We start from the raw sequence: 115,343 nt of genomic DNA, 5'->3' as shown, positions 1-115,343 counted from the left end.
CAACATAAATTATTTAATCCCTCACTTATGTATTAGGAGCTTTTCATGGCTAACGAACGTACTTTATCTATCATCAAACCTGACGCAGTAGCTGGCAACAACATCGGTGCTATCTATGACCGTTTTGAAAAATCAGGTCTAAAAATTGTTGCAGCTAAAATGATGCAACTTGATGATAAAAAAGCAGGTGGTTTTTACGCTGAGCACGCTGAGCGTCCATTCTATAATGACCTAGTGTCATTTATGACTTCAGGTCCAGTATTGGTATCAGTATTAGAAGGTGAAAACGCTATCGCTAAGCATCGCGACATCATGGGCGCTACTAACCCAAAAGACGCGGCTGAAGGCACTATCCGTGCTGATTTCGCTAGCAGCATCGATGAAAACGCCGTTCATGGTTCAGATTCAGCTGAATCAGCAGCACGTGAAATCAGCTACTTCTTCAATGAAGAAGAAGTGTGTGCACGTACGCGTTAATATAGTAAACCAAATATAGGCTGTTACGGTGTCAGACTAGCTTAATGTACTCAATGTACGATTTGCGCTCGTCTTCCTTGTACCAGCTCTATATTTGATTCACTATGCACTAATGGTTTATAAAATTGATTATAAATTATTAGTATGGCAAGACGGCTTATATCTTTTGGTATAAGCCGTTTTAGCTATTATAATAGTTTAATTTTACGTTGAAATTCTTAATCACTTGCCTCATTATTAGTTTTAACGAGCATAATCAATCCCTTATCAGCATGTTTTTATCAGGTTTTATAAATTCTAAGCATTCATAAATACCTCAATAAGAAATGCGCTCATAACGGATTGCTCATGTACTCATACATAAGACGTATGACTGACTGGCAACGCCCATCTCAATAATTGCAGCGCTTATCCAAATGGCTGCAAAAAGGTTACCTATTATGTCCACTATTCAAACACCCATCCAACATACCCCAAAAAAGTCTGCGAATAGCATCAAACTCGTCGATGAAGCGCAAGCTAAAACCAATCTCTTAGGCATGACCCAAGCACAGTTGGCAGATTACTTTAAAAGTATCGGCGAAAAGCCATTCCGCTCGACGCAGGTTATTAAGTGGATTTATCAGCATGGCGTGACAGATTTTGAGCAAATGACCAATTTGAGCAAATCATTGCGTGATAAATTAGCAGTCAATGCTTGTGTGATTCCGCCAAAAGTGATTCATCGTCAATATAGTGAAGACGGTACGCGTAAATGGGTCTTTGAAGTCACAGGTGGCTCATTGGTTGAGACAGTATTAATTCCAGCCGACGACAGTAAGTTAAACGGTCGTAAAACCCTATGTATCTCATCACAAGTCGGCTGTGCGCTAGACTGTAGCTTCTGTAGTACCGGTAAGCAGGGCTTTGAGCGTGATTTGACAGCAGCTGAGATTCTCGGGCAATTATGGGTAGCAAATGCTTCTTATATGACCGATGAAAACGACAGTTTGGACAGCGTTGACCATAGCTTATGGGAAAACAATGTCACCAACGTGGTGATGATGGGCATGGGCGAGCCATTATTAAACTATCGTCCTGTTGTCAGCTCGATGGAGCTGATGCTCAGTGACCACGCTTATGGTTTATCAAAACGCCGCGTCACTTTGTCAACATCAGGTGTGGTGCCAAAGATGTATGAACTAGCGCAAGAGCTTGATGTCGCTTTAGCGATTTCATTACACGCGCCAAACGATGAGCTGCGTAATGAGCTGGTACCCATTAATAAAAAATACCCATTAGAGCAGTTGATGGCAGCAGCGAGAAATTACGTTTTTGATGTCAATCCGCGCCATAAAAAGCATGTGACGATTGAATATGTGATGTTAGATGGTGTCAATGATAGCAATGAACATGCTGAGCAATTGGTTGCGTTATTAGGCGACTTACCGAGTAAGATTAACCTAATACCGTTTAATCCGTTCCCACATGCAGACTATGATAAGTCAAGTAATAATCGCATTCATGCATTTAGCAGCATACTAAGTGAAGCAGGCTTTGTTTGTACCATACGTCAAACTCGCGGTGACGACATCGATGCTGCTTGTGGGCAGTTGGTCGGGCAAGTCGCTGACAGAACTCGCCGCTCAGCGGCGTGGCAGCAAAGTATCAAAGATCGGGAAAATACTTAGTAAATTGTAAAAAAATATGCCATTAATAATGCAAAGATAGATATTGAATAATCGGGTATTGGCATACATGGCTAATGTCGGGTATTTAAATTAAATGCTTAGCTGTCATTCTTATCTCACAACGGTAATAAAATGTAGTTATTCACATCAATACTTGAGTGTGGCGCATTTAATGACAATAAATTGTACTTATAGGGGTTAAATCTATTAAACTGATGCCTCGAAGAACGCATTGAACCTCAGTTTTATGATGGCGGCTATGATGACTTTTAAAAATCTTTGTCAGTTCAAATATCAAATCTTGTTTGCTCAAGCGGCGCAGCAATCACGCGTCAATATTGCCCAAAAGCGTGGCTCACAATACATTTTGTTAGCCAGTGCGTTAAGCGTCTTGCTACTTAGTGGTTGTCAAAGTACGCCGACCAATGATTTATTAGGCAGTGCGCCTTATCAAGGCTCGACGAGACCGAATGACAATCGCAATTTGGATCAGCAAGAAATTGCTCGCGTTCGCACCTCACTTGCTGCACAATATATCCGCGAAAATCAACTTGATGCTGCACAGCGTCAACTTGAAAAAGCCTTTGCTGCCGATAGCCGTTACGCGCCGGCCTATGATATGATGGGCGTTTTGTTGCAGCAAGAGGGCAGTCGCCTCAATCTTGAAAAAGCCGATCAGTATTTTAAAAAAGCCATTACGTTGGATAAAGATTTTGATCAAGCCCACAATAATTATGGTGTTTATCTGTCACAGATGAAGCGCTATAAAGAGGCGGCGGCGCAGTTTGAGATTGCAGGAGCGTCGCTTGGCTACGAGGGTCGTATCGGGGCGTTAGAGAATTTAGGGCGTACCTACCTTCAGCTGAATGATCATCCAGCTGCTGCCAAAGCATTTTTGCGCGCCTTAGATGGCAACCGCAATAGCTTAATTGCGCACTTTGAGCTAGTCGATTTATTACTAGAGCAGCAGCGTGTGCAGCAAGCACAAAGGCTTTATGATGAAACCTTGCTATTAGTAAAAGGGCAGAGCATCAGCCCGCGTTTACTATTACAAGGCATCAAGCTTGCGGCGGCACAAAACAACATAGCAACGCGCCAGCAATTGGCACAGCAGCTTTTATCCGCTTATCCATTAAGTGATGAAGCAAAACAACTTAAGACTTGGCTTAACAATCCAGAGGCACCATGGAAATGACCACCCCATCATCAAACACTCAATCTAACGCTCAGGGATCATTTGGTGCTATGTTGCAGCAAGCCCGCAAAAACAAGCAATTAAGCTTGGAGGACGCGGCCGCTGAGTTATTTATTTTGAAACGACATTTGCAAGCGCTAGAAAATGAAAACTTTTCGGAGATGCCGCAAGCAGCGTTTGCGCGTGGTTTTGCAATTAACTACGCCAAGTTTTTGGGTCTAGATCCGGTAAAAATAGCGAGTAGTTTCGATGCTGCTTATCCAACTGAGCTAAAGTCACGCTCGAGCAATAATATTGAGTCGCCACTGCGTCCGATGGGTACCTTGCAGCGTGATACTCATAACCGTATCCGTTTTAATCCGCTGCTTATTATCGCAGTGATTGGGGTCATTATTTTAGCGATTTTCTTATTTCGTATGGTCACTAATGCCAGTAAAGAAAATAATGAGCAGCCAGTAAATACCAGCGAAGACATCTCAGCTATAGAGCAAGCGCAGGGTGCCGCGATTAACAGCGATACTAATGGCGTCAGTGCTTCTGGTTCGGCGCTTAATTTGGGCGGCGAAAGTACGGCAGCGGCCACGCTAGACGTCAAACTGACCGATGCTGCTGTTGTGATTATTACCGATGCCTCAGGTAGCAACCTAATGAATGGTTCGCAGACAGCTGGTGATTATAAATTATCAGGTATGCCACCATTTAATGTACAGATTGATAATGTTAAGAATGTCAGCTTGATGCTTAATCAAGAAGCAGTTGCTTTAGACAGTTATGCAACAGGTACGCAAGCCAGTTTTGAGCTAGCACCATAATATTAAACAGCTTGTCATTAAATTAAATGTTGTTTAAATGACGGCTAACTTAAAGCAGTTATTGTTAATGACATAAAAGTTGTTAGCGTTAAAAAGTAATGTTTGTTTCCAGTTTTTTCGTTCCAATTTGTTCCAATGAAAGGGTTTGTCTATGTCAACGTCAGCGCCTATTAACCGTCGTCTTACTAAAAAAATATATGTCGGTGATGTCGCGATTGGTGGTGATGCACCGATTAGCGTGCAAAGTATGACCAATACCGATACGTGTGATGTGGCAGCGACCGTTGCCCAAATCGAGCGCTGCGTTGAAGCAGGAGCAGATTTGATGCGCGTATCGACGCCGACGATGGATACGGTAAGAGCGTTTGGTGAAATTCGTAAGTTGGTTAGCGTCCCTTTAATAGCCGATGTGCATTTCGATCACAAAATTGCTTTAGCCGTTGCTGAAGCTGGTGCCGATTGCCTGCGTATCAACCCTGGTAATATCGGTAGCGACGCCAAAGTGCGTGAAGTGGTTGCTTGTGCCAAGCATTACAATATTCCTATCCGTATTGGCGTCAATGCAGGCTCACTGGAAAAAGACATTCAGCGTAAATATACTGAGCCGACCGGCGCGGCGATGCTCGAATCAGCCATGCGCCATATCGATATATTAGAGCGCTTGAACTTTGATCAATATAAAGTGTCGGTTAAAGCCAGTAATGTATTTTTAACCTTGGATGCTTATCGTCTGATTTCTGCTCAGATTGATAATCCGCTACATTTAGGTGTCACCGAAGCAGGTGTTTATCGTACGGGCGCGGTGAAATCCGCGATTGCCTTAGGCGGTCTATTATTAGACGGCATAGGCGATACCATTCGTATCTCCTTAGCGGCAGAGCCAGAAGAAGAGATTAAAATCGGCTTTGATATTTTAAAATCGCTAAATATTCGCTCAAATGGCGTTAACTTTATCGCTTGTCCAAGCTGCTCGCGTCAAGAGTTTGATGTGATTAGAGTGATGACGGCTTTAGAATCGCGTTTAGAAGACATTCGTGAACCAATGAACTTGTCAGTAATTGGCTGTAAGGTAAATGGTCCGGGTGAAGCAAAAGAAGCAGACATTGGTATTGTCGGCGCTGCACCAAAATCACTGGTCTACCGTATGGGTGAAAAAAGTCATTTGATTGATACCAATAATTTGGTCGATGAAATTGAAAGTATGGTACGTGCGCATGCTGAAGACTTGGCGAAAAAACGTGAGAATGAAATCATTCGTGTAAAGTAAGGCGCTGAGCTATTAAAAGCTTATTTATAGGCGTCACGACAAGAATAATTAGTAATAAAGTACTTTGTTAAAAATTTAAGGATGCGACCGTACCATGATTAAAGCTATCAAAGGGTTTAATGATATTTTGCCTGAACAGTCTGCAAAATGGCTGCACTTAGAGTCGATATTGGCTGATGTGTTGGGTAGATACGGTTATGAGCATATTCGCCTGCCTATCGTTGAGCAAACTGATTTGTTTGCCCGTGCTATTGGCGGCGCAACCGATATCGTCGAAAAAGAGATGTATAGCTTTACTGATAAATCTGAGCCACCTACGCCATTGGCATTGCGTCCAGAAGGTACGGCAGGGGCAGTACGTGCCGTCATCGAGCACAACTTATTGCGCGGTGATACACCGAAACTTTGGTATATCGGTCCGATGTTCCGCTATGAGCGTCCGCAAAAAGGTCGCTACCGTCAGTTTCATCAATTGGGTGTCGAAAGCTTTGGTAGTGCGCTACCGGATGCCGATGCAGAGCTGATTGCCATGACTCATCTGATGTGGCAGGAACTGGGTCTAAAAGACGAGATGCGCTTAGAGCTTAATAGTTTGGGTGAGATTGATGAGCGTCATGCTTATCGCGAAGCATTGGTTGCGTATCTAACTGACAAACAAGAGCAGTTAGATGAGGACAGCAAACGCCGTTTAACGACCAATCCGTTGCGTATTTTAGACAGTAAAGAGGTGAGTACCCAAGCACTATTGGTAGATGCACCAAAACTTGCTGAGTTTTTGGGTGCAGAGAGTAAGGCGCATTTTGAACAAGTACAAGCGTATTTGACCGCACTTGGTATTGAGTTTGAGATTAATCCGCACTTAGTACGCGGTCTTGATTACTATAATAAAACCGTTTTTGAGTGGGTAACTGATAAGCTTGGCAGCCAAGCGACCGTCTGTGCTGGTGGTCGTTATGATGGTTTGATTGGGCAATTAAAATCTATCGGTACCCCTCATGATAAAGAGCATAATAAACCGCTGAAGTCTGAGCCAGCCGTTGGCTTTGCGATGGGGCTTGAGCGTTTATTATTGCTTATCGAAGCTGTGGCACCGATTGCAGAGTTGCCTGCTTGCGATATTTTTGTGGTTGCTCATCCAGAAGTCTATAGTTCGGGTATTGGTTATGCGCAAGATTTGCGTTACAGCCGTCCTGACTTGCGCGTAAAAATGGCAAGCGCAACCAGCTTAAAAGCTCAAATGAAAAAAGCAGATAAGTCAGGCGCTACATTGACAGTGATTATCGCTCAGCAAGAGCTCGATGATAACACCATCAGTATTAAAGATATGCAGACGGGTGAGCAACAAACGGTTGCGGCAGATTGGCTATCGAATAAAGAAAACTTTGTTCGTCAGTAAAAGAAAGGATTGTTCGCCAGTAATCCATTATGACTTTAGCTTTGGCAATTTAATAACACTTTATCAGGTAAAAATATATGGCTCTGACACCCAATTCGCCAAACCCCGACAATTCAATGCAAGCGTTAAAGCAATATGGCAGCTATATTGTCACTGCGATTTTATTGGCGTTGGCCGCCTATTTCGGCTGGACGTATTGGCAAAATAACCATGCGCGCGTCGATACGGTTGCCGCTGACCATTATGCTGATATTCAGCGTTTGAATGAAGAAGTCAGCCTAGCGTCGCAAAACCCAGATTTAGAAGCAGAGACGCAAGCGTCACTCGCTGAAAGCCGTAAACAGTTAGATAAAGATATTGATGCTTTAGTAAGTACACATGGTAACTCTGTCTATGCATGGCAGGCGCTGATGATTAAAGCGCGTCAGCAAGTGGATAACGATGACTTTAAAGGTGCGAGTGAGACCTTTAAAAAGGCACTAGCAATCGATTTGGGTGATGCAGGTCTACAAGCAATTACTCGTCTACGCTATGCGAAAACGCTATTGGCGGCTGGTGATGCCGACGCTGCCTTAGCTGAAGCCAATAACGATATGCCAAGCTCGTTTGAAGCAAGTCAGCAAGAACTATTGGGTGATATTTATCTGGCGCAAGATAATAAAGACGCGGCGGTTAAATCTTACAATAATGCTTGGGAATTGTTACGTAACCGTCAAGAAACACGTGCAGTATTGGCATTAAAGATGGAAAGTCTCGGTGTGGTAGCTGAGCCTATTGAACCGCAAGCTGGTCTTATTCAAGAATCTACTGCGCCTGCACAGCCCGTATTAGCTGAAGACCATAATACGGTAGCCATTGCTGAGTAATAGATGTAAAAAACAGATACTAAAAATATTTCGAACAACAAGCGCTGGTGCTAAATATGAGCGCCAACGTTTTAATAAGTGGCTTAACAAAGATTGCAATACCTCAAATCGTTTTACAAACTGTTTTAAAAAACGGTCTTAAAAAACTAAGTAGCGCAGTGAGTTAGGAGGGCGGTATTAATAATAAGTGCTTATTGTGTGCTGATTATTATTGTTAACCCTTTACTTGCTGAGAGCTAATTCATTAATGATTAATTTATTGGTAGTGAGAACCCGTAATGACTCAAGCTATTCGCTCAAACAGAACTATAAATGCTAAGACCATCAAAACGACGGCCATGAATGTCGCCGTCATCGCCGTGATGGCAACCGCAGTGGTTGGGTGTAATCGAGGTATCAAGCCAGTCGTCAATGATCCTGTAAAATTGGTGCAAATTGCGCAGCCAATTAGTGTATTGCAGCCGGTTTTTAGTACCGATGTTGGTAGCAAAAAAGCCAGTAGTAAAGATCCGCTTGACCTGCAAGTGGGCTATGCCAACTCGCAAATCGTAACTGCATCGCGCGGCGGTGATTTAACGGGTTTTGATAGTGCCGGTCAACGTGCATGGTCAGTGAATGTTGGCGATCAAATCACAGGCGGCGTTACTTTAGATGCTTTGAGCCAAACTGCTATTATCAGTACCCGCGGCGGTCTAGTAATGGCATTTGATAGTGCGACTGGTGCTAAACGTTGGCAGCAGCAATTAACCGGTTCAGTGTTAACACCGGCTTTAATCAGCAATAACCGGGTGATTTTATCGGCTAACGATGGCTTCTTGCATGGCTTATCGTTACAGAATGGTCAGTCGGTTTGGCAATTTGCCACCCAAGTACCGGCTATCAGCGTACGCGGTACGGCAGCACCAACATTACTAGATGCTAAAACAGCATTATTAGCCACGGCTGATGGCCGTTTACATGCCATCACTGTCGATAATGGTTTACCGCAGTGGTCACGCCGTGTTGGCGTCGGTGCGGGCAGTAGTGAAGTTGAGCGTATGAGCGATGTCGACGGTATGCCTATCGTTGATAACAATCAGTTATTTGCCATCAGCTATAGCGGTCAGTTGCTAGGTATTAACTTAGCCTCTCGTGAAGTGTTGTTCGTCAATGAGCTTGCCAGTTTAAAATCACTGGCGGTGAACAACCAGCAAGTCATTGCAACGAGCTTAGATGGCAAAGTGGTTGCCTATAATCGCAGTAATGGCGAAGTGTTGTGGGAAAGTGAAGAGTTGGCTTATCGCCACCTAACCAATCCTGTAATGATTGGCAATTATATTGCTGTCGGTGATTTTGATGGTGTGGTGCATTTATTTGACCCTGCTAACGGCAAAATCGTCAGCCGTGTACAGACCAAAGGCGCATTGAGTAGCTTGCAATTACAAGGTAGCCGCTTACTAACCCAAAGCACCTCAGGACAAGTCGCTATTTGGCAATTGGCGCGCTAAATATTAATAAGCCGTGGCTTATTTGATGGTACTGATTAAACAAGCCTGCTTATATTGACGTAATTACTAGTGATATCAATACAAAACGCTGCTTAGTCAGCGTTTCGTGCCTTGTGTAAATTGCTTGTTTAAGCGGTCGCTTTCGCGTACTCTATGCGACCGCTATATAGTAGGCGTTATTGCTGCGTTATTCATATATAATAACGCTATCTATGTAGTCGATTCATTTTAGAATTTATATCTGTAGCACGTGGCTATTCATATATTAATATTATTTCCAATTGACTATATTCGTTGTTATCTAATTTTATCGTTTTATTTTTATAATTTATTTAAATTCGCGGTCAAGTGCAGCTATTCATCTTTATGATAAGAGTAAGCGTGCTGTCCGCCATTGTGCCCTTCACTGAGAGTAACCCATGAGTATCAAGCCTGTGGTCGCCTTAATTGGTCGTCCAAACGTCGGTAAATCAACCTTATTTAACCAGTTCACTAAAAGTCGGCAGGCATTGGTTGCTGATTTGTCAGGGCTGACTCGTGATCGTCAATACGGTGATGCAACCTATGAAGACAAATCTTTCATCGTTGTAGACACCGGTGGTATTGGTGAAGCGGATGATGGTAGCGGTAACATTGATGATTATATGTCGGAGCAGTCGCATACTGCCATTCATGAAGCTGATATTATCGTTTTTGTGGTCGACGCCCGTGCCGGTATGATTGGTGCCGATGCTGAGATTGGCAAGTTCTTGCATACCCTTGGTAAGCCTGTTTATGTTGTCGCTAATAAAGTGGATGGCGCGCACGATGCCGCGCCTGCAGAATTTTATGCCTTAGGATTGGGCGAGCCGTATCCGATGGCAGCCAGTCATGGTCGCGGTGTTGGTAACTTGTTAGAAGTTCTGACCGCTGATATGCCAACACAAGAAAACGTTGTCGAGCCAAAAGGCTTAAAGCTGGCTATTATTGGTCGTCCAAACGTTGGTAAATCAACGCTGGTTAACCGCCTATTGGGTGAAGACCGTGTGGTGGTATTTGATATGCCGGGTACCACGCGTGACAGTATTTATATTCCTTATACACGTGAAGGTAGAGACTACGTTTTAATCGATACCGCCGGTGTGCGTCGCCGTGGCAGAATCGATGAAAAGGTAGAGAAATTCTCAGTCATTAAAACCTTGCAAGCAATCGACGATTCTAACGTCACGGTCATTGTGATTGATGCCCAAGAAGGTATCGTCGACCAAGATTTACATATGATTGGTTATGCGCTTGATGCTGGTCGTGCCTTGGTAGTCGCCATCAATAAATGGGATGGTCTCACTGCAGATCAAAAGAACTATATCAAGATTGAGATGGATCGCCGTTTCAACTTTATCTCTTATGTAAAAGTCCATCAAATCTCAGCATTGCACGGTACTGGGGTGGGTAACTTATATCCTTCTATTTTGCGTGCTTATCAGTCGTCGATGTTTGAGGTGTCAACCAACCGTTTGACGCAAATTTTACAAGATGCTGTTGCTGCCAACCCGCCACCAACGGTTGCTGGTCGCCGTATCAAGCTACGTTTTGCGCATATTGGTGGTCATAATCCACCAGTAATTGTTATTCATGGTAACCAAACGTCTTCGCTACCAAAGAGCTATCAGCGCTATCTTGAAAACCAATTCCGTCAAGTATTTAAGCTTGAGGGTACGCCGCTAAATGTTATCTTTAAACAAAACGATAATCCATACGCCAATAAAAGCGACACGCCAACCAAAGCAAAAGCGCAGCAGCTACGCCAACGTGAACGCAATCGTGCGCAAAAATTTACCACCAAAGATAAGCCGAGATTTACCAATAAAGATAAAAAGCGTTAATTTTACGAGATAGTGACCGTCTTTATATTTTTTAGCAAATAAAGACCATTTTATTTTATCTTTACTATTTTTCTATCCTTGCTTTTCTGTAATATAATTTGCCATGATAACTATACGAGTTGTCATGGCATTTTTTAATTTAACACATTCTTAAGTTACATTAAAATGTCGCATTGCGCTTATTACCCCTATAATATGCTTATACTATAATGACATGTTGTTTTAACTCAGTTGAGTGATATGAACAGCCGCCCAACAAAAACCCTTACCATGCTTATTTGGCAGTCTATCATGCAGACCATGATTTTGGCTGTATTGGCAGGTTTTCTATTGTCTTTTGTTTATGGTTTGGTGCAACATTATAAAGAAGTGCGTCAGCATACTCAGCAATTGGCGAACTTACTAACCATTAGTGCGGCGAGCGCAGATGGCGACGAAGTAGTCGCTGAGCAAGTACGCTTTTTGTTAGAAAATGAGCAGAATATTGAAAGTATTTTGTTTTATTCAACCTCGCAGCCTATTGTCGATAGAAATTTATCTACAGATGATTGGATGAATGCGCTATTTGCTAATACCGTTAGTTTTAATTATCCAGTCATTGGATATTATACTAATGGCAATAGCACGCTATCTATGGCTAGTGATAATGCCAAATTTAAAACCAACACCAACCAGCAGACAGCTAGCGCTCTGCCAGATGTTACGCTTCAAGAAACCCCGCCAAGTGAGTTAAGTACGGATGATACTTTAGTAGGCTATATAAATATCACCTTAGATGTGACGGCGCTGCGTGCAAACTGGCTGCAACGCAATCTATGGTTATGGGTGATGACGACAGTATTAGCGATTATTTGGGCGTTGTTTATTTTGCGCAAATTGAATTGGCCGTCCAAAGATATTGCGGTGCTGAATGAAGTCTGTGACATTGTTATTAAAAACCCTGAGCTTGAGCAGTTACCAGCGATTCCGCAGCGCTTTAAGTTTCAAGAGTTGGTGCAAATTAAACAGGCGTTTACGATTTTATTCAATCGTTTGCAACAATCAAAACAAGATTATGAAGCACTCGCGGTTTTCGAGCAGCAATTGCATCAAAAAGATGTATCGCTCGATTTGCAGCTGCATAACTTTCAAAGCATGATTACCCATGAGTTAAAAACCTCGCTTAATGCCATCGTTGGCGGCTTACAGTTGCTAGATGATGAACACGTTAATGATGAACAAAAAGATGCGATCGATATTATTCGCAATGGTAGTGATAAATTAGTTTTAGCTTTGAATCAAATCATTCAGCTTAACCAGATTCAAAAAGGGCAGATTAGCCTACAAAAAAATGCGTTTAATCCACTACAATTAATTGCTGACCTGTTGGCAGAATTTGAACCTATTGCCAGTCAAAAAGCTTTGGCACTGGTTAGCCATATCCATCATATTGATTATAGCCTTGAAGGTGATGCCGAAAAAATCCAGCAAATATTATCGATACTGCTGAGCAATGCGATTAAGTTTACCCCAGTTGGGCAGGTGAGCCTTACTTCGCAATTGACCCATTTCGATCATAGTAATCGCTGGCAGATTCGGATAAAAGATACAGGTATCGGCATTGATAGCAGCTTTATAGAAGATATCTTTAATCCATTTTTTCAAGTAGATTCATCACAAACTCGCCAGTATGAAGGGACAGGTATTGGTTTGCCTGTCGTTAAGCAAATGGCGCAGTTAATGGGCGCTAGTATTGATGTTGATAGTACGCTTGGCGTAGGGACGGAGTTTATTGTTACCATTCCGCTGTCCACTCAACGCCAATCACGCCAGCAGCATCTGCTTGCGGGGCTGGTTATCATCTATTACTACTACCAAGATAGTGGCGCTTTGGTAGATGAATTGCAGCGTTTGGGCGCACACGTCATCTGCTATCAACATGAACAGCTGATTATTGATGAGATGACGCATAGAAAAGTTGATATGGTCATGTTTGCTGAAGATATATTCCCAGACAAGGCTGAAGCATTAGCAAGACGTATACGTGCCTCTGAGACCGACTATCGGGCTTTATTGGTATTCTGGTATCCACAGCAGCGAGCCCGATATTTAGACAGCTTTGAGCATGGATTAAAAGCAGCTGGGGTGGATTACTGTCAAGTAGCGACCTATGAAGATAAAGCGCTCAGCAATTTATTAAAGAGCTTGCTTGCTTGGTCTTAATGATGGCGGTAGGTACGAACATAGTGATAAGAATAGACAAATAAAAAAGACGCCTTTTGATGGGCGTCTTTTTTTATACTAAAATTGCTAATAACTGCTATGTAATGACAAATAATTCTTGAAGTAAATTATTGAATCAATTACTTAAAATAAGTTTTGTGCCCAGCGTGTAAAACGTTGCCAGATACGGCTCATAAAGCCTGATTGTTCGATATCGCTCGTGGCTACGATAGGCACAGAGGCAACCGCTTTACCATCAATAACGGCCATCATTTTGCCAATTTCTTGACCTTTTTTGATAGGCGCTTCTAAGCTTTCAGGAATATCAACCACGGTGGTGATTTTATTTTTTTGCGTTTTATCGGTCAGGATTTGTAAGCTATCACCAGTTGCAAGCTCTACTTCTTTCACTTCACCAAACCATACGGGTACTTTACTAACAAACTGCCCAGCAGGTGCTTTAGTGACGGTAGTAAAATGACCAAAACCCCAGTTGAGTAACTCACGTGATTGATCGGCACGGGCTTGCTGGCTTTCTGTACCCATGATCACAGAAATCAGGCGCATATCTTCGCGCTTACTTGAGGCTGCTAGGCAATAGCCTGCTGCATCAGTATGACCCGTTTTTAAGCCATCAACAGTAGGGTCAGTCGCTAACAGAGCGTTACGGTTACCTTGGGTAATACCGTTATAAGTGAACTCTTTTTCCGAATAAAGACCGTAATAGTCGCCACTGTTTTTGATAATGGCGCGTGACAGTTTCGCTAAATCTAACGCTGATGCTTGGTGACCTTCGTCTGGCATACCGGTAGAGTTAACAAAATGGGTGTTTTTCATCCCAAGCTTTTCAGCCTGCTCATTCATCAAGATAGCAAATGAGGCTTCGCTACCCGCGATATGCTCAGCCATCGCTTTTGAGGCATCGTTGCCTGATTGAATGATGATACCACGTAGCATATCGATGACACTGGCGGTTTTATTGACCGGCACATACATACAAGACTGACTGCTACTGCCGCGGCACCATGCACTTGGGCTCATTAAAACTTGTTCGTCTTCCTTGAGGTCACCTGATGCTAAGCGCTGCTCGATGATATAACTGGTCATCATCTTGGTCAAAGACGCTGGTGGTAGTGCTTGATTGGCATTTTTTTGTGCCAATATTTCACCAGTATTATAGTCCATTAATACATAAGCCGTATTTTCCATCACAGGTGGCTGTATGGCTGCGCTCGCCATCACTGCACTCATAGAAACACTGACACCAACTATCAGCTGTACTAGCTGTTTTTTTACACGCTTTACTGTCATAGATTGTTACACCGCATCATAAAACCAAATGTATCTACCGCTCATTTCTCGTACTAAATCTCAAGGCTAATCTGTCGTAACATATTTTAAAGCTGACTCTAAAACCAAGATTTAAAACAGATTTTTCATAAGAATCGCGATAACCAAGCGATGGACATAAAATTAACGCCTTATCTTAGCAAAATGCCGACCGATGGGGAATCGATAAATACAATAAAATAGAGCGCGCCCAAAAACAATAAATCGTTATGATAAAACATCGCTATATAGCAGGCTAAAAGAGTGCTTAAGCACAGTTTATATTTCGATAAATGAATACTTTTTTAACTGCCACAAAAAAGCCTGCTGTCCCATCTACGCTAAGCAGACCAGATGACAGCAAGCTTCATGTTTTCTATGAGCTTAATGTTTAAGCTTATAGTTTATTAATTGGTTAGTTTTGTTCATTATTCTAAAAACAACAGCTTAAACATGATACTAGTAGTGATTTTATTTTGATTATTATAGATGACTAATATTGTTCACGTTATAGACTGCTGATTTTTACTTATACCAATACTTTTAAAGAGGGCTATTTAAGAGGTTTTTTGACCATAGCCTTTAAAATTAACTTTTAAGAGTATTCAGCATTCGCCAAATCTTCACATAAGGCTTTGTTGTCTTGTTTTGAGAAGCCCATTGTCCAACTGCGAATACCTTGCAATATCTGGCGATAATCTTGCTGAGTAGATAGATATTGAATCGCTGCTTTCGGGTCTTCTAACGATGGCATCAACTCATGTAGCTGGACGTTATAAGATTTATAAAAGCGCTGTTTTTGTTTACCAGTTAACATCGGTGGACATATCTCTGACAGTACCTGCATCACAGCAATCTCATGCTTAGTGATGTTGACACCAGATAAATCCAGCGGAATCGTCGTTGCCGAATTAGAGGCGGCATTGGTCGCTTGAGACAGCATAGCAACAGACGTTATCAGTCCTGCCAGACCTACTTTTGAGGCGGTCTTCGCTATCACAGAAGCTATAGATAATATCGATTGATTATTCATTCAGTATCACACTCGCTTGTCTTTGTTTGATGGTGCTATGTTAATGGGTAAAAAAACAAAAGTCACATAAAATATTGATTTATGTGTAGATATATTGTGAGCTAAACCACGTTTACAGAAACATAGCAGTATTATAGAGTGCTAAGTTACCTCAGCATAAAAGTATAAGCTGATAATGTTGTACCTTGTTGCCTACTGTAACCTCAGCGCAGTATTTTTACGCTAAAAACTGCTCATTATTGGCGGCAAAAAACTGCTAATAAAACTAACTGTGGAGAAAGTCAGAGCGAAGTACTGGGTTCGTCTCTGTCTAGTATTAGGGTATAATCGCCCAAAATATTATGTGGCCTAGCGGTGACTTTTGTGCCGATAACTGGTACTAACAGTTTTTATCTATATTTTTTATTTGTGTTCTGGCACTAATTTTTCACCTCTGATATTAACGTGTGGCTACTGCTTATTTTTTACTTATAGCAATTGCATCTTTAATAATAAAACCCTTATGCAGAATGTGGATTATAGCAACTTTACGACAAAAAAGTGAATAAGTAGACAGACGGTCATTAATAACCGTATTAAGTAGAATTGAGTAAAAATGAAAATTTTAATAAGTAATGACGATGGGGTGCATGCTCCAGGGTTATTGGCACTTTATCAGGCATTGTCTACTATCGCAGAAGTGGTGGTGGTTGCGCCAAGCAATGAGCAAAGCGGCTGCGCAAGCTCTCTAAGTATCTCAACGCCGTTATATACCCATGAGCTGGAGTCTGGGTTTATTGCAGTTAATGGCTCACCGGCTGATTGTGTGTATTTGGCGTTACATGAACTCTATCGTCATACCGATTTTGACTGTGTGATTACCGGTATTAATTCAGGCGCCAATCTCGGTCAGGACATTTTATTTTCTGGCACATTTGGCGCGGCACTAACTGCGCAGCTTTTTGGCTTACCAGCAATTGCTACCTCTTTAGTGGGCGGTGGAACAAAAGGCACAGGTCAAGCACAAGCCAGTCATTATCAAATGGCGGCAAATGAAATTGTCAAATTATTGACGGAAACTCCGATATTAGATGCTTGCAAAAATTTGCCCTATCATGTATTAAACGTTAATATTCCTGATGTTGATAGCAACGCTGTGATTAAAGGTCGAAAAATAACAGCGTTAAGTCATAGTCAGATTGCACGTCCTGTGCATCATGTGGTCGACCCACGTGGCCGCGATGCTTATTGGTTATCGCTACGCAAACGTCAACGTACATTATCAAGTGGGCTATCAAGTGAGCTATCAACGGAAAATGAAAACACTCAATTATCGGCAATAGAAATGATGGATGACCAAGCGGTGGCAGCAGGGTATATTAGTCTATCGCCTGTGCGTCTGCATCATACGCCAACCGAAACCCTTGATATGCTCTCGGCGTTGGTGCTGTAAATTGATTGGTTCATCCATAGTGATGTTTGTCAGTGCTTAAAATCGCTAATAAACCCTTTATTATCCAATGATTAATCATGGTATCTAAGACATTAAATGTTATAACCGTTAGCAAAATGCTTGTGAGTAACACAAGGAGTTTGTGAGCAACATAAAGAATAGGAAATCTTGTATGAAGAAGCTTATTGTTGGATCGCGCTTGGCAACAGTGGCCTTGATGGGTACGTTGACAGTAGCCACATTGACGATGGTCGGCTGTGCCACCAAGCCTACTTATCAAGCAGGTAGCCAAGCTGGACCTAAAATTATTACTAACGGACAAGGTGTTCCCAATTATCATCGTGTACAGCGCGGTGATACGGTCAGCCAAATCGCGGCGCGCTATCGTTTGAACTATCGCCAAATCGGCGCACTAAATGGCTTAGATAGTAAATATACGATTTATAGCGGTCAATGGCTCAAATTATGGCAAGGCGAGCCAGTACGCGCCGCCAATAACAACAGTTATAACGCCTCTACACCAACGCAAGCGCAGCCGACCTATACGCCGCCTGTGAGCAATACGCCTAATTATTCTCAAAATCCTGTTTATGAAGTGACGGCTAATGCCACCTCAGGTTATGAATATCCGAGTCGCAACCAAGTGATCCGCAACTTTGATGCCGCTGCCGGTAACATGGGCATGTTGTTTGCTGGCACCATGGGCGATCCGGTGCTTGCTAGTCAATCAGGAACCGTGCTTTATTCAGGTAATGGCCTGCCAGAGTATGGCAACCTGATTATGATTCGTCATAGTGATAACTATATTACTGCCTATGCGCATAACAGCGCCTTGTTGGTCAAAGAAGGTGACGCGGTGCAGCGCGGTCAGCGTATTGCAAATATGGGTAATAGCGGTCAGACCAATCAAGTCGGCTTGGAGTTCCAAGTACGCTTAAATGGCAATCCTATCGACCCGCGTGCGGTACTGGGTCGTTAAAAAAAGCTCATTAAAAAAAGACAGTAAAAAGAAATTAATAAAGGCGTTAAAAAGGACGTTAACTCTGTGGCAGCTTTTATAATAATTTAGCTATGTTGATTATTATTAAAGCTGCGCCTATCAAGCTACTTTGCTTATTCATACTTGAGATATCTTATGTTATTAAAAAAACAATATATGGCTTTGTTTCCCGCCTTAGTCATGGTTGGCTGTACCAGCCAACAGGCGATGCAAAAGCCTAGTACACCTGTACGCCAAGGCAATGTACAAATTACTCAGACCCAAACCATCCAGGTGAAGCCAGTACCAGTCGTTAAACCCATACCTGTTCCCAAGCCAAGCTATAACAGTTTTTCTGATTGGAAATCTGATTTTTCCATGCGCGCCATTGCATCGGGTCACGATGCCTCGACGGTGCGTCGTTTACTTGATACGGCATATTTAAACCAACAAGTTATTTCGCTTGATTCAGGACAGCCAGAATTTTCTAAGATGCCTTGGGAATATGTGGATTCTGCCGTATCAGATGGCCGCGTTAGTACAGGTAAGCGTAAATTTGCCGAGCAGCGGGCGTTTTTATCGCAATTACAATCGCAGTATGGCGTCAATGCAGAAATCGTTGCCGCGATCTGGGGTATGGAGTCCTCATACGGTGTGGTAACGGGCAATAGTAGTATACCAAGCTCGCTTGCCAGCCTCGCTTATGACGGTCGTCGTCAAGAGTTTGCTGAAACCCAATTATTATCATTAGCAACGTTATTACAGCGCGGTGATGCTTCTTGGTCACAGCTCGATGGCTCTTGGGCAGGTGGTATGGGTCAGACGCAGTTTATCCCTGATACGTGGCTTAAGCATGGCGTTGATGGCGATGGTAATGGTCACCGCAACCCATGGTCGACGGGTGATGCTTTGGCGTCTACTGCTAACTACCTAAGTAATTCAGGTTGGGTGCGTGGTCTTGCGCCGTTTTATGAAGCGATTGTTCCATCATCATTTGACTATTCATTGGTGGGTACCAAGCAACCTGCGGCTAGATGGGCATCTATGGGTGTCGATACCATCGCTGATGTGTCCTTAGACGGTAATACTCAAATGGAGTTATGGCTGCCAGCGGGTAAAGATGGTCCAGTATTGCTACTTAGCCCAAACTTTGATGTCATCAAGGTTTATAACAATTCATCAAACTATGCCCTTGGTGTGAGCTTATTGGGTAAAGCGCTCGCCGGTCAAAGTGGATTACAAAAATCATGGCCGCGCTATGAGCGTCCATTATCAACGGCACAGGTCCGTAATTTGCAGCAGCGTTTGACCAGCTCAGGTTATGATACCAAAGGTGCTGATGGTATCGTCGGTACCAATACTCGATTGGCATTCCAGCGCTGGCAAACAGATAATGGCCAAGCGCCAGATGGTTTTATCACTCAGCGTAGTGCGTCTTCATTGGCAGGATGGTGAGACAGATTCAAGTCGTTCTTTTTAGATAATCGCTATTTTCAACGATGGTTCTTGGAATGATTATTTGAAATCGAACAAATATTTTTATTGTACCCCATAAGTTAATATAGCTTATGGGGTAATTTTATATATACAGTAATTAGATAATATTCACTCTAGCGACTCTCATCAGGGCGCTTAATACTATCAGGGCTAGCTTCATAAACAGAATCTAATTCTGCTTCCGTCAGATATTTTTCTACCGTAGGGTATAACTCTCGCTCTTCAAATCGAATATGGTCGTATAATAGGCTGCCAAGCTCATGAACTTGTGCCACTGTGACATCTTTAGTGCCAGATTTTTGTGATTGTTCGACCGTATTCATCAGTTGATGTAATTGCTTATGCTGTCCATCAAGGGTTTCGAGTACTGACGCTACATCCGGTTGAGTAGCGCGGTAGGGCTCTAAGGCATTAGTGATTAAGTTGTCTTCAATTTCGAAGTGATACTGCATGTCGTTAATATAGGAGGTGAGATTGTGCCAATGTTTGGTAATATCTTCGGGTTCATCCAAGCTTACTTTCGCATGGCGAGACAGATTAAGCCCAAGATGATGCTGGCGTGACATTGGTTGCAACTGATTGGTGCGTTTCATAATTAAATACCTTAATATTTCAAAATGTCATGATTGATTAATTATTTGGAGTGATGTTTTATGTTCAACTATCTACTAATCCTGCACCTACTTGGCGCAGCAATTTGGACAGGTGGTCATTTAATACTAGCACTAGTGGTGCTGCCAAAAGTGCTATCTTCACGTAATTTAGACGCATTGTTACAATTTGAGGGACAGTTTGAAAAAATCGGTATGCCAGCATTGGCCATTCAAATCATTACTGGTCTATGGATGGCACATAGAATATTACCCAATGTAGGTATGTGGTTTGCCTTTGATAATGACATTAGCGTATTGATTGGTATGAAGCTGATATTATTATTGCTGACGGCTATGGTCGCTATGCATGCACGTTTTTGGGTAATACCACGCTTATCTACCAACAACTTGAATGGGTTTGCCATTAATATTATTTTGGTGACGCTATTTTCAGTGGCATTCGTTGTGGTCGGTACGTTGTTCCGTACGGGATTTTGATGAGTAGCGATTTATAAGCTAAAAAAATACCTAAGCAAGAAAGTAGCAAATGGCCTGGAATAGCACCAAGTCGTTTTTAGATAAAGTGATAAGTAGCAGTTAATAGCTGATAAAAATAAACAAGCACAAAAAAACCTCAAGTAAACAAATACTTGAGGTTGAAACTTTGTACTTAATAATATAATTAAAACTAAGTTTTAAATATGGCGCAGCGGACGGGACTCGAACCCGCGACCCCCGGCGTGACAGGCCGGTATTCTAACCAACTGAACTACCGCTGCTGAGGTCGTTTTAGTTTATTTAGCCACTTAGCTTACTACTTAAGAGTAAAACTATACTAGATAGTGGTGGGTGATGACGGATTCGAACCGCCGACATTCTGCGTGTAAGGCAGACGCTCTACCAACTGAGCTAATCACCCTGAGAACCGTTCTTAGGTTCTTGATGGAAGTCTCTTAAAAAAGAATTCCTGAAAGTTTTAACATTCAAAGTTGTCACCCTTTGAATAACTTTCAACAGAAGAGAACTAACTAAAGCCTCGCTCTGTGGGTGTGTATTATATACATTTACACATGGCTGTCAAATATTATTTCATGTATTTTACAAATACTGGTTAATAGTCTTCATCTACAGTCAAATTAAGTAGGAAGCAGGGTAATTATTAGACGATGTAGCCGCTACATAGTTGGCTATTGCGTGCTAGCTAAAAGCTACTATACTGATAATGCTTTTTGCATGTAGCTAACTAACAAAGCGTCTACTTAGTAAGACAGCTGGCTAATAAATAGGTAAATAGTTTGAGTGATATAGGTTCATGGAGGCGAGCATAGATAATTTTAAGATAGACGCCCTTTCTATTGAAGACTACTTTACGACATGGTCGTTAGGAGACTTTGCTGGATTGGGTTTGGTATTGCACGTGATTCTTATGATAGTCATGACCCTGCGTATCGTCTCGGTGCAGCGTAATATCGGGGTGTCGATTGCCTGGGTTGCCGTGCTCTATACTTTACCTGTGGTTGGCTTTATCGCTTACATCTTATTGGGTGAGCCGATGATCGGGCGGCGTTATCGTGCGCGCATGAATCAGGCGCGGCTACTGATGAATGATATGGCTAAGCGTGAGCAAATGGTTTTTGATGAAGGACAAGAGCTGCTGCCTGATAATTATCGCGGGGTCAGTAAAATAGGTACCCGCTGGACAGGGTTTGGGGTATTTGCCGACCATCAAATGCAATTGTTGACCACACCGAGTGCTATCTTTGGTCGGTTAATAGAAGATATTAATACCGCCCAGCGCATTATCCTGATGGAGTTTTATATTGTTTATCCAAAAGGTCAGATACTCGAGGTCATGGACGCGTTGATGGCAGCGGTGCAGCGCGGTGTAGAGTGTCATATTTTGGCAGATAGTGTGGGAAGTTTTAGCTTTTTTAATAGCAAACAGCACCGTATGTTAGAAGAAGCTGGGGTTTTTGTGCATCAGTCGCTGCCGGTGGGTTTATTTAAGACCCTATTTAAGCGCTCAGATTTGCGTAATCACCGTAAAATTATCGCCATTGACGAACATATCGGTTATATCGGTAGCTTTAACTTGGTTGACCCAAAGTTTTTTAAACAAAACAAAAATGTCGGTCAATGGATTGATGTGGCAATACGCAGCACCAGCCAAGAGCCGATGAATATTGCCACGGCGATGGCGAAAGTGGTGGTGACCGATATTGGGGCGGAAAATAAAGACAATCTAGATGCACTCAATCACCGCGTGAATACCTATACCCGTAAACTCTATGTCATGCATCCGACCATCAATGATATCAATAGCCGCGTCAAAGTGTTAGATGAGCTTAGCGACACTGATGAATCACCCGAGATTGGCTCGACATCGATTGTGATACCGCGTATGCCAGTCGTCGAGGATGTGCTGGCACAGCTGATACCTTCAGCACCGCAAGTGACGGCGCATGTTATTTATAATACGTTGGTGACGGTGATACATCGCGCCAATAAACGCATTCGCATTACCACGCCGTATTTTGTTCCCGATGAAGCTTTATCAGGGGCGTTGACTACGGCGGCCAAACGCGGGGTTGAGGTCACAATCATTGTGCCCGAAAAGGTAGATTCGTTTTTGGTGCAGCACGCCTCGCAAGCGTATTATCAAGAGCTGCTTGAGGCAGGAGTGACCATTGCTTTATTCAAAGGTGGGCTGCTACACGCTAAGACGGTGGTCATTGACGATGATTACTGTCTGTTTGGCACGGTAAATATTGATATGCGCAGTTTTTATTTGAATATGGAGGTCAGCTTAGCGATTTATACGCCAGAGATGGTCGCTCAGGTCGATGATTGCCAAGAGGTTTACTTGCAAAGCTGTCGTTTTTTAAGCTTAGAAGAATGGAAAGAGCGCCACGGGGCAGAACGCTTATTTGATAATGTGGTGCGCTTATTTAGTCCTTTATTGTAGCGCTTTCGATTTTCAGTTAAGGTAAACTACTTATTTTTAGTATCATCTCATTTATGTAATCACTTTTATTATTTTTTGAAACATTATTATTTGAAATGTTGGTTTTTAAAACGCTCAATTTTTAAAGGATAGGCTTGCCTTATGTCTGCATCGCCCTTAACGCCCCTTGATTATATCGCAGCAGGCTATTGGCAAGATTTCTTAGCTGGCCGTCCTGTCGCCGGCGGCATGGCTTATGAAGCTGAATTGCATCAATGTAAACTCGATGAGTCGCTGGTAAGTTTACAGCGTATAGATACCTTGTTGTCACAGATACGCCGTGACATGATAAAGTCGGGCACGTGGAATGAGGCGGCGCTATTAATAGATGAGCGTTATCGTAATTTTATGGTGTTTTTAGCATTTTATGCAGGACGAGTATTGGCACAGCAGTGGCAGAATACACCGCATTGGTTTGGTGACTTTGAGCTACGTAAGCGCTATTCTGCTTTGCCGCTGCTGACCAATGACTTTTATCAGCATATGGCCGTGGTCTATCGCGATGATATTGAGGCTACTGATAAGCCTAATACGACTGCCTCGCTATTTTTTGCCTTAGAGCCGATAGGTCTGCGGCTGTTTGGTCATATTGATCGACCGTTTCAAGCGGTGCAAGGTGGTCAGGTAGCAAGCGGGCTATACCAAGCAGTTAGCGCAAGACGGCCAAACGCCATTGCTAATAGCCATACACTACCCGTAGATAACGCGCAATCTGCCGATAAAAACGTGACTGAAGCAGTAGCGCCTCAGCATAGTAGGCAAGACATTCAGACAGATATTGTTAATAATGATTCTGATAACGAGCTTCAAGCAACACATGAACCTATTAAAACAGACAACATATTAGCAAAAGCTAATTCATCAACGGCTTCATTAACTGTTCCATTAGAAGTCCCTTTAACAGAAACTGCGCCAGTAGAATCTTTACAAGCAACATTAAAAGAAGTAGCAGTAAAACCACTGATAAAACAAGCGCCAACCCCAGAAATTTTTAACCAGTTGCTCACAGAGCTTGATGAAATAGAGGTGCCGCAAACCGCTGGCAAAACAGAATATGAGCAAGCTTGTAAAGTTTTAGATCAATTTGAGCAGCATATCGCTAAACAAGAGAAACCTCGCGCGCAAGTCATTTTTTCACAGCCGCACCGGGCAGCAAAGCAGCAAGCCCTAGCAAAATTGCAAGACGCTGCTCATGCGGGTCATAGCGCTGCGATGCTACGTTTGGCGATGTACGAACTACTTGGCGAAGGGGTAAATACGGATAAAGTGGCTGGTATGGAAGCAGGCGTTGAATGGGTGAAGCAAGCGGCTAGCAAAAACGACAGCCGTGCCCAGCGATTATTAAGTAAGCTCTACTATCAAGGCTTTGGCGTGCCGCAAGATATGACCAATGGAAAATATTGGCTTGAGCAGGCGGCGCAAAACGGTCATGAAGAAGCGGCAAGCTTGGTCAGTCAGTGGCAGCAAGCGCAAACGTTAATCAGTACACAAAAACAAGAGCAGCATAGCCTTAAACGTTATCAGCTATTATTTGCGGTGATTATTGTCGTCGCTATATTAATCTTTATTATTGTCTAAGCGATTATTTCAAATTCGGATTTTTAAAATCTGACTTTTAAATTCTTGTTTCTAATAACGGGTGCTTAAAAACTATTGTTTAGCATTAAATTCAGGTAGAATTGGCGCGCTTTTTATCGCCACTTCTTATCGTCCAATCCATTACTAATCTGGGCTTCTTCATGCCATCTTCTGATAATTCCTTACCTTCTTTTGATAAGTCGACTCAGCCCATACAAAGCCGAGCTGTTTATAAACCCCCTGTTTATTATCAGGTGACGATTGGTTTGCTAAAACCGCTATATCGTCTGCAAGTATGGCACCGCTCGCATAAGCGCGACAATTATCAGCAAGAAGTGGAGCAGCGTTTTGGTAAGCGCTATCCTGCGCCGCCCGTGCCTAATGCAAATATTCAGGGTAGGACGGTAGATTCTCAATCTGCTGCGAAAACTGAAGACAATGTCAATAATCAAAATGGCAATGGCAAAAAAGTCATCTGGTGCCATGCGGTGTCTTTAGGCGAGACCAATACCGTCGCGCCTTTGCTTGATGCGCTATTGGAAAAAGGCTATCAGATATGGTTGACCAATACCACGCAGACAGGATATGCGCGCGGTGCCAGTCGCTTTGCCGATGATATTGCCCAAGGTCGTTTGAGTCATAGCTACGTTCCAGTCGACAGTCCTGCGGTGATTGAGACGTTTTTGGCGCATGTGCAACCCGTTGCCGCAATGTTTGTAGAAACCGAGCTTTGGGCAAATATCTTAACCAAATTATCCGAGCATCATATCCCAAGTATTTTGATTAATGGTCGGCTATCGGCTGCTTCTTTTAAAAGTTATCAAAAAATTGGTGCGGTCAGTGCCAGTATGATGAAAAACCTGAGTTTGATTATTGCGCAGGATAATGAATCGGCAAAACGCTTTCGGCAATTGGGAGCTCATAGTGCGCAAATACGCGTGGCAGGCTCGCTAAAATGGGTGATTAATACGCCTAAGCTCAATGATAATAACGGTGCCCAAGAATTTGAAATAGCTAATGATGTCGAAGATTTAGGCGTATCAGGTCGCCCGATTTGGGTAGCAGCAAGCACGCATAGCGGCGAAGAAGATAGAGTATTATCATGGCAGCAGCAAATCCTATCTAATCCTTTATTAGCTAATACCTTGCTGATTATCGTGCCAAGACATCCAGAACGCTTCGATGAGGTAGCAGAACTGACTGAAAAGTCAGGATTGGCAATGGCGCGACGTAGTGACGTACTGGCTGTTAACCCCGATACTATTGATTGCGACCCTATTAATCCGGATACTATAGACGAGCATACGATTCAGCCAAATACCCACGTTTATTTGGCTGATAGTATGGGTGAATTAATGCGCTGGTATGCGCTTGCAGATGTGGCATTGGTAGGCGGCTCATTAGTGGATGTTGGGGGGCATAATCCGGTTGAGCCAGCAAGTGTAGCAACGCCGGTATTGATGGGTGCTTATACTCAGTCTTGCCAAAGCGTGGTTGATAAGCTCGCTAGCGTCGGGGCGTTATATCAACCACATAATGCATTTTATAGCGCTATTGGTACGGATGGGCAGCTATCTCAGCAGCAAAAAATTGACAGTAATCTGCCATCTAGCGATGACGATAGTCTTCTTTATCAGCAGCTACAGTTTTGGCTTAGCCATTTGGCATTGGCAAAACAGGCAGGGCAAGCGGGTACAGAAATGACACAGCAGCAGCAAGCGGTATTGAATCGTCAGTTATCAATGATTGAAGATGTGATTCAGCAATACGCAAAACCATCTTTCAATCTAGAACTGAATCAAGACCTAAATCAAAAGCTGATATAAGTGACGCTATGAATTGTATATTACTACCAGAGACCAGCTTTCAACATGACACTGCGCACATTTATGACTTGGCGCAAATTGCTCATGTTAATAAAGTGTTAAGCGCGAAGGTGGGTGATTGTTTAAAAATTGGGCAATTGGACGGCAAGCTTGGTAGCGCTATCATTGAAGATATCGCGCCCGACCGTATTCAGTTGGGTGATATACAGCTGACCATTAATCCGCCATCAAAGCTCAATCTTACGGTGGTACTGGCATTGCCACGACCAAAGGTTTTGCGCCGTCTGATCATGGATATGACCGCACTTGGTGTCAACGACATCATTCTTATCAATAGCTACCGTACGCAAAAAAGCTATTGGCAAAGCCCGATGTTGGGTCGCCTTGATGAGTTTGTACTAGAAGGGCTGCAACAAGGCGTCGATACGATTGCGCCACGGATTAGTCTGCAAAAACGCTTTAAGCCCTTTGTTGAAGACGAGCTTACAAGTTTAATAACCAATCGTGCCATTGTCGCTCATCCTTATAGTGCGCTGTCGTTTTCGCAATATGTGCAACAGCTAGAAAACACTGAACCACCTCATAGGTCAGTTGGTTCATTGCTGCCTAGCATGGTCTTTATCGGTGCAGAAGGCGGCTGGATTGATTATGAGATTGACTTACTTGCCACTCAAGGTTGCGCAGCAGTCAATATAGGTCCGCGTATATTGCGTACGGAAGCAGCGGTTAATGTCATTTTGGGACAGTGGCTGCTAGAAGGTCAGAATTAAGCTCAGACAGATGAATACGACACTCATATCATTTTAAAAATTAAGGACATATTACTGGTATAGCAGGGCAAGATAAATGTATTGATAATTAATCTCATTTCGATTAGTATATTGTGTCTCAGACATTAATGTCTTATTAATCCCGCTATTGAATCATTTGTTAATGATTTTAATGTCCTTTTATCTCACTTATCCGTAGCACCATTATGGGGAATGCCATGTCATTATCTGCTATCAGTGCAAATCTATCTTCTACTAAGCTTACTTTACCCGTTGCTGTATTTGGCATGATGTTGGGTCTTGCGGGCTGTAGTAATTCATCGACGCCAGAAGAAAGTGTGGATGCTGAAGCTACAACGACTGGGGCTGAGCAATCTGACACTGCGCAAGAAGTGGCTGCAAATGATGGTGCAACGGCGGAAGGTGGGCAAACCGTTACTATTTACTCATCACGTAATGAGCAGTTGATTAAGCCGTTATTAGATAAATATACCGAAAAAACAGGCGTTAAAATTGAGCTGGTCACCGATAAAACTGGTCCATTGATGGCGCGTCTGCAAGCGGAAGGTAAAAACACCCCCGCTGATATGCTGTTAACCGTTGACGCGGGTAACTTATGGCAAGCAGCAGAACAAGGCTTACTACAACCTGTGTCTTCTACTATCTTAGAAACTAACGTTCCTGCTAAATACCGTGATCCAAAAGGTCAGTGGACAGGTCTGTCATTACGTGCCCGTACTATCTTTTATGATCCAAGTAAAGTTGATGCAGCTCAGCTATCAACCTATGCTGATTTAGCCGATCCAAAATGGAAAGGCAAGCTTTGTCTGCGTTCATCAAAAGCCGTTTATAACCAGTCATTGGTTGCAAGCATGATGGAAAATCTGGGCGAAGAAAAGACAGAACAAATCATTCGTGGTTGGGTAGCTAACTTAGCAACAGACGTCTTTAGTGATGATACCAGCATGTTAGAGGCGATTGCCGCTGGTCAGTGTGAAGTGGGTATCGCTAACAGCTATTATTATGGTCGCCTGCTTGATGAAAAACCAAACTTCCCAGTGAAGATATTTTGGGCAAACCAAGACAGCACTGGTACTCATGTAAACATCTCTGGCGCTGGGGTTATCGCTAACTCAGACAATCCAGATGGCGCGCTTAAATTGATGGAGTGGTTATCTTCTGATGAAGCGCAAGGTCTGTATGCCAGTTCTGATAAAGAGTATCCTGTAAAAGTAGGTATCGATGAGTCAGAGCTACTCAGATCTTGGGGCCCGTTTAAACAAGACAGTATCAGCGTACAGAAGTTTGGTGAGCTACAAACCCAAGCCATTCAAATGATGGATAAAGCGGGTTATAAATAACAGGCTGCAAGTAGCTGAGCGGTTGGTTTTTAGCTATTAGATATTTAGTTATCTAGCATCTAATAGCGTCATTATGCGTACGACACGGTAACAACTTATGATAACAATGCCAGAAGCGTCTGCTAAGCAAGACAATACTGTCAATGAAGCTAATAACGACAACAATAGCCCGTCTATCAGTCAAGACCATGTCGTCCGCAAACGTATTATCTCGAAATCAGTCTTAGGGCTGATTTCGTTGTTTATGCTCGTACCGATTTTAATCGTACTATTATCATGGACGCAGCCGGTCGCTGATATTTGGACGCATATGCGCCAATATGTGTTGCCGCAAGTGTTAGAAAATACCGTCATTTTATTGATGATGGTGACGCTGATTTCTGGTGTTATCGGGACGGCACTTGCGTGGGTGACAAGTATGTACCGCTTCCCTGGACAGCGGTTTTTTGCGTGGGCGCTGATGTTGCCATTAGCGATGCCAGCTTATGTCTTAGCATTTGTTACCGTCGGTATTGTTGACTTTAGTGGACCGCTGCAAACGGCTTTAAGGGAGTTTGGTTTTACCACCGCTATTCCCTCGGTACGCAATGTTTGGGGTGCAGGTTTGGTCTTGTCATTGGCATTTTATCCCTATGTCTATTTGTTGGCACGCCAAGCGTTTTTATCACAAGGTAGGCGAGCAATTGAAGCAGGGCAGATGCTTGGCTTAAGTCGTCGCAAGGTGTTTTTTCGGCTGGCATTACCACAAGCGCTACCGTGGATCATTGGCGGCTTGTTGCTCGCCAGTATGGAAACGCTGGCAGATTTTGGCGCAGTGTCGGTATTTAACGTCGATACTTTTACGACGGCAATTTATAAAGCCTGGTTTGGCTTCTTTAGTTTAACCACCGCCGCGCAGTTGGCCGCGCTATTAATCGGCGTGGTCTTTATCGTTGTCTTGTTTGAGCAGTATTGGCAAGCAAAGCGCGGTAGTACAGTAGCTCAAGGTAGCAGCCAACGTTTCGAAGCCAGTCAGCCTGCTAGGTGGGGCATGGCGTTACTTTGTACATTGGTATTTTTAGTGGCGTTTTTGATTCCTTTTTTGCAGCTGCTCTATTGGACTGCCTTAAATTTCCAGCAAGATTTTGATGCGCGTTATATTGATTTTGTCACTAATAGTCTTATGATTGCGAGCATGACCACCATATTTATCGCTTTTTTGGCGATTATTATTGCGTGGGTTAAGCGTCAATATCCGGATAAATCGACTAAGCTGATGAGTACCTTAGCCAATTTGGGTTATGTGGTGCCGGGTACGGTATTGGCAGTTGGGATATTTATTCCGATTGCGTGGCTTGATAATCAGCTGATAGCTTTTGGTATTACCTCAACGCAATTTTTATCTGGTAGTGTTATTGTGATGCTGCTAGCCTTATCGACGCGCTTTATGACCGTGAGCTTCCAGCCGGTCGATCGTCAGCTACAGCGCTTAACGGTCAATCAAGAAGCGGCTGCTAAATTACTCAGTGATAGCCCATATCAGCGCTGGCGGCAAGTGATGTTGCCTGTATTGAGCCCAGGGGTATTGACTGGGTTATTAATGGGCTTTGTCGAAGTCATGAAAGAGATGCCGATTACTTTAATGACGCGGCGGCAAGGCTGGGATACGTTGGCGGTACGGGTGTTTGAGATGACCAGTGAAGGCATGTGGGGACGCGCCGCATTGCCAAGTCTGTTGATTGTGTTGGTCGGTCTTATTCCTGTTTGGATATTGCTGCGTCAAAGCGATAAGCAAGGTTAAGCGCGTCTCTCATTAAAGAACAACATTAACAAAAGAGCCATATTTAAAACCGCGCTAATGATGGGTTTTATTCACTAATAGCTTACTGGTACTGTCTATGTATACTGACTTGATGAACGATTCAACCAATCCAGCAGCGCCTAAATCTGTCAGGGTTGGCGGCAAGCCACGACCTGAACATGTAAAAAAACCACCCGTCACGTTATTAACCAAAGCTCAGGTAGCACAGCTGCAAGCGGATAAAAGCTTGCCTCAAAGCGCATCAAAACAAGATGCTTTACATCAAAGCACTTTAAATCAAAGCGTTACAAATCAGACTACCTTACATCAAGAAACAGCAGAACAAAGCAGCTTGCTAGATAACCATGCTATTAATGCATTTAGTAACAACACTAGCGCTGACGATGCTTATTTTAGCGTTCAAGATTTAATCGTTGGATATGACGATACGATTATTGTTAATGGCTTATCGCTAGATTTGCAACAAGGTGAAATCGGTTGCTTTTTGGGTTATAGCGGTTGCGGAAAAACCACCGCCTTAAGAGCGATTGCAGGTTTAGAGCAAAGCCGTGCCGGTAAAATTCTCTTAAACAATCAGCGTCTAACCGAGCAGACAACGCGCACCAAATTTGCGGTCGCGCCAGCCAAACGCGGTATGGGCATGGTGTTTCAGGATTATGCGTTATTTGGACATTTAAGCGTGGCAAAAAATATCGCTTTTGGTCTTAATAAATGGTCGGCTGCTGACAAAAAAGCTCGAGTTAAAGAGATGCTAGAGCTTGTCGAATTATCTGAACACGCGGATAAGCGTCCTAGCGAACTATCGGGTGGACAGCAGCAGCGGGTAGCGTTGGCACGCGCGTTGGCACCAAAACCCAAACTTTTGCTACTTGATGAGCCGTTTTCTAACTTGGATGTGGTGCTACGTGAATCACTGGCGATGAACGTCCGTGATATCCTTAAACGTACCAATACCACCGCTATTTTGGTCACTCATGATCAAAACGAAGCCTTTGCTTTAGCGGATAAAGTCGGGGTGATGGATAGAGGTAAATTGGTTCAATGGGCGACGCCAAGTGAGCTATATCATGAGCCGGTTAGTCCGTTTGTCGCTGAGTTTGTCGGCGAAGGGGCAATGATAGACGGTATCATCAAAGAAGGTCATGTCGAAACTGCGCTTGGCGATATTTATCGACGCATGGAAGTCTATGATGAGTCAGGGCAGCCGCAGTATTGCGAGTACGACTATCCCAATGGTACACCGATTAAGGTATTAGTACGTCCTGACGATATCATTCATGACGATGAGAGTACGCAGACCGCTTTAGTAGTCGGACGCGTATTTCGCGGCGCAAACTATCTTTATCGCTTGCAGCTTGCCGATGGTCAAACCGTATTATCTCTCGTTGCCAGTCATCATAACCATGAGATTGGCTCGCAAATTGGTATCTTACCTATCCTAGAGCATGTGGTGGTGTTTGATGAAAAAGACATCAATGCCACCACGTGGTCGGAGTATGATAGATCAGAGCGCATTGAAGACGTCAGATAGTTATTAAATTTAAACTTGGCACTGCGCTTTAATCTTAACGAAGACGTTAAGCGTGACGCGTTGCCAATATATGCAAATAGCGCCCCAGCCATTTATATGGCTCGAGTTGTGAGTAGCGCAGCTCCATACGTATCACCGCATCAGGGTCGTTATGACCGCCACGTTTGAGCGGTGAATAATCATGAAATACGCGTAATCCACTGGCAAGTATCGTCTGATACTCATGTGCCTCTAGCCAAGATTCCACTTCTTCTTTAGCAACCGGATGATTGGGCGTCAGGCTTTTTTTATTGTCCGCTTTATACTCGGTGTTATCCAATAAATTAAAGTTACCCATAATAAGGTTGCGATAATCAAAACTCGCCGGATTATAAAAGCACAGCGAGAGCGCGCCATTAGCGCTTAATTGTTGGTCGAAAAAATCCATCACTGCTACAGGCTCTGCCAACCATTCAAGCAGCGCATGACACATAATCAAATCAAACTTCTCTGTGTTACCCGCTAGCTTCTCTTCAAGCTCTTGATACGGGCATACATGCCAAGTAATAGCCAATTTTTCATCGTTTTGATGGTTTTGAGTATTTTCACCGTTTTGTGCGGCGTTTGCTTGCGCTTTCTTTAACATATTAGCTGAGATATCATTGATAACCAGCGTATGCCCTTGAATGGCAAGCTCAATTGCAATTTGCGCCAGACCTGCGCCCACATCTAGGATACGTAACGGTCGCCCAAGCGTCTGGCTCATCCTTGCACAATATGCAAAAATATCACGGCGCAATACTGCCAGACGAATGTCACCCTTTAAACCGCCGTAAACCTTTTTTTCAAAGTGGTCAGCAATCGCATCAAAGCTGCGATCTGTACGCGTATCAGATTGTTCGACTAACGGTGTGATGGTTTGATTGCTTGGCTGGCTAGTTGCTTGACTAATGGATGGACTGCTTGCTTGGCTGATTTCCTGATTCATAACGGACTCTGCTTTATCTAAAGTATTCGAAAGGGTTTTTCATAACTTTTTATTGGATTTTAATAGGGTTTTAGCGTATAAATAGTAACGTTGAAGCAATAATTTTTATTAAATAATCTTACTTAAAAATTCTGTATTAAGGCTGTTTTTATTAAGGCTATCGTTAAAAGAATGTCTATTAAAATATCTTAACTAAGCTGCACCTACCAATTGCCAAGGATTCTAGGCAATTTTTTGCATTATCACTGCTAAGGATAGCAATCATGGTCTTACCCAATTCATCTATTATAAACAAACCCATCATGACGCGCGGCCTCTTATCGCTAGCGATTGCCAGTAGTTTATTGCTTGTTGGTTGTAACGATGATGACAATGAGCGTTTCGTTGAATCGCCTTCGTCCTCTGCCAGCGCTAAGTTTGTAAAAACCTTTACGGCAAATGATATCAATAGTGGTCTTGGTGTGGGAAGTACGGCAACGCCTGCAGCTAAGTGCGGCGTTACGATAGAAAAAGTCAGCTATGATACCAAAGGTGCCGCCGATGAAGATACCAATGCTACGGCTGCTTTGATGCTACCTACTGGCGACGCTGCTGAATGCAAAGGTGATCGACCAGTATTATTGTACGCGCATGGCACGACGACTGATAAAGGCTATGACTTTGCACAAGTGGGTAATATTGAAAATTCTGCGGTGGGGGAAGCCAACTTAATTGCCGCCAACTTTGCTGCCCAAGGATATATCGTCGTCGCCCCTAACTATGCAGGCTATGATGACTCAAAACTTGACTACCATCCTTATTTGGTTGCCCAGCAGCAGTCGACCGACATGGTTGATGCGCTAGATAGCGCGCGTAGTATTATAGAACGCAAAAAACGCGCCAATGATGCCAATTACAGCAAAATTGATGATTCAGGTAAGCTGTTTATCGCTGGTTACTCGCAAGGTGGTTATGTCACTATGGCAACCGCTAGATTGCTAGAAGCGCAAAAGAAAGCAGTGACGGCGATTGCACCATCATCGGGCCCTTATGCCTTGGCCGCTTTTGGTGATGAAATATTTATGGGTAATGTCAATATTGGTGCATCGCGCTTTGCACCCTTGCTTGGTATTGGCTTACAGGCAAAATACGGCAATATTTATACCAAAAAATCAGATATTTTCTTAGATAAGTATGCGGACGCGCAGTTGCCTAGTAATACGCCATTTGGTGAGTTGGTCCAAGCAGGAAAACTGCCTAACAATGCTTTATTCCAAAAGAATCCTAGCGATCCAAGGCTGGCAGGTTTAGCACAAGGTAAGCTGTTTTCTATTTTGGGTGGCTACGATGAGACCGACTATTTGATTAAAACAGAATTCCGTGCGGCTTACGTGGCTGATACGCAAAAAAATCCTGATGGTTTAACGTTAGCCAATGGTAATAATTTACCGGCTGCCAATCCGCAAAATAACCTGCGTAAAGCATTAAAGGATAATGACTTACGTGGATATGTGCCTACTATGCCGACGTTTATTTGTGGTGGCAACCAAGATCCGACCGTTTATTTCGATACCAATACTGGTTCGATGGTAAAACTGCTACAAGCAGAAGTAGCCCAGAATCCTGCTAAGAAACTTAATATTACGGTTTTAGATGTGGATAAAGACAACAAAGCAGAGCGCCCAGACAAACAGGACTTTATCATGATTGGGCAGGCGTCAATGAATAAATGGGATGCGGTCGCTGTTAAAGATAGCGTACAAACCAACTTTAGTAATAGCGTTAAGAAAATTAAGGATGACGCAGCCCCACAGGGCGGTGTCGCTTCATTATTGGCGTTTTATACCAATTATCATGGCGGTTTGGTCAGTCCAGCCTGTATTGAGGCAACCCGCGAGTTCTTTAATCAGGAATTCAAACCTGTTTAAAATGCTTTATCGTTAAACATATAAGTAGTTTTAATCTTACTCGCGAAAAAAACTGTGTCCATCGGATGCAGTTTTTTTATACAACAGCCTTTAAAAACGGCAAAGACAAGGCTCTGTTGTTAAAGTCTTTTTTATCCTTATTGCTATATCCAAAAATCAACGCTAATGAGCTGTTTTGCTTGATTTTAATGGCATCTAGAACCCCCTAAATTAACAAATTTGTGCTAAAATAGCTTCTTTTAATTATTATTAAAACTATCGCCATTTCTCCTTTGTTTCGCACGCTTAACAGTGCTTTTTTATGGTTTATATATTGATAGTAGCGACGCGTTTATGTCGCTGTATTTTTGTATGAATCTCTGCATTATTAGTGATAGCAACCGCGTAAACTTTAGGGAATGGAACCAGTGAGGGAGTGTATATGAGCGAGTCGGTCAGTCCTATTGGCATCGTCGAAGAATTAAAACAATCCTATTTGGATTATGCGATGAGCGTCATTGTATCGCGTGCGCTGCCTGATGTGCGCGATGGGTTTAAGCCTGTACATCGCCGTGTGATGTACGCTATGCACGTCTTGTCTAATGACTACAACAAGCCTTATAAGAAGTCGGCACGTGTGGTCGGTGATGTCATTGGTAAGTACCATCCCCATGGCGATAGTGCGGTATATGATGCGATTGTGCGGATGGCACAGGATTTTAGCTTGCGTTATCCGATGGTTGACGGTCAAGGTAACTTTGGCTCGATTGATGATGATCCACCGGCAGCGATGCGTTATACCGAAGTGCGTATGACCAAGCTGACGCATCAGATGCTCGCTGATTTAGATAAAGATACGGTCGATTGGGAAGACAACTATGATGGCTCTGAGCGTATGCCTAGCGTCATGCCAGCACGTGTTCCAAACCTACTAATCAACGGTGCAACGGGTATTGCCGTTGGTATGGCGACCAATATGGCGCCGCATAACCTAACTGAAGTGATTAATGCCTGTTTGGCTTATGCCGAAAATCCGCAAATATCTGCCGAAGAGTTGATGTCGCATATTTCAGGTCCTGACTTTCCTACTGGCGGTATCATCTACGGTCGCGCTGGTATCCAAGATGCCTATCGTACTGGTAAAGGTCGTTTACATATTCGCGGTCGCTATCATATTGAGCCAATGACTGACACTGGCGTCAACCGTGATCGTGAGCGTATTGTCTTCACTGAAGTGCCTTATCAATCTAATAAAGCTAAGATGATTGAGCGTATTGCTGAGCTGGTACGTGACAAGAAAATCGAAGGTATTAGTGAAATACGTGATGAGTCTGATAAAGATGGTATGCGTATCGCTATTGACTTGCGTCGTGGTGAAACGGCTGAAGTTATTGTTAATAATTTGTTTCTACAAACGCCACTTGAATCTAGCTTTAGTATCAATATGGTCGCGCTCGATAATGGTCAGCCTAAGCTACTAACTTTACGTCAGCTGATTGCTGCCTTTGTCCGCCATCGTCAAGAAGTCGTTACGCGCCGTACTATATATGAGCTTAATAAAGCGCGCGTTCGTGGTCATTTACTTGAAGGCTTGACCGTTGCGTTGGCTAATATCGACGAGATTATTACGGCCATTAAAGCGTCTGCTAGTCGCGCTATGGCTCGTGAAAACTTACTCGATAATACATGGGGCTCAGGTAGTGTCGTCACCATGCTAGAAGCTGCTGGTAGCCAGTCAGTACGACCTGACTATATCGAAGGCGAAGATCCAAAAGCACCGTTTGGCTTAATTGATGATTCAGTTGAAGGTGAGCAACGTTATCGCTTATCGCTTGAGCAGGTCAATGCCATTTTAGACATGCAATTGCATCGCCTAACGGGTCTTGAGCAAGACAAGCTGACGGAAGAATATCAGGATCTATTACGTGAAATCGCTAATTTAGAGTCTATTCTTGGTGATTTTGATAAATTAATGACCATTATCTCTAATGAGATGATTGAGATTCGTGATAACTTCGGTGATGAACGCCGTACCGATATTGTTGATTCACGTACTGACTTTAGCCGTGAAGATTTGATTCCGGAGCAAACGGTTGTGATGACGGTTTCGCGTACTGGCTATGCTAAAACTCAGCCGATTGACGATTATGTCGCGCAAAAACGTGGTGGTAAAGGCAAGTCTGCAACTGCCATGAAAGAAGACGATGTGATTGATCATTTAGTTGTAACGTCTACGCACTCGACGGTACTGTGCTTCACCGATACGGGTCGTGTGTTTAGCTTACGTGGTTTTGAAGTGCCAATTGCCAGTCGCGGCGCGCGTGGTCGTCCATTAGTGAATTTAATTGGTCTAAATCCTGATGAAACGGTCACTACAATATTGCCCATTCCAAAAATAGTGGAAGAGTTATCTAGCAAAGGTGATACATCATTAACAGATGCCTTAGTAGAAGGCGATGACAGCTTATCAGAAGATAATAATTTAGACGACAGCACGCAAGCAGAGCCGCCTTTTGTATTCTTCGCAACTGCCAATGGTACGGTCAAGCGTGTCGAGCTTAAGCAGTTCGCTAACATTCGCTCTAACGGTTTGATTGCCGTTGGTCTAGAAGAAGGCGATAAATTGGTCAGCGCTCGTATCACCGACGGTAGCCAAGAAGTGATGCTATTTGCCTCAAGTGGTAAAGCGATTCGTTTTGATGAAAATGATGCGCGCGCGATGGGTCGTACCGCAAAAGGCGTTCGTGGTATGCGTTTGGCGGCTGATGAGTTTATTAAATCATTGGTGGTTATCGAAGATGACGTACACGAGATTCTGATTGCTTGTGAGAATGGCTTTGGTAAACGTACCTTTATCGATGAATTCAATACGCAAAATCGTGGCGGTGGCGGTGTTATTGCTATCAAAACCAGTGAGCGTAATGGTGCGCTGGTTCGTGCTACCAAGGTTGATTCTACAGACGACATTATCTTAATCTCAGACAAAGGTACATTAGTGCGTACCCCAGTTGAGCATGTCGCTAGCTCTGGTCGTAATACGCAAGGTGTGACGCTGATTCGTCTATCTAAAGATGAGAAGCTGGTTGCTATGGCGCGTGTTGAGCACGAAGAAGGCGACGATGAGTTGATCGATGCCATGAGAGAAGATGGTACGTTTGCCGTAGAGGGTCAAGAGCAAATCGATATCGATGCCGAAACTGGTAACAGCGCGACGACCGATATCAATGATGTTATCGATATTGCTAATGACTATACGCTAGATGACGAAACATCGAACGATGCAGTAGATGAAAATACAGACGATAACGATTAACTATCTCAGTTGTTAGCTTTTTAGTTAGTTAGCAATGCTGCTCTAGAAAAAGCCTCTGACGATATCGTTGGAGGCTTTTTTTTGAGTGCTGTCTATTATAAAAGTCTACTTTTTAGCTTTTAACCTCCAAGTTTTAGCTTCTAACCTTTATAAAATGGTTATAAATTATAAATAATACCCACCAAGCGCTATTTTTAAGGCCGTTGTTATGCTTACGACCAATCAAACTTTTCAAGGAACCTTAGCAGCAGTATCATCCAGCTTTTTATTTTCACTGATGTTCTTGTTTGGGCTATTCATGTTGCCTTTAACGGGAACACAGGTGGCGTCATGGCGCGTGCTGATGATGTTATTGAGCTTGCTGATATTGGTCGGCTTTACTAAGCAGTGGCAACATGTTTTTGATTATCTAAAAACCTTAAAAACCCCGAAAGAATGGCTGATATTCATATTGCCCACACCGATATTGGGTGGACAGATTTGGCTGTTCATGTGGGGACCGGTCAATGGTTTTGGTCTTGATGTCACCTTGGGTTATTTTTTATTGCCGCTAGTGATGATAATACTGGGGCGCTTTTTTTATCATGAGCATATGAGTGCGTTACAGTGGTTAGCAGCGTTATTTGCGGCACTGGGAATTGGCTATGATATTTTCCAATATGGGACGGTATCGTGGGTGACGTTATTTGTATGTTTGGGTTATCCGCCTTATTATCTGCTGCGGCGTAAGCTTGCCGTACCGCCGATTACTGGTTTGCTATCAGATTTAACTTTGCTGACGCCAGTAGTGCTTATCATGCTATATAGCAGTGGTGGATTTAGCGTGGCGGCAGAAAACATAAAGTTTTGGTATTTATTGCCGCTACTTGGTGCTTTTAGTGCATTGGCGATGTCGCTGACTATGGTTGCCAGTAGTAAGCTGCCAGTGTCATTATTTGGCGCTCTAAGTTACGTAGAGCCGATGCTATTGTTTGTCTTATCTATCACGGTTTTAAACCAGAGCCTCGATGAAGGCGGGTCGTTATTTATGTATGGCATGATTACTTTGGCGTTATTTATCATGATTGGCGATAGTGTAATGGGTTATCTCCGTCGCCGCCGTGATAATCATTTGCATGGCTATCGCGAGCCACAAGTGGGCGGCTTTCCTCCGCGTCGCCGCTTGATAAACCGCCGCATAGACGGGGTGCTAACAGCGCACCGTTTCCGTAAGATGCGTCGTTATCAAAAAAAGATGGATAGAATAAAGCGTAAAATTTAAGCGTTGCACACTAAATAATACTTGCTGCTTAAGTAAATTGGTTTTGACTGGGTAAGCATGATTCTTTGCTATTACTCTACATAGTTTCTGTGTTAAAGGGGCGTCAATTGCGTTATTATCGACAGCAGTGCTGCCACGCTTAATAAAGTTTATTAATACAATGCGTGGTAGCAAGTATAAATGGTATTACTTACTCACCCGATAACTTTAATGATTTTAATAGCTTTAATAATTAGGACGGCTTATGTTACACCTTCATCATTTAGCAAACTCACGCTCGTTTCGTATTTTATGGTTACTAGAAGAACTTGGCGTCGATTATCAACTGACTTGCTATGAGCGCAATAAAGCCTACCGCGCACCTGACAGTTTAAAACAAATACATCCGCTCGGTCATGCGCCAATGTTGGAAGTAAATGACCGTGTGCTCATTGAGTCAGGATTTATTATTGAGTATTTGCTTAAGCATTATGATACTGAGAAAAAATTTAAGCCGGCGGATGACAATGAAGCGGCGTGGGAAGCGTACACGTTTTGGCTGCATTTCGCTGAAGCGTCAGTGATGCCGCCATTGGTCATGCGTTTGGTATTTACCAAGGTGGTTGAGCAGTCGCCGATGCTTATCAAACCTGTGAGCAAAAGCATTCGCAATCAAGTCGAAAAAAGTATGATTAGCAACAGTCTAGATGCCATATTGGCTATGCTGGAGCAGCATCTACAAGACAATCATTGGTTTGCAGGCGCTGAATTTAGTGCTGCTGATATTCAAATGCATCTTGCGGTTGTCGGTGCCAATGCTGGTGCCGGTTTAGATAGTAGTAAATATGCCAATATCTTAAATTGGCTTAAACGCTGTGAAGAGCGCGATGCCTTTAAGCGTGCAGAAGAAAAAGGCGGTCGTTTAAAGTTTTAAACGCGGCACATTTAATCGTTAATAAATCACTGATTTAATATTAAAATAAAAGGTTTTGTTTATTTATAAACAAAACCTTTTTTAGGATAAAAAATGACAGACTTGCATAAATCAAATGACGAAAATACCGATATCAATTTTGATGACGATATTAATACCGATACTAGCATTGCTACTAAACAAGCAATAAAGACTACAGATACTAATGTGAATAGCCAGCAAGTATCAATCAAAGCTTGGTCACAAAAATTGCTGGTAGTGATTTTATGTGTTGCCAGCTTTTATGGCGGCTGGAAATCTTATGAGTCCAATATGGTCAATGAATGTACGGCCAATGGCGGGCAAATGATTGAAGGTCAAAGAACCCTGCTATGTCAGTCGTTATAGAGCATAAGGATTTAGATATAAGAGCTTGCCTATGTTAAAGCTGACCTTTTTGGGCACCTCAGCAGGGGTGCCAACCAAGCAGCGTAATGTCACAGCGCTTGCCATCGAGTGCTTGAATCCTTATAGCACGGCGGCAAATCAACAGCAAAATAAAAAGTCGCGTCCTTGGGTTTTGATTGATTGCGGTGAAGGTACACAGCAGCAGTTATTGCATACCAAGTTGTCTTTACATCAACTGACTGCGATTTGTATTACCCACGTGCATGGCGACCATTGTTATGGTCTGCCAGGGCTGCTGGCGAGTGTGGCAATGTCAGGACGTACTGCAGCGCTGACGCTTATTGCGCCAAAAGCGATAGTCACATTGCTTGAGGCCATTACTGTAACGACTGAACTGTACTTTCCATTTATTATTAACTTTATGGCGATAGAAGATTTGCTGTCTCAGCCAGATAGTAAAAATAGAGGACAGGTAACGATCAGCTTAGACAATCAGCATCAGTTGGTTATAGATATTCATCCTTTATCACATCGTGTCGCCTCTTACGGTTTTGGACTTACGCAAACTATCAGCCGACATACGCTTAATACTGATAAATTAACAGCAGCAGGTATTCCAGCAAGCGCACTGTGGGGCAGACTGCAACAGGGCGAGGATGTTATAGCTGAAAACGGACGTAAGCTTTATTCAGCAGACTATATTAATAATGAAAGCCAACGTACTCGGGTAGTGATTGCAGGCGATAACGATACGCCAGAATACCTAAGCGCTGCGGTAGTTGATGCAGATTTACTGGTGCATGAGGCCACTTATACGCATGAGGTGTTAAATAAGATTCAGGCAAAAAATCCAGACTTTGATCCGATGCATAGCAGCGCACAGCTGGTAGGTAGGTTCGCTCAAGAAAACAGCCTTAAGAATTTAATCTTGACCCACTTTAGCGCTCGCTATCAAAGCTTCGATAATCCAAATAGTAATACACCCAATATGGCGCATATCCGCTTGGATGCCCAAAGTACTTATGCAGGCAATCTATGGTTAGCAGCAGATTTCGATCAATATATGGTAAATGGCGCAATTGAGGCAGTAGATTTGATAGGTGAAGAAGAGGGTAGCCGCGTGCAGTATTTAGGCTCTGCACGCGTTTATAAAAGATAATTTTTAGTCAATATTTAAGATTGATTGTCCTCAGCCGCTAATCTTGTCTGTCCTATCCAGTAGCGGCTAAACTGATATGCTACGCGTCCCGAACGTCCGCCGCGCTCCGATGCCCAACGTAATGCCGCTGCTCTAATATTATCAGTTAGCGTCTTATTTTCTTCTTCTTCATTATTACTTTCTTCGTCATTCGCATTATCTAGGCTGAGATTTGATGAAAGTGATAAATAATGGCGCACGATGTGTAAGTAAGTGTTTTGATCCATTGGATGAAAGGACAACCATAACCCAAAGCGATCAGACAGCGATACCGTCTCATCAATGGTTTCATAAGGATTGACCTCATCGGTTTGACTATTATAAATATTGATGTTGTCTTTCATCAGCTGTGGCAAAAGATGACGGCGATTACTGGTGGCATAGACCAGTAGTTTGTCTTGCTCTGAATCTAGCGAGCCGTCTAAGACACTTTTTAACGTCCGATAACTCTCATCTTGACCGTTAAACGCCAAATCATCACAGTACACCACATAGTGGCAACCACAATCCGCTGGCAGCGCATTAATGGCGGCACGTATCTTATCAAGTACTCGCAGGTCATCACGGGCAATTTCAATAATACGCAGTCCTTCGCTATGATAGGCTTGTAGCAATGCCCGGATTAGCGATGACTTGCCTGCGCCACGTGTGCCTGTCATCAAGACGTGATTGGCAGGATAGCCTTTTAGAAACTGCCGTGTGTTCTGTATCAGTTTTGCCTTTTGCGTATCAATACCATGCAAGTCATCTAAACTTAAAAACAAGTTAACAGCCAGCGGCTCTAGATGCCCCTGATGACCGCCAACCCAGCGATAGGCTAGCTGTTCAGGATTAATCTCAATAGTTGGCGTGACCTGCTCTTGTAGATACTGCCCAAGTAAATCCAATAAATGGTCGGGCAAGGCATAATTCATAACGGGTTTGGGTGATTGAGACATAAGACTTGGTTACTCATAAAGAATTAAGATGACATTTGGCATATTAGATAGAGGCATCACTTTACCATGAAAAATAGTGCCAGTATTCCCTCTACAATACAAGCAGGTGCAAAACAAGCCTTACAAACGCAAGCGCAGCAAATTTTGCCAGTACTGACTGGTTTATTCTTAGATTGGCATTATAGCGAGATAGCTCACCAGCGTATCAGCCAGCAAACTCATAATAGTGAGATTAATTACCAAGGGCTAACGCGCGGCCAACATCCACAATTTGGGCAGGTAATGGTTAAATGGCAGTTAAGTACTGATGCCAATCAAAACTCGGCTGATTTAATCCATGAAGCTAGCATTTTAAAATCTATAAACAGTTTATCCAACAATCAAAACAGCCTTACCGCTATCGCTCCACCGATATTAGCCTACGATAACTTCACTATTCAGATACTAAAACCGTCTTCGCAGCTGATTATATTGGTCATGCCTTATTATTCCAATGGTAGCTTGGCAACTCAGCTTAACGTTCGAAATCATTCGTTATTAACCCTTCAACGAAAGCATCAGTTTATTGTGCAATCTGCCCAGCTTATAGCCAATCTACATAACGCTGGTTGGTTACATAATGATATTAAACCCAGTAATATTTTGCTAGATGGTTTCATGCCAAATCATGCGGATAATAGGAGTATCATTCCTAATTTATTATTGACCGATTTTGCCTTAGCTGAGCCAATTAGTAAATCAGTAGGAGCTAGTCTTGCTGGTACGCCCGCGTATCTTGCGCCTGAGCGCTGGCAAGGGCAGGGCGCAACGGTGCAAAGTGATATTTATGCATTTGGAGTAATGATAACTGAGATATTAGTAGGCGAGCGACCATTTAATACAGACTCACTAAATGATGAGCCGTTAAGAGAATGGGCTATTCAGCATTGCCAACAGACTACTCCAACCTTACCGTTAGAATATAGTCGTTATCAAGGTATTGTTGATAAGGTATTGGCGAAGCAGGTTCAAAAGCGCTATCAAAGTATGAAAGAAGTTTTGAGGGATTTTTAATGATTAAATAATAGGTAAAGCGTATTATTGATAGTATTGATAGTATTGGTAGAGCTGCTCAACAGATTTATCATTAACAACGATTTGACACTGAGCAAACTGAGTATTAAAAGCATCTCTCAATTTATGAACCTGATCGATATTTATTTTGTCAGTATTAGAGTAATAATTTTTTGTGCCAATAGCATAGATGTTTAATGTGTTTAACGCCTCATCACAAACCTCAAAAGGTGCAATCGTGGGCAGACGATTCACATTCACATTATCGATGATTCTATAGGTATTGCTTATGGTGCTTGCTAATAATTTGTTATCTTGGTTAGCAGTCGCGCTTTCCATTCCCTTTTTTAGAACGGTTAATTTTTCTAAAATTATCTCTGCATCGTGATGAAAGCCACTAAATTTATCTAAGCTCATCATAATCTTGGTATTTGAGTCTGTATCTACACCAGATGAAATGTCAGCTGAAGTAGCGGGTTTATATAAACTGCGAAGCCCGACAAGACCACCTGCTAATATCACTAGTAGACCTATCGTTAGCCAAAATTCTTTATTCATCGTTTTAAACCAGTCATTTTGTGCCTCTAATAGATGGTTTGATTTGCGCTAATGGCAGTCTTGTTAAGGATGATACTATTTATGAGATATCGGTATTTTACATAAATCTCGAACACAAAAAAACCTGCTCAAAGGCAGGTTTTAATATTTGGTCTAAGATGTACTATCCGAAAATGGTGGGGCTGGAGAGACTCGAACTCTCACACCTTGCGGCGCCAGAACCTAAATCTGGTGCGTCTACCAATTCCGCCACAGCCCCATTTTCGTTACTCTATCATCAAAAGCAGTTAAATTCAAATGCTATCAAGATAGTTAACTGATTCGGTAGTGCGTCTCAGTGGTTGGCTATTATATAGAGTTTGAATGGTTTGGCAAGCCCTATTCGTGATTATTTTTAATTATTTGGCAATTAATTTTAATGCTTTCTATAAATTATTGATATTACTAATATTTTAATTCGGCAGTTTGTGGTTTTAATTCCAATTATTTGGTGCTTCTGATGCGGTAATCTCTAATTGCTGCAATTTACGCGTCAAAGTGTTGCGTCCCCAACCAAGTAAGTTAGCGGCTGCTATCTTTTTGCCACCACTATGGTTTAAAGCAGCCTTAAGCAACACACGTTCAAATTCTGGCGTTGCGGTTTGCAAAATATCTGTTTCACCAGTTTGCAGAGACTGCTCAGCCCATATGGCAAGTGCCTGCTGCCAACTCTGGTTTTCATTAGTTTGGCTGACTTGATTGTTTTGAACGTTTTGCTCGTTTTGATTGGGACTATACACGCCATCACTGTGCTGCTGATTTTGAGTGGTTTCTATTACGGAAAGATTTTGCTGTGGATGCGGTTCTTGAAGCGAGAGCGTATTTTCAAGCAGCTCTGGTGGTAAATCCTCGACCATGACCGTATCGCCCGTTGCCATCACTGTCAACCAAAGGCAGACATTTTCAAGTTGACGGACATTGCCACGCCACTCAAAAGATTGCATCACCTGTAGCGCCGTCGGATGAAGGTGCTTTTCAGCGCTATTCATCTGTTTAGCGGCGCGTAGCATAAAATAATTGGCTAATGCTGGAATGTCTTCAGGTCGTGTCCGTAATGGCGGTAATGGCAGACGAATCACATTGAGGCGATAAAATAAATCCTCACGGAATTTGCCTTTTTTGACGAGCTCTTCTAAGTTTTGATGGGTGGCGGCAATGATGCGTACATCTACTTTGACCGGCTGCTGTCCGCCCACGCGAAAAAACTCACCATTGGCCAGTACGCGTAGTAAACGCGTCTGGGTGCTATACGGCATGTCACCGATTTCATCTAAGAATAGCGTCCCGCCGTCAGCTTGCTCAAAACGACCTTGCCTAGTCGTCGTTGCGCCAGTAAACGCGCCTTTTTCATGACCGAATAACTCGGATTCAATCAAATCATGTGGAATTGCTGCCATATTAAGAGCAATAAAAGGTTGCTGCGCTCGCGGAGAGTGCTCATGGAGTGCGCCTGCAACCAACTCTTTACCCGTACCTGACTCACCAGTAATCAAGACGGTAATAGGTGAGTGTGCTAAGCGCCCAATAGCACGAAATACCGTCTGCATCGCTTGTGATTGACCAATAATGCCGCTGGGATTGCTATTAGTTTGGGGCTTGGGTTTTTCCTGAGCTTTATTTTCAGCAGCTTTAGGGGGTTTTCTAGCTGATTTGGCTACATTTGGTTTGCTTTCAGGCTGTTCTTTGGTATCGGTACTTACATTGGTATTAGACTCGATTGAATGATTTGATACGACTAGATCCGGCTGATAATTAATGGCTTTATAAATCGTGGCGACCGAGTCATCTAAATCAAAGGGCTTGGGCAGATATTCAAATGCCCCAGTTTGATAGCTACTGATAGCAGAAGTAAGATCAGAGTGAGCTGTCATAATGACAATTGGCAGCTTAGGAAAGTGCTGATGTACCCAATCACTAAAGGATAGACCGTCCATCATAGGCATACGAATATCGGTCAATATCACATCTGGTAGTTGGTCGGCTGCTTCGTTTTGCTGCAAGATATCGTTCAGGCATGTCCACGCGGCTTGCGCTTGGGTAAAGCTGATAACGTTGAGACCGGCATCTTCAAAAGTATCTGCCAATACCAAACGCAGCGCCGCATCATCATCGATAAGCCATAACGTTGCTGGATTATCATTAGGCGCGTTATTCACGGTGACCCTTGAAATTTGCTCATTGCTCGTAAGGTGTTGAGTATCATTATACTGAGTCATGTGTTTCGCCTAATAAGCAGTGAGAGGAGGGAGGTGGCAGCATTAACTGGCAGCGATTGGCTGCTGAAAAGGTACGTAAAGGGTAAAGCGGGTCTGACTGTTGTTGTAATTATAACTGGGATTATCGCTTTGTGATGAATTTGAGCTGACGTCAATCATACCATGATGGCGGCTGATGATATCTTGTACGATAGATAAACCAAGCCCAGTACCGGTAGCGCGACTGGTCACCATCGGGAAAAATATCTGACCAATCAGCGCATCATCTATTCCTGAGCCGTTGTCAGTAATGGTGATTTGTAAGACCTGCTTATGCTGTTGGCTACCGATGGTATGTTGAAAGGCAACCCGCGTTTGAATATGCAGTTTTGGTTGATAGCTATCATCAACGTCAAGATAACTTTGCGCAATATCTGACGCCAAGTTATTGGATATGGCTGGTACGTTTTGCTGCAGCGTTTGCTTAAACTCAGTCATGGATTCACAAGCATTGTTAATAAGGTTTAAAAACACTTGGATTAATTGATCTTTATCAGCGCATAACTCAGGCAATGACAAATCATAATCACGCTGTAGCGTCACTTCTGGATATTGATTAACTATTAAAGCTAGAACATGCTCTAACGGCTCATGGATATTTAGCATTTGCCATTTTGGTAACTGACTTGAGCCAAGGAACTGCCCAATCAACTGGGTCAAACGGTCGGTCTCTGAGATGATGATATCGGTATAATTACGGAGCTTTGCTGCGTTCTTTTGCAGGTTGTTACTACGCTTTGAATCGGTATTTTCATCGCTGATAGCAGCGGTAGCCTCTCTGTCAAAAGCAGACATATCACTAAACTTGATAAATTGACGCTGCAATAATTGCGCCGCACCGCGAATGCCCGCCAATGGATTTTTTATTTCATGGGCGACCGAACGCAGCATATGACGAGCCACACTATATTGTTGCTGCTGGCGCTGTTCTTCTGAAATACGGCTCTGACGATCCTTGCCCCACATCTCAATAATAAAATAAGGATGCTGCTCATAAATGACAGGCGTCACGCTATAATCTACGGATAGTATGAGTCCGCCATTAAGCTGGGTGTGGATGAGGTGGTCATGATCGATAAAGGGTTGTTGATATTTCTTTGCTTGAGAAAATCGCTCAGTCAAAGAGCAAGTTTTATCTTGTCGATTGTTACTAATAAGACTATCTTTTAACGTTAACTCATCGAGCGCAAGCAGCGTCAGTATTGATTGATTAAGCAGGCGTCCACTACTGATAGCCAGTAACTGTTCAGCTTGGGCATTTAGCCAAGTGATAGACAGTTCATCGTCAATCCATAAGATAGCTGTAAATAAATGCTGTGATATAAATGTCAAATCTGGTGCCGGTTTTTCGGTGATCAAATCAGCTGTCATGAGGGCTGCCTAGAGTAAAGAGGTGCGCGATATAATATTTAACCATAAATCAACACTATAGCGCGGCAAAACTGGCGGTTTTTGCAAAAAAAACGTACAATGCGCACAGCCATTTTTCTATAGCAAGGTCAGCCATGCCCAAAACTTATACCGAGTCGCTTAATACGACTATTGCCACTTCACAGCCAGCTTCTACATCATCAGCTTCTATGCCAAAAGACACTGCCACTATTTTTAATCCTGCCAAGCCGACCGCAACGTCCGCGCAAAGCTCGACTGACAGTGTTCAACCTTACCACCATAAAGCCAACCATAATCAAAACCGTAGCATTGAACAAAGCAGCGATGTGGTTGCAGTGGCTTCAGCTAAAGCGACAGCAGCGACTATGAATGCGCCAGTGAACGCAGCGCCAAAGATTGGCTTTGTGTCGTTAGGTTGTCCAAAGGCCTTGGTCGATAGTGAGCGCATTATCACGGAACTTAGCCGTGACGGTTATCAAGTGGCCAGTGATTATGAAGGCGCAGACTTGGTCGTGGTCAATACTTGCGGCTTTATTGAGTCGGCAGTGCAAGAGTCATTGGACGCCATCGGTGAAGCGATTAGCAAAAACGGTAAAGTGATTGTCACAGGTTGCCTAGGTAAAGAAGAGGAAAAAATCCGTGCCATGCACCCAGCGGTGTTAGCTGTGACCGGCGCGCACGCTTATGATGAGGTGATTACCGCTGTAGCGCAGCATGTGCCTAGACCAAACCGCAGTCAGGATGCTAACTACGATCCAAAAATAGATTTGATTAATGAGGCGGGTATCAAATTAACGCCAAGCCATTATGCTTATCTAAAAATATCGGAAGGCTGCAACCATCGTTGTACCTTCTGCATTATTCCAAGTTTGCGCGGAGATTTGGTCTCGCGTCCGATTGATAGCGTGATGAATGAAGCCATGGCGCTTAAAAACGCTGGTGTAAAAGAGTTGCTTATTATCTCGCAAGATACCTCCGCTTATGGGCTGGATTTGAAATACAAAACCAGCTTTTGGAATGGTATGCCGCTAAAGTCGAAATTTTATGACTTATGCCAAGCGTTAAATGATTTGGGTATTTGGGTACGTCTGCATTATGTTTACCCTTATCCGCATGTCGATAAAGTAGTTGAGCTGATGGGCGAGAAGAAGCTACTGCCTTATCTCGACATTCCGTTTCAGCATGCCAGTCATCGCATCCTAAAAGCAATGAAGCGCCCAGCGCATAGCGAAAATACCTTGGCGCGTATCAAAGCGTGGCGTGAGATCTGCCCTGATATCGTTATTCGCTCAACCTTTGTGGTTGGTTTCCCAGGTGAGACGGAAGAAGATTTCCAATGCCTGCTTGATTGGTTGTTCGAGGCGCGCCTCGATCGCGTCGGTGCCTTTACCTATTCAGAAGTTGAAGGTGCGGTCGCCAATGACTTGCCAAATCATGTGCCTGAAGCCGTCAAGCAAGAGCGCTATGAGCGTTTGATGACGCTACAACAAGATATTTCAGCACAGAAACTACAAGAGAAAGTCGGTAAAACTCTAATGGTATTGGTCGATGAGATTGATAGTGAAGAGGGTATTGCGATTTGCCGTAGTTACGCGGATGCCCCAGAGATTGACGGTCATGTATACGTTGATGAGATCACTGCCCAAGTCAAAGTTGGTCAATTCCTAACCGTCACGATCGATGACGCTAGCGAGTATGATTTGTTTGCCAGTTATAAAGGTTAGAAAGCCATAACGATAACCGAGTGAAAATTGCCCAATCGCGGGCAGTTTTTGCTACAATTAGCGCAATTTAGCCTTTTTACCCGTTCGTCATAAATCATGGTGCTTTTTATAGTGCTTCGGGTTATGGCATAGCGGGTAAATCCACAGGCAAACTCTATTTGTATTTTACCGCTCATTTTAATTATAATTTAATGCTAACAAGGTGACCTCATGTCTGACAAAAACCCGCGTTACTCTCGTATCTTGCTAAAACTCTCTGGTGAAGCCTTAGCTGGTGGCAAAGAGATGGGTATTGATAGCGAAGTGCTCGATAAGATGAGCTTATCTATCGCCCACTTGCGCGGACTTGGGGTACAGGTCGGTATCGTCGTTGGCGGTGGTAACTTATACCGCGGTGCTCAGCTACAAAAAGAAGGTTTGGTCGGTCGGGTGACTGGTGACCAGATGGGCATGCTTGCCACTGTCATGAATGGTTTGGCAATGCGTGATGCGCTTGAGCGTCGCAATATTAAGACACGTTTGATGTCAGCTTTGCCAATCGGTGAAGTCACTGAAAGCTATAGCAGCCGTAACGCCATTCGTTATTTAAAAAACGGCGAAGTTTGTATTTTTGTTGCGGGCACCGGCAATCCTTTCTTTACTACCGATACTGCTGCTTGCTTACGTGGTATTGAAATCGAGGCGGGCTTGATTTTAAAAGCGACCAAGGTTGATGGTGTCTATGACAAAGACCCAAGCCTACATGCTGATGCCAAAAAATATGATGGCTTAACCTTTGATGAAGTGCTCGAGCAAAAACTTGGTGTAATGGATTTAACGGCGATTGCCTTATGCCGTGAGCACAATGTACCGCTACAAGTATTTGATATGACCAAGCCTAACGCTTTATTAAACGTTATTATGGGCGAAAATGAAGGCACCCGCGTTTATCATTAAGCTTAAGCATAGGCTTTATCATTTATGTGAATATGAAGTTACTGATGTATTAAGCATCGGCATTTGAATAAGATTTATACCTAACAGCTTTATACCTAACAATAATGAATGATTTGTCGCTCGCGATAAATAAGGATACCTAATGATTAATGAGATTAAGAAAGACGGTGAAGCGCGCATGGCAAAGACGCTAGAGGCGCTTGAGAGTACCTTTAGCAAAGTACGTACTGGTCGTGCCCATCCAGGTATGCTATCTGGTGTGATGGTCAGCTACTACGGTGCAGATACGCCATTAAATCAAGTGGCGAGCGTCAACGTCGAAGATTCACGTACGCTATTGGTGCAGCCGTTTGAGCGTACTATGGTACAAGCGATTGACAAAGCCATTCGTGAGGCAGACTTGGGCTTAAACCCGATGACCGCTGACGTGATTCGTGTACCGATGCCAGCATTGACTGAAGATACACGCCGCGATATGCAAAAGCTTGCTCGTAGCGAAGCTGAAAACAGCCGCGTTTCTATCCGTAATATCCGCCGTGATATGATGAATGATATTAAGGATTTGGCGAAAGAGAAAGAAATTTCAGAAGATGACGAGCGCCGCGCCAGTGATGACATTCAAAAAATTACTGATAAATATATTGAGACTATCGATAGCCGCTTAAGCAAAAAAGAAAGCGATTTGATGGCAGTATAAGCGATACATTTCTTATTCAATTGAAGACGATATGCTATTCATATTTTTCTATAAAAGAACAGCCAATACTAAATGGTGATTGGCTGTTTATTGCTTTATAAGAAATTAAGCTTTTATTTTGCCATAAACCTTATATACAAGATTTTTTAATACGTATATGTCTTTTAATACGTGTAAGTCTGTTAATAATTCTTTGGCAAATAGGCAATAATTGTTGCAAGGCATAAATTTAGTTCGTGTACCATCACTTTACCCAAATAACAAGCAAGTTAGCCTATGTCTATTCCAGATGCTTTAACTCCCGCTCTTCTTCCTCGTCATATCGCTGTCATCATGGATGGCAACAACCGTTACGGTAAAATCAATCATTTAGGCAAAGGTCAGGGACACATCGCTGGTAAGGATGCGCTAGATCCTATAGTCGAATACTGTGTCAGTACGGGTATTGAAGTGCTAACCGTCTTTGCATTTTCTAGTGAAAATTGGCAACGTCCACCGAGTGAGGTTGCGCTGCTGATGCATTTGCTGAGCTTAACGATTAATGAGCAATTGCCGCGTATGCTCAAATATAGCATTCGCCTGCGTTTTATCGGCGATCGCAGCCAGCTTAGCGAAGCTTTGCAAGCTTTGATGCTAGATGCTGAGGCAAAAACGGCTGACTTTGAAGCTATGACATTAGTCATTGCGATTAGTTATGGCGGTCAGTGGGATATTGCTCATGCCGCCAAACAGTTAGCACAGCAAGTCGAAGCGGGTAATTTACGCGCGGAAGATATTAATAAAGAGATGCTCGGTGAATATGTACAATTAGCCGACGCACCAGCGGTCGATATGTTGATACGTACGGGCGGTGAATACCGTCTGTCGAACTTCCTATTATGGCAATCTGCCTATGCTGAATTGTTCTTTACCCAAACACTGTGGCCAGATTTTAAAGTAGCAGAGCTGGCTGCAATGATAGCAGAATTTGCTCAGCGCCAAAGACGCTTTGGCAAAACGAGCGAACAAGTGGTGATCGAGCAACAAACTCATTAAGACGAGCGCAAGCAATAGCGACTGTAAAAATGATAGGTTAAGAAGTTCTAGTAATTTGAATTACACTTGTTTGGTTAATGATAAGCTGTTTTAATGAGCGGTAATCATGATTAATGGGCTATTATGGTTCATTGTCATAATGGCTGATTGTGATTCATTATTATGATTCATGATTGTGGCTCATTATTATAGTTCATGATTATGATGCATTTTGACCAAACATTCTTCGTTATATAAGGCTCGATAAGTATGTGGCAACGAATCAAGACGGCAATTGTTCTCGTTATTATCGTTGGTATTGCAATGTTTGCGAGCCAAACCCCTATTTTATTTGCACCGCTATTAGCGATCGGCGTCATTATCGCCGCCCACGAGTGGACCAAGCTGATGCCGAAATGGCAGCAGCCGGCGTTATTTGTACTCTTGGTTTTAGCACTGACCATCGTCTCGCTGATGTTTAAAGTCACTTGGCTGTTTTGGTGGGTGGCGTCACTGGTCATCTGGCTGATGGCGCTGTCTTGGGTGCGGGTATTTCCCACTCATACCAACTGGTACGGTAAAAAATTAGCATTGATGGGTGCGGTGATATTAACCGCTGCCATTACTGCCATGTTTTACTTATGGCAGCTATCAGCATGGTGGCTGCTGTATGTATTCTTATTGGTCTGGTGTGCCGATAGTGGTGCATATTTTGTTGGGCGTAAGTTCGGTCGCCGCAAAATGGCACCAAATGTCTCACCGAATAAAAGTATGGAAGGCCTGGCAGGCGGCTTAGTCACAGGTTTGCTTGTGGTCATCGTCATCAGTGTCTTTAAACTACAATTGACTGGTGTGCCATTAATCGCTTTTGTAGCCTTGTCGGCGTTAACGATTTTAGCGTCCGTATTGGGCGATTTGTTTGAGTCGATGCTCAAACGCCGCGCTGACGTTAAAGATTCTGGAACAATTTTACCGGGGCATGGTGGTGTATTAGACCGCATTGATTCGCTATTGTCTGCCACACCGATATTTGCACTGGGCTTTTGGGCGATACAGCAGCTTGGTTTAATTGTCGTATAACAATAAGTAGTCTAAGAATAAAAAGCTATCAGGCTAAAAATATAAAAACAGCTAAGGCTTACATATTTGATAGCGATTAAGCTGCCTCTTATTAGGTTCTATATCTTATATTTATTGTCTCTATCTCTCACTTAATTTCACCGTATTATAGGCACAGATGGTTATGACCCAACGCATCGCCGTACTAGGCGCGACAGGCTCGATTGGCGATAGCACGTTAGCAATATTAGCGGCGCAACCACAGAACTACGAAGTTTATGCCTTATCAGGCTATCACCGTTTAGATAAGTTACTGGCACTCTGCCAGCAGTTTTTGCCAAAACGCGTCAGTGTGCCGACAGCAGCGGTCGATGGTTTCGCTCAGCGTCTTAGCGCAGCAGGTCTCGATATCGACGTGGTTGGCGGTGATGCAGGGCTAGTCGATATTGCAACTGACACGCAAACTGATACTGTCGTTGCGGCTATCGTAGGCGCAGCCGGTCTGCCTTCTACTTTAGCTGCCGCACGCGCAGGTAAGCGCATCTTATTGGCTAATAAAGAAGCATTAGTCATGGCAGGGAAAGTCATGATTAATGCGGTTAAAACACATCATGCGACCCTGTTACCGTTAGATTCAGAACACAATGCGATTTTTCAATGTTTACCATTAGCGATTCAACAAGACAATACCCAAGTTCACAAGCCAGCTCATGGTGTGCGTAAATTATGGTTGACGGCATCTGGTGGGCCATTTTTGCAGCAGTCTTTTGCACAGATGCAGCAAGCAAGTGTTGCAGAAGCGGTCAAACATCCTAATTGGTCGATGGGACAAAAAATATCGGTTGACTCAGCAACGATGATGAATAAAGGGCTTGAGCTGATTGAAGCTTGCCATTTATTTGATTTGCCAGAAAATAAGATAAATGTGGTTATTCATCCACAAAGTATTATCCACTCAATGGTAGAATATAGCGATGGCAGCTTCTTAGCGCAGCTAGGCAGTCCCGACATGAAGACGCCCATTGCCCATGCGCTCAGTTATCCTGACCGTATCGAAAGTGGTTCGCAACCATTGGATTTATTTGCGTTAAATGGTTTAGAGTTTATTGAACCTGATTTGCAAAAATTTGCCTGTTTGCGTTTGGCAAGGCAGGCCATGCAAGCGGGTACGCAGGCCACGATTGTGTTAAATGCTGCTAATGAGATTGCGGTAGCGGCCTTTTTAAACGGGCAAATTCGTCTAACAGATATTGCGGATATTAATAACCAAGCATTGAATGAGATACAAGTGCCGTTATTAAATGAAACGGCCGATATTGAAGACATTTTGTCGATTGATAACCTAGCGCGTCAGCATACATATAAGCTGGTGGCAAAGTTGGCGTAGTCGTATTAAAAGTCAGCTATTTGACAAGCGCTGTTAAAAAATGCTGTTAAAAGTGATGTTGATAAGCGATGCTAAAAAGTACGCGAAGAAGTGATGGTTATAAATGATGTTAAGAGCTAATACTGAGAAAAGATGATGACGTTTTTATTAACGCTGCTTGCGGCAATATTTGTCTTAGGTCCGCTCATCGCCCTGCATGAGTGGGGGCATTACATTGTCGCGCGTCTTTGTGGTGTTAAGGTGCTTACCTATTCTATCGGCTTTGGTCCCAAACTCTTTGGTTGGACCAGTAAAAAAAGCGGCATTGACTATCGCATCTCGGCGCTACCGCTTGGTGGATATGTTAAAATGCTCGATGAGCGTGAAGGCGAAGTCGCAGCAGACGAGTTGCATCTGGCCTTTAATCGTCAACACCCGCTGAAGAAAATTGCGGTTGTCGCCGCTGGCCCTATCATGAATTTTGTCATCGCTATCGTGCTGTTTTGGGTGTTATTTATGACCCCATCTGAGCAATTAGCGACAAAGATAGGGCAAGTATTACCCGACACCCCTGCGGCTATAGCGCAGTTGCCTATCGGTGATAAAATTGTTGCGATTGATGGTCATGACGTGCAAACGTGGGAAGGTATTAATTATCGCCTTGCTGGGCGTATGGGCGAGACGGCTAATGTAAGCGTTACTTTGCAATCAGAAGTAGATAAAGGTACAACCAAGACCTACCAAGCGCCTGTTAAAGAGTTTATGCAAGGCGCTGCGCAAGGCAAAGATGCGTTATCAAGCTTTGGTATGATACCGTGGCAACCAAACATCGCACCGATCGTTGGCGATTTAACGCCTGATGGAGCAGCCAGTCGTCAAGGTTTGCAGGTTGGCGACCGCATTACTGCTATTAATGATGAACAGATTAAAGACTGGATCAGCGCTACGCGTGTCATTCGCGATAGTCCTGAAACTTTGCTCAATTTCACCGTATTGCGTGACGGCAAACAGGTTCGGTTATCCATCATGCCGCAAGGTAAAAAAGACAATTTAGGTAACGATTACGGACAAATTGGTGCTATGGTGGCAGAGTCTGAAATCGTCATTCCTGATGCCTACAAAACCACTGTCGTATATGGTCCGGGCGAGTCACTGGTTAAGTCATTCCAGAAGACAGAACAATTAGCGGTGATGACTGTTAGCTCAATGGGTAAGATGCTGTCTGGCATGATTGGTCTAGAGAATTTATCAGGTCCGATTACCATTGCTAAAGTTGCCAAACAAAGCTTTGATATTAGCTGGCAGATGGTATTATCGACAGCAGCTTTAATAAGTTTAAGCCTAGCCGTATTGAATCTTTTGCCTATTCCAGTTTTAGATGGTGGCCATATTGTCTACTATCTTATTGAGCTGATACGCGGTAAACCACTCTCTGAAGGCGTGCAAATGGTAGGTCTTAATATCGGTTTACTCTTGCTGGCAGGTTTCATGGTGTTAGCAATTGGTAATGATATCAGTCGGCTATTTTGACAAAAGATACGGCACTTTGATAACTAAGGTGCGATAGATTAATGCTTGTGTGCTTCTCTAGGGCAAACCATGAGAGCGATACGGCGTTTATTTTCTAATATCGCTACTATACTAATTTCATTTTTTAGTTTATTTTATGATGCGTTTTATATAAAGTGTCCTGAGTCTGCCATGAGTGCATAAATGATTGTGTGCGAAATAGGCTGGACAAGATGTGCTTTTTACCTTAACTTAAGCAAGTTTTTTATTGACGGATAGTGTTTATGCGTACGCCTTTATTTATGAGCGCGGCTGGGTTGCCGTTAGTTGTAGCGATGATGAGTATGCCGGTTCAGGCTGCAGAATTTGTGGTCACTGACATCGGTTTCAATGGTCTACAACGCCTAACTCCTGATAGTCTCTATCCAGTTTTACCGATTACGGTGGGTGAGACGGTTAATGATAGTAGTTTGGCTGCCAGTATTAAGGCGCTATATGCGACTGAAAACTTCGCCGATATCCAAAGCCGTGTCGAAGGTGGCAAGCTACGTTTTGATGTTGTCGAGCGTCCTATCATCGCTGAAGTAAACTTTGAAGGCAATAAACTCATCCCAAAAGAAGGGCTTGAGCAAGGTCTTGGTAACGCGGGCTTATCTGTCGGCGATGTACTTAAGCAAGCTACCTTGCAAGGTGTTGCCAACGAGCTACAACAGCAATATATCAGTCAAGGTTATTACAATAGCAATATTGAAGTCGATCAAACGCTGCTAGATGGCAACCGTGTCAAGCTTGACGTGCGCTTTATTGAAGGTAAGCCTGCTAAAGTAGTCGATATCAATATCATTGGTAATAAGCACTTTAGTGATGAAGATATTAAGGACGTTTTTGCGGTAAAAGAGTCGTCATGGACACGTCTGCTATCTAAATCTGATCGCTATGCCAAAGAAAAATTAGCAGCCAGCTTAGAAAACCTTAAAGCGCTTTATCAAAATGATGGTTATGTGCGTTTTTCAGTAGACAATGCTGTTCTCAATATAAGTGAAGATAAAAGCAGTGTCTTTATCGAAGTCAGCTTGAGTGAAGGTGAACAATATCAGTTTGGTGAGGTGAACTTCTTAGGTAAGCCAACTTTTGATAACAATGAGCTAAAAGAGCTGGTCACGTTTGCGCCCAATGAAAAATATTCACAAGCCAAACTTGATGCCACAACTGCTGCACTCAAAAGTCGCTATGGCAATGAAGGCTATTATTTAGCCCAAATTAGACCGGTTCCGCGTATCAATGATGAGACTAAAGTAGTCGATGTCGATTATTATATTGATCCTGCGCGTCCTATCTATGTTCGCCGTATCAACTTTACGGGTAACATAAAAACTCAAGATGAAGTATTGCGCCGTGAAATGCGTCAGTTAGAGGGTACACTTGCCTCTAGTGATAAAATTCAGTTGTCACGTACACGTTTGATGCGAACGGGTTTCTTTAAAGGCGTTAACGTCGATGTCAAACCAGTACCTAATCAGCCAGACCAAGTCGATGTGAATTATGTGGTTGAAGAGCAGCCTTCTGGTAGCTCAACCATTGCTGCCGGTTACTCACAAAGCGGCGGTGTAACGTTCCAGTTAGACTTGACCCAAAATAACTTTATGGGTACTGGTAACCGTGTGAAAGCAGCACTATCACGTTCTGAGACGCGCGATTCTTATAGCTTAGGTTATACTGACCCGTACTTTACAGAGAATGGCGTATCGCAAGGTGTCAGCGCTTATTATCGTGAAACCAAGTATGATGACAGAAACGTTAGTAACTATGTTACCGATGCTTATGGTGCCACTCTTAACTATAGTTACCCTGTTGATGAAACCAAACGCGTCAGTGCGGGTCTAAATATTGATAATACGACCGTACGTGGTGGTAGCCGTCTTGGTGTTTCAAACGTGCAGCAAATCATTGACGATGGCGGTACATTTGAAAACTTCACTGACATTGAACGTACTGGCTTCAAAAATGATTATCAAAGCTATAATCTATTATTTGGCTGGGATTACAGCACCTTAGATCGCCCCGTATTTCCAAATAAAGGCATGAGCCATACGGTCGATGCGACCATTGGGCTTGGGGATGCCAGTTATCAAAAACTGGTCTATCGTGGCAATGTCTATTATCCTTTCTATAAAGATTGGGTAGCACGCGGTTATACTAAGCTTGGCTATGGTAATGATTTACCGTTTTATGAAAACTTCTATGCTGGTGGCTACGGTTCGGTGCGTGGCTATGAAGCGTCAACGCTTGGTCCTAAATCACAAAGTTATAATGATGCTGTGAATCCTGATCCTCAGGTACGTTTCAAAGACGAAGAGATTGGTGGTAATGCGCTCGTTAGCTTCGGTACCGAACTGATTTTACCAATGCCATTCAAAGGCGATTGGGCAGATCAAGTACGTCCAGTAATATTTGCTGAAGGTGGTCAGGTATTTGATACGACCGATAAAGAAGATCGTAACTTTATTGACCCTAATGGCAAGCCTACTATCAATCCAGATGGAAGTTCTGTGAAGTTGTTGACTCAAGATAACAGCTTACGCTTTAGTGCCGGTTTAGGTGTCACTTGGTATACACCTATTGGTCCAATTTCACTCAGTTACGCGGTGCCTATCGGTGATAAAGAAGGCGATGAGACTGAAAAAGTTCAGTTCCAAATTGGTAATACTTTTTAGTCTAACCAATCCCTGTAAAATCATTTAATTGCTTTGGTTTATGTAAATAAGTAAATTAAAAGTCATTTAAATTTTAGCGGTCGCCAAGATGATATCTCAACTTGGCGACCATCTTATTCATACTGACACTTATAGCAATATACTAATAACAATTATGATAACGATTGAGCAACTCATCACTCGGATTGAGCAGCGTCAGCCTGTTCTTAACAAGGCTGAACTTAGCGCTGCGCAATTATGTCTACATTTAGACGGTATTGGTAATTTAACCACTGCCAATCCGCAGCAATTAAGTTTTTTAGCCAATCCGCATTATATTCCTAGTCTAGCTAATAGCCAGGCAGGGGTTGTGCTTACCACGGCAGAACATCGTGATAAAGTAGGCCTGAATACCGTTGTATTAATCGTTGCTGCACCATACTTAGCCTATGCTAGCGCTAGTCAGCTTTTCGCTTATCAACAGCCCTTTATGAGTGGTATTCATCCAAGCGCTGTAATAGCCGAAAGCGCCGTAATTGGTAATGGGGTGACTATTGGACCTTTTTGTGTCATTGGTGAACAAGTACAAATTGGTGAACGTAGTGTGCTTGATGCAAATGTGGTCATCGAATCGAATACCACTATTGGCACCGATTGTGTCATCAAGTCGCAAGTGATGATCGGGCATGATTGTGTGCTTGGTAATCATGTTAGATTGCATGCAGGAGTTAGCATAGGGGCTGAAGGTTTTGGTTTTGCGCCTACGAGCAATCCTAGTATCACAGGTTGGGAGCGTATCGCTCAGCTAGGACGCGTGGTGATAGGTGACCATGTAAGAATAGGTAGCCAAACCTGTATTGATCGCGGCGCTATTGACGATACGGTGATTGGCAATCATGTTATTATTGACAATCTTGTACAAGTTGCCCATAACGTCCGTATCGGTGACGGTACTGCCATTGCGGCGCAAACTGGCATTGCGGGTAGTACAACGATTGGCAAACGCTGCATTATCGGTGGCGCTGTTGGCATTACCGGTCATATTGACATTACCGATGATGTGACATTGTCTGGCATGACTATGGTGACCAAATCCATTACAAAGTCGGGCTCGTATTCTTCTGGAACAGCCGCCATGCCGACTGCCAATTGGCGCCGTGCGGCGGTACGTTTTCGCCAGCTTGGGCGCGACTAGTACAGCGCCATTAATAACTGACAATAAGTGCTTAATTAATACGACATTCAATTATTTATAGAGTTTAAAAACACAGCAATGCTTAAAAAAGCAAAGCTTAGGATATAGCAAGGAAGCGCCATTATGAGCACGACTGATATTGATAGACCTAGTGATGAAGATATTAAAAGCTTGGCCGAACAAGGCTTAGCACTGCCATTAACTTATCATACACTGAAGCATTATCTGCCGCATCGTTATCCTTTTCTGCTAGTAGATAAGGTGATATCTTGTACACCTGGCGAATGTATTACTGCTATAAAAAATGTGACCATTAATGAAGAGTTTTTTAATGGCCATTTTCCTGATCAGCCGATTATGCCAGGCGTATTGATGGTTGAGTCAATGGCTCAGGTGTCAGGGGTTCTTGGTTTTATTAGCGCAGGATTGACGGCAGAGGATGGTTATCTGTATCTGTTTGCCGGAGTGGATAAGGTGCGTTTTAAGCGTCAAGTTATTCCTGGTGATCAGCTGATTATCCGTGCAAAAACGGTGATGCAAAAGCAGGGTATTTATAAATTTGATTGTACCGTCCATGTAGAAGATGAGCTTGCTGCTAGTGCTCAAATTATGATTGCACGTCAGGAACAATAGAATACACTGACGAATTGTGCGTACAAGTTTGTAAGATTAGCTAATTGGTAAAAGCAGCTAAAACTTGTCGTCAATAAATATGATGACAATTATATCTGTATTTTAGACAGAACCGGTTTGTTAGGCACAATCGCATTTTTACACAGAGCTGGTATTAGGATAATTCCTAAGGTTAAACTGGCCGTATTGGTTTTACTATTTACTCGCATCAGATGATACAAAGGCCCTTATTATGAGTCAGATCCATCCAACAGCACTCATCTCACCGTCTGCTAAGATTGATAAAACTGCAATTATCGGCCCTTATTGTATTGTCGGTGACGAAGTTTCCATTGGCGCCCATACGGTTTTACATCGGCATGTGGTGGTGGCAAGACTGACGCGTATCGGTGCGTACAATCGGTTTTATCAGTTTGCTAGCATCGGTGAAGACCCGCAAGATTTAAAGTACGCTGGTGAGCGCACTTGGCTTGAGATTGGTGACCATAACACCATTCGTGAAGCATGTAGCTTGCACCGTGGTACTGAACAAGACGGCGGTTTGACTAAAATTGGCAGTCACAACCTTTTGATGGTCAATACCCATATTGCTCATGATTGCTTAATTGGAGACCATAATGTGTTGGCCAATAATGTCGGTATTGCGGGCCATGTGACTATCGGTAATCATACAATTATCGGCGGTAACTCCGGTATCCACCAGTTTTGTACCGTTGATGATTACAGTTTGGTAGGGGGCGCCAGTCTTATTCTAAAGGATGTGGCTGCTTTCACCATGGTATCTGGTAATCCTGCAAAAGCGCATGGTTTAAACGTCGAAGGTATGCGCCGTAAAGACTGGTCTAAAGAAACTATTGATGTCCTTCGTCAAGCGTATCGTATTATCTATCGGTCAGGTCTGACGACGGCTCAAGCGCTTGAGACTTTAAAAGCAGATCTGCTACCAATAGAGCCAAAAATCGCCCTGCTGATAGATTCGCTCCAAAAAAGTCGCCGAGGCGTGGTAAGGTAAACATAGTTTTAGTAATTGCTAAATAGCATAATAGCAAGATTTTGAAGTTAGCATACATTGACAAATTATCTCTAAAAATATAAAAAGCCATAACTAATAGTTATGGCTTTTTATATTTATCGCTACTTGACTTTTTTGGTCGCTTAGCAGAAACTGAGCGTTTACGATATTGTAAACAATTCTTTCATAATGTTGCTAAGCGCGTCACATTGACAAGCTGGTTAAATGAGTCTCTATCATCAAGAGCCATTTATGATAATCAAGGAAGATTATAAGCAACAGTAATTGAAGCACGAGGAAGGCAAAATGGCTATTAATAAACAAGAACATGCTCAGTGGAGCTCAAGTTTTGGCTTCGTACTAGCAGCAGTAGGATCGGCAGTTGGTTTAGGGAATATTTGGAAGTTCCCTTATATGGTTGGGGAGAGTGGTGGTTCCGCTTTTGTTATCGCTTATTTATTTTGTCTTGCTCTGATTGGTTTTCCAATTTTGGTTGCAGAATGGTTGATTGGTCGCCGTGGGCAAAAAAACCCTATTAATACTTTTTCTGATGTTGCGGCAAGCGAAGGCAAATCTCGCAGCTGGAGTATTGTTGGCGCGACTGGTATCTTAGGTGGCTTTTTAATCTTATCGTTTTATAGTGTCATCGGTGGCTGGGCGCTTAACTACATCACCAAAGTTGGCTCAGGCAGCTTTGCGGGTCAAAACAGCGACTCTGTGGCGGCGACCTTTGATGCCATGTTAGCGTCAGCGGGTACCTTGACAATCTGGCATACAGTGTTCATGGCAATCACCGCTTTAATCGTGGGTGTTGGTGTGACTAAAGGTATTGAGACCACTGCTAAAGTGCTTATGCCTTTACTGGGTGTGATTTTATTCGTGATTGTTGGTTATAACGTCATGAACGGTGGTTTTGGCGAAGCGGTCAATTATCTATTTGCGCCAGACCTTAGTAAGTTAAATGGTGACGTGATGCTAGCAGCGCTTGGTCATGCTTTCTTTACCTTATCTATTGGTATGGGCATCATGGTTGCTTATGGCTCTTATTTGGGTCAAGACGTCAATCTATTAAGCACCGCGCGTACCGTTGTTATTTTAGACACTGTCATTGCTTTAGCGGCTGGTTTGGCTATTTTCCCAATTATCTTTAATAATGGTCTTGATCCTGCTTCAGGTCCTGGTCTGATCTTTGTCAGTTTGCCAATTGCTTTTGGTAGTATGGGCGCCGGTGCCATTATTGGTACTTTATTCTTCTTATTGATTACCTTTGCTGCTGTGACTTCTTCAATCTCATTACTTGAGCCAACGGTTGAGCTGTTAGAAGAGCGTACGCCAATGAGCCGTACGGTATCGACCATCGTTGCCAGTATTGCAGTTTGGTTATTAGGTATTGCAGCGTTATTGTCATTTAACCTATGGAGCGACTTTACTATCATGGGTAATGGTATTTTTGATGCCCTAGACAAAGTGACCAGTAAATTCATGTTACCTTTGACCGGTCTTGCCGCGATTATCTTTGTCGGTTGGAAAATGGATCAACGTAGCATTCAGCAAGAGCTTGGATTGTCTAATGGTACGTGGCAGTTATGGCAAATCATTGCTAAATTCGTTGCACCGATTGCTGTACTGATTGTTTTTGTGACCACATTAATGGGCTAATAGATTAACTATGATTAATACGAGCTTATATTCTAGGCGGTATTAATAGTTGGCTAATAAAAAGGGCTTAAGATTAATCTTAAGCCCTTTTCTATTTTCATGTATTCAGCTTAAAGCAGCTTACGCAGATAAAATAACTCTAAAAATGGTTAACGTAAATTGAGTTCAGGGACACTCTGTCCGCGTTTGCTATAAAACTCATTCACAAACTCATCAAATTTATCTTGCTCAATGGCGTCTCTGATACCTTGCATCAAACGCTGATAGTAACGCAGATTATGAATCGTCGCTAATTGTGCACCTAGCATCTCTTTGCATTTATTCAAATGTGATAAATAAGCACGGCTAAAGTTCTGACAGGTATAGCAATCACATTCAGGGTCTAGTGGACCTTCATCAGTACGGTACTGGCTGTTGCGTATACGCACCACGCCCGCGTTATCGGCATCGCCTGTGACAAAGTAATGACCGTTACGCGCATTGCGAGTTGGCATGACGCAATCGAACATATCGACACCGCGTCGTACCCCTTCAACGAGGTCTTCAGGCTTACCAACACCCATCAAATAGCGCGGTTTATCGGCTGGCATATCATTGGCGATGTAATCTAGAACCTCTATCATCTCTTCTTTTGGCTCGCCAACAGACAAACCGCCGATAGCATAACCATCAAAGCCAATCTCAAGCAGACCTTCAAGTGATTGCTTACGCAAATCGGCATACATACTGCCTTGGATGATGCCAAATAAGGCATTGGTACTGCCAAGCTTTTTATGCTCATCGACGCAGCGTTGTCCCCAACGTAGCGACAACTCTAATGATTTTTTAGCTTCGTCATAAGTGGCAGGATAGGGTGTACACTCGTCAAACTGCATGACGATGTCTGAATTTAAGCTATATTGAATCTGCATCGATTTTTCTGGTGATAAAAAGACTTTCGCGCCATCGATAGGCGATTTAAAAGTTACGCCTTCTTCGGTAATTTTACGCATCGCACCCAGACTAAATACTTGAAATCCGCCCGAATCAGTCAAGATTGGCTTATCCCAATGCATGAATTTATGCAGACCACCAAATTTATCAATAATATCGGTACCCGGACGTAGCCATAGATGAAAGGTGTTACCAAGGATGATATCTGCACCAATGGCTTCAATATCACGTGGCAGCATACCTTTAACCGTACCGTAAGTACCTACTGGCATAAAGGCGGGCGTTTGTACGTCGCCATGATTGAGATGGACTGTACCACGGCGTGCGCGCGTAATGCCACTGGCCGTTTTATGTAAGACAAATTGCATAAGTTAACCGCTATTTAAGCTAAGAAAATAACGCTAATTATAGCATTATCGGGCGTTTTTGGGGACTACGATATTTATGCGTCAGATAATCTGCATAGATAGTAAAAGCAATTATAAAAATAGCCTCAGCATATAACTATAGGGTTAAAAATTAGTATTTTCTATTAGAGGAATATAACTAAAAGACACAGACAACTTTGCCCAGTAATTGCTACAGTAAACGAATAACTGCCGCAAATTTAAGAGTATTGAAAACTCTTTTTGCACAGCGGAGAGAGAGTATGAGCAAAGCAACATACCTATCATCGAAACATTCGCTTTTAAATGGAACGGTATTGAATAGGATGCTATTAAGTGGCGTATTATTAACCAGTGCGTTATTACTATCAGGAGCAGCTATGGCAACCGAAGAGCCGAAATATACTGTACTAGAACAGACCGAAGACTTTGAGTTGCGTCGTTATGAGAGTCAACTGGTGGCGCAAACTTGGGTGTCTGGTGATCAAGATGCGGCTAGTCGTGCAGGATTTAAGATATTAGCGGATTATATATTCGGTAATAATACTGCGCCGAGTGGCGAGAGTAGCAAGATTAGTATGACTTCGCCTGTAGCCATGAAATTTGAAGCAAAGCAATCTGCAACTAAGAAAAATGGTAGTAATGCATCGCAAAAAATCGCCATGACTGCGCCAGTGTCTATTAAACAAGAGCACCAGCAGCAGACTGATGATAAATGGCGCGTACAATTTACTATGCCAAGCCAATACAGTATGCAAACGTTACCGAAGCCAAATAATCCAGACATCGCAATTATCGAAGTGCCGCCGCAGACTTATGGCGTTATTAAATTCTCAGGGCTAGCTGGTGCTGAAAAGGTAGCTGCAAAAACAGCAGAATTACAGTCTTGGATGCAAATGCAAAAATTAAACATAATAGGCACACCAGAACTGGCACGTTATAATCCCCCTTGGACATTACCTTTTATGCGCCGCAATGAAGTAATGATCGCTTATCAAGCAAAATAACCCATTATTAACGAAAATTTTTCCATAAAAAAAAGACAGCAAGTGCTGTCTTTCTTTAATTTAAGATTAAGCCCATTAATTTAGCAGTTTTGCTCACGGATGATATTGAGCATACGACGTAATGGCTCTGCTGCGCCCCATAACAGCTGGTCGCCGACAGTGAACGCGCCGAGGTATTCAGGTCCCATATTCAGCTTACGCAGGCGTCCTAATGCAACCGTCAAAGTACCAGTCACGGCTACGGGCGTCAAACGGTTCATAGTGGCTTCTTTATCGTCTTCCACCACGTCTAGCCATTCATTACCGCTATTCTTCAATGCCGCTTCAATTTCTTCTAATGGAATGTCTTTTTTAAGCTTAATCGTTAAGCCTTGTGCATGACAACGCATGGCACCAACGCGGACACACATGCCGTCGATAGCAATCTTATCTGCTTCAGAATTGCCAAGGATTTTATTGGTTTCAACGCCACCTTTCCATTCTTCACGAGATTGTTTATTTTCCAATTGCGCGTCGATATAAGGAATTAAACTACCCGCTAATGGGACACCAAAGTATTGTTTAGGGAAACTATCTGAGCGCTGAGTCTGGGCGATTTTTTTATCAATCTCAAGGATGGCGCTGGCAGGATTGGCAAGCTCATCTTTGACGGCATCATGGAGTACGCCCATGCCTTCGATTAACTCGCGCATGTTGTTGGCACCAGAGCCACTTGCTGCTTGATACGTCATGGCGCTGACCCATTCGACCCAGCCTTTATTAAACAGCTCACCGATAGCCATTAGCATCAGTGACACGGTGCAGTTACCGCCGATAAAGTCTTTTTTACCATTTGCAAGCGCACTATCGATGACGCTGCGGTTAACAGGATCAAGAATGATGATGCTGTCGTCTTCCATGCGTAAGGTACTTGCCGCATCAATCCAGTAGCCAGTCCAACCGCTATCACGAAGTGGTTGATGAACCTTTGAGGTGTAATCGCCACCTTGGCAAGTAATAATCACATCACAAGCAGCAAGTGCTTCAATATCATGAGCATCTTTTAGTTGGCTGGTCTTGATACCATCAAAGCTTGGTGCGTCGCCGCCCGCGTTACTGGTTGAAAAAAACACCGGTGTCATAACGTCAAAGTCTTTTTCTTCACGCATACGCTCTATTAATACTGACCCGACCATACCGCGCCAGCCTACCAACCCTACTGTTAAATTACTCATGAAACTTAATCCTTTTTACAATAAATTGTTGCATCGTCAACCGATAACAATGCCGTGAATAGCCCTAAAAAGCAAGGTTTTTTAGAGAACTTTCAGGGTTTTTCATACACTTATCGCTATGTTCATTATAACATTGAGTGATGGATTGGTTAACGATGCCAGTCAGATTTGCTATCCAATCTGCAGCTGACTACTTATGGAAATAGTTACTTAGTAAAAGGGTGATCTATTAATAGGTTCATATTCTAACGAGAGGTTTAGATTGTAACTTTTTATAGTGACTATAACGTAATTTATCTTCAATAGTAGGCGCTGCTGTCATGAAATGCTAAAGTAAGCAGCGGCTATTAACGTTGATATTAAAAGTTTAAATATCGACAATTTGGATAGCAAAGACATTAAATAAATTTAATATCAGTTAGTAAAAACAATTAATCAATACCATCATTGGCTTAGCCATTCATTTAATAAACGGTCGATACATATTATGGATTTCTCCCTATTATATTATGGCGCACAGTGGTTGGCGGGACTAATCGCATTTGTCACCATTTGGGGCTGGTTACCACTTGATCATTGGTGGGTGCGCGGTGTTGAGTTTCCACGTATTCAAATTATGATATTGGGTATCATTGCATGGGTTAGTATGCTGGTATTTGGCACAGAATGGCAACTGGGGCAGTGGCTGCTATTTATCGTTTTGAGCATTACTTTAGCCTTTCAGCTGCGTATGGTATTGCCCTATACCAAACTGTGGAAAAAAGAAGTAAAAAACGCCGTTGATAAGCCGGAAGTTCAGGAGTGTCAGTTAAAAATCATGGTCTCAAATGTATTGACGCCGAATGATGAAACCCAAAAACTGGCTGAGTTGGTCAAAGACAAAAAACCCGATATCTTAATTACTTTAGAGACGGATGAGAAATGGGAAACAGCGCTCAATCAAATTGAAGCGGATTATCCGTATACGGTAAAAGTGCCATTAGACAATCTATACGGGATGCACCTGTATTCCAAGCTTGAGCTGATAAATCCTGAAGTGAAGTATTTGATTATTGATGACATACCTTCTATTCATACACAGATGCGCTTGCAAGGCGGACAAATCATTTGGCTTTACTGCTTACACCCAATGCCACCCAGTCCGACAGAAGCGGATAAATCTACGACCCGTGATGCTGAGCTACTGATGGTTGGAAAACATATTAAAGAGAATAACCAAACCGCTATATTGGCGGGTGATTTAAACGATGTTGCTTGGTCAAAAACCACCCGTCGTTTTCAGCGTATTTCAGGCTTGCTAGACCCACGTATCGGACGGCATTTTATCAATACCTTTCACGTTAAGTACCCATTTTTACGCTGGGCATTAGACCACATTTTCCATAGTGCTTGTTTTACGGTGGTCGATATCAAGCGCATGCCGTCTATTGGCTCTGATCACTTTCCGGTAATGACGACCCTACAATATGAGCCAGAGCAGGCGAGTAAACAAGAAGACAATGCGCCCACCGAAAAAGCAGAGGATGTCAAAGAGGCAAAAAACACCATTGAAGCCGGCAAGAAGGAAGGCTGCAAAGTATCAAAAGAGCACGCAGAAGCAGAATAGAAGAGCGATTGCTAAGAAGGTTGTAGTATCTAGATAAAATGCTGATAAAAAGCACTTGCGACGTAAGCAAATGCTTACGTCAAATAAGGTCTTTAGCCTCTAGTCGTCTCGCATAAATTGGCCTAGAATACAACCATCAACACAAGGATACGCAAGGATGCAGTGTTGAGACAGTAGCCATAAAAGCACAGGTCAGCCCGCTGTCTTATAAGTTACTGTTTATGACTTAGGATGAGTCAACACGGAAGAGACAATAACAACAATATGAAACGCCATAGCCCTGAACCCATCGCCCTAGGTTCGGGGCTTTTCTTTGTTTGTGATTTCTATATATATTTAAAGCTTTTTGCAACTGTTAATAGAGGCGTTAACGGATTAAAACTCCAAGGTAGAACTTATCTCATAAACAATCGTACTTTTAACAAATGATCCAGATTAAAAAAAGGCATATGCATTGGCATATACCCTTCTTTATAAAATACTTTAACTAATATTTGGTTAACTTAATACTAACTAACCAAGTACTTGAATGTAAGCGCCGGCGCGTAGTTCTTGTAGCCAGTCTTCTTTGGCTTGTGGGGCAAGACGCTGATATAGCGCTTGGCGTGCCATATTACGACGGTACTCATCGCTGACATCTTGTTGACGCTTACCTTCAACTTTTAAGATATGCCAACCAAATTGCGTTTTGAATGGTGCAGAATAATCGCCGACCGCGGTATTTTTCATCATCGCTTCAAACGGACCGATCATTTGCTCTTCACCAACCCAATCCAAATCGCCACCGCGTCCTGCTGAGCCGGGATCATCTGAATAAGTCGAGGCTAAACCAGCAAAATCAGCGCCACTACGTAATTGGGCATAGAGGTCATTGATTTTTTGTTCAGCAAGCGCATCTGTTTGCAACTCATCGACTTTGACTAAGATATGACGCGTATGCCACTGCGGTACTAGCATGGTATCACTGGATTTTTTATCAGCTAGTTTAATAATATCAATGCCTTCAGGGGTTATGAGTGGCGCGCTCACTGCGCCGACCTCAAGCTTGGTGATTTCGCTTGCCAGTTCAGTCGGTAAAGCTGCTGCTTTATGGAAACCCATGTCGCCACCTTGCAACTGAATAGGATAGCTGCCTTGACTTGCTGCGATAGCTTCTGTTACATCAACATTTGGTGCTTGTAATCGTGTACGTAGACGTTGGGCGACTTTTAGCGCCTCATTACGCTGAGCTTCTGATAAGCGGCTGTAATCATCCATATAGGGGATACGAACATGGACAGTTTGATATTCGCTTTGACTTAAGCGCTTAGCTTCAGGGGATGCCAAAAAGGCATCGATATCTTGCTCACTAATACGCACGCGGCTAGATATCTGGCGTTGTTGCAAAGCTTGGATAGCCGCATCTTCAATCAATTGAGCACGTAGGGTGGCATAGCTACCTGGTTTTGTAGCGTCCAATCGTTGCTGTAGCTCACCAATGCTATTTAGTCCTTCCGCTTGGGCAATTTGAGCCAAGCGTTGATTGATGGCTGCTTCATCAGGATTTAAGCCAACACGTTTGACCATAGTTAGCTGTAATTCACGCAAGATAAGGGCGTTTAATACTTCAGACTGCAGCTGGGCTGAATTGACAATCGGTTCGCCAGCCGCTTGCGCACGTGCTTGGGTTTGCGCAATAGCAGCGATTAAATCACTTTTTAAGATCGCATTTTCATTGACCAATGCAATGATGCCGTCTGTACTATTGGCAGGCGTCAAACGATTCACGCTATTTTGTCCAGCTGCGACATTCGCTTGAGAGGCTTGCGCTTTTGCAGGCTTAACGGTCGCTGCTTGCACACTAAGGCTTAGGGCAATAGCACCAGTCACACTCATAGCAACTAATACAGCTCGGCTGGTTTGACGTAAAGAAAAAAATCTCATGATGCTCCTCATCAATGTCATTGCATCGGATGGTAATCAGTTAAGCCTATTGACGATACTCTTAATTAAAGTAGCGGCTAAGGTTGTCTATAATAAATAGGGTGCAAACACTGTTATATGCTGTTATAGCACAAATACTACTCTATAAATAACGCCATCAATCATACGTTAATCTAATCGTATAAACGATACTTTATTAATCCTTCCAGGCGCTTTGAACGGGCTCAAATCCTAACACTTTGTCAGAAAGTAAGCGCGTTAAACGACTGCTACCGCTACCAAGACCACTAAGTCTGATTTCAGCCATAATCGCTTGCGTCGGTTTGTCTTTGATATTTAAATCATTATAGTAACGACGACCGTAAACGGCAAAACCAAAACAGCAATTCTCATAATCGACACCAATTAACGAATCGAGCATCTTATCACGATTATAGTCATACTGACCTTGCGCCAAGACGCGCCAGTTATTATTGATAGGAAAAACCGCTGAGGCAGTAAACGCTGACAAAGGTAATTGGTCAGTATTTTCATCACGCATACGCTTCACAAAACCGACGTTAAATAAGCTGTTATCAGATGGCTGATAACGTAGCTCAGTAGTAATGTAGTTTAAATCATAGTTATTAGTAAGCGCACCGCTCATATCGATCCAGACGTTGTTATAAGGCTGAGTACTCGTATCCCATACCATTCCTGAAGACGATGAAGTTAATACAGGTTTTTCGTCATCAAGGGTCACACGCCCATCGTCGATATAAAACTGCTCTGCGATACTACCATCAAAACGTGTCACACCCGTTGCGTCGATGTAACGATAATTAATACCCGGTGTAAAAGCATGCAAATCTTGCAAACGGTCATGTCCTAAAAACCAACTATCAGAAAACAGTTGCTCGTAATTGATAGAGGCAATACGGGTATTAAAGTTAGGAATCTCATTTTGATCTTTATACGGCGAGTAGGTGTATTTTAAGCGCGGACTGAGTAATCGATAACCACCCAAAGTATCATCAAACGCGCCAAAAGGTGAGCCTGCTTGATAAAAGTGTAAGCCGGCGTCAATACTGGCTTGCGGTACAAATACCGATTGGCTACCATCGTCTTTATTAAGATCGTTATCTGCTAAACTGTCTTCATCATAAGAGGTATAAAGATGCTGTAAGCTGAGCTTGGGCTTGATATAACCCCAAGATTTTTCCATAGGGTAAACAGCGCTGAGCTTATTATAAATTCGCGTACCACTTTTTTCATTTTCAGAACCATCATCGATAGACTTTTTAAAATAAGCGGTATCACTTACCCCTGTGATATCAAAGCTTTTTGCCCATGGCAGACGATAGTCCAGTGTGAGCTGCGGCAGACGCGAGTAAGGTTTATCTTTATCCTGTAATGGTTGTCCATTATTGGTAATGGCATCCAGCGTTTGGAAAGTTTCTACCTTTAGCTCACCATTGACATAGTCATTATAATAATTCACCCGTGCACGGCGTGGTAGGTTTAAGGTGTTATCTGATAAACCTAAACTATCAAAGTCGTTGAGATAGTCTGCATCAGATACGTAGCTATATTTTGCATCGCCACTTAAGCGCGGAATGCTCTTAGATGCCCAATAATGATCATAAAATAAGCTGCTGCGATCTTCGCCGTCATACTTTTTATCATTAGCCAGATATGAGCCGTTAAAAATACCTTCGCCATACTCTTCAGTCAAATAGCGAAACTCACCTGAGAGCATGGGGTTACGGTTGGTATATACGTGGGTATTAAGGGTTGCATCATAGTTTGGCGCTAAATTAAAGTAGTAGGGTACGTCAACTTCAAGCCCGCTTTCACTACTGATACTAGCGCTAGGTAATAAAAACCCACTACTGCGCCGATCGTCTATAGGAAAGTTAAAATAGGGTAAATAGAATACCGGCACATCGGCAATACGAAAAGTCGTATTATAAGCTTCACCGCGACCCGTTTCCGTATCTAAGTCGATACTTTTGGCATCAAACTGCCATTTACGATTGGTGGGCGGGCAGGTGCTGAACATGACTTCGTCGAGCTCGTACTGTGTCTCATTAGGTCGATTTAGGCGCTTGGCATAGCCATGTGCTTGTAATTCTACGCTAGCAAAAGCGACATCGCTAGCGGTTGATTGCCCAGTCTCAGTATTATAATTTAAGCTGTCTGCGACACCGATAAGTCCACCTTTTGAGGCTTTATCAGTGAGGCTTGCAGTATTATTTTGAATATTGTTGTTGTGAGGTCTGCTATTTTGAACATTGCCAGCATGGGATTGAATAGAAGATGCATTGCTATTTCCCGTAGCTTGATCAGTAAACATCACTTTACCTTGCGCGGCTGCTACATTGTTATTCAAGTCTATAATAATTTTGTCCGCTTCGATATGCTGGGTACCTTGATCAACAATCACATTACCTGATAGCTCAGCATAATCGACATTATCATAGTAGCCATAGTCAGATTCTGCAAACAGCGGTGCTTGATTGTTGGGAATGCCATTTAGATTGGGTGCTGGCTGACCGTTGCTTGCACCGGTTTCATTGACTGCTCGCTGATAATTGGGATTTTTCTTTGGGTAAACCCATTGACCTTCACAGCGTTGGGCGCTATCGACGCTATTTGGTAGCAGCTTTAAGTCGTTGCCTACCGCCGGAATGGTTCGCGCGGTAAACGTATTTTGAATATCATTTTGGTTGTTATCTGCTACATTAGCATTGCTATTATTATTTAACGTTGCAGGATCAGTTTCAGGCGTTAATTCATAAAATTCTGCCAAGCGTCTGAGAATTTCTTGAATACTTTCATCACTGTCGTTAACCTGGCGGTTATCGGCTTTAGTTTCAGCTGTAGCAGTACTATTTACTGGCGCAGCGGCATTATTTTGATTATTATCAGTTGCATTAATATTGTCATTAATTTCCGTGATATCGATAGTGTTACTATCTAAAGCATTATCAAAGCCAGAATTTTGCTTTTGTACCTTTTGATAACTGATGTCTTGATTGACGCTATTAATGTTGTTATTGAGATCGTTATTGACGTCAGCGGCTACTTTTGGCTCATAGGCGCTAGCACTGTTAACCGCTGACGGCTCAGTGGTCTGCGTATTTATCTGTGCATCATTACTATTAATAGCGGCGCTGACAGTCAAGCTAGATAAGCTTAAGGCGCCAAATAAAATCAAACGGATGCTTTGGTAAAGCGGAGAATATAACAAGGGCACACCTATGTATGATTGTAGAGCCTATTGGATTGCGATCATTAAATCACTTTGGGTATTTTAGCGATATTTAGCGGCTAATAAACCAGTAATTTATATGATAATCTCGAAAATCAGAACGTTTTATATATAATGACGACTAATCATAGTCAAAAAAAACCAAATCAGCTACACTATTTAGCAAAATTTATAATATAGCTCAATAAACTGTGCGAGCTTCGTTAACAGCTAGCCCACATAGTAAGTTATAGCTAGTAGCTTATATATACAGACTGACTCTAAGCGGATTTATAAATATACATTGATTAATTTACTTAGAGCCGAAATTAATTTTCTGAGAGCCGGTTGTTAGGGTAAGCCAAGCGCTTCCTATTTTAACAACTATTTGCCTCACTTATCACTACTTTAGTCGTTTACGACTGATATTTAACCTGCGATGTTTTTTATGACCGATAAAACCATGTTAGAACCTAGCGTACCCGCTACTCGTCAGCAGCAGTTAGAACAATGGCTGCAAGAAGTATTTGCCAATCAACCATTTATTCTTGATAGTTTGCCCGGTGACGCCAGCGCACGCCAATATCATCGTATCCAGCTATTAGATGATGGTGTAGAAAGCGCGCGCTATATTGTCATGGATTCTGCTGATGAACAAGAGGCGTTGCAGCAGTTTATTAATGTGGCAAAGCTGATGTCACCAGCAATCAATGTCCCGACGCTAATTGCCCAAGATATAGCAAAAGGCTTTTTGGTATTACAAGATTTTGGAGCGGTAGAGTTTGCTCATCTGTTGGTAGATGCGCCGCCTATTCAGATTAACGATTATTATCAATTGGCGATGCGTACTTTGGTGGCACTACAAGCGGTACCAGTGGCAACTGCAAAAGCCGACTACCAATTACCAGATTATGACGCGGCATTATTAACCCGTGAGATGGATTTATTTAGCGAATGGTTTATTCCTTATATTGGCGTAGAGCTTGAACAGACGCTATGGGAAAATCTTAAGTCTGCCTTAATAACTGAGATTTTGTCACAGCCGCAGGTCGTTGTGCATCGTGATTATCATAGCCGCAATCTTATGCAAGACCAAGCAGATCATACGCGCTTAGGCGTCATTGATTTTCAAGATGCGGTAGTAGGTTCGTATACATATGATTTGGTATCGTTGGTAAGAGATGCTTATGTAGAATGGCCAGAGAGCCAAGTAACGAGCTGGGTTCAGGATTGTTGGCAATTACAAAAACAGGCAGGGCTTAAAACTGCTGATAATGCGGCCCAGTTTGAAAATGATGTGAATGTCATGGGCGTACAACGGCATCTAAAAGTGCTGGGTATTTTTATCCGCTTATTCGAACGTGATGGAAAAAGTCGCTATTTAGCCGATATTCCAAAAGTCATGCGTGACCTGATTTTTGAGCTAGAATGGCTTGCAGAATACGGCAATCCCGATATGAAGCGGGCAGTCAGCCCTTTTAATGAATGGTTGCGAGAGGTTATCTTGCCTGCTTATCAAAATAAATTTGTGCAACAATACATCTAGATAGCATTAATAAAGTAAAAGCGATTGCAGTACTTATTGCTTTTACTTAGTCTAAAATGGTCAAAAATTAGAAATAGCCAACAACAAGGAGCGCGTATGTCGGTAATAACGCAAGCAATGATTTTGGCTGCTGGCAAGGGTACGCGCCTGCGTCCGCTAACACTTGAGACGCCAAAGCCTTTGGTTGAAGTGGGCGGGCAGCCATTGATTGTTTGGCATATCAAAGCGTTACAAGCTGCTGGTATCAATAACATCACTATCAATGCGTCATGGCTTGCGGACAAGCTGATGCAGACATTGGGCGATGGTGCCCAATATGGGGTCAAGCTGCATTGGTCGGTAGAAGAGGATGAGCCGCTTGAGACGGCAGGTGGGATTTTTCATGCCTTACAAACCGGCAAGTTGCAAGATGCGCCCTTTATCTTAGTCAACTCTGATGTTTGGACGACCTATGATTTTGCTCAGTTGCAGGGCTATACGCTGGGTGCGGACCAACTTGCACACTTATTGTTGATTGATAATCCTGAGCATAATAATGGTGGAGATTTTGCTATCAATAATGGACTGGCAATCGAACAGCCCATTGCTGATGCTGATAAATATACCTTTGCCGGTATCAGTGTCATCTCACCTAAACTGATCGATGGCTTAGTATCAGGGCAGCCAGCGCCACTTGCGCCACTGCTAAAACAGGCAATGCTAAAGTTCCAAATTACCGCTGAAGTGATTAAAGACAATTGGATAGATGTTGGTACACCCGAGCGCCTAACGCAAGTCAATGATTATATAGAAAGTCACGGTGTCGATAACCATCGCGGCGCATAAGCTGTCTTTATCATAGTCACAATCTTTATGATAGTGACAATTAAAACAAATAAAAAAGCAGCGCTGAGTATTAAATATTCAGCGCTGCTTTTTTATGGATATAGAAATGTAGGTAAAAGGATAGGTTTTAAACACCCATTGCCAGCTTAATAAGCTGCGCAATAGTAAAAATAGTCAAAAACCCTGCGAAATATAAACCAATGAACCATGCCCATTGTGATTGTTTTTTAGTAAGATTTTTCATATTGAACTCCTAGTTAGCGTTTAAATCAGCTGGTTAGGCTTAGCTACCGCAATGACTTACGGCAGCTGTTAGCTATTGATCACTATTTATTCTTAATACATGTGCTCATGGTCGGTTTTGCCCTTAAAGGTATAATAAGCAAAAGCGGTATAACTCAAGATGATTGGCAGCATAATACCAGCACCGATGAGCATAAAGGATAGCGAAGTATCCGCCGCCGCCGCTTCATAGATCGTCATTTGATACGGTACGATGTACGGGAATATAGCAAAACAAACCCCGATATAACCCATCAAAAATAATGCCACAGTCAATAAGAACGGGCGATATTCACGTTCGCCAGTCAAATCCTTACGCATCAAGAAGAATAACAGCACAACGATAATTGGCATCGGTGCAAGATACAGTAGACCTGGGAAGCTAAACCAGCCTTCAAGCGCTTTTATATCTGAGAAGTACATAAACATCGTGACGCCGAGCATCGCCACTACTAAAGCACTTAGCATCCAACCAGAGACTTTACGTGCCCATACTTGCAGGGTATGTTCTGTCTTAATAATCAACCACGTCGAACCGAGTAGCGCATAGCCAATGATGAGCGCGATACCACAAGCGATAGAGAACGGCGTGAACCAATCAAAAGCACCACCAGTATATAGGCGATTGCTTGCCTCTAATCCTTGGACTAAAGCACCGAGCATGATTCCTTGGAAGAAAGTGGCAACGACAGAGCCGATAAAAAAGAAATAGTCCCATACATAACGGTGTGAAGTCGCTTTAAAGCGAAATTCAAACGCCACGCCGCGCATAATGAGACCGAACAGCATAAAGGTCACTGGCAGATAGAGCCCAGTCATAATGATGCCATAAGCCACGGGAAAGGCGGCAAACAAGCCACCACCGCCCAACACTAACCAGGTTTCATTACCGTCCCAAAAAGGGGCGATAGAATTCATCATGCGGCTACGGTTTTTATCGGAGCCCGCAAACGGGAATAGAATACCGCAGCCCAAATCAAAGCCATCAAGCAAGACATAAATAAAGACAGATAGAGCAATTAAGCCGCCCCAGATGAGGGGTAAATCTAATACATCACCAAAGTTAAACATTAGCGTAACCCTCCATCATCGACGTCATCGGCAGGTTTATCCAAATCTTCTACTTTCTCACTGGCGTTACTATCACCACTTAACGTGCGACCTTGACCTTCAGTGATAGAATGCTCATAGAAGTTATCATCAGCAGGATTTTCGTACGGCTGTGGACCTTTGGCAATCAAGCGTAGGATATAAAAGCTACCTGCGCCAAACACAAAGACATATAGGACAATAAAGCCAATCAGCGTCGTAGCAACTTGTTGAGCCGCAACCGGAGACATACTTTCAGCAGTGCGAATGACACCATAAACAGTCCATGGCTGGCGTCCAGTTTCAGTCACGAACCAACCAGCAAGTAGCGCAATAAAGCCCATTGGTGTCATAAACATCCACGCCCGATGGAACCATTTGCTGTCACCATCGAATTGTTGTTTTTTAAAGTATTTATAGAGACTAAATAGACCGACAAATACCATTAATGTACCGATAGCAACCATAATGCGGAATGACCAAAAGACTATAGGAACGTAGGGCCGATCTTCTGGCGCCCAGTTTTTAAGTCCTTTAACTTCGCCGTCTAATGAGTGGGTTAAAATTAAGCCCGAGACATAAGGGATTTTAATTTCATAGTGGTTTTTTTCTGCTTTTTGATCGGGAATACCGAATAACACAAGCGGTGCACCGCGCTCATTTTCCCACAGACCTTCCATCGCCGCGACTTTAGCGGGTTGATGTTCTAACGTATTTAGACCATGCATATCACCAATAAATATTTGTGCTGGCGCAACGAAGATGGCCATGACCATTGCCATACCGAGCATGACACGACCATGCTTACGATGTTCAACATGTTTTTTGGATTGCAAATAATACGCACCGATACCACCGATAACAAAAGCTGTCGTCAAGAAAGCTGCGGTCATCATGTGCGCATAACGGTAAGGGAATGAGGGGTTAAAAATGATTTCTAACCAATTGGTCGGATAGAGCAAACCATCGGCGCCAACCATAAAGCCTTGAGGCGTCTGCATAAAGCTGTTAGCAGCCAAAATCCAAAAACCCGATATTAGCGTGCCGATAGCGACAATCGCTGTCGCGGCAAGGTGCATGCGTTTGCTCACGCGACCCCAACCAAATAACATAATTCCTAGAAAGGAAGCTTCCAAGAAAAACGCAGTCAATACTTCGTAGGCAAGCAAAGGGCCTAGAACATTACCAGCTTTATCAGAGAATACTGCCCAGTTGGTACCGAATTGGTAGGACATCACCACGCCCGATACCACACCCATTCCAAACACCACGGCAAATATTTTTACCCAGTGTTTATAAACTTCTGCATAAATAGGCTCGCCGGTCTTTAACCAGCGAAACTCTAAAACAGTTAGAAAGCTGGCAAGACCGATGGAAAAAGCTGGAAAGACAATATGCCATGAGATAACAAAAGCAAATTGAATTCGCGCGAGCATCAGCGCATCAAGCTGACTGATCATAAATGTAGCGAACATAAACGGTTACCCTTATCTGTTAGCTGAATAGCGCTAGCTTCCATGATACGCTGAAGTAACTATCCGTAGTGGTCCATCAATCAGGACGATACGGACAATGGCTAAGTGTTATTTAGCATTATTGTCGTTTAGATAACATTTTAACTAAGATAGTTTGATCGCTTAAGATAGTTCGATCGTTACCCTTTAGTTAGATTAAACAGTTTATATCCTTATAAACTATAAATTATCTATCCTATGACAGTGTTAATAATATTTACTGTTCAAGTATTATGCGCCTGACCATGCGTACACGCAAGTTAGGTGAGCTTCTTAATACACACCTATTAGTCATAATTTATTAACAATATTATTTAATGTAATTTCAATTAATAGCCATTGTTTAAGTAAGGTTATTAATAGACACATAAGAGTAATCTAAAAAAACATTTTTTAATAATAGTTGTTTGGTACGTATTATAAAAACATTACTTACAAAAAATATTTGGACTAATTTTTTAACTGCTGATGCAAAATACGACGGAGGGTCAAAATAGTTTGCGGATTTTCTTGAATACTATGACCACCATTAATCACGGTCTCTGATGCTGCTCCTTCAAGGTGAGCACTGGTATAGGGCACGATACCGTCCGAAAGCTGCTCGGTTAATGCTTGCCCAATCTGACCGTCGACCGTCACTGCGGCGACAAGCGGCTGACCTGGCAACTCATCGCTATCCGTTAAGAGCTCATTGGTATTATTGGCACTATTACCATCGATAGCGTCATCTGAAAGCCCGTCTTCCTTTGCTATTTCTTCTGATAAATCGAGCTTTACTCCGGCGGGTTGCATTTCTGCCAAACCTTTGGTGATATCGGGGTCGTTATTGGCGATGATTGAATGATAGGTGATGCGCTCATTGATACTGATGTCTTTGGTCAATTGAATAAAGGAGGATTTATCACTTAATTGACTGGCACCATTTTGTAAATATAACGCGCCGAGTGGGTTTTGGGCTAAGTCGCCTTGAATTGCAAGCGTTGCCAAGTTATCGGTGACCGTCTTGACCAAACCGACGGGCAAGTAAACGATGCGGCGTAACGCACGGGTAAACCAACGGTCGGCATAATCGGTGCCGCGAAAAGGTGACGATAAAAACACCGCGGTATCGACTTGCGGTAAGGTTTTTAGCTCGAAACGCTCGCGTAGTTGCTGTTGGCCAAATGATTCTTTTACCGCGTCACGTATTTGGCGCTTCTCATTCATTGACAATACGTTCTGGTCATCCAGTCTGTCTAAATCATCGACCAAGTTTTCATCAGAAAGCATCATACGCGCAATGATACCGCCCATACTATGGCTGATAATAACGCTGTTTTTACTGGCAATATTTTGCCCTGTCGGATCTGTTTGCTCATAAGTCGCATTGATGAGCTTTTGGATTTGATAGCGGTTTTCTAAGATAGGCAAGTTGGTTGGATAAAAAATTTGCCAGACTTGATAATTATTGCGCAACTTATCATCGTTAAAAATATCGTTGGTCAAATTGACCCAGGTTGCTGGGCTAGAAGCCAAGCCATGCAGCATAATGATGACACGCTTATCTGGGTCATAAGGCTCTAACATATATAGTTTTGGTAAGCTGGCTTCTTTTTGGCGGGTAATTAAATTTAGGTAACCAACGCCGTCGAGCTGGTTTTCTGCCAGCCATAAGCCATATCCTGCCGAGAAGTTGGCGGCAAGCGGATAGTCATCGCCTAAGATATTGGCGCTCTCACTGCGGTAAGGATTATATAAATGGATATCGAGCTGCTTGCTGGTCAAGGTATCGAGCACGCTATCACCAGCAGGCTTAATCAAGCCGGTCATCAGTAAATGTCCAGTCGGATAAATGCGCGTACTGGCATCATCACTGTCTAAGCTGTCCTTTGCTAAACCATCCTTTACTAAATCAGCCTTTACTAAGCTATCCTTTGATTTTTCTTCTATAGTACGATTACGGGCTTTTTGAGGGCTGGCTTCTTGACTGAGCCTGCCTGATAGCGAGGAGACCAATAATTGGCGAATGGTAGTGGTATAACGGTCATCTAATGAGGCGACTAAACTAATCCCCAAACCTGGGCGTTTACTGATGGAGTTTAGACCAGATAGGCGCAGCTCGTAGGTTGAGACCAAATCTGTTAAGGCAGCGGTTTGTTGATTGGCATTTTTGAGATAGTTGTTTTCGTTGGGCAAATATACATTGAGATTATAGTTATCTATTTGCATTTTCATGACTTTGATTTGGTCGGTGGGTTTACCGCTTATCGGTGTACTATTAGCAATCGCTGCTTGCTCGCTGCTATCACGAGTACTCGCCAACGTTGGTAAATATTCTACCTTGGTATCACCCATCATTTTACCGCTGCCGTCAGCCGACTGATAAAGCTGGGTAATCACATCGTTGCTGGCCGCGTTATAGATATCTTGGGTTTGGATATCCATCTCACTTGGGATACGACTTTGCGCCTGTGAGCGAGATTTTTCTTTATCCGCGCCTTCAAAGTCATGTTCTAAACTGTCATAAAATAAGTAAGTGTAACTGGATTTAATAGCATCAAATAAACGCCCTTGATAACCAACTAAGCAGCTATCGGTTCTTTTCTGCTGCGCTGTGGCATCATCGTCACTTAAAGGCGCGTTGGCATAATAAGGGTCAAGTGGCGGGCGCGCAAGAGCATTACGGCAGTCTTTAGATTCGCCAAGCTGGCGCGCTTTGGCGTAGTGTAATTCAGCAAAAGCCGCCAATGCTGGACGGTAGTGCTCATTCAGCATACTGTCCGTCAGCTGCGTTAAGCACAGATCAAACTGTTGCATACAAGCTTGCTGATTAAGCCCTGCTGACAACAAAGTCGAGGCGGTATCGCTACTGAGTTTTTTATCGGTGACGATATTACCGCGCTGAGCAGCAATGGTTTTTGCTGATGCCTGTTTATTGACAGAAACAGTACTACAGGCAGGCAATATCGCCATTGCTGCGACCACTGCCAATAGAGCAATAGGTCTTTTATTTTTATGGCTTGGTGCCGCGATATTATTGGCAGGGTCAGCAAAAATCATAGGTAATTCCAATGAATAATAGTCAGGAATGCACAACAAAGACAGGATAAATGACACATTTATCTGTCCATAGAAGTGTAGCGCAACTTTTGTTAGGAGACTATTGTATTTAATTAAGAAGATATTTAATTGAGGAGATATTTAATCAAGGAACTTCTAATTAACAGGCTCTCAATTAATAAGCTATAGAAATAAAAAGTTTTAGGAATAAAAGATTATAGGCTAATGAGTGAAAATTGCTAGTTTAGTGAGAGGCTGATGATAAATGAGTGAGTCATTAATATAAGATTGGCGTTTGTATTAGGCATAAAAAAGCGCGCTTAAATTATTGCTAGCAATAATTCAGCACGCTTTTTGGTCTTTATCTTAGTTATGCGGTAAATGTAGAAATTATTAATCTTAAATACCTAGTAGCTAACTAGGTACTTGGTTTGATATTGACGTCTTGTGCAGGGATATCCCAAATATAGAATTTACCGTCTTCGACAAGTTTGATTTGTTGACGAATCATCGCATTATTAGGCGTTTTCTGCTCTAAACGGCGCAAGCGTTCTAGGGCTTTGTCGCGGCGATCACTCAGTACGTCCGATTGCGCTAAGCTTTGCTCGGCTTCGGTATAGCCGAGGTTGACTGCTTGATCAAGGTACTTTTGACCCTCTTTAAAGCCGCCACCTTCTGAGAGCATCATGCCGTAGATGAAATTGGCTTCACCGCTATCAGGCTTCAGTTTGATCGCACGATCGACATACTGTCCGCCGCGTACCGTATATTCTGAGCCTAAGTCTAAGTTACGTCCCATGCCATTCAGTTTAGCAGCACGAATCAATACATCAAATGAAGCATTTGGTGCTTTGGCATACGGTTCAATCCACTCGGTCATGACTTTGATTTTTTCACGGGCGTTATGACGTTGGGTGCGGGTAGGAAAGTTTGGCGGATAATGGCGCGCATTTGGCGACACCTCTTTAATAAACTCATCAAGTAAGCTAACGTCCAGTTTATCGGTGCCAAGTCCTTGTTGCTGCGATATTAGCACGGTCGGTACAAAGCTGATATCTGAGATATTCACTTGCGGTGCTGGGATATTTGGCAGCTGACCGCTACGTAAATCAATACCCGTTGCGGTCATTGGACCACGCTCATAAACACGCGTCGTGCCAGTCAACTCTGACGTATCCGGCGTCGGTACGGCTGGTGGCTGGGCAATGTTTGTAGTATTCAAAGGCGCACGGTTTGGTTGAGTATTACCCGCTTGAGAAAACGTAGGTTGGGCCATATTATTTGGTTGAATGGCATTCTGCTGAGCGTTATTTACAGTCCCATTCTCAACTCCAGCATTTGCTTGCGCGTCAGGTTGAGCAGTGCTGATAGCTGTATTTGGTTTGGCTAAGCGAATCACCCGTTTACTGGAATCGATTGCGCTAGGCACTGATGTGCTAGTAGAGGCTGCAGCGGTAACAGCTTCTTCAGCTGCATTCACAGGCGCCGATAGCATCATGGCACAGGCCGCGGCTAATGCGGTTAGGGTTGCAAATTTCGGCGCTTTGCTAGATGTATTTGGTTGGCTGATGGCTTTCATAAAAATAGTTACCTTATTTATTTAATAATCATTTTGTTTATTGAATCGTTATCTAATAATCCATTAATTGCTCGTTATGTCTTATTTTTGCGCAAAATCGTACAAATTTTTAATACCCTAGCAAATTAACTGGAGTGCTAACAGTAGTAGGATTGTTAAAAGTAGGTAATACCTCGCTATCGCTAGTCGTTATGACAGAGACTTAGTCCAATATAATAGGGGCTATTATAGACGATAAACGCTTATAAGTGATAAGCAGTGGCTTTCATGCGATTGGCCATCCAGCTCATGGTATAACGTACCGGCGGTGACAAAGCAGCGCCGCCATTGGCCAGCGCCAATTCGCGATGGTGTAATTCTTCAATATCCATTTGCGCCAGTATTTCTCTTGAGCGTTTATCTTGTGGTGGTAATTGTCCAATATGATCTTGCAAATGCTCACTGACCTGCGCTTCAGTTTCTGCGACAAAGCCCAAACTAAACTCATTAGAGATAGCACCTGCTACCGCCCCAAGCCCAAATGACATGCCATACCATAATGGCGTGAAAATACTAGGATGACTGCCAAGCTCATCCAAACGTACCTCGCACCACACCAGATGATCGACCTCTTCTTCAGCGGACTGTTGCATGGCTTGCTTAACGTTGTCATCTTTTGCCGCAAACGCTTGCCCGTGATACAGCCCTTGCGCGCATACTTCGCCAGTATGGTTGATACGCATTAGGCCTGCGACATGCCGCGCCTCGGTGATACTCAGCTCAGGAATCTCGTCGCTACTCACGGGCAGCGGGCGAGTGCTAGGATTTGAATGCGGTACGACCGCTCGCAATGCCTTGTCCACTCCCAGTAATAAATGGTCAATTTTTGATAAGGGACGCTGCGCCATGGTTCACTCCTGGTGGCTATGTATATGATAAATATGCTTTATTATTAATGGGTTTTAAGCCAGTTGAAATTCTCTTAAAGTAGCAAGTTTACACGAGTAGTAAGCACTGTTTACTAGCAGTTTGCTGATGAGTCTTACTATAACAAACAACTATAGCAGACAACATAGACGGTCAGCAGCAAAATTATCAGCTTGATGATGCACTTATAGCAGCATCTAGCAGTGTTGCTAATTTAGATGACTTGTTTAGATGACTTGTTTAGATGACTTGAATATCTAATCGTGTCGATTATGTTCATCATCATGGGTTTGAATGACTGCATGCTTGATATGTTTATTAAGCTTGAGATATAAAAACACCCCAAAAACCAGATTCAATATGCCCGTTACTAAGAACAGTTGCGGTAGGGTCATACCTAACGTATTTAACACCACAATCGAAAAAATCGCCGAGCTGACCATAAAGATGGCATTAAAGATATTATTGGCACCGACGATGCGCGCACGATGGCTTTTTGGCGCATAAGCCTGCATAGAAGCATATAAAGGCACGATATATAAACCGCCGCTAAAACCTAAAAAGAATAAGTCGGCAAACACACGCCAGCTACCGCTCATACCCCATAAGTCGCTAATACCGAGTAACGCTTCTGTATTAACGTTGATATTGAGTCCTGATAAAGAAAAATATAAATCAATCGCAAAGATGCTGAGACCAGCGATACCAAACGGCAATAAGCGTAGGCTGACTTGGTTTTTGGTCAATGATTTACAAAGCAGAGAACCAATCGAGACGCCGACTGAAAACAGCGTTAATAGAAAAATAACCACTGACTCGTCGCCATGTAAAATGACTTTGCTGAACTCTGGGGTTTGGGTCAAAAACGTCGCGCCGTAAAACCAAAACCAGCTATTACCAAGGATGACAAAGAATAAAAAAGGCAGCGAGTATAAATAGCGCACTGTCGCCATGCTAGTAGTAAAGATGTTCCAATTAATCTTCAGGTCAGGCTGCATTGCTGGCATGGTTGGAATAAAACGAGATGCAAAATAGCCTATTGCCGCGACGATTAGTACGGTCACACTGATCCAAAATAGCGGCTGCGTTATCTGGGTCAATACCCCAGCGATAATCATACCAAGCAGGATGGCAAGCGAGGTACCCATTTGAAACAGACCATTGGCACCGACCAGCTCATCTTCTTTCATCGCTTGTGGCAAATACGCATACTTAATCGGACCAAAAAACGTCGATTGGGCACCCATTAAAAACAGCGCCACAAATAATAGTGCATACCATTCAAAGACAAAGCCGATGGCGGCAATAACCATGATGGATATTTCAAGCAACTTAATCAATCGCGTCAGTTTTGATTTTTCAAATTTATCGGCGATTTGACCTGCCAATGCCGAAAATAAAAAGTACGGCAAAATAAACAACATTGCCGCTAAGTTGTTTAAAATACTGACTTCCATACCCAACTGGCTGGCAGCGGTATAAGTCAGCACCAGTATCAGCGCTTGCTTAAAGATATTGTCATTGAACGCGCCCAAAAACTGGGTAAAAAACATGGCGCTAAAACGGCGGCGCTTAAATAATTGAAACTGATTGGCCATGAAAATTCCTACAGATGGGTCGCAACTAGTATGGTGAGAACAAGGTAAAACGCAGTCATTGATATATAAACAATTGTTAGTAGTATCAAAAACTTATCGAAATATGGCATAGGTTTTATCAATGTTAAGCCGTATAATAGCAAGGCTTTGCTAAAAATACATGCGCCCGATGCTATGATTTGATAATTAACTAAGTTATGATTTGTAAATTTTAGCCGCCCAAACCAATAATTTCAGTTAACTGCTCTACTTTTATTCACCGGTAAGACTCGTCAAATTGTGCCGCGTGAGGTGATAGGAAATAAATATGAAACATCAGCCTTCAACTCTAGCGCACAACTCATCGGTTATGTTGCGTGATACATCGGCAGACATGTCAAAGGGCACAGCTAAACTTGCTCATCTTAGTTACGTTAATCACATCAATCGTATCGATAGTCCGCGCGTTTATTTTACGCGTACGGCGATTTTTAGGGCGTTGACCACCAGTTTGGTTGGTTTTGGCGTGAGTGTCTGTATGGCGCCTGTCGCTTTTGCTGCTACCGATTTAAATAATAATGCGGTCAATAGCTCGAGCAGCAGTCAAGTCATCGGAAATAGCGAAGGTGATACGACCACTGCACAGCAGCAACTACAATCGCAGCCAACAACGCCAAAACCGCCTTCTAATTCTTCGACTCAGTCCTCATCTAAACGAGCACTTTCTAAAGATACCTATGAAGATAGGCAGCTTGATATCGCTTTGGATGCCTTACGTCTAAAAAAAGCTGTTGAAGAAGGTATTATCGATCAATCGGTATTGGATGATTATAGCGAGCAGAACTTAGGTATTAAAAATCCTAACAAAAACGCCACCACGCAAGCAAATAACACCGATAAATCCCAGTTATCAAATAATGATATCGATAGTGTTAGTGACTTCGCTAATAACATTGGTAATGGCTTGGATAATCTAGGTAACAACCAAGCATTTGATAGCAATGAAAACTTAGAACAGCAAGTCAATAGCGTGCAGCAACAAGGCTATCAGATGATGACGCCTGACGAGATTGATCGCGAGCTGGCGGCAATGGACAGGCAAAACGCCCAAGATATTGACAGCATTAATCAGAGTAAGGGTGTTAATAATATCAATGGCATGCGTCATAACGACAGCGACTTTCAAGCATTTGATGAAGCGTTTGATGCACCTGTAGCAAGGTTAGACGATAGCACGCCGCCGATTGGGCTGGACGTGGGATTGGATGCCACCAATCTACCAGCGCCAAGCAATCTTGATACCTTAGGTAGAAATGAGACGGCTGCGAAACAGGCAGAGACTGACGATGTAATGTCGCGTCCTATTAACGTCAGTGATTTGGTTAGTAGTGATGGCAATAGTAGTATCAGTACCAACAACGCCAGTGCCAGTGTAGAAACGGATAGCGATTATGTAGAAGATGCCCAGTCAGGTAATGCTCAGTCAGGCAGCATCAATCCTGATGATTATTTACCGAATTACGAAAACGATATTAACGCGGTAAAAGAAAGTATCGAGCAAGCGGCAAAACCTAAAACTATGGCGCGCAATAAGAAAGGCAATATCGTTAAGCGTCTTTATAATCGTTTATTTAATGGCGGTGTGATAACGCTACCGCACGTCGAAACCACGGTTTATCTGCAACAAGCGGCGGCGGATAACTTAAGCGACAATACTGAAAACAATGGTACAAAAAATAATGCGCCAAACAACGCCAGAAACCTTAAGCCAACATTAACCAAAGCCGATGATGATATTCAACCCTTTAAGAATATCAAAGCTGCGATGGATGAGACTACAGTGCAGTCTGTAGTCGATTTTACCGCCGCACTACCGCGTCTACGCCAAAGCGCATTAGATGCTGCTAAAGCAGTTGGTTACTATGATGTGACCCTACGTTTGCGCCAAACCAATAGCGATACTATCGATGTCATTATTGAGAAGTTGGGCGAACCAGTACGCGTTGATAGCCGTATTGTTGATATTCGCGGCGAAGGTAGCGAGCAAGAAGAATTTGCCACGCTTAAAAAAGACTTGCCGCCACAAGAGGGTGATATCTTTAATCACCGAGTTTATAAAGACAGTAAAGCGGCGCTTGAGTCACTTAGTGATACCTATGGTTACTTTGATCAATATTGGCTAAATAAATCGGTTGATATCATCTTGCCGGACAATACCGCCGATGTATCACTGGTCTACAATACTGGTGAACGTTATGAATTTGATGAAGTGGTGTTTTTTACTTATGATCAAGAATCACGTACGCTGACGCGTGACCCGGAAAAACTGCCGGTAGAATTGTCATTATTACATCAGCTAGTAGGCTTTAAAGAAGGCGATCCGTTTTATCGTCCGGCGGTGACCAAATTTAGTAATGATTTATCAGCGACCCGTTACTTTAATACCGTCAACGTCGAGTCGATTTTGCCACCAGATGAACGCAGTGAAAGCAGTACTTTAGCCTTTGATAATTCACCTAATAGCAATAGTACTGATAATACCGATGATGGCGCCGACATAAATAATATGGGGCAAAATGGCGATGGCATGACTCAAGCTGATGGCGAGCGCTACGCCACTAGTGGCGATAGTGTCAATCCAGCTGACATTGCTGCGATTGAGTTTGAGGCTGATGAAGAAACGCTGGCTAAACTGCAAGCTATTAAACAAAAAGCCGAACGTCTAAGCCGTTTGCCCAATGATCGGGTATTGGACGAAAAAGACCAAGAAGCCAATAGCATTTTGGGTAAAATCAGTGACTCTATTAGTAACATTGCGCAGAAAATTTTCCCTGATGAGAAAAGCATTCTTGCTGATGAAAACTTTGTACCGCCAACGCTTGCTGGACGTAAAACGCCGCAAGACGTATTAGAAAATAAAAAAGTGCCATTGTATGTCTTTGTGTCTGCGAACAAACCGCGTGATGCTCAAGTCGGTCTGGGTTATGGCACCGACACGGGTGTACGTGCAACCGCCAAGATAGATTATAATCTGCTCAATCGTAAAGGCTATCAAGCAGGCGCAGAAACCGAAGTATCACGTATCACCAAGAACGTCGCCCTTTACGCCAGCCGACCATGGAAGCATCCTTTGAATGATAAGTTGGATGCGCGTTTGACTTATGAAGAAGAGGTCATCGACCAAGGCGAAGGTAATTTTGATTTATCTACCAGAACCTTAAAAGCCGCATTGGCACGTAATATCCGCCGTGAAAACGGCTGGGATCGTAGTTACTCTGTGCGCTACCGTTTAGATGAGCTAGAGACCGGCGTGGATGAGGATGAGTTAGACAATCTTCCGGTACGCTTTACTTCCTCTAAACCTACCCAGCAAGCCTTGTTATTTGGTTACGGCATGAGTAAGACAGACGTTGATAATCCCGCCAATCCTACGCGTGGGTTCCGCCAGTATTATTCGCTTGAAGCAGGTTCAGAAAGCGCCCTGAGTGATACCGATTTGGCGATACTACGCGCGGGTGTCAGCGGTATTTATAGTTTTGGTGCTGATAATAAACACCAAGTGCTGGGTAGTTTAAATACCGGTTATATTTGGGCCGATGACTTTTATGAAGTGCCTTATAAACTACGCTTCTTTGCTGGCGGCGATCAAAGTATCCGCGGTTATGATTACGAGAGCCTATCACCGATTGATAAAGGCTATCTGACCGGTGGGCAAATCCTTGCCGTTGGTAGTGCCGAATATAACTATGAGTTTAAACCGGGTTTCCGCGGGGCATTTTTCACTGATGTCGGTAATGCTTATGATAAAGACTTTGAGACAGATACCAAAGTTGGCGTGGGCGTGGGTATCCGCTGGGCGTCGCCGGTCGGCGTGGTGCGTGTCGATGTGGCTGCGGGTGTGACAGAAGACAGCATTCCGGTTAGACTGCATCTGTTTATCGGCTCGCCTTTATAAGCAGCAAAACAGTCCTAACTGTAGTATTAAGTACAGTCCTATAGTATTAAGCACAGTCCTATTTTTTATCCTAGCGCATGCTGGTAATCATTCTTTAACGTAGCTGAGTGTCATGTCGACTAAAAATACCCTGCCAAACAAGCCCTCGGATGAAGATCCAGCACAACGTGACGCCCGCGCCGTAAGACGTTGGTATCCTCTGTCTTTTTTGCTCAAATTGATGGTGCTTATTGTTATCGTATTGGCGATTATGTTCGCCATTTTTCTATATGCGGTTGGCACCGAATCAGGCACCAAGTTCGTTTTAGAAAAAATCAGCGCCGAGACGGGTATTAAATTCAAATATGGTCGTGGCAATCTGCGCGATGGTATTTGGGTCACTGATATCGATATCAAGGCAAACGAAGACCTTGAGATATTGGTCGATAAGGCTTATGTCAAAATTGGCTGGCGCGCGGTATTTGCCAAAGAAGTGCACCTGCGCGATGCCGATATCCAAACCATTGAGATTATCAATAACAAACCGCCAACGGGTGAGCCGTTCGATTATCGGACCCTCAGTTTGCCGGTCAATTTGCGTTTTGATCAAGCAAAAGTAAAAACCATTATTTATAAACAAGTTACCAAAGACCCTATCATTGTGCATGATATCGAAGCGCGTGATTTGACCTGGGTTGGTAGTGTCGTGACGGTCGGTCGCGGTAAATTACAATATGCTGATATCGTTAAGGTTAGTGCTCTAAAAGGATATGCGGATTTACAAGGTGATTATCCTTTAGATTTGAGCGCCATAGCTGAAGTAAGCGCACTAGGCAAGGCTTATATTGATCCATTAGATATCACTGCAACCGGTACGCTTAAACGCACCGTTGGTAAAGTGCGTAGCCGCTATAATGACAGCGATGTCAGTGGCGATTTTGTAGTGCAGGGTTTGGATAAGGATTCACCATTTCAGGCGAAGCTTAAATGGGACGATGTTCTTATCCCGTATGCCGACAGCCAAAATATCCACCTCAAAAGTGGCATGGCGACGGCATCGGGTGTTATCTCAGAGATACGTCTACGTATCAATACCGAATTGACCGCCAAAGATATCCCCTCTGGGCATTATCAAGGTCGCGCTATCATTGCCAATAGCCAACTGCGCATTGATCGCTTGGATGCGCAGGTGCCAGCCGGCAACTTGATGCTACAAGGTATTTTAGACTGGAAGGGTAGCTTTGATGCAAGAGTGCGCGCAACTGGCAGTAATTTTGATGTTCGTCGCGTGATTCCTAAAGAGTACACGGATTTTAAAGCGTATGCGCCGCAAAAACTCAATGGTCGCTTATCTGTACATTATCAGCATAAAAATAAGACTGGCAATCTAGAGATGGATGCAGATTTGCGTCAGCGTGATGGCGAACACATTAATGCCAATATTATTCAGGGTAAACCCTTAGCTCGTGGTAGAACATCAGCCAAATCTAAACAAGTAACGCCTTGGTATATCGATGCTAAATGGCAAAATATTGTGCGTCGTAATGTGCCTAATATCGGTAATATTGACAGCCCAAGCGGGCAAGCAAATATCATCATGCGCGGTTCAAACTTATCAGTCGATGGCAAAGCGGTGATTAATGAGCTAAATGTCGCACCTAAAGGCAACTACGATGTGCGTGTGCGTAAAGCGGGTGATGTCATCGATATCAACCGCCTTAATTATAAAGGCATAGTAGGCGATTTATCTGGTACTGGACAGATTCAACTGGCGAGCAAAAAACGCCCGCTAACGTGGCAGATTGATGCGCGTACCACAGGCTTACTACCCAAAAAATATCGTAGTGATCTACCACTTGAGCGCCTAACGGGACGTATCAATGCACGCGGGCGCATGCTCAATATCAGTAAAAACCGCGTCAAAGGTCAGCGTCATATCATCAGTTTTAATAATACCGATCTGCAAGTAAACCTTGATGCTAGCCAAGATAGCCGCGCTATCGGTATCACGGGTAGCGGTGATGCCAACGTCGATATTATCGGCGGTGAGCTATCTGTTTTTGATGCTCGTTTTGATGGTCACATTGATACTGCCGACGTGCCAAAAGGCAGCTTATCGATTGATGCCGCTGGGACGCCAAAGCTGATTCGTATCCGTAAACTTAACTATAATGGTGAAGCCGGCGCAGTAAAGGCAAACGGTGTTATTGATTTACGTCAAAATATCGGTTGGACGGTCGATGGCCGGTTTGATAAATTTAATCTTGGCTATTTCTTACCAAATAACGCCGCCATTATCACTGGTGATTTAAAAACCAGCGGCGTGTGGCAAACGCCGCCAAAAAACAATCCTAATGCAAATGGTAAGATTAAAAACTTTGCGGTAAAATTTGATGGTGTATTAGACGCTGAGCAATTGCCAGCTGGTAAACTTACCATCGATGCCAGTGGTGACGCCCAACTGATTCGTATCAAGCGTTTCCGCCATGTCGGCGCGGCAGGCAGCATAGATGCTAATGGTACGGTCGATGTGCGTAAAGGGATTGCTTGGGATATCAAGGCGGTGATGAATCGCTTTAACTTGGGTTATTTCTTTAAAGACATCCCAAGTACCATCACTGGCAGCATCGATACCGATGGGCGCTGGAGCGACAATCAGCAAATCATTAATATTAAACAAATTAACCTAAGTGGGATGTTAAAAGGCCAGCCGCTCAGTGCTAAAGGCAGTCTAGCGGCGAAAATGCGTCTACCAAAAGATTTAGGCAGTTATTTTAAACGCTTACAAGCACAAGATGCACAGGGGCAATATAAACAAGTCAATGCGCTAATCGATAGCTTAAATGCCAATAATTTAGTGCTACGTTGGGGCGATAACTACCTCACAGCCAATGGCAATGCTAAGCAGCTACAAGCTAAAATTAATATCACTAGCCTCGACCAGCTCTCAGATAAGCTTGCCGGCAAAGTGACGGGCGGCGCGACCTTATCGCAGCCGGCAGGACAAGCGCTGCCCACGATTTATATCGACTTGGTTGGTGAGCGTCTAGCGCTACCGGGCTTTATTTTGCGTCAAGGGCGTATCCGCGGTAAGCTGGTCAATTTGGCCAATAGCCCAAGTCAGCTTATTATTAGCGCAGAAGGTTTGGATGCGGCAGGTCAGAGCTTCAAAAAGGTCAATGCGACTTTTAATGGCACTGAGCAGGCGCATGTGGTCAATCTTGAGGTGGCGAATGATGAGCTTGATATCTCAGCTAGGCTCAAAGGTGGCTTTAATCGCGATAAGCTAAGTTGGTCAGGGGTGATTGGTAAAGGTCGAGTCAAATCGAAATATGCGACATTAAATCAACTACAACCTGCGCAATTGATTGTGAATCTACCCAAAAAACAAGGTAATAATTCTACTGACTTAAAAGTGCAGCTTGCCGCTCACTGTTGGCAAGCAAGCGACCAAACGGGCAAGCTGTGTTTACGTGAGAATCTAATTGCTTCACCCGCCGCGGGTCAAGTCAATTTAGCCGTACAAAATTTGGATACGTCGCTATTCTCAGTCTTTTTACCCAAAGATATTGATTGGCAAGCGAAAATTAATGGCAAAGCCATCGTCGGTTGGCAACGTGGTCGTCCGCCGACGATTAATACCACGCTGTACTCTGACAACGGCAAAATCGGCTTGATTCAAGATGGCGACAGTCAGCCGGTTACCTTGCCTTATAAGCGCGTGTCCGTTATTGCTTTGTCGGTCCCTGAAGGCATCAAGCTGCGCACGGACATCAATACTGGTCGCGGTGCGCGCGGCTATGCTGAGGTTATCGTTGACCCTTATAAAACGCCAAAACCTATCTCGGGTGCGCTGGTGCTCAATGAGCTTAATTTGGCGATATTTAAGCCTTTCTTCCCCGGTATGCGAGTGCTCGAAGGCAATATCACCATGGCAGGTGGCTTGGGTGGTACGCTCGATAAGCCGCAGTTTTATGGCGATGTGAAATTGGCTGACGGCCGTATTGCGATGCTTGATTTGCCTATTAACTTAAGAAAAGTTAATGTCGATGGCAAAATTCGTGGAACGCAGGCAACTATCAATGGCACCTTTAATAGTGGTGCCGGTACAGGTAAATTGACCGGTACGGTGAATTGGCAACAAAAGCTACAAGCCAAGCTAAGTATTATTGGTGAGCGTTTGGTATTAACCCAGCCGCCATTATTGTTAGCTGAGATTAATCCTGATATCGATATTATCGTGCGTCCGGGTGACCGTTATGTCAATATCACTGGGGCGGTCAGTGTGCCGTCTGCAACCATTCGTCCACCAGAAGCCAGTGAAGACATCATTACCCAAACCGAAGATGCGGTCGTCCTTGATCGTCGTTTGATTGGTAATATTGATGAGGTTTTGGCTATCTCAAAACCTTGGTCAATCAATGCCGACATCGGTATCGACTTGGGCGATGATATTAATTTCCGTGGCTTTGGCGCCGTAATTCCTTTAGCAGGGGCGATTAATGTCACACAAAATGGCACGGGCATTATGCGCGCCAAAGGTGTGGTGCAGGTTTCTCGTCGTACCAATATCAATGCCTTTGGTCAGAGTCTAGAGCTCAATTATGGTCAAGTGCGCTTTAATGGCGATGTGATGAAACCTAATCTGAGTATCGAGGCGGTTAAAACCATTAGTGGTAAAACAGTCGGCGTCCGCGTAAAAGGCAATACAGAAAATCCAAATATTATCGTCTTTAATAATGCTGGTCTTACCCAGCAGCAAGCGATGAATGCCTTGATAACCGGTCGGATTAATAATAAGAGCGCCACCCAAATCAGTGAGCAAGGCTTTAAATCGCAGGTGACCAATAACCTTGCGGCCGCAGGCTTAAGCTTTGGGCTTAGTGGTACACGCAATCTCACCAATCAGATAGGTCAAGCGTTTGGCTTCCAAAGCCTGACCGTTGACGCTTCAGGCAGTAGTGAGGACACCAACGTCAATGTCACCGGTTATGTCACCCCTGATTTATATATCCGCTATGGTGTCGGTGTGTTTAATGCCCAAAATAGCCTATCTATCCGTTATCAGCTGACACGCCGGATTTATGTAGAAGCAACCTCGGCGGCGGAGAATGCAGTCGATGTGGTCTATAGTTGGCAGTTCTAAAGTTCTAATCGTCTAGCTGTCCGTTTGTAAGTCGATAGTTAGCGGTTAATTCAATCCAGTAAAAAACGCCTTTTGATAAAGGCGTTTTTTTATGCGATGAGCAGTCTATCTATTTGGTCAAAATTAAGCGGTTGTTACGCGTTAAGCGTAAGCGGTATTCTTCGCCTTCATGCTCGATACGCACCTCTTTAGTCAGTGCAAATAAATGCTGTGACTGTAGCGTAGGTAAGCGGTTTTCGCGGCAGTTTAAATAACGAGAGATGACCATGCTCATGATAAATTCCTTTTGATAAAATAATTGAACCAAATATAGTGATATAAAGTAAGTTATTAACGATAATAATTATCATTTACATTGAGAGCTTTTGCAAGCTATTTGATAAAATAAATGACAGTTATTATGTAAACTTATATAAAGCCTCATTTATAAAGGCTATAAATACTCTAAAAGCTATCAATCAGGATAATAAAATAGCGATAAAGGCATCCATAAATATTTTGATAAAGGGCACTAAGATGGCAATTCAAATAACAACCTCGATAGAACACTCATCGCATAAAAACGGGATAAGCAACGCAAATGCAATAACTGTCGTCAATGTTGCAGTGGCAGTCATTTATCATGACAACCAGTATTTGCTAGGGTTTAGAGACGCTTCACAACATCAAGGTAACCGTTATGAGTTCGTAGGAGGCAAGATAGATGGCCACGAAACGGCTAAGCAAGCGCTGATACGCGAAGTTGCCGAAGAGACGGGCATTGATATCGCTAATAATAGTGCTGTAAAGCTTGGGCGCCTGCATCATGACTATGGTGATAAGCAGGTTTGCTTGCAGGTCTATAAGGTAGCGCTGAGCGTGCAGCAGTATGAACAGTATAAACACCGTCATAAAGGTTTAGAGGGTCAGGTGCTAACTTGGGTAGATAAATCGAAGTTACTGGCAGGAGATTACCATCTGCCTGCCGCCAATAAAACCATTCTTGAATGGTTGCGCTTACCACAACAGATAGTAATTACCTATCCATTGGCACACTTCGATGACGCGGCTGATCCAGCAGCGGCATGGTTACAGTATCATGCGGTGCATTTAGCGCATGACGCATGGGTTTATGTCCGACCAAAAGCCATGGACTTGTATAAGAATATAGAGCAGTTATTAAGCTTGCGTCCAGATATTCATGCGATTGTACCTACTGAATTTGAAAGCAACGCAGCGCATAAGCAAGCCATAAAAATAAACCGCCAGATTGTAGCAAAGCATTTAACCCAAACGCAGCTTATGCAGTGGTTAAGTTATGCCGATAACGATGTTCATCAGAGTAACAATGCATCGTACTACGGCATATTTTCAGACCATTTATTAAGCTATCCAGTGATTGTAAGTTGTCATGATGCTGAGAGTATTAATGCCGCTAATAAGTTGGCGCATGTACGTTTAGAGCAGCAATTACCCCCCATCATCGGTATTTTCCTGTCACCTGTTTTAGCAACCCAAACTCATCCTGAGACTAAGCAACTTGGCTGGCAGGCATGGTCAGAATTAGCAAAATTAGCAGATATGCCAGTGATAGGTTTGGGCGGTTTATCACCAGTAATGAGCATACAAGCGGAGCAGTATGGCGGTTTTGCTGTTGCTGGAATCAGGCAGTTTTTCGAGTAATACATCGAATGGCTTTTACACTATTGTTTTGATCATTCTTATCATGGTTGATTAACTGAAACGCCTTTTAGGTAAAGGGTTAGAGCAGGGGGTAAGACAGCTTAAATGAGTAGTCTAGAGGATTACAAAACACTGATTTCAATACTGTTTTAACAATCAGTAACTATGTGTTCGTTCTATCAGATAAATGTAGAATTACTTACAAACCGTTGCGTTTCCCTACATTGCGACACTGTTCTCATGGCGTCTTTGCCATTAATATGAACTGTCAAATTATCAAAGGCGCTGAATCAGTTTGTTATATATCTATTTGGCAGCTATTTTCCAATATAGGCTGCTAAAAACAGCTTCTTATTGTCATGTACTTATGACATTTAGGCAGTGCCTCTTAGAATTTATAGCGTATACGGCTATAACTTTATTTAGTTTTCAGTCTTTGCTTTTTTATATTTAAAGTGATTATTGATAATGATTTGATACTTTTCTAATAAAGAATTTTTAACTATCCTTATTAATAAATGGTACTCCTATGAAAACCAATAAGTTACCTAAATCAGCATGGTCTGATTCTCAGGCAGCTGGTTCTCAATCGCAGCAGACTAGCCAGCCAAGTCAGCCCCATCTTACAAAGAACTATCTTAAGAAAGGCCAGATTAATAAAGGTCATCTAAAGACAGATAAGCCGTCAGAGGCTGGTAACGCCAGTAATGACGCTAGCTATCATTATGACCACTATGACAGTGCTAACGACGAACACTCCAACCATTTGGTGACAGATACGTCAGCATATGATAGCTATTTTGGCTACAAAAGCGTTAAAAAAAGCCTTCCTGAGGCAACAGAGTCTGCAATGATTAAGAATAGCAATCATAAAGCTAGCAGCATTATTGGTATTGAAACTAGCAATATGAAAAGCAAGCCGAGCACGAGTAAGGTTGCTAGACACAATAAAAATAATCAGAGTGCTGAAAGCTCGCAAGACTCACAAAGTCCACGGATTAATCATGGATATAAAAAAGCCCATAGCTATCAAAAAGTGACAAAAACGACTGATATTAATATTGATGAAAATCTAAAGGTAGATACACAATCATCAAAGCTGCACTCTGTTGAAGATGATATGGTAGAGGGACAGGCGGATGCTATAGGTACAGAAGATAGCCCGACTAGAAAGGATAAAACCAAAACCAGTGACTCTAAAACAAAAAACCATCTTTCTGCTGACACTGCCGATGCAGCTGTAACAGAGATACCGGAGCGCATATTTATGAATGGACTTATCAAGCACACAGGTATTGCCTTAGCGATTATTATCCCTTTGGCGGCGTTCTCAGCGTATGCGGCGACGCCCCCCGTCACTACTGTGGCTAAAGCTAATGTGACCGCTAATGCAACGACGGATAAAACCAGCACAAAGACATTATCCATCAAGCCGAGTGCTATCATTCATAAGTCTGCAAGTGTACCAACTACAGTTGATAGCGTTGATCTTAAAAAGTACGCGGGCACGTGGTATGAGATAGGTCGTTTGCCAATGTATTTCCAGCGCAATTGCGCCAGTGATGTGACCGCGAATTATGTTGAAAAAACAGACGGTTCAGGCATCAAAGTGATTAACCAGTGTAAAGCGCAAGACGGTTCAGATATCGTAGCTGAAGGCTTAGCCAAACCAGCTGATGCGACGGGCAGCAAATTAAAAGTTACTTTCTTACCCTCTTGGGTTCGTTGGTTACCTGTCGGTCGCGCGGATTATTGGGTACTGGCACGTGATGCAGATTACAAAACCGCACTGGTTGGTACACCGGATAAAGACTATTTATGGTTGCTAGCGCGTTCGCCAAATGTGAGTCAAGAAACCTATGCCAAATACCGCCAGATTGCCCAACAACAGGGCTATGATTTAAAAGAGTTCAAACTTACGCCGCAGACCAATCAGACAGTGAAATTGGTGCCATAAAATATCTATTAGTTATGAAGGCCAATTATCGATTATTAATAGTTAGTTATTAGTATTTCGTTATTAATAGTCTGTTACTGACAGCTACTTAAACATTTTATATTCATCAGATTTCTACAGCGTTTTTGGCTCATCAAAAATGGGACAGCAAGTTTAGCTGTCTTTATTTTTAACGAGCAGGCTATATTTTAATAATCTGCTTCATAAACGCGGCGAATTCGGTTACCACTAGCAAAATAAGGCATTTTAGGCTAAAATCTCTCTTATCTAAAGACTACGCTGATAAAAACGGTGACCATAACCATCGAAGCAACAGTCGAGCGTTATCGTTTTAGAATCATTAGCTAAACTAATGATGACCTATCTATTTATATTTCTTCATACTTTACTGATTACCTAATTACTGACCATAAGGATGTTTCTCGTGAGCAACGCTGATACCTTACGCCAATTACATCAAGATCACTTGAGCAATTATAACCAACAAGAGCAACAAGCCATTGAGTTGATGGGGCTATTGAATAAGCTTTATAACGAGCAAGATGTGCAAGTGACTTTGTTTGGCGATACGCTAGATACGACTTCTGTAGGTCAAATATTGGCATTGCATCAAAAAGTGGCGCTACGTGAGCAAGGTGCTAAAGCTATCGATATCGCTGATACGTTAGCGATGGTTAAAGCGCTTGCAGAGAACAAAGATATCCAAGCGGCGCGTATCGATGTCGGTCAGCTGATGGCTAATGACAGTGATTTACAAGCGGCTTTACAGTCTATTGGTACTGATAAAGGCGCTAGCAATGGCGCAACTGATGTCGTGCTATATGGTTTCGGTCGTATCGGTCGTATCTTAACGCGCCTATTGTTGTCACAAGCATCAAGCGCCAAGGGTATGCAGTTAAAAGCTATTGTGGTACGTCCTGCAGCAGCGGGCGATCTGGCGAAGCGTGCCTCATTGCTTGAACGTGATTCGATTCATGGTAGCTTCGCTGGTGGCGTGGTTGTCGATAACGAAAACAACGGTTTGATTATCAACGGTCGCTTTGTGCAAGTGATTTATGCCAAAGACCCAAGCGAGATTGATTATACTGCTTATGGTATTAACGATGCATTGGTCATTGATAATACGGGCATCTGGAAAGATGAAGCCGGTCTTGGTAAGCATCTGCAGTCTACTGGTGTTAAAAAAGTATTGCTAACCGCACCTGCGGGCGGCGATATTAAGAACGTCGTCTATGGCGTGAATAACGACACGGTTGGCGATGATACTATCGTCAGTGCGGCGAGCTGTACAACCAACGCCATTACCCCAACACTAAAAGTATTAAATGACGAATATGGTATCGAAAACGGTCACGTTGAAACCATTCATTCGTTTACCAATGATCAGAATTTAATCGATAACTATCATAAAGCCGATCGCCGTGGCCGTAGTGCGGTATTGAATATGGTTATCACCAGTACTGGCGCGGCAAAGGCGGTTGGTAAAGCACTGCCAGAGCTTAGCGGCAAATTAACGGGTAATGCTATTCGCGTGCCAACGCCAAACGTCAGCTTAGCGATTTTGAACTTGAATCTTAAAACTGCGCCAGCTAGTGCTGATGCGTTAAATGAGTTCATGCGTAAAGTTTCTAATAGCAGTCAGTGGCAGACGCAGATTGCTTATACAGATTCTACCGAAGCGGTCTCGACGGATTTCGTCGGTGATACGCACGTCGGTATTGTCGATGCCCAAGCAACGATTTTGACTGATAACCATGCTATCGTTTATATTTGGTATGATAACGAAGTAGGCTATAGCACGCAGGTATTACGTTTGGCAACGCAAATGGCTGGTATCAGCTATACGCAAATCCCCGCGTAAAACATTGCACATCTACTATTTTAGCTGCTTCTGCTTAGACGAAACAGCGATACGAAAGTAAGCTTTATCTTAGATAAATCGGTGTAAATAGTTAAAGGCGGTACTTAAACACCCGATAGTCCGAATGGTTATCGGGTGTTGTTGTCATAATAAATGCTAACTAAGAATGACATTGCATTCTAACTGGCGTACTTTTTTAAAGAATTTTTTATACTTATTAAGTTTTTCATAACTACCCAAACATATAGCTACTACCTAAAATACGGTCGTTGACTGTAACCAGTTTATAAACTGGATGGTAAATAAAGGAACGTAAGATGCGATTTATTGATGAAGCCGTCGTAACGGTAAAAGCAGGTGACGGTGGTAACGGAATCGCCAGTTTTCGCCGAGAAAAGTATGTCCCTCGCGGTGGCCCTGATGGCGGCGATGGCGGTAAGGGTGGAGATGTCTATGTCATTGCAGAGGACAACACCAACACTCTAGTTGACTATCGTTATACGCGTCGTTATGACGCCATGCGTGGTGAAAATGGTCATAGTAAGAACTGTGCCGGTAAAGGGTCTGATGACATTTATTTGCCAGTCCCAATTGGTACGACTGTGGTCGATACTGAAACTGACGAAGTGTTAGGTGATTTGATTGAGCTTGGTCAGACTTTACTGATTGCCAAAGGTGGCGATGGTGGTTTGGGTAATACCCATTTTAAAAGCTCGACCAACCAAGCACCGCGTAAAGCGACGTCTGGTTTTGAAGGTGAGTTAAAAGTTCTTAAGTTTGAGCTAAAAGTTGTGGCTGATGTGGGTTTAATTGGTTTGCCTAATGCTGGTAAATCGACCTTTATCCGCCAAGTCTCTGCCGCTAGACCAAAAGTGGCCGATTATCCATTTACCACGTTAGTACCAAATTTAGGCGTGGTAGATATCGGTCGTCATCGCTCATTTGTCATGGCCGACATTCCAGGTTTAATCGAAGGCGCTTCAGAAGGGGCAGGACTTGGCATTCGCTTTTTAAAGCATGTCGCTCGTACGCGTCGTCTGTTACACTTGGTTGATGTAAAACCAATCGATGGCAGTGACCCAGTAGAAAACGCCCGTATTATTTTAAATGAGCTTGAGCGTTTTTCACCTGAATTGGCCAATTTGCCACAGATTTTAATCTTGAATAAAATCGATCAGGTTGCTGAAGAAGACTTAAATGAGCTTTGTACGCATATTGTGGCTGAGCTTGGTTGGACAGGTATTGTATTCCGTACCGCGACATTGACTGGCGAAGGCGTCGATGCCGTTAAATACCATTTAATGAATGAGATTGAGCGTGAGCGTGAGCGTGAAATCGAAGATCCTATTTTTGCTGAAGCACAAAAAGAGCGTTTTGAGCGCTTAGAAGCAGAAGTACGTCTGAATACCGAAGCACAGCGTGAAGCCTATCGTGCGGCTCGCAAAGCTGCGCGTGAAGGCATTGACTTAAACGACGACGATGATCTAGATGATGATGGCGTTGAAGTGATGTACGTGCCTTAAGCGTACTTCCTTTAACTTCACAAGCTTTAAGTTCACGAGTTTTGACTTTAGGTGATTTAAGTTTACGTTCTTTAAATAGGTGTTCGCATATTTCCTAATTTAATCCCGTAATCACTTTACACTAGCAACAGGAGTTTATATGGCAGTTGACATAGAGAACACGACCGAAGAAGCAAGGTTTGTTAAGCAAGCTCGCAACTTTGATATTCAGCGCGTTATTGTCAAGATTGGCTCATCGTTATTAACCAATAATGGGCGAGGGCTTGATCGAACTGCCATTTACGAGTGGGCAAAACAGATTGCCAAGCTGCATAAGCAAGGTGTTGAAGTATTACTTGTATCTTCAGGTGCGGTTGCTGAAGGCGTGGTGCGTATGAATCTTGAAGAGCGTCCGAGAAAATTGGCGGCGCTACAAGCTTGTGCGTCTATCGGTCAGATGGGCTTAATTGAGACTTGGTGGTCAGCGTTGATTCAGCATGGTATTCAAAGCTCGCAGCTGCTACTGACTCATGATGATTTGTCTAATCGTAGTCGCTATTTAAATACCACTGGGGCGTTGACGCAATTATTAGAATGGCGTGTGCTGCCAGTAATTAATGAAAACGATACCATTACCATTGATGAGATTAAATTCGGCGATAATGACACTTTAGGTGCGATGGCGGCAGCGATGGTCAATGCTGATTTATACATTATCTTGACGGATCAAGAGGGCGTCTTTACCGATAATCCTCGTAATAATCCGAATGCCAAAATGATCCGCCAAGAGCGGGCGATGGCTGATTATTTATTTGATATCGCCGGTGACGGTGGCAAACTTGGTCGCGGCGGTATGCTAACCAAAATCCGTGCTGGTCGCTTGGCTGCCATGGGCGGTTGTCCGACGGTCATCGTCAGTGGTGCTATCGACGATGTTATCACGCGTGTGGTTTCTGGCGAAGCCGTCGGTACGTTACTGACCACCAATGACCAAGATAAAATCATTGCACGTAAACAGTGGCTAGCGGCGCATTTACGCATGTCAGGTTCTTTACTTGTTGATGCTGGTGCTGCCAAAGCAGTGGTTGAACATCACAAGAGCTTGTTACCAGTCGGTGTGGTAGAAGTCCGCGGCGATTTCGATGAAGGCGACGTGGTTGAGATTGTTCATCAAGATACGGGCGAGCGTATCGCTGTCGGTCAAGTGAACTTCTCATCGCGCGATGCTTGCCGTGTGGCTCGTGAGCGTACAGAGCATTTTGATAGAATCCTTGGTAACAATGAAGAGCGCGTAGTTATGGTACACCGTGATAACTTAGCGCTGACCATGTAAACGGTTTAGTTTGTTTATCTTATTTTGTAGGTAAGAAAGATAAATATAAGTACGACATTATTGATTAAAGGCTAACAGCAAATGACGCTCTAAAAATTCTAAATAAGACTTTATAACGGTTGATCCATAACCCGTTCTTCAGCAAGTTTGGGATTCTGTAATAGAGTGTCGCTATCTGAGCGTTTTAATATTCTTTTCTTTAACTTATTTTATCCAGCCTTGTTATGCATTTGCTTAACTGTTCATTTGAATAACGATAGGGCTGTTTTGGAGATTTGTACATGAGTGCTTCAGACAATAATAACGCGCTAGAGCAGAATTTTGCGCCTTTAAAAAATGATAGATTGCTACGCGCACTGCGTTTTGAGCCAATAGATACCACGCCTGTGTGGATGATGCGCCAAGCTGGTCGTTATTTACCAGAATATAAAGCCACCCGCGCTGAAGCTGGTGATTTTATGAGCTTATGTAAAGATACCGCGCGTGCAACTGAAGTTACCTTGCAGCCACTACGTCGTTATGACTTGGACGCCGCTATCTTATTCAGTGATATTTTAACCATTCCTGATGCGATGGGGCTGGGCTTATATTTTGAAACCGGTGAAGGTCCAAAGTTTAAACATCCTATTCGTACGCAAGCAGATTTAGATAGATTGCCAATACTCGATGTCAATGACTCGCTTGATTATGTCATGCGTGCGGTGACAAGTATCCGTACCGCGCTCAATGGTCAAGTGCCTTTATTTGGTTTTTCTGGCAGTCCTTGGACGCTAGCGACTTATATGATTGAAGGCGGTAGCTCAAAAGATTATCGTTATACCAAAGGTTTTTTATACAGTAATCCTGAATTTTTACATCAATTATTAGACAAGTTAGCAACGTCAGTGATTGATTATTTGGATGCACAAGTTGTAGCAGGCGCACAGGTATTACAGATATTTGATAGCTGGGGCGGTGCGCTTGGTCATCGTCAGTTTGTCGATTTCTCTCATGCTTATAATAAGCGCATTGTCGCTGAGTTAAAGGTACGTCATCCTGAAATACCTGTGGTGCTATTTACTAAGGGTGGCGGTATTTGGCTTGATGTCCAAGCGGATAGTGAAGCTGATGCCTTGGGCCTAGATTGGACGATGCCTCTTGATCGTGCCCGTCAAGTCTTGACGGAAAGTCAGCGTCAATTGACTAAGCAGCATAAAAAACTACAAAGTAGCAAAGCGATTCAGGGTAACTTAGATCCCGCAACTTTATATGGCTCGCCTGCAACCATCCGTGCTGAAGTCAATGCCATGCTGGATAGCGCTTATGCGAGTGGCGAAAAAACAGGCTATGTAGCAAACTTAGGTCATGGTATTACCCAGTGGGTCGACCCTGATAATGCCAAAGTATTTATCGATGCGGTACATGACTATAAGATTTAACGCCGCTAATTTTTAAAAAAGCGAGCATTTAACAGTGCTAATAACCGCGTTAACATCAAGAAGCTATGAAACCAAAAGCTAGAAAACTAGAAGTTATAATGTTTATACTGAGGTGTAAGCATTATAGCTATCTACCATTAATTGAGTAACACACTGAATAAAGAAAAAAGGGCTATCTTATGATTTCAGCAGCGATTGTCGGCGGCACAGGCTATACAGGTATTGAGCTGATTCGCTTATTATCTGCCCATCCTGAAGTGTCTATTGATTTGCTAACATCCCGTAGCGAAGCTGGCACCCGAGCTGATGAGATCTTCCCAAGCTTACGCGGCATCTCAGATATCGTTTTTAGCGACTTAGGTGGTGAGACGATAGCGACATTGCAAAAATGCGATGTGGTGTTTTTTGCGACTCCACATGGCGTGGCAATGAAGCAAACAGAGGCGTTAACTGAAGCGGGCGTAAAAGTCATTGATTTGGCTGCGGATTTTCGTTTGCAGTCATTAACGGAATTTGAGCATTGGTATCAGCAAGCGCATGCCTGTCCTGAGCTATTAAAGACAGCTGTTTATGGTTTGCCTGAGGTCAACCGTGAAAAACTGGCCAATGCTTTGGTGATCGGTAACCCTGGCTGTTATCCAACCACGGCTATCTTAGGCTTAAAACCTATTATCGATGCGCAAAACCAGCAAGCAGAAAGGTTGGTTGAGTCACGTATCGTTATCGATGCAAAATCTGGTGTTTCGGGTGCGGGTCGTCAAGCAAAGCTTGCGCTTAACTATGCTGAAACCACAGACAATTTCAAAGCCTATAGCGTTGAAGGTCATCGGCATTTGCCAGAGATTGAACAGGGCGTTGCCCAATTACTAGAGAGTCAATTTAGCCATCGTATCCGTTTTTTACCGCATCTGGTGCCAATGATACGCGGGATGCTCAGCTCTATTCATCTTGAGCTGACGGATGCAGGCGCTGCTATTGATTGGCAGCAAATGTTTGAAACAAGCTACGCTGCAGAACCGTTTGTGGATGTGATGCCAAAAGGTCTTTATCCTGATACGCGCAGCGTGCGTGCTAGTAATCGCTTACGTATTGGTATCCATCAAGACAATGCGCGTGCTGAGCTGACGGTAATTGTCGTACAAGACAATTTGGTAAAAGGTGCGGCTGGGCAAGCAGTACAAAACATGAATGTAATGTTTGGTTTCGATGAATCAATGGGCTTAAACTTTGCCCCTATTGTTCCTTAAAAGATGTTCATCTATTATCAAATCCTTCATATTTATGGCGCTAGGTATTGATTATAAATTCCGCTATAATAACCTGCCCTTACTGTTAAGAGATACTGTCTAAATGCGTTTGAAGAATGTACTACGCCTTTGCCCACAGCCAGCACGTTTAGCGTGTCAAGACTCTATTTCCTATAATGTGGCGCGCGATTCGCATCTCTCTTATGCTGATCATCGCAATTGTTATCGCTGCAGTGATGTGGCTATCAGTCGCCATGGCATCAGTCACTCGCAGCAAGGTGCCTCTACTTTAGTGTTGGCATTATTTGTAGTAGCGATATTGGTAACGGCGGTGGTAGGGCTGTTATTTGGTCATAAGCTTGGCTATCAGCGCGGCTATTATTCGATGCAAACCGAAGCCAAGCAAGCGGTTATTACCAGTAAAGAGGCGACGCAAGAGCTAAAGGATTTACGCCTTAGCAGTAAAATTGCGACCAATGAAGCGGCTACCGCTAAGCAAGAGCTGGAAATAAGTCTGGCAAACCTAAAAGAGTTGCGTGAAAATCAGCAAGAACTGACCGTTGAAAATAAACAAGTAGCACAGCTTAATGAGATATATGCCGAATTGCTTAGTAAACAAGGCGGTATGCCACTACAGATACTTGGCGCGAAGATTCAACCTTTACCTGAGAACGCTTTTGAATATGGCTTTGATGTTGCGATGCTTGCTAGCGATGGTAAATCCAAACGCTTAAAACCAACGTTGACATTGCTCAATAACGATGACTTTGTAGAAGTGCCGTTAGAACCAGCCAGTTATACCATCGAAGGTATTACCCGTATTCGTGGTCGCTTTATGATGCCGTCAGGTTTCAAGCCTTTGCAGGTTAAGCTGAGCTTGAAAGCAGGCGGGCAGGAAGTAGAGCAGTTATACGATTGGAAGCTTGGCGATAAGGTTGATAATATGCCGCTGTCATTATTAGACTTGCCAGAGGTTGATGAAAGCCCGATTGAACCTTAATCTTACAAGGTTTGACTGAACTTTACTGTTTGCATCTTTTACTATTTCATGTTGCTGTGTCCAATACTAACGCTTAGTGATGTCTCAACATGTCGACATATCTGCTCATTTTTTGATCCTCTTTTATGCTGTTATAAACCCACCTATTAATTTGTATTCTAATTATGATAAAACAAACCATATTACAGTCAACGCCCACCGTTGCTGATTGGCATTTCCCCAATCTGCCGCTGCATTTTGCTCAAGACGGCGATACCGAGAGTGAAACCACGCCGCAAGCTGATGTATTGGTGGCAGAGCCAGAAGTGGCAAAACCGCCGATGTATGCGGTGGTGATGTATAACGATAACTACACGCCGATGGAGTTTGTCGTTTATGTGCTGCAGTCAGAATTTCGTCATAGTATGGATTCAGCGGTTGAGATCATGCTGACTATTCATAATAGTAGCAAAGGTATTGCTGGTATTTATCCAAAAGATATCGCTGAAACCAAAGCCAAAAAAGTTAATAGCCTTGCTCACCGTGAGGGCTATCCTTTATTGACTCAAATCGAGCCGCATCAGGGCGAATAATTTTAGACCGCTTTTGTAGCAAAGCTTTCTTCGCTTGCCGCGGTTTCTACTTTTCGCTTTTTTATTCGTCAAAATATCTTTCTAATCTAGAGCAATCCTTACGAGTTACTCAATGGTTTGCTCTATTATATTTATTCACATTAAGTGTAATGTAAATCCTTCTATTTATTATCCTCTAAATTTTCCTATTCTTTAAATCCAGACTTGATTTCCCTTCTATATAACCCTATATATTAAAGTATACTCTTGTACACTTAATTTTATTTATTCCTCGTTTTTCCAAATCGTTTTAGCGTTTTTATCCGTATTATATTTAAAAGCCAATCTCCAAAATATACACTCGAATGATTTCGTTGAGTATGATTTTTTGACTCTATGAATGTGCCTAAAAGGCCTGCTGGACACTTCGATACATTTTAATCAGTGTTAATAGATTGACTATCTTTAAGTATCATGTTGATATAAAGGTAAGCTGAAAATAATACTTAAGTCATGGAAGTCTTCATTTAACAACATTCAGTAAAGTCTCTTAATAATCCTAACATTGCCCTTGAACAATCCATCTATCGCCCTGATTTAGTTACTAACTCATTCATAAAGCTATCAATAATAAGATAGGTACAACCGTAGGAAGTCCTTATGTTAAGTCGTCATCTTGAAGTTTCTTTGCGTTTAGCAATGACACTTGCGCGCCAAAAATCGCATGAGTATCTCACTGTTGAACATCTACTATTGGCATTATTGGAAAATACCAATGCTGCCAATACCTTGACTGCTTGCAATGCCAATGTCTCAACCTTGCGCAGTGAGCTAGAAGCTTATATCAATAAGCATACACCAACGGTAGATCCAGATACTGAGCAATCACCGCAACCGACCCAAAGCTTCGATCGCATCCTGCAACGGGCTATTTTCCATGTGCAGTCTATTGGTGGGGGTCGTCTGGTTGAAGGGTCTGATATTTTAGTATCGATGTTTTCAGAGCATGATACTTACGCGGTTTATTTGCTTAAAAAACAAGGCATCAGTCGTCTAGAGTTGACCCAGTATTTATCACATGGTCAGGACAAAGACGAGCCATCTGAGCCACGTGCTTCGATGACTGGTGAGCGCCGCAGTGCCTCAGAAAAAACCAGTAAAGATCCCTTGGTCGAATTTGCAACCAACTTAAACCAACGCGCCGCTGAAGGTAAAACCGACCCATTGATTGGTCGTGGCCCTGAGATTGAGCGTGCCGCCCAAGTGCTATGTCGCCGCCGTAAAAACAACCCGTTATTGGTTGGTGAGCCAGGCGTTGGTAAAACATCGATTGCCGAAGGTTTGGCATGGTTAATTATCAATGATAAAGCACCAAAACCCCTTAACGGCTGCGTGATTTATAGCCTAGATATTGGCTCGTTAATCGCTGGTACTAAGTATCGTGGTGATTTTGAAAAACGTATGAAGTCGCTACTTGATGCGCTAAAGAAAAAGCCCAATGCGATTTTGTTTATTGATGAGATTCATATGATTATTGGCGCAGGCTCGTCAATGAGTAGCAATATGGATGTGTCAAACCTAATCAAACCAGCCCTTGCCAATGGTGAGCTGCGCTGTATCGGTTCGACAACCTTTACTGAATATCGTCAAGTGTTTGAAAAAGACCATGCATTATCACGCCGTTTCCAAAAAATTGATGTTAAAGAACCTAGCGTCGATGACACTATCGATATCTTGCGTGGGCTGAAAACGCGTTATGAAGAGTTCCATAATGTTGAATATACCGACGAGGCTTTGGTGACTGCTGTTCAATTATCGGCTAAGCATATCCATGAGCGTTTTTTACCGGATAAAGCCATTGATGTCATCGATGAAGCTGGTGCTTATAAGCGCTTAGGTATCGTGGCTGATTTGGACGATATTGACGCCGAAGAGAGCTTTATTGCTGATTTAGAGCAAGATTTTGATGCTCAAATCGATGCTGATGAAGAGGGTCTTGATGCTGACAATGACAACATCAATGATAGAGATACGTTCAACGAGATGCAAGATGAAGCAAAGGTTACAAAAGCCAACGATAGAGCGAAAGCTGATGGGTCTAAAAAATCTAAAGCTAAGCGTGCACCGATAAAAATCGATGTCGCCGATATTGAAGCCATCGTTGCCAAGCTGGCGCGTATTCCACCCAAATCAGTCTCAAGTGATGATAAGAGCATTCTTCAGCATTTAGACCGTGATTTGAAGCATTTGGTATTTGGGCAGGACGAAGCCATTGCAACGCTTGCCGATGCCATTAAGCTTTCGCGCGCTGGCCTTAAAGCACCTGATAAACCGATTGGTTCATTTATGTTTGCTGGTCCTACAGGGGTCGGTAAAACAGAGGTCTCACGTCAGCTAGCAAACTTGTTGGGTGTTGAGTTGGTTCGCTTTGATATGTCAGAGTACATGGAAGCGCATACTGCCTCACGTCTGATTGGTGCGCCTCCTGGTTATGTTGGTTATGATCAAGGTGGTTTGCTGACTGAAAAAATCAATCAGCATCCGCATTGTGTCTTGTTATTTGATGAAATCGAAAAAGCGCACCCTGATGTTTTTAACTTGTTATTGCAAGTGATGGATCATGGTACCTTGACGGATAATAACGGTCGCGTGGCTATCTTTAAGCAAGTGATTGTGATTATGACCACCAACGTCGGTGCGGATAGTATCAGTCGCTCTTCTATGGGCTTTACGCAACAAGACCATAGCCGTGATAATACTGAGTCGCTCAAACGCGTATTTACGCCTGAGTTCCGCAACCGTCTTGATGCTATTATCCAATTTAACCCATTAGATACCTCAGTCGTTGTCTCTGTTGTTGATAAATTCTTGGTTGAGCTACAAGTCCAGCTTGATGATAAGCAAGTAACGTTAGAGATTGACGATGAGGTACGTGATTACTTAGCAGACAAAGGCTATGATCGCCTAATGGGTGCGCGTCCTATGCAGCGTCTGATTCAAGACGAGATTAAGAAGCCATTGGCAAGCATGATTTTGTTTGGCGACTTGGTCAATGGCGGGGTTGTTCATCTAACCTTGGAGCCTGAAGATACTAAAGCTCAAGACGGCAATTCTGTTAAGCTAGAGAAAGGTTCAGACAAAGGCTCAGCAGACAGCCGTATTATCTTAAAGGTCGTTGAGACGCATGAGCCTCATCCAGACTCTGAATCATTAGCCAGTTAGTGTATTTGTCGCACTGCAATAAAAAAACGGTTACTACAGTAGCCGTTTTTTTATTGCTATAATTTATGATAAGGCTATAGTTTATAATCATGGCACTTTAAATTTTACTGCGATGAATTTTTACTGCTATTAATGCACTATGAACCATTAGCAAAGATATTTTTATCACCCTATAAAAAATAAAAAAGGACATACCATGGAATTGTTCCACGAAAAATCCGCAAAAACCGATGCCCAAAAACAAGCGATTTTAGATAATGTACGTTTACCAGAAGACTGGAAGAACGCCTTAGCAGAAGAATTAACCTCTGACAATATGGATAGCTTACGTGCGTTTTTAAAAGAAGCTTATCAATCAGACGATAGTATCTATCCACCAGCCCCTTTGATGTTTAATGCGTTGAACTTAACACCTTTATCACAGGTTAAGGTTGTTATCTTAGGTCAAGATCCTTATCACGGACCAGGGCAAGCAATGGGCTTATCGTTTTCAGTACCAAAAGCCATACCAAAACCGCCGTCTTTAAATAATGTACTAAAAGAGATGGCGAGTGACATTGGTATCGCCCCGTCAAAACATGGCGATTTAACCTATTGGGCGCAGCAAGGGGTGTTATTGCTCAATAGTTCTTTGACGGTTAAAGAAAGCGAGCCTAATAGCCATCAAAATAAAGGGTGGGAGCAGTTTACCGACGCGGTCATTGATGTGGCCAATGAACAAACTGAGCATACGGTATTTATATTGTGGGGCAGTAAAGCGCAGAAAAAGGGTAAATATATCAATACCGATAAACATTTGATTCTGACCGCTGTACATCCATCGCCGTTGGCTGCTAACCGTGGTGGGTTTTTTGGTTCTAAGCCGTTTTCTAAGACCAATGATTATCTAATACAGCATGGTCAAACGCCCATCGATTGGCAGTTACCGCAATAAATGAAAAATATGCAAAATATAAGCTTGCAGCACTATCCGCCAGTTAACCACCACCTTGCTACAGGTCAATTTTGGTCAGTCGAAGATGTCAACTGGATGCAACAAGCACTTAACCTTGCTAAGCAAGGCGCTGCGCGTGAAGAAGTGCCCGTAGGAGCGATACTGGTACATAATCAGCAGATGATAGGGCAAGGTTTTAATGAGCCGATTGGACGCCATGATGCGACTGCGCATGCTGAGATAGTTGCATTAAGAGATGCCTGCAGGCGTTTAAACAACTATCGCTTGCCACTTCAGACAACGCTATATGTGACTTTAGAGCCGTGTACCATGTGTATTGGGGCGCTGATTCATGCTCGTGTCGACAAGCTTGTCTATGCTGCTAGTGAGCCGAGAGCTGGCATGGTTGGTAGTCAAATGAACTTGGCTGCCGAACCTTTTTATAATCATCGTATTCAAGTGTATAAAGGCTTATGTCATGAACATAGCAGTCAGATGCTAAAGGCTTTTTTCCGGCAGCGCCGACAAGCGTCAAAACAGAATAAAAGATAAAAAAGTCAGCCCAAACCATTAACAAGATATTGTTCACATTGCTAGTGATGGAGAAGTTTGTTTGCTATACTATTGCCCTATTTGCTTATGCATCTGTCTATTATCGTGCAAGCGTTTGATAGCACAGGGAAATTCTTTGTTTACCACGAAGTCAGCTTTGCCGACGATTAAGTGAGTGTTATGTCTGCTTCCACACCTGTTACGAATGACAATAGTGATATGCCTTCATTGCGCTATCCAGTTATCTGTATTGATGGTCCAAGTGGGGCGGGTAAAGGCACGGTTACGTGGCGCTTAGCGCAAAATTTAGGCTATCAGCTGCTTGATTCAGGGGCATTATATCGCATTGTTGGTCTAAAAGCGTTTGAAGCAGATTTATTAAATATGGCTGGCGAGCAAAGTATCGATGAGGAAGCGCTGTTAGCATTAACTCAAAGCTTACAGATTGTTTTTGAGCCTAATAGCGATTCAGGGCGCGTGGATATCATTGTCAATGGCACTAAGATTGGTGAGCAAGTACGCAATGAAACCGTTGGCGGTTATGCTTCACAAGTCGCAGTTTATCCAAAGGTGCGTCAAGCATTGCTTAAATTGCAGCAAGACATGGCAACCCAATCAGGATTGGTCGCTGATGGTCGCGACATGGGCACCGTGGTTTTCCCCGATGCCGATGTAAAGGTCTATCTGACTGCAAGCGCTACCGCTCGTGCAGAGCGCCGCGTGGCACAGCTATTAAAGGCTGGGCAGGTGGCAGACTTTGACGCGATTCTTGCAACGATTAAAGCGCGAGATGAGCGTGATGAAAACCGAGCAACAGCACCGTCAAGACCGGCAAAAGATGCGCTGGTTTTAGATAGCTCTAACCTAAACGCTGATGCAGTTTATGAGCTGGTAAAAAAGCATTGTCAAGATCAAGGTATTTGTTTTAATCGTTAATAAAAACAACATATTAAGTATTAAAAGGTTTCCTATGGCTGTCATTTTAGTATAAAATTATAGAAGGTAGTTATAAGACAGTTGTTGCTAGTGAGTTTGCTGACCCATTCGCTTATTAGCAACAAACGTTTTTATATATGGCTGCATAGGATATAAAACCAGTATTCTCGTTTTATGCAATCATACATTTGATCCGTACTGTGCTGGACAGGATACGGCTATACAAAGGTAGACATAATGGAATCATTTGCTGAACTATTTGAAGCGAGCATCGAAGAAACAGGTCTGGATATCGAGCGTGGCTCGGTTATCACCGGTACTGTTGTCGCCATCGATAACGACTGGATCACTGTCGATACTGGTCTAAAATCTGAAGGTATCGTCGCTCGTGAAGAGTTTTTAAGCGAAGAAGGCGAACTTGAAGTTGGCGATACAGTAGACGTAGTGGTTGAAGCAGTTGATAACGGTATGGGTCAAACCTTACTGTCACGTGAAAAAGCCAAACGCGTTGAAACTTGGAATTTCCTTGAAAAAATCTCTGATAACGATGAGATTGTAAAAGGTATTATTTCTAGCAAAGTAAAAGGCGGCTTTACCGTGGATATCGGTTCAGTACGCGCGTTTTTGCCAGGTTCTTTAGTAGATGTACGTCCTATCCGTGATACGACGCATCTTGAAGGTAAAGAGTTAGAATTTAAAGTTATCAAACTTGATCAAAAACGTAACAACGTTGTCGTTAGTCGCCGTGCGGTTATGGAAGCTGAAAACTCAGCTGAGCGCGAAGAGCTATTGAACAAGCTTGAAGAAGGTATCGAGATCGAAGGTATCGTTAAGAACCTTACTGATTACGGTGCATTCGTTGATCTTGGTGGTATTGATGGTCTATTGCACATCACTGATATGGCATGGCGCCGTATCAAGCATCCATCTGAGGTTGTTGAAGTTGGTCAAGATCTTAAAGTTAAAGTACTTAAATTTGACCGTGAGCGCAATCGCGTTAGCCTAGGTCTAAAACAACTAGGTACTGATCCTTGGGATAACGTTGGCGGTACTTATCCAGTAGGTGCAGTTGTGAAAGCACGCGTAACCAACCTAACTGATTACGGTTGTTTCGCTGAAATCTCTGAAGGTATTGAAGGTCTAGTACACGTATCAGAGATGGATCACACCAACAAAAACATCCATCCATCGAAAGTTGTTCAAGTGGGTGATGAAGTTGAAGTGATGATTCTTGATATCGACGAAGAACGTCGTCGTATCAGCTTAGGTATCAAGCAAACTCTAGCCAATCCATGGGATGAGTTTGATAAGAAACATGAGCGCGGTGATAAAATCACTGGTACGATCAAATCAATCACTGACTTCGGTATCTTTATCGGTCTAGATGGCGGTATTGATGGTCTAGTTCACTTGTCAGACATTTCTTGGAATGAAACCGGTGAAGATGCTATCCGTAACTACAACAAAGGCGACACCGTTGAAGCAATGGTATTGTCTGTAGATTCAGAAGCTAACCGTATCAGCCTAGGTGTGAAACAATTGACTTCAGATCCATTTAACGAATACCTAGTCAACAATGACCGTGGTGCTATCGTTAACGGTAAAGTAAAAGAAGTAGACGCTAAAGGTGCTACTATCGAACTTGCTGATGAAGTTGAAGCGTACCTACGTGCCTCTGAGATTCAACGTGACCGCGTTGAAGATGCGACTAAGCACTTGAGCGTTGGTGATGATGTTGAAGCTAAAATCATCAGTGTTGATCGCAAAACTCGTAACATCAGCCTGTCAATCAAAGCAAAAGACGA

General features: G+C 43.1%; 80 protein-coding genes and 3 tRNA genes (1 of these 83 only partly in view). 60 read left to right on the top strand and 23 right to left on the bottom strand.

Annotation, left to right across the window (positions count from 1 at the left end):
- Positions 1-45: 45 nt before the first annotated feature.
- The 10 genes from ndk to JMX13_RS03650 all read left to right on the top strand — a co-directional run bounded on the left by ndk (position 46) and on the right by JMX13_RS03650 (position 13,234).
- Positions 46-477, top strand: coding sequence for a nucleoside-diphosphate kinase (ndk, locus tag JMX13_RS03695; RefSeq protein WP_055124481.1), 432 nt, complete (start codon positions 46-48; stop codon positions 475-477).
- Positions 478-917: 440 nt separating this feature from the next.
- Entirely contained in the window at positions 918-2,147 is a 1,230-nt protein-coding gene (rlmN, locus tag JMX13_RS03690; protein ID WP_201609620.1) for a 23S rRNA (adenine(2503)-C(2))-methyltransferase RlmN, read from the top strand.
- Between the two features lie 259 nt (positions 2,148-2,406).
- Positions 2,407-3,342 (top strand): type IV pilus biogenesis/stability protein PilW, encoded by a 936-nt coding sequence (pilW, locus tag JMX13_RS03685; protein ID WP_227686199.1) that lies wholly within the window; start codon positions 2,407-2,409, stop codon positions 3,340-3,342.
- On the top strand, positions 3,339-4,154 hold the full coding sequence (locus JMX13_RS03680; RefSeq protein WP_201609610.1) for a helix-turn-helix domain-containing protein: 816 nt from the start codon (positions 3,339-3,341) through the stop codon (positions 4,152-4,154). Before pilW ends, JMX13_RS03680 begins: the two co-directional genes overlap by 4 nt.
- A 151-nt stretch (positions 4,155-4,305) precedes the next feature.
- Positions 4,306-5,421, top strand: coding sequence for a flavodoxin-dependent (E)-4-hydroxy-3-methylbut-2-enyl-diphosphate synthase (gene ispG, locus JMX13_RS03675; RefSeq protein WP_201546834.1), 1,116 nt, complete (start codon positions 4,306-4,308; stop codon positions 5,419-5,421).
- Between the two features lie 94 nt (positions 5,422-5,515).
- Positions 5,516-6,817 carry a histidine--tRNA ligase gene (gene hisS / locus JMX13_RS03670; protein ID WP_201609607.1) on the top strand — a complete coding sequence of 434 codons (1,302 nt, stop codon included), beginning with the start codon at positions 5,516-5,518 and terminating at the stop codon, positions 6,815-6,817.
- Positions 6,818-6,894: 77 nt separating this feature from the next.
- On the top strand, positions 6,895-7,683 hold the full coding sequence (locus JMX13_RS03665; RefSeq protein ID WP_201609605.1) for a YfgM family protein: 789 nt from the start codon (positions 6,895-6,897) through the stop codon (positions 7,681-7,683).
- A gap of 278 nt (positions 7,684-7,961) precedes the next feature.
- On the top strand, positions 7,962-9,170 hold the full coding sequence (bamB, locus tag JMX13_RS03660) for an outer membrane protein assembly factor BamB (RefSeq protein ID WP_201609603.1): 1,209 nt from the start codon (positions 7,962-7,964) through the stop codon (positions 9,168-9,170).
- A gap of 419 nt (positions 9,171-9,589) precedes the next feature.
- Positions 9,590-11,032: a ribosome biogenesis GTPase Der gene (der, locus tag JMX13_RS03655; RefSeq protein WP_201546843.1), complete on the top strand. Its 1,443-nt coding sequence runs from the start codon at positions 9,590-9,592 to the stop codon at positions 11,030-11,032.
- Positions 11,033-11,272: 240 nt separating this feature from the next.
- A complete protein-coding gene (locus JMX13_RS03650) occupies positions 11,273-13,234 on the top strand; it encodes a sensor histidine kinase (protein ID WP_201609601.1) in 1,962 nt (653 codons plus the stop codon).
- A 144-nt stretch (positions 13,235-13,378) separates the two neighbouring features.
- Here JMX13_RS03650 and JMX13_RS03645 read toward each other — a convergent pair whose 3' ends face one another.
- Together JMX13_RS03645 and JMX13_RS03640 are read right to left on the bottom strand one after the other, a co-directional pair.
- Positions 13,379-14,545 carry a D-alanyl-D-alanine carboxypeptidase family protein gene (locus tag JMX13_RS03645; protein WP_201609599.1) on the bottom strand — a complete coding sequence of 389 codons (1,167 nt, stop codon included), beginning with the start codon at positions 14,543-14,545 and terminating at the stop codon, positions 13,379-13,381.
- A 613-nt stretch (positions 14,546-15,158) separates the two neighbouring features.
- Positions 15,159-15,596: an MCR_0457 family protein gene (locus JMX13_RS03640; protein WP_201609597.1), complete on the bottom strand. Its 438-nt coding sequence runs from the start codon at positions 15,594-15,596 to the stop codon at positions 15,159-15,161.
- A gap of 595 nt (positions 15,597-16,191) precedes the next feature.
- Between JMX13_RS03640 and surE the strand changes: the two genes are divergently transcribed.
- The 3 genes from surE (at position 16,192) to JMX13_RS03625 (ending at position 19,462) form a co-directional block, all read left to right on the top strand.
- Entirely contained in the window at positions 16,192-17,028 is an 837-nt protein-coding gene (surE, locus tag JMX13_RS03635; RefSeq protein WP_201609595.1) for a 5'/3'-nucleotidase SurE, read from the top strand.
- Between the two features lie 172 nt (positions 17,029-17,200).
- Positions 17,201-18,007, top strand: a complete 807-nt coding sequence (locus tag JMX13_RS03630) for a LysM peptidoglycan-binding domain-containing M23 family metallopeptidase (protein WP_201609590.1) — start codon at positions 17,201-17,203, stop codon at positions 18,005-18,007.
- A 156-nt stretch (positions 18,008-18,163) separates the two neighbouring features.
- The gene (locus JMX13_RS03625; protein ID WP_201609589.1) at positions 18,164-19,462 is read left to right on the top strand and encodes a lytic murein transglycosylase; all 1,299 of its coding nucleotides are present in this window, start codon (positions 18,164-18,166) and stop codon (positions 19,460-19,462) included.
- Between the two features lie 155 nt (positions 19,463-19,617).
- Here the strand turns inward: JMX13_RS03625 and JMX13_RS03620 are convergent, their stop codons facing one another.
- The gene (locus JMX13_RS03620; RefSeq protein WP_201609588.1) at positions 19,618-20,097 is read right to left on the bottom strand and encodes a hemerythrin domain-containing protein; all 480 of its coding nucleotides are present in this window, start codon (positions 20,095-20,097) and stop codon (positions 19,618-19,620) included.
- A 60-nt stretch (positions 20,098-20,157) separates the two neighbouring features.
- On the opposite strand from JMX13_RS03620, the gene JMX13_RS03615 reads away from it, so the two are divergent.
- Complete coding sequence (locus tag JMX13_RS03615; protein WP_201609587.1) at positions 20,158-20,595, top strand: CopD family protein; 438 nt, start codon at positions 20,158-20,160, stop codon at positions 20,593-20,595.
- A 204-nt stretch (positions 20,596-20,799) separates the two neighbouring features.
- Here JMX13_RS03615 and JMX13_RS03610 read toward each other — a convergent pair.
- Positions 20,800-20,876 (bottom strand) — tRNA-Asp (locus JMX13_RS03610).
- 64 nt (positions 20,877-20,940) lie between these two features.
- A tRNA-Val gene (locus JMX13_RS03605) sits at positions 20,941-21,016 on the bottom strand.
- Positions 21,017-21,409: 393 nt separating this feature from the next.
- Between JMX13_RS03605 and JMX13_RS03600 the strand changes: the two genes are divergently transcribed.
- The 7 genes from JMX13_RS03600 to JMX13_RS03570 all read left to right on the top strand — a co-directional run bounded on the left by JMX13_RS03600 (position 21,410) and on the right by JMX13_RS03570 (position 31,968).
- Entirely contained in the window at positions 21,410-23,062 is a 1,653-nt protein-coding gene (locus JMX13_RS03600) for a cardiolipin synthase (RefSeq protein ID WP_201609586.1), read from the top strand.
- Positions 23,063-23,203: 141 nt separating this feature from the next.
- Positions 23,204-24,679: a tetratricopeptide repeat protein gene (locus JMX13_RS03595; protein WP_201609585.1), complete on the top strand. Its 1,476-nt coding sequence runs from the start codon at positions 23,204-23,206 to the stop codon at positions 24,677-24,679.
- Between the two features lie 161 nt (positions 24,680-24,840).
- Complete coding sequence (locus tag JMX13_RS03590; RefSeq protein ID WP_201609584.1) at positions 24,841-26,505, top strand: 3-deoxy-D-manno-octulosonic acid transferase; 1,665 nt, start codon at positions 24,841-24,843, stop codon at positions 26,503-26,505.
- A gap of 8 nt (positions 26,506-26,513) precedes the next feature.
- A complete protein-coding gene (locus tag JMX13_RS03585; RefSeq protein ID WP_201609583.1) occupies positions 26,514-27,275 on the top strand; it encodes a 16S rRNA (uracil(1498)-N(3))-methyltransferase in 762 nt (253 codons plus the stop codon).
- A 218-nt stretch (positions 27,276-27,493) separates the two neighbouring features.
- Complete coding sequence (locus JMX13_RS03580; protein ID WP_201609582.1) at positions 27,494-28,636, top strand: Fe(3+) ABC transporter substrate-binding protein; 1,143 nt, start codon at positions 27,494-27,496, stop codon at positions 28,634-28,636.
- A 97-nt stretch (positions 28,637-28,733) separates the two neighbouring features.
- Positions 28,734-30,416, top strand: a complete 1,683-nt coding sequence (locus tag JMX13_RS03575; RefSeq protein WP_201609581.1) for an ABC transporter permease — start codon at positions 28,734-28,736, stop codon at positions 30,414-30,416.
- 97 nt (positions 30,417-30,513) lie between these two features.
- Positions 30,514-31,968, top strand: a complete 1,455-nt coding sequence (locus JMX13_RS03570; RefSeq protein WP_201609580.1) for an ABC transporter ATP-binding protein — start codon at positions 30,514-30,516, stop codon at positions 31,966-31,968.
- A gap of 46 nt (positions 31,969-32,014) precedes the next feature.
- Here the strand turns inward: JMX13_RS03570 and JMX13_RS03565 are convergent, their stop codons facing one another.
- Positions 32,015-32,935, bottom strand: coding sequence for a methyltransferase domain-containing protein (locus JMX13_RS03565; protein WP_227686198.1), 921 nt, complete (start codon positions 32,933-32,935; stop codon positions 32,015-32,017).
- A gap of 263 nt (positions 32,936-33,198) precedes the next feature.
- Here JMX13_RS03565 and JMX13_RS03560 point away from each other — a divergent pair, with 263 nt between their 5' ends.
- The 6 genes from JMX13_RS03560 to JMX13_RS03535 all read left to right on the top strand — a co-directional run bounded on the left by JMX13_RS03560 (position 33,199) and on the right by JMX13_RS03535 (position 41,854).
- The gene (locus JMX13_RS03560; protein WP_201609579.1) at positions 33,199-34,842 is read left to right on the top strand and encodes an alpha/beta hydrolase family protein; all 1,644 of its coding nucleotides are present in this window, start codon (positions 33,199-33,201) and stop codon (positions 34,840-34,842) included.
- A gap of 421 nt (positions 34,843-35,263) precedes the next feature.
- Entirely contained in the window at positions 35,264-38,134 is a 2,871-nt protein-coding gene (gyrA, locus tag JMX13_RS03555) for a DNA gyrase subunit A (protein WP_201609578.1), read from the top strand.
- 208 nt (positions 38,135-38,342) lie between these two features.
- Positions 38,343-39,395 carry an EamA family transporter RarD gene (gene rarD, locus JMX13_RS03550; protein WP_201609577.1) on the top strand — a complete coding sequence of 351 codons (1,053 nt, stop codon included), beginning with the start codon at positions 38,343-38,345 and terminating at the stop codon, positions 39,393-39,395.
- A gap of 244 nt (positions 39,396-39,639) precedes the next feature.
- Positions 39,640-40,308, top strand: a complete 669-nt coding sequence (locus JMX13_RS03545) for a glutathione S-transferase (protein ID WP_201609576.1) — start codon at positions 39,640-39,642, stop codon at positions 40,306-40,308.
- 93 nt (positions 40,309-40,401) lie between these two features.
- The gene (locus JMX13_RS03540) at positions 40,402-40,695 is read left to right on the top strand and encodes a hypothetical protein (protein WP_201609575.1); all 294 of its coding nucleotides are present in this window, start codon (positions 40,402-40,404) and stop codon (positions 40,693-40,695) included.
- A 31-nt stretch (positions 40,696-40,726) separates the two neighbouring features.
- Positions 40,727-41,854 (top strand): ribonuclease Z, encoded by a 1,128-nt coding sequence (locus JMX13_RS03535; protein ID WP_201609574.1) that lies wholly within the window; start codon positions 40,727-40,729, stop codon positions 41,852-41,854.
- Between the two features lie 14 nt (positions 41,855-41,868).
- On the opposite strand, the gene JMX13_RS03530 is transcribed toward JMX13_RS03535, so the two are convergent.
- Positions 41,869-42,831 (bottom strand): ATP-binding protein, encoded by a 963-nt coding sequence (locus JMX13_RS03530; protein ID WP_201609573.1) that lies wholly within the window; start codon positions 42,829-42,831, stop codon positions 41,869-41,871.
- 66 nt (positions 42,832-42,897) lie between these two features.
- Between JMX13_RS03530 and JMX13_RS03525 the strand changes: the two genes are divergently transcribed.
- Positions 42,898-43,884 carry a serine/threonine-protein kinase gene (locus JMX13_RS03525; protein WP_201609572.1) on the top strand — a complete coding sequence of 329 codons (987 nt, stop codon included), beginning with the start codon at positions 42,898-42,900 and terminating at the stop codon, positions 43,882-43,884.
- 24 nt (positions 43,885-43,908) lie between these two features.
- Here the strand turns inward: JMX13_RS03525 and JMX13_RS03520 are convergent, their stop codons facing one another.
- The 4 genes from JMX13_RS03520 to JMX13_RS03505 all read right to left on the bottom strand — a co-directional run bounded on the left by JMX13_RS03520 (position 43,909) and on the right by JMX13_RS03505 (position 48,107).
- On the bottom strand, positions 43,909-44,442 hold the full coding sequence (locus JMX13_RS03520; RefSeq protein WP_201609571.1) for a hypothetical protein: 534 nt from the start codon (positions 44,440-44,442) through the stop codon (positions 43,909-43,911).
- A gap of 174 nt (positions 44,443-44,616) precedes the next feature.
- A tRNA-Leu gene (locus JMX13_RS03515) sits at positions 44,617-44,701 on the bottom strand.
- Between the two features lie 214 nt (positions 44,702-44,915).
- On the bottom strand, positions 44,916-46,697 hold the full coding sequence (locus JMX13_RS03510; RefSeq protein WP_201609570.1) for a sigma 54-interacting transcriptional regulator: 1,782 nt from the start codon (positions 46,695-46,697) through the stop codon (positions 44,916-44,918).
- 42 nt (positions 46,698-46,739) lie between these two features.
- Positions 46,740-48,107, bottom strand: a complete 1,368-nt coding sequence (locus tag JMX13_RS03505) for a two-component system sensor histidine kinase NtrB (RefSeq protein WP_201609569.1) — start codon at positions 48,105-48,107, stop codon at positions 46,740-46,742.
- A gap of 134 nt (positions 48,108-48,241) precedes the next feature.
- Here JMX13_RS03505 and rimO point away from each other — a divergent pair, with 134 nt between their 5' ends.
- From rimO to JMX13_RS03445, 12 genes are all read left to right on the top strand, one after another.
- Positions 48,242-49,852 carry a 30S ribosomal protein S12 methylthiotransferase RimO gene (gene rimO, locus JMX13_RS03500; protein WP_201609568.1) on the top strand — a complete coding sequence of 537 codons (1,611 nt, stop codon included), beginning with the start codon at positions 48,242-48,244 and terminating at the stop codon, positions 49,850-49,852.
- Positions 49,853-50,062: 210 nt separating this feature from the next.
- Positions 50,063-50,788 carry a UMP kinase gene (gene pyrH, locus JMX13_RS03495; RefSeq protein WP_201609567.1) on the top strand — a complete coding sequence of 242 codons (726 nt, stop codon included), beginning with the start codon at positions 50,063-50,065 and terminating at the stop codon, positions 50,786-50,788.
- 142 nt (positions 50,789-50,930) lie between these two features.
- Positions 50,931-51,485, top strand: a complete 555-nt coding sequence (frr, locus tag JMX13_RS03490) for a ribosome recycling factor (RefSeq protein WP_201543433.1) — start codon at positions 50,931-50,933, stop codon at positions 51,483-51,485.
- Positions 51,486-51,761: 276 nt separating this feature from the next.
- The gene (uppS, locus tag JMX13_RS03485; protein WP_201609566.1) at positions 51,762-52,520 is read left to right on the top strand and encodes a polyprenyl diphosphate synthase; all 759 of its coding nucleotides are present in this window, start codon (positions 51,762-51,764) and stop codon (positions 52,518-52,520) included.
- 249 nt (positions 52,521-52,769) lie between these two features.
- Positions 52,770-53,579, top strand: a complete 810-nt coding sequence (locus JMX13_RS03480) for a phosphatidate cytidylyltransferase (RefSeq protein WP_201609565.1) — start codon at positions 52,770-52,772, stop codon at positions 53,577-53,579.
- Between the two features lie 157 nt (positions 53,580-53,736).
- Entirely contained in the window at positions 53,737-54,945 is a 1,209-nt protein-coding gene (ispC, locus tag JMX13_RS03475; protein WP_201609564.1) for a 1-deoxy-D-xylulose-5-phosphate reductoisomerase, read from the top strand.
- A gap of 135 nt (positions 54,946-55,080) precedes the next feature.
- Positions 55,081-56,454, top strand: a complete 1,374-nt coding sequence (gene rseP / locus JMX13_RS03470; protein WP_201609674.1) for an RIP metalloprotease RseP — start codon at positions 55,081-55,083, stop codon at positions 56,452-56,454.
- A 263-nt stretch (positions 56,455-56,717) separates the two neighbouring features.
- On the top strand, positions 56,718-59,147 hold the full coding sequence (gene bamA, locus JMX13_RS03465) for an outer membrane protein assembly factor BamA (RefSeq protein ID WP_201609563.1): 2,430 nt from the start codon (positions 56,718-56,720) through the stop codon (positions 59,145-59,147).
- A 154-nt stretch (positions 59,148-59,301) separates the two neighbouring features.
- Positions 59,302-60,321 carry a UDP-3-O-(3-hydroxymyristoyl)glucosamine N-acyltransferase gene (gene lpxD, locus JMX13_RS03460; protein ID WP_201609672.1) on the top strand — a complete coding sequence of 340 codons (1,020 nt, stop codon included), beginning with the start codon at positions 59,302-59,304 and terminating at the stop codon, positions 60,319-60,321.
- Positions 60,322-60,444: 123 nt separating this feature from the next.
- A complete protein-coding gene (gene fabZ / locus JMX13_RS03455; protein WP_227679142.1) occupies positions 60,445-60,954 on the top strand; it encodes a 3-hydroxyacyl-ACP dehydratase FabZ in 510 nt (169 codons plus the stop codon).
- 232 nt (positions 60,955-61,186) lie between these two features.
- Positions 61,187-61,966, top strand: coding sequence for an acyl-ACP--UDP-N-acetylglucosamine O-acyltransferase (gene lpxA / locus JMX13_RS03450; protein ID WP_201609562.1), 780 nt, complete (start codon positions 61,187-61,189; stop codon positions 61,964-61,966).
- Positions 61,967-62,272: 306 nt separating this feature from the next.
- Positions 62,273-63,625 carry a sodium-dependent transporter gene (locus tag JMX13_RS03445; RefSeq protein ID WP_201609561.1) on the top strand — a complete coding sequence of 451 codons (1,353 nt, stop codon included), beginning with the start codon at positions 62,273-62,275 and terminating at the stop codon, positions 63,623-63,625.
- 149 nt (positions 63,626-63,774) lie between these two features.
- Here the strand turns inward: JMX13_RS03445 and tgt are convergent, their stop codons facing one another.
- On the bottom strand, positions 63,775-64,926 hold the full coding sequence (gene tgt, locus JMX13_RS03440) for a tRNA guanosine(34) transglycosylase Tgt (RefSeq protein WP_201609560.1): 1,152 nt from the start codon (positions 64,924-64,926) through the stop codon (positions 63,775-63,777).
- Positions 64,927-65,207: 281 nt separating this feature from the next.
- On the opposite strand from tgt, the gene JMX13_RS03435 reads away from it, so the two are divergent.
- Positions 65,208-65,951, top strand: coding sequence for an SOUL family heme-binding protein (locus JMX13_RS03435; RefSeq protein ID WP_265088387.1), 744 nt, complete (start codon positions 65,208-65,210; stop codon positions 65,949-65,951).
- Between the two features lie 80 nt (positions 65,952-66,031).
- Here the strand turns inward: JMX13_RS03435 and asd are convergent, their stop codons facing one another.
- The gene (gene asd, locus JMX13_RS03430) at positions 66,032-67,165 is read right to left on the bottom strand and encodes an aspartate-semialdehyde dehydrogenase (protein WP_201609559.1); all 1,134 of its coding nucleotides are present in this window, start codon (positions 67,163-67,165) and stop codon (positions 66,032-66,034) included.
- A 487-nt stretch (positions 67,166-67,652) separates the two neighbouring features.
- Between asd and JMX13_RS03425 the strand changes: the two genes are divergently transcribed.
- Positions 67,653-68,771, top strand: coding sequence for an endonuclease/exonuclease/phosphatase family protein (locus tag JMX13_RS03425; RefSeq protein ID WP_201609558.1), 1,119 nt, complete (start codon positions 67,653-67,655; stop codon positions 68,769-68,771).
- A 513-nt stretch (positions 68,772-69,284) separates the two neighbouring features.
- Here JMX13_RS03425 and JMX13_RS03420 read toward each other — a convergent pair.
- Both JMX13_RS03420 and JMX13_RS03415 read right to left on the bottom strand, forming a co-directional pair.
- Positions 69,285-70,694, bottom strand: coding sequence for a peptidylprolyl isomerase (locus JMX13_RS03420; RefSeq protein WP_201609557.1), 1,410 nt, complete (start codon positions 70,692-70,694; stop codon positions 69,285-69,287).
- Positions 70,695-70,890: 196 nt separating this feature from the next.
- Positions 70,891-73,926: an LPS-assembly protein LptD gene (locus JMX13_RS03415; protein WP_201609556.1), complete on the bottom strand. Its 3,036-nt coding sequence runs from the start codon at positions 73,924-73,926 to the stop codon at positions 70,891-70,893.
- 439 nt (positions 73,927-74,365) lie between these two features.
- Here JMX13_RS03415 and JMX13_RS03410 point away from each other — a divergent pair, with 439 nt between their 5' ends.
- Together JMX13_RS03410 and murU are read left to right on the top strand one after the other, a co-directional pair.
- A complete protein-coding gene (locus tag JMX13_RS03410) occupies positions 74,366-75,472 on the top strand; it encodes an aminoglycoside phosphotransferase family protein (RefSeq protein ID WP_201609555.1) in 1,107 nt (368 codons plus the stop codon).
- 96 nt (positions 75,473-75,568) lie between these two features.
- Positions 75,569-76,297, top strand: coding sequence for an N-acetylmuramate alpha-1-phosphate uridylyltransferase MurU (gene murU, locus JMX13_RS03405; protein ID WP_201609554.1), 729 nt, complete (start codon positions 75,569-75,571; stop codon positions 76,295-76,297).
- A 127-nt stretch (positions 76,298-76,424) separates the two neighbouring features.
- On the opposite strand, the gene JMX13_RS03400 is transcribed toward murU, so the two are convergent.
- The 7 genes from JMX13_RS03400 to JMX13_RS03370 all read right to left on the bottom strand — a co-directional run bounded on the left by JMX13_RS03400 (position 76,425) and on the right by JMX13_RS03370 (position 86,304).
- A complete protein-coding gene (locus JMX13_RS03400) occupies positions 76,425-76,541 on the bottom strand; it encodes a DUF2474 domain-containing protein (RefSeq protein WP_201609553.1) in 117 nt (38 codons plus the stop codon).
- Positions 76,542-76,633: 92 nt separating this feature from the next.
- Entirely contained in the window at positions 76,634-77,650 is a 1,017-nt protein-coding gene (cydB, locus tag JMX13_RS03395) for a cytochrome d ubiquinol oxidase subunit II (protein WP_201609552.1), read from the bottom strand.
- On the bottom strand, positions 77,650-79,143 hold the full coding sequence (locus JMX13_RS03390) for a cytochrome ubiquinol oxidase subunit I (RefSeq protein ID WP_201609551.1): 1,494 nt from the start codon (positions 79,141-79,143) through the stop codon (positions 77,650-77,652). The genes cydB and JMX13_RS03390 overlap by 1 nt, the downstream gene beginning before the upstream one ends.
- Positions 79,144-79,632: 489 nt before the next feature.
- Positions 79,633-82,221 carry an esterase/lipase family protein gene (locus JMX13_RS03385; protein WP_201609550.1) on the bottom strand — a complete coding sequence of 863 codons (2,589 nt, stop codon included), beginning with the start codon at positions 82,219-82,221 and terminating at the stop codon, positions 79,633-79,635.
- A 418-nt stretch (positions 82,222-82,639) separates the two neighbouring features.
- A complete protein-coding gene (locus JMX13_RS03380) occupies positions 82,640-83,800 on the bottom strand; it encodes a tetratricopeptide repeat protein (protein ID WP_201609549.1) in 1,161 nt (386 codons plus the stop codon).
- A 242-nt stretch (positions 83,801-84,042) separates the two neighbouring features.
- On the bottom strand, positions 84,043-84,687 hold the full coding sequence (gene coq7, locus JMX13_RS03375; RefSeq protein WP_201609548.1) for a 2-polyprenyl-3-methyl-6-methoxy-1,4-benzoquinone monooxygenase: 645 nt from the start codon (positions 84,685-84,687) through the stop codon (positions 84,043-84,045).
- A gap of 276 nt (positions 84,688-84,963) precedes the next feature.
- Positions 84,964-86,304 carry an MFS transporter gene (locus tag JMX13_RS03370; protein WP_201609547.1) on the bottom strand — a complete coding sequence of 447 codons (1,341 nt, stop codon included), beginning with the start codon at positions 86,302-86,304 and terminating at the stop codon, positions 84,964-84,966.
- A 307-nt stretch (positions 86,305-86,611) separates the two neighbouring features.
- On the opposite strand from JMX13_RS03370, the gene JMX13_RS03365 reads away from it, so the two are divergent.
- On the top strand, positions 86,612-90,238 hold the full coding sequence (locus tag JMX13_RS03365) for an autotransporter assembly complex protein TamA (RefSeq protein ID WP_201609546.1): 3,627 nt from the start codon (positions 86,612-86,614) through the stop codon (positions 90,236-90,238).
- 112 nt (positions 90,239-90,350) lie between these two features.
- Positions 90,351-95,363 carry a translocation/assembly module TamB domain-containing protein gene (locus tag JMX13_RS03360; RefSeq protein WP_201609545.1) on the top strand — a complete coding sequence of 1,671 codons (5,013 nt, stop codon included), beginning with the start codon at positions 90,351-90,353 and terminating at the stop codon, positions 95,361-95,363.
- A gap of 109 nt (positions 95,364-95,472) precedes the next feature.
- Here the strand turns inward: JMX13_RS03360 and hemP are convergent, their stop codons facing one another.
- Entirely contained in the window at positions 95,473-95,631 is a 159-nt protein-coding gene (gene hemP, locus JMX13_RS03355; protein WP_227672156.1) for a hemin uptake protein HemP, read from the bottom strand.
- A gap of 248 nt (positions 95,632-95,879) precedes the next feature.
- Here hemP and JMX13_RS03350 point away from each other — a divergent pair, with 248 nt between their 5' ends.
- The 14 genes from JMX13_RS03350 to rpsA form a co-directional block, all read left to right on the top strand.
- Positions 95,880-97,025 carry an NUDIX domain-containing protein gene (locus JMX13_RS03350; protein WP_201609544.1) on the top strand — a complete coding sequence of 382 codons (1,146 nt, stop codon included), beginning with the start codon at positions 95,880-95,882 and terminating at the stop codon, positions 97,023-97,025.
- 529 nt (positions 97,026-97,554) lie between these two features.
- The gene (locus tag JMX13_RS03345) at positions 97,555-98,982 is read left to right on the top strand and encodes a lipocalin family protein (RefSeq protein WP_201609543.1); all 1,428 of its coding nucleotides are present in this window, start codon (positions 97,555-97,557) and stop codon (positions 98,980-98,982) included.
- 415 nt (positions 98,983-99,397) lie between these two features.
- Positions 99,398-100,843, top strand: a complete 1,446-nt coding sequence (locus tag JMX13_RS03340; protein WP_201609542.1) for a glyceraldehyde-3-phosphate dehydrogenase — start codon at positions 99,398-99,400, stop codon at positions 100,841-100,843.
- Positions 100,844-101,160: 317 nt separating this feature from the next.
- The gene (gene cgtA, locus JMX13_RS03335) at positions 101,161-102,366 is read left to right on the top strand and encodes an Obg family GTPase CgtA (RefSeq protein WP_201543383.1); all 1,206 of its coding nucleotides are present in this window, start codon (positions 101,161-101,163) and stop codon (positions 102,364-102,366) included.
- A 139-nt stretch (positions 102,367-102,505) separates the two neighbouring features.
- Complete coding sequence (gene proB, locus JMX13_RS03330; RefSeq protein ID WP_201609541.1) at positions 102,506-103,678, top strand: glutamate 5-kinase; 1,173 nt, start codon at positions 102,506-102,508, stop codon at positions 103,676-103,678.
- Positions 103,679-103,959: 281 nt separating this feature from the next.
- Positions 103,960-105,096, top strand: coding sequence for a uroporphyrinogen decarboxylase (hemE, locus tag JMX13_RS03325; protein ID WP_201609540.1), 1,137 nt, complete (start codon positions 103,960-103,962; stop codon positions 105,094-105,096).
- 179 nt (positions 105,097-105,275) lie between these two features.
- Positions 105,276-106,343: an N-acetyl-gamma-glutamyl-phosphate reductase gene (gene argC, locus JMX13_RS03320; protein WP_201609539.1), complete on the top strand. Its 1,068-nt coding sequence runs from the start codon at positions 105,276-105,278 to the stop codon at positions 106,341-106,343.
- 103 nt (positions 106,344-106,446) lie between these two features.
- Positions 106,447-107,343, top strand: a complete 897-nt coding sequence (locus tag JMX13_RS03315; protein ID WP_201609538.1) for a hypothetical protein — start codon at positions 106,447-106,449, stop codon at positions 107,341-107,343.
- A 164-nt stretch (positions 107,344-107,507) separates the two neighbouring features.
- A complete protein-coding gene (locus JMX13_RS03310; RefSeq protein WP_201543369.1) occupies positions 107,508-107,915 on the top strand; it encodes an ATP-dependent Clp protease adaptor ClpS in 408 nt (135 codons plus the stop codon).
- Between the two features lie 639 nt (positions 107,916-108,554).
- A complete protein-coding gene (clpA, locus tag JMX13_RS03305) occupies positions 108,555-111,116 on the top strand; it encodes an ATP-dependent Clp protease ATP-binding subunit ClpA (RefSeq protein WP_201609537.1) in 2,562 nt (853 codons plus the stop codon).
- Positions 111,117-111,312: 196 nt separating this feature from the next.
- Positions 111,313-112,050, top strand: a complete 738-nt coding sequence (locus JMX13_RS03300; protein ID WP_201609536.1) for a uracil-DNA glycosylase — start codon at positions 111,313-111,315, stop codon at positions 112,048-112,050.
- Positions 112,051-112,059: 9 nt separating this feature from the next.
- A complete protein-coding gene (tadA, locus tag JMX13_RS03295) occupies positions 112,060-112,602 on the top strand; it encodes a tRNA adenosine(34) deaminase TadA (RefSeq protein WP_201609535.1) in 543 nt (180 codons plus the stop codon).
- A gap of 180 nt (positions 112,603-112,782) precedes the next feature.
- Entirely contained in the window at positions 112,783-113,538 is a 756-nt protein-coding gene (gene cmk / locus JMX13_RS03290) for a (d)CMP kinase (RefSeq protein WP_201609534.1), read from the top strand.
- Positions 113,539-113,772: 234 nt separating this feature from the next.
- On the top strand, positions 113,773-115,343 hold the 5' portion of the coding sequence (rpsA, locus tag JMX13_RS03285) for a 30S ribosomal protein S1 (RefSeq protein WP_201609668.1). It continues 118 nt past the right edge of the window; the window shows 1,571 of its 1,689 coding nt (coding positions 1-1,571); its start codon is at positions 113,773-113,775; its stop codon lies off the right edge, out of view.

It is taken from the genome of Psychrobacter immobilis (genome assembly GCF_904846285.1).
In the GTDB taxonomy this organism is placed as follows: Bacteria; Pseudomonadota; Gammaproteobacteria; order Pseudomonadales; family Moraxellaceae; genus Psychrobacter; species Psychrobacter immobilis_D.
Note: the sequence above shows the minus strand (reverse complement) of the source record. Positions and strands in the feature narration are given on the sequence as shown.

Bases quoted from the DNA above. Each gene is read 5' to 3' on its own strand.
- hemE (WP_201609540.1), top strand. From the start codon at position 103,960: ATGAGTGCTTCAGACAATAATAACGCGCTAGAGCAGAATTTTGCGCCT.
- JMX13_RS03565 (WP_227686198.1), bottom strand. From the start codon at position 32,935: ATGAATCAGGAAATCAGCCAAGCAAGCAGTCCATCCATTAGTCAAGCA.
- gyrA (WP_201609578.1), top strand. From the start codon at position 35,264: ATGAGCGAGTCGGTCAGTCCTATTGGCATCGTCGAAGAATTAAAACAA.
- surE (WP_201609595.1), top strand. From the start codon at position 16,192: ATGAAAATTTTAATAAGTAATGACGATGGGGTGCATGCTCCAGGGTTA.
- JMX13_RS03530 (WP_201609573.1), bottom strand. From the start codon at position 42,831: ATGTCTCAATCACCCAAACCCGTTATGAATTATGCCTTGCCCGACCAT.
- murU (WP_201609554.1), top strand. From the start codon at position 75,569: ATGTCGGTAATAACGCAAGCAATGATTTTGGCTGCTGGCAAGGGTACG.
- JMX13_RS03640 (WP_201609597.1), bottom strand. From the start codon at position 15,596: ATGAATAATCAATCGATATTATCTATAGCTTCTGTGATAGCGAAGACC.
- cydB (WP_201609552.1), bottom strand. From the start codon at position 77,650: ATGTTTAACTTTGGTGATGTATTAGATTTACCCCTCATCTGGGGCGGC.
- JMX13_RS03420 (WP_201609557.1), bottom strand. From the start codon at position 70,694: ATGAGATTTTTTTCTTTACGTCAAACCAGCCGAGCTGTATTAGTTGCT.
- JMX13_RS03615 (WP_201609587.1), top strand. From the start codon at position 20,158: ATGTTCAACTATCTACTAATCCTGCACCTACTTGGCGCAGCAATTTGG.
- ndk (WP_055124481.1), top strand. From the start codon at position 46: ATGGCTAACGAACGTACTTTATCTATCATCAAACCTGACGCAGTAGCT.
- JMX13_RS03400 (WP_201609553.1), bottom strand. From the start codon at position 76,541: ATGAAAAATCTTACTAAAAAACAATCACAATGGGCATGGTTCATTGGT.
- JMX13_RS03580 (WP_201609582.1), top strand. From the start codon at position 27,494: ATGTCATTATCTGCTATCAGTGCAAATCTATCTTCTACTAAGCTTACT.
- JMX13_RS03630 (WP_201609590.1), top strand. From the start codon at position 17,201: ATGAAGAAGCTTATTGTTGGATCGCGCTTGGCAACAGTGGCCTTGATG.
- ispC (WP_201609564.1), top strand. From the start codon at position 53,737: ATGGTTATGACCCAACGCATCGCCGTACTAGGCGCGACAGGCTCGATT.
- JMX13_RS03385 (WP_201609550.1), bottom strand. From the start codon at position 82,221: ATGATTTTTGCTGACCCTGCCAATAATATCGCGGCACCAAGCCATAAA.
- JMX13_RS03435 (WP_265088387.1), top strand. From the start codon at position 65,208: ATGAGCAAAGCAACATACCTATCATCGAAACATTCGCTTTTAAATGGA.
- coq7 (WP_201609548.1), bottom strand. From the start codon at position 84,687: ATGGCGCAGCGTCCCTTATCAAAAATTGACCATTTATTACTGGGAGTG.
- JMX13_RS03380 (WP_201609549.1), bottom strand. From the start codon at position 83,800: ATGAAAGCCATCAGCCAACCAAATACATCTAGCAAAGCGCCGAAATTT.
- ispG (WP_201546834.1), top strand. From the start codon at position 4,306: ATGTCAACGTCAGCGCCTATTAACCGTCGTCTTACTAAAAAAATATAT.
- lpxD (WP_201609672.1), top strand. From the start codon at position 59,302: ATGATAACGATTGAGCAACTCATCACTCGGATTGAGCAGCGTCAGCCT.
- der (WP_201546843.1), top strand. From the start codon at position 9,590: ATGAGTATCAAGCCTGTGGTCGCCTTAATTGGTCGTCCAAACGTCGGT.
- JMX13_RS03520 (WP_201609571.1), bottom strand. From the start codon at position 44,442: ATGAATAAAGAATTTTGGCTAACGATAGGTCTACTAGTGATATTAGCA.
- JMX13_RS03525 (WP_201609572.1), top strand. From the start codon at position 42,898: ATGAAAAATAGTGCCAGTATTCCCTCTACAATACAAGCAGGTGCAAAA.
- rseP (WP_201609674.1), top strand. From the start codon at position 55,081: ATGACGTTTTTATTAACGCTGCTTGCGGCAATATTTGTCTTAGGTCCG.
- JMX13_RS03315 (WP_201609538.1), top strand. From the start codon at position 106,447: ATGCGTTTGAAGAATGTACTACGCCTTTGCCCACAGCCAGCACGTTTA.
- cmk (WP_201609534.1), top strand. From the start codon at position 112,783: ATGTCTGCTTCCACACCTGTTACGAATGACAATAGTGATATGCCTTCA.
- rarD (WP_201609577.1), top strand. From the start codon at position 38,343: ATGCTTACGACCAATCAAACTTTTCAAGGAACCTTAGCAGCAGTATCA.
- JMX13_RS03300 (WP_201609536.1), top strand. From the start codon at position 111,313: ATGGAATTGTTCCACGAAAAATCCGCAAAAACCGATGCCCAAAAACAA.
- JMX13_RS03310 (WP_201543369.1), top strand. From the start codon at position 107,508: ATGATAAAACAAACCATATTACAGTCAACGCCCACCGTTGCTGATTGG.
- JMX13_RS03680 (WP_201609610.1), top strand. From the start codon at position 3,339: ATGACCACCCCATCATCAAACACTCAATCTAACGCTCAGGGATCATTT.
- JMX13_RS03595 (WP_201609585.1), top strand. From the start codon at position 23,204: ATGTCTGCATCGCCCTTAACGCCCCTTGATTATATCGCAGCAGGCTAT.
- hisS (WP_201609607.1), top strand. From the start codon at position 5,516: ATGATTAAAGCTATCAAAGGGTTTAATGATATTTTGCCTGAACAGTCT.
- JMX13_RS03410 (WP_201609555.1), top strand. From the start codon at position 74,366: ATGTTTTTTATGACCGATAAAACCATGTTAGAACCTAGCGTACCCGCT.
- JMX13_RS03510 (WP_201609570.1), bottom strand. From the start codon at position 46,697: ATGACTCAGTATAATGATACTCAACACCTTACGAGCAATGAGCAAATT.
- hemP (WP_227672156.1), bottom strand. From the start codon at position 95,631: ATGGTCATCTCTCGTTATTTAAACTGCCGCGAAAACCGCTTACCTACG.
- JMX13_RS03625 (WP_201609589.1), top strand. From the start codon at position 18,164: ATGTTATTAAAAAAACAATATATGGCTTTGTTTCCCGCCTTAGTCATG.
- proB (WP_201609541.1), top strand. From the start codon at position 102,506: ATGGCAGTTGACATAGAGAACACGACCGAAGAAGCAAGGTTTGTTAAG.
- JMX13_RS03590 (WP_201609584.1), top strand. From the start codon at position 24,841: ATGCCATCTTCTGATAATTCCTTACCTTCTTTTGATAAGTCGACTCAG.
- pyrH (WP_201609567.1), top strand. From the start codon at position 50,063: ATGTCTGACAAAAACCCGCGTTACTCTCGTATCTTGCTAAAACTCTCT.
- JMX13_RS03425 (WP_201609558.1), top strand. From the start codon at position 67,653: ATGGATTTCTCCCTATTATATTATGGCGCACAGTGGTTGGCGGGACTA.
- JMX13_RS03350 (WP_201609544.1), top strand. From the start codon at position 95,880: ATGGCAATTCAAATAACAACCTCGATAGAACACTCATCGCATAAAAAC.
- JMX13_RS03665 (WP_201609605.1), top strand. From the start codon at position 6,895: ATGGCTCTGACACCCAATTCGCCAAACCCCGACAATTCAATGCAAGCG.
- tgt (WP_201609560.1), bottom strand. From the start codon at position 64,926: ATGCAATTTGTCTTACATAAAACGGCCAGTGGCATTACGCGCGCACGC.
- rlmN (WP_201609620.1), top strand. From the start codon at position 918: ATGTCCACTATTCAAACACCCATCCAACATACCCCAAAAAAGTCTGCG.
- JMX13_RS03560 (WP_201609579.1), top strand. From the start codon at position 33,199: ATGGTCTTACCCAATTCATCTATTATAAACAAACCCATCATGACGCGC.
- JMX13_RS03360 (WP_201609545.1), top strand. From the start codon at position 90,351: ATGTCGACTAAAAATACCCTGCCAAACAAGCCCTCGGATGAAGATCCA.
- JMX13_RS03365 (WP_201609546.1), top strand. From the start codon at position 86,612: ATGAAACATCAGCCTTCAACTCTAGCGCACAACTCATCGGTTATGTTG.
- JMX13_RS03600 (WP_201609586.1), top strand. From the start codon at position 21,410: ATGGAGGCGAGCATAGATAATTTTAAGATAGACGCCCTTTCTATTGAA.
- JMX13_RS03545 (WP_201609576.1), top strand. From the start codon at position 39,640: ATGTTACACCTTCATCATTTAGCAAACTCACGCTCGTTTCGTATTTTA.
- JMX13_RS03585 (WP_201609583.1), top strand. From the start codon at position 26,514: ATGAATTGTATATTACTACCAGAGACCAGCTTTCAACATGACACTGCG.
- rimO (WP_201609568.1), top strand. From the start codon at position 48,242: ATGCCCAAAACTTATACCGAGTCGCTTAATACGACTATTGCCACTTCA.
- frr (WP_201543433.1), top strand. From the start codon at position 50,931: ATGATTAATGAGATTAAGAAAGACGGTGAAGCGCGCATGGCAAAGACG.
- uppS (WP_201609566.1), top strand. From the start codon at position 51,762: ATGTCTATTCCAGATGCTTTAACTCCCGCTCTTCTTCCTCGTCATATC.
- JMX13_RS03540 (WP_201609575.1), top strand. From the start codon at position 40,402: ATGACAGACTTGCATAAATCAAATGACGAAAATACCGATATCAATTTT.
- asd (WP_201609559.1), bottom strand. From the start codon at position 67,165: ATGAGTAATTTAACAGTAGGGTTGGTAGGCTGGCGCGGTATGGTCGGG.
- cgtA (WP_201543383.1), top strand. From the start codon at position 101,161: ATGCGATTTATTGATGAAGCCGTCGTAACGGTAAAAGCAGGTGACGGT.
- JMX13_RS03650 (WP_201609601.1), top strand. From the start codon at position 11,273: ATGAACAGCCGCCCAACAAAAACCCTTACCATGCTTATTTGGCAGTCT.
- tadA (WP_201609535.1), top strand. From the start codon at position 112,060: ATGCAAAATATAAGCTTGCAGCACTATCCGCCAGTTAACCACCACCTT.
- pilW (WP_227686199.1), top strand. From the start codon at position 2,407: ATGATGACTTTTAAAAATCTTTGTCAGTTCAAATATCAAATCTTGTTT.
- argC (WP_201609539.1), top strand. From the start codon at position 105,276: ATGATTTCAGCAGCGATTGTCGGCGGCACAGGCTATACAGGTATTGAG.
- JMX13_RS03505 (WP_201609569.1), bottom strand. From the start codon at position 48,107: ATGACAGCTGATTTGATCACCGAAAAACCGGCACCAGATTTGACATTT.
- JMX13_RS03480 (WP_201609565.1), top strand. From the start codon at position 52,770: ATGTGGCAACGAATCAAGACGGCAATTGTTCTCGTTATTATCGTTGGT.
- bamA (WP_201609563.1), top strand. From the start codon at position 56,718: ATGCGTACGCCTTTATTTATGAGCGCGGCTGGGTTGCCGTTAGTTGTA.
- JMX13_RS03445 (WP_201609561.1), top strand. From the start codon at position 62,273: ATGGCTATTAATAAACAAGAACATGCTCAGTGGAGCTCAAGTTTTGGC.
- bamB (WP_201609603.1), top strand. From the start codon at position 7,962: ATGACTCAAGCTATTCGCTCAAACAGAACTATAAATGCTAAGACCATC.
- JMX13_RS03535 (WP_201609574.1), top strand. From the start codon at position 40,727: ATGTTAAAGCTGACCTTTTTGGGCACCTCAGCAGGGGTGCCAACCAAG.
- JMX13_RS03570 (WP_201609580.1), top strand. From the start codon at position 30,514: ATGTATACTGACTTGATGAACGATTCAACCAATCCAGCAGCGCCTAAA.
- JMX13_RS03390 (WP_201609551.1), bottom strand. From the start codon at position 79,143: ATGTTCGCTACATTTATGATCAGTCAGCTTGATGCGCTGATGCTCGCG.
- JMX13_RS03575 (WP_201609581.1), top strand. From the start codon at position 28,734: ATGATAACAATGCCAGAAGCGTCTGCTAAGCAAGACAATACTGTCAAT.
- lpxA (WP_201609562.1), top strand. From the start codon at position 61,187: ATGAGTCAGATCCATCCAACAGCACTCATCTCACCGTCTGCTAAGATT.
- JMX13_RS03620 (WP_201609588.1), bottom strand. From the start codon at position 20,097: ATGAAACGCACCAATCAGTTGCAACCAATGTCACGCCAGCATCATCTT.
- JMX13_RS03345 (WP_201609543.1), top strand. From the start codon at position 97,555: ATGAAAACCAATAAGTTACCTAAATCAGCATGGTCTGATTCTCAGGCA.
- fabZ (WP_227679142.1), top strand. From the start codon at position 60,445: ATGAGCACGACTGATATTGATAGACCTAGTGATGAAGATATTAAAAGC.
- JMX13_RS03340 (WP_201609542.1), top strand. From the start codon at position 99,398: ATGTTTCTCGTGAGCAACGCTGATACCTTACGCCAATTACATCAAGAT.
- JMX13_RS03370 (WP_201609547.1), bottom strand. From the start codon at position 86,304: ATGGCCAATCAGTTTCAATTATTTAAGCGCCGCCGTTTTAGCGCCATG.
- clpA (WP_201609537.1), top strand. From the start codon at position 108,555: ATGTTAAGTCGTCATCTTGAAGTTTCTTTGCGTTTAGCAATGACACTT.
- JMX13_RS03645 (WP_201609599.1), bottom strand. From the start codon at position 14,545: ATGACAGTAAAGCGTGTAAAAAAACAGCTAGTACAGCTGATAGTTGGT.